General features: G+C 67.0%; 104 protein-coding genes and 1 riboswitch (1 of these 105 only partly in view). Of the genes, 55 read left to right on the plus strand and 49 right to left on the minus strand.

Features of this window, described 5'->3' with window-relative positions; genetic code table 11:
- Both HCH03_RS08245 and HCH03_RS08250 read left to right on the plus strand, forming a co-directional pair.
- The coding region (locus HCH03_RS08245) for a hypothetical protein (RefSeq protein WP_221689112.1) at nucleotides 1-219 on the plus strand (219 nt) is incomplete at its 5' end.
- Between the two features lie 121 nt (nucleotides 220-340).
- Nucleotides 341-679: a hypothetical protein gene (locus HCH03_RS08250; RefSeq protein WP_221689113.1), complete on the plus strand. Its 339-nt coding sequence runs from the start codon at nucleotides 341-343 to the stop codon at nucleotides 677-679.
- A gap of 114 nt (nucleotides 680-793) precedes the next feature.
- Here HCH03_RS08250 and HCH03_RS08255 read toward each other — a convergent pair whose 3' ends face one another.
- Nucleotides 794-2461 carry a PucR family transcriptional regulator gene (locus HCH03_RS08255; protein ID WP_221689114.1) on the minus strand — a complete coding sequence of 556 codons (1668 nt, stop codon included), beginning with the start codon at nucleotides 2459-2461 and terminating at the stop codon, nucleotides 794-796.
- Nucleotides 2462-2591: 130 nt separating this feature from the next.
- On the opposite strand from HCH03_RS08255, the gene HCH03_RS08260 reads away from it, so the two are divergent.
- From HCH03_RS08260 to HCH03_RS08335, 16 genes are all read left to right on the plus strand, one after another.
- Complete coding sequence (locus HCH03_RS08260; RefSeq protein ID WP_221689115.1) at nucleotides 2592-4127, plus strand: hypothetical protein; 1536 nt, start codon at nucleotides 2592-2594, stop codon at nucleotides 4125-4127.
- Between the two features lie 118 nt (nucleotides 4128-4245).
- Nucleotides 4246-4683 carry a hypothetical protein gene (locus HCH03_RS08265; RefSeq protein WP_221689116.1) on the plus strand — a complete coding sequence of 146 codons (438 nt, stop codon included), beginning with the start codon at nucleotides 4246-4248 and terminating at the stop codon, nucleotides 4681-4683.
- Entirely contained in the window at nucleotides 4680-5951 is a 1272-nt protein-coding gene (locus tag HCH03_RS08270; protein WP_221689117.1) for an aminotransferase class V-fold PLP-dependent enzyme, read from the plus strand. The genes HCH03_RS08265 and HCH03_RS08270 overlap by 4 nt, the downstream gene beginning before the upstream one ends.
- Nucleotides 5905-6300 carry a SufE family protein gene (locus tag HCH03_RS08275; protein ID WP_221689118.1) on the plus strand — a complete coding sequence of 132 codons (396 nt, stop codon included), beginning with the start codon at nucleotides 5905-5907 and terminating at the stop codon, nucleotides 6298-6300. Before HCH03_RS08270 ends, HCH03_RS08275 begins: the two co-directional genes overlap by 47 nt.
- A gap of 115 nt (nucleotides 6301-6415) precedes the next feature.
- Nucleotides 6416-7942 (plus strand): hypothetical protein, encoded by a 1527-nt coding sequence (locus HCH03_RS08280; RefSeq protein ID WP_221689119.1) that lies wholly within the window; start codon nucleotides 6416-6418, stop codon nucleotides 7940-7942.
- 233 nt (nucleotides 7943-8175) lie between these two features.
- Nucleotides 8176-9636: a helix-turn-helix transcriptional regulator gene (locus tag HCH03_RS08285; RefSeq protein ID WP_221689120.1), complete on the plus strand. Its 1461-nt coding sequence runs from the start codon at nucleotides 8176-8178 to the stop codon at nucleotides 9634-9636.
- Nucleotides 9637-10233: 597 nt separating this feature from the next.
- Nucleotides 10234-12612, plus strand: a complete 2379-nt coding sequence (locus HCH03_RS08290) for a molybdopterin-dependent oxidoreductase (protein ID WP_080142792.1) — start codon at nucleotides 10234-10236, stop codon at nucleotides 12610-12612.
- Nucleotides 12612-12971 carry a 4Fe-4S dicluster domain-containing protein gene (locus HCH03_RS08295; protein WP_080142791.1) on the plus strand — a complete coding sequence of 120 codons (360 nt, stop codon included), beginning with the start codon at nucleotides 12612-12614 and terminating at the stop codon, nucleotides 12969-12971. The genes HCH03_RS08290 and HCH03_RS08295 overlap by 1 nt, the downstream gene beginning before the upstream one ends.
- Before the next feature lie 225 nt (nucleotides 12972-13196).
- Nucleotides 13197-14492: an MFS transporter gene (locus HCH03_RS08300; RefSeq protein WP_221689121.1), complete on the plus strand. Its 1296-nt coding sequence runs from the start codon at nucleotides 13197-13199 to the stop codon at nucleotides 14490-14492.
- Between the two features lie 87 nt (nucleotides 14493-14579).
- Entirely contained in the window at nucleotides 14580-15122 is a 543-nt protein-coding gene (locus HCH03_RS08305) for a hypothetical protein (RefSeq protein ID WP_221689122.1), read from the plus strand.
- 205 nt (nucleotides 15123-15327) lie between these two features.
- On the plus strand, nucleotides 15328-15543 hold the full coding sequence (locus HCH03_RS08310) for a hypothetical protein (protein ID WP_221689123.1): 216 nt from the start codon (nucleotides 15328-15330) through the stop codon (nucleotides 15541-15543).
- A gap of 411 nt (nucleotides 15544-15954) precedes the next feature.
- The gene (locus tag HCH03_RS08315; protein ID WP_221689124.1) at nucleotides 15955-17379 is read left to right on the plus strand and encodes an aryl-sulfate sulfotransferase; all 1425 of its coding nucleotides are present in this window, start codon (nucleotides 15955-15957) and stop codon (nucleotides 17377-17379) included.
- A gap of 102 nt (nucleotides 17380-17481) precedes the next feature.
- Complete coding sequence (locus HCH03_RS08320; protein WP_221689125.1) at nucleotides 17482-18765, plus strand: MFS transporter; 1284 nt, start codon at nucleotides 17482-17484, stop codon at nucleotides 18763-18765.
- Nucleotides 18762-19079 carry a thioredoxin family protein gene (locus tag HCH03_RS08325; protein WP_185905931.1) on the plus strand — a complete coding sequence of 106 codons (318 nt, stop codon included), beginning with the start codon at nucleotides 18762-18764 and terminating at the stop codon, nucleotides 19077-19079. Before HCH03_RS08320 ends, HCH03_RS08325 begins: the two co-directional genes overlap by 4 nt.
- Nucleotides 19080-19175: 96 nt before the next feature.
- Nucleotides 19176-20342: an NAD(P)/FAD-dependent oxidoreductase gene (locus HCH03_RS08330; RefSeq protein ID WP_221689126.1), complete on the plus strand. Its 1167-nt coding sequence runs from the start codon at nucleotides 19176-19178 to the stop codon at nucleotides 20340-20342.
- A 181-nt stretch (nucleotides 20343-20523) separates the two neighbouring features.
- Nucleotides 20524-21243: a Crp/Fnr family transcriptional regulator gene (locus HCH03_RS08335; protein ID WP_246599888.1), complete on the plus strand. Its 720-nt coding sequence runs from the start codon at nucleotides 20524-20526 to the stop codon at nucleotides 21241-21243.
- 4 nt (nucleotides 21244-21247) lie between these two features.
- Here the strand turns inward: HCH03_RS08335 and HCH03_RS16800 are convergent, their stop codons facing one another.
- The 8 genes from HCH03_RS16800 to HCH03_RS08375 all read right to left on the minus strand — a co-directional run bounded on the left by HCH03_RS16800 (nucleotide 21248) and on the right by HCH03_RS08375 (nucleotide 36523).
- Entirely contained in the window at nucleotides 21248-22795 is a 1548-nt protein-coding gene (locus HCH03_RS16800) for a helix-turn-helix transcriptional regulator (RefSeq protein WP_221689128.1), read from the minus strand.
- Between the two features lie 358 nt (nucleotides 22796-23153).
- Nucleotides 23154-23495: an oxidoreductase gene (locus tag HCH03_RS08345; RefSeq protein ID WP_221689129.1), complete on the minus strand. Its 342-nt coding sequence runs from the start codon at nucleotides 23493-23495 to the stop codon at nucleotides 23154-23156.
- Nucleotide 23496: 1 nt separating this feature from the next.
- Nucleotides 23497-25734, minus strand: a complete 2238-nt coding sequence (locus HCH03_RS08350; protein ID WP_221689130.1) for a molybdopterin-dependent oxidoreductase — start codon at nucleotides 25732-25734, stop codon at nucleotides 23497-23499.
- A gap of 99 nt (nucleotides 25735-25833) precedes the next feature.
- Nucleotides 25834-27087, minus strand: coding sequence for an MFS transporter (locus tag HCH03_RS08355; RefSeq protein ID WP_221689131.1), 1254 nt, complete (start codon nucleotides 27085-27087; stop codon nucleotides 25834-25836).
- Nucleotides 27088-27351: 264 nt separating this feature from the next.
- The gene (gene rlmKL, locus HCH03_RS08360; protein WP_368042434.1) at nucleotides 27352-29649 is read right to left on the minus strand and encodes a bifunctional 23S rRNA (guanine(2069)-N(7))-methyltransferase RlmK/23S rRNA (guanine(2445)-N(2))-methyltransferase RlmL; all 2298 of its coding nucleotides are present in this window, start codon (nucleotides 29647-29649) and stop codon (nucleotides 27352-27354) included.
- A gap of 250 nt (nucleotides 29650-29899) precedes the next feature.
- Nucleotides 29900-31126, minus strand: coding sequence for an RNA polymerase sigma factor RpoD (gene rpoD / locus HCH03_RS08365; RefSeq protein ID WP_080142777.1), 1227 nt, complete (start codon nucleotides 31124-31126; stop codon nucleotides 29900-29902).
- A 100-nt stretch (nucleotides 31127-31226) separates the two neighbouring features.
- Nucleotides 31227-33482, minus strand: coding sequence for a bifunctional diguanylate cyclase/phosphodiesterase (locus HCH03_RS08370; protein ID WP_221689133.1), 2256 nt, complete (start codon nucleotides 33480-33482; stop codon nucleotides 31227-31229).
- A 194-nt stretch (nucleotides 33483-33676) separates the two neighbouring features.
- Nucleotides 33677-36523 (minus strand): ATP-binding protein, encoded by a 2847-nt coding sequence (locus tag HCH03_RS08375; RefSeq protein ID WP_368042435.1) that lies wholly within the window; start codon nucleotides 36521-36523, stop codon nucleotides 33677-33679.
- Nucleotides 36524-36670: 147 nt separating this feature from the next.
- On the opposite strand from HCH03_RS08375, the gene HCH03_RS08380 reads away from it, so the two are divergent.
- Entirely contained in the window at nucleotides 36671-38107 is a 1437-nt protein-coding gene (locus HCH03_RS08380) for a D-alanyl-D-alanine carboxypeptidase family protein (protein ID WP_221689134.1), read from the plus strand.
- A gap of 22 nt (nucleotides 38108-38129) precedes the next feature.
- Here the strand turns inward: HCH03_RS08380 and priA are convergent, their stop codons facing one another.
- From priA to metK, 5 genes are all read right to left on the minus strand, one after another.
- Complete coding sequence (gene priA / locus HCH03_RS08385; protein ID WP_221689135.1) at nucleotides 38130-40760, minus strand: replication restart helicase PriA; 2631 nt, start codon at nucleotides 40758-40760, stop codon at nucleotides 38130-38132.
- Between the two features lie 105 nt (nucleotides 40761-40865).
- Nucleotides 40866-41195 carry a type II toxin-antitoxin system HicB family antitoxin gene (locus HCH03_RS08390; RefSeq protein WP_221689136.1) on the minus strand — a complete coding sequence of 110 codons (330 nt, stop codon included), beginning with the start codon at nucleotides 41193-41195 and terminating at the stop codon, nucleotides 40866-40868.
- A 2-nt stretch (nucleotides 41196-41197) separates the two neighbouring features.
- Complete coding sequence (locus tag HCH03_RS16805) at nucleotides 41198-41455, minus strand: type II toxin-antitoxin system HicA family toxin (RefSeq protein ID WP_221689137.1); 258 nt, start codon at nucleotides 41453-41455, stop codon at nucleotides 41198-41200.
- Between the two features lie 48 nt (nucleotides 41456-41503).
- On the minus strand, nucleotides 41504-42400 hold the full coding sequence (dinD, locus tag HCH03_RS08400; RefSeq protein WP_221689138.1) for a DNA damage-inducible protein D: 897 nt from the start codon (nucleotides 42398-42400) through the stop codon (nucleotides 41504-41506).
- A 577-nt stretch (nucleotides 42401-42977) separates the two neighbouring features.
- Nucleotides 42978-44243, minus strand: a complete 1266-nt coding sequence (gene metK / locus HCH03_RS08405) for a methionine adenosyltransferase (protein WP_221689139.1) — start codon at nucleotides 44241-44243, stop codon at nucleotides 42978-42980.
- A gap of 8 nt (nucleotides 44244-44251) precedes the next feature.
- Nucleotides 44252-44344: riboswitch (SAM riboswitch) on the minus strand.
- Between the two features lie 400 nt (nucleotides 44345-44744).
- Here metK and HCH03_RS08410 point away from each other — a divergent pair.
- The 6 genes from HCH03_RS08410 to HCH03_RS08435 all read left to right on the plus strand — a co-directional run bounded on the left by HCH03_RS08410 (nucleotide 44745) and on the right by HCH03_RS08435 (nucleotide 51800).
- Complete coding sequence (locus HCH03_RS08410) at nucleotides 44745-46115, plus strand: carboxylate--amine ligase (RefSeq protein WP_221689140.1); 1371 nt, start codon at nucleotides 44745-44747, stop codon at nucleotides 46113-46115.
- Between the two features lie 86 nt (nucleotides 46116-46201).
- Nucleotides 46202-46957 carry a lipoprotein intramolecular transacylase Lit gene (locus HCH03_RS08415; protein ID WP_221689141.1) on the plus strand — a complete coding sequence of 252 codons (756 nt, stop codon included), beginning with the start codon at nucleotides 46202-46204 and terminating at the stop codon, nucleotides 46955-46957.
- A gap of 121 nt (nucleotides 46958-47078) precedes the next feature.
- Nucleotides 47079-48662: a glutamate--tRNA ligase gene (gene gltX, locus HCH03_RS08420; RefSeq protein WP_221689142.1), complete on the plus strand. Its 1584-nt coding sequence runs from the start codon at nucleotides 47079-47081 to the stop codon at nucleotides 48660-48662.
- The gene (locus tag HCH03_RS08425; protein WP_368042436.1) at nucleotides 48655-49950 is read left to right on the plus strand and encodes a 4Fe-4S dicluster domain-containing protein; all 1296 of its coding nucleotides are present in this window, start codon (nucleotides 48655-48657) and stop codon (nucleotides 49948-49950) included. The genes gltX and HCH03_RS08425 overlap by 8 nt, the downstream gene beginning before the upstream one ends.
- Nucleotides 49951-50111: 161 nt before the next feature.
- Nucleotides 50112-51287 (plus strand): hypothetical protein, encoded by a 1176-nt coding sequence (locus HCH03_RS08430; protein ID WP_221689143.1) that lies wholly within the window; start codon nucleotides 50112-50114, stop codon nucleotides 51285-51287.
- Nucleotides 51288-51398: 111 nt separating this feature from the next.
- On the plus strand, nucleotides 51399-51800 hold the full coding sequence (locus HCH03_RS08435; protein ID WP_221689144.1) for a PaaI family thioesterase: 402 nt from the start codon (nucleotides 51399-51401) through the stop codon (nucleotides 51798-51800).
- A gap of 20 nt (nucleotides 51801-51820) precedes the next feature.
- Here the strand turns inward: HCH03_RS08435 and HCH03_RS08440 are convergent, their stop codons facing one another.
- The 4 genes from HCH03_RS08440 to HCH03_RS08455 all read right to left on the minus strand — a co-directional run bounded on the left by HCH03_RS08440 (nucleotide 51821) and on the right by HCH03_RS08455 (nucleotide 56966).
- Complete coding sequence (locus tag HCH03_RS08440; RefSeq protein ID WP_221689145.1) at nucleotides 51821-53323, minus strand: helix-turn-helix domain-containing protein; 1503 nt, start codon at nucleotides 53321-53323, stop codon at nucleotides 51821-51823.
- Between the two features lie 139 nt (nucleotides 53324-53462).
- Entirely contained in the window at nucleotides 53463-54794 is a 1332-nt protein-coding gene (locus HCH03_RS08445; protein WP_368042437.1) for an MATE family efflux transporter, read from the minus strand.
- A 5-nt stretch (nucleotides 54795-54799) separates the two neighbouring features.
- Nucleotides 54800-55255, minus strand: a complete 456-nt coding sequence (locus HCH03_RS08450; RefSeq protein WP_221689147.1) for a MarR family winged helix-turn-helix transcriptional regulator — start codon at nucleotides 55253-55255, stop codon at nucleotides 54800-54802.
- 592 nt (nucleotides 55256-55847) lie between these two features.
- Nucleotides 55848-56966, minus strand: coding sequence for a dipeptidase (locus HCH03_RS08455; RefSeq protein ID WP_221689148.1), 1119 nt, complete (start codon nucleotides 56964-56966; stop codon nucleotides 55848-55850).
- Between the two features lie 140 nt (nucleotides 56967-57106).
- On the opposite strand from HCH03_RS08455, the gene HCH03_RS08460 reads away from it, so the two are divergent.
- Entirely contained in the window at nucleotides 57107-57637 is a 531-nt protein-coding gene (locus HCH03_RS08460) for an NUDIX hydrolase (protein WP_221689149.1), read from the plus strand.
- Nucleotides 57638-57678: 41 nt separating this feature from the next.
- On the opposite strand, the gene HCH03_RS08465 is transcribed toward HCH03_RS08460, so the two are convergent.
- From HCH03_RS08465 to mfd, 5 genes are all read right to left on the minus strand, one after another.
- Nucleotides 57679-58230: a cysteine hydrolase family protein gene (locus tag HCH03_RS08465; protein WP_221689150.1), complete on the minus strand. Its 552-nt coding sequence runs from the start codon at nucleotides 58228-58230 to the stop codon at nucleotides 57679-57681.
- Between the two features lie 334 nt (nucleotides 58231-58564).
- Nucleotides 58565-59041 (minus strand): GNAT family N-acetyltransferase, encoded by a 477-nt coding sequence (locus HCH03_RS08470; RefSeq protein ID WP_221689151.1) that lies wholly within the window; start codon nucleotides 59039-59041, stop codon nucleotides 58565-58567.
- 48 nt (nucleotides 59042-59089) lie between these two features.
- Complete coding sequence (locus tag HCH03_RS08475) at nucleotides 59090-59536, minus strand: VOC family protein (protein ID WP_221689152.1); 447 nt, start codon at nucleotides 59534-59536, stop codon at nucleotides 59090-59092.
- Complete coding sequence (locus HCH03_RS08480; protein ID WP_221689153.1) at nucleotides 59533-60591, minus strand: DMT family transporter; 1059 nt, start codon at nucleotides 60589-60591, stop codon at nucleotides 59533-59535. The genes HCH03_RS08475 and HCH03_RS08480 overlap by 4 nt, the downstream gene beginning before the upstream one ends.
- Nucleotides 60588-64265 (minus strand): transcription-repair coupling factor, encoded by a 3678-nt coding sequence (mfd, locus tag HCH03_RS08485; RefSeq protein WP_221689154.1) that lies wholly within the window; start codon nucleotides 64263-64265, stop codon nucleotides 60588-60590. The genes HCH03_RS08480 and mfd overlap by 4 nt, the downstream gene beginning before the upstream one ends.
- A 1049-nt stretch (nucleotides 64266-65314) precedes the next feature.
- Here mfd and HCH03_RS08490 point away from each other — a divergent pair.
- The 9 genes from HCH03_RS08490 to HCH03_RS08530 all read left to right on the plus strand — a co-directional run bounded on the left by HCH03_RS08490 (nucleotide 65315) and on the right by HCH03_RS08530 (nucleotide 74433).
- The gene (locus HCH03_RS08490) at nucleotides 65315-66094 is read left to right on the plus strand and encodes an ABC transporter ATP-binding protein (RefSeq protein ID WP_368042438.1); all 780 of its coding nucleotides are present in this window, start codon (nucleotides 65315-65317) and stop codon (nucleotides 66092-66094) included.
- Complete coding sequence (locus HCH03_RS08495; RefSeq protein ID WP_221689155.1) at nucleotides 66087-67361, plus strand: ABC transporter permease; 1275 nt, start codon at nucleotides 66087-66089, stop codon at nucleotides 67359-67361. The genes HCH03_RS08490 and HCH03_RS08495 overlap by 8 nt, the downstream gene beginning before the upstream one ends.
- A gap of 179 nt (nucleotides 67362-67540) precedes the next feature.
- Entirely contained in the window at nucleotides 67541-68203 is a 663-nt protein-coding gene (gene nth / locus HCH03_RS08500; RefSeq protein WP_221689156.1) for an endonuclease III, read from the plus strand.
- A gap of 70 nt (nucleotides 68204-68273) precedes the next feature.
- The gene (locus HCH03_RS08505) at nucleotides 68274-68609 is read left to right on the plus strand and encodes a hypothetical protein (protein ID WP_221689157.1); all 336 of its coding nucleotides are present in this window, start codon (nucleotides 68274-68276) and stop codon (nucleotides 68607-68609) included.
- A gap of 86 nt (nucleotides 68610-68695) precedes the next feature.
- Entirely contained in the window at nucleotides 68696-69295 is a 600-nt protein-coding gene (locus HCH03_RS08510; protein ID WP_221689158.1) for a hypothetical protein, read from the plus strand.
- Nucleotides 69285-69623: a hypothetical protein gene (locus HCH03_RS08515; RefSeq protein WP_221689159.1), complete on the plus strand. Its 339-nt coding sequence runs from the start codon at nucleotides 69285-69287 to the stop codon at nucleotides 69621-69623. The genes HCH03_RS08510 and HCH03_RS08515 overlap by 11 nt, the downstream gene beginning before the upstream one ends.
- Before the next feature lie 38 nt (nucleotides 69624-69661).
- The gene (locus HCH03_RS08520) at nucleotides 69662-71674 is read left to right on the plus strand and encodes a hypothetical protein (RefSeq protein ID WP_221689160.1); all 2013 of its coding nucleotides are present in this window, start codon (nucleotides 69662-69664) and stop codon (nucleotides 71672-71674) included.
- A 594-nt stretch (nucleotides 71675-72268) separates the two neighbouring features.
- On the plus strand, nucleotides 72269-72673 hold the full coding sequence (locus tag HCH03_RS08525; RefSeq protein WP_221689161.1) for a cupin domain-containing protein: 405 nt from the start codon (nucleotides 72269-72271) through the stop codon (nucleotides 72671-72673).
- Nucleotides 72674-73290: 617 nt separating this feature from the next.
- Nucleotides 73291-74433, plus strand: coding sequence for an aldo/keto reductase (locus HCH03_RS08530; RefSeq protein ID WP_221689162.1), 1143 nt, complete (start codon nucleotides 73291-73293; stop codon nucleotides 74431-74433).
- A 303-nt stretch (nucleotides 74434-74736) separates the two neighbouring features.
- On the opposite strand, the gene HCH03_RS08535 is transcribed toward HCH03_RS08530, so the two are convergent.
- From HCH03_RS08535 to HCH03_RS08545, 3 genes are read right to left on the minus strand one after another with little or no spacing between them, the layout of a single operon-like run.
- Nucleotides 74737-75444, minus strand: coding sequence for a hypothetical protein (locus HCH03_RS08535; RefSeq protein WP_221689163.1), 708 nt, complete (start codon nucleotides 75442-75444; stop codon nucleotides 74737-74739).
- Nucleotides 75445-75465: 21 nt separating this feature from the next.
- Nucleotides 75466-76476, minus strand: a complete 1011-nt coding sequence (locus HCH03_RS08540; protein ID WP_221689164.1) for a zinc-dependent alcohol dehydrogenase — start codon at nucleotides 76474-76476, stop codon at nucleotides 75466-75468.
- Nucleotides 76477-76485: 9 nt separating this feature from the next.
- Nucleotides 76486-76815 carry a hypothetical protein gene (locus HCH03_RS08545; protein ID WP_221689165.1) on the minus strand — a complete coding sequence of 110 codons (330 nt, stop codon included), beginning with the start codon at nucleotides 76813-76815 and terminating at the stop codon, nucleotides 76486-76488.
- 278 nt (nucleotides 76816-77093) lie between these two features.
- On the opposite strand from HCH03_RS08545, the gene HCH03_RS08550 reads away from it, so the two are divergent.
- The 4 genes from HCH03_RS08550 to HCH03_RS08565 are packed head-to-tail and all read left to right on the plus strand — an operon-like array spanning nucleotide 77094 to nucleotide 79561.
- Nucleotides 77094-77519: a hypothetical protein gene (locus HCH03_RS08550; protein WP_221689166.1), complete on the plus strand. Its 426-nt coding sequence runs from the start codon at nucleotides 77094-77096 to the stop codon at nucleotides 77517-77519.
- A gap of 56 nt (nucleotides 77520-77575) precedes the next feature.
- On the plus strand, nucleotides 77576-77782 hold the full coding sequence (locus tag HCH03_RS08555; RefSeq protein ID WP_185905900.1) for a hypothetical protein: 207 nt from the start codon (nucleotides 77576-77578) through the stop codon (nucleotides 77780-77782).
- Nucleotides 77783-77808: 26 nt separating this feature from the next.
- Nucleotides 77809-78492 carry a response regulator transcription factor gene (locus HCH03_RS08560; protein ID WP_221689167.1) on the plus strand — a complete coding sequence of 228 codons (684 nt, stop codon included), beginning with the start codon at nucleotides 77809-77811 and terminating at the stop codon, nucleotides 78490-78492.
- On the plus strand, nucleotides 78479-79561 hold the full coding sequence (locus tag HCH03_RS08565; RefSeq protein ID WP_221689168.1) for a HAMP domain-containing sensor histidine kinase: 1083 nt from the start codon (nucleotides 78479-78481) through the stop codon (nucleotides 79559-79561). Before HCH03_RS08560 ends, HCH03_RS08565 begins: the two co-directional genes overlap by 14 nt.
- A 57-nt stretch (nucleotides 79562-79618) precedes the next feature.
- Here the strand turns inward: HCH03_RS08565 and HCH03_RS08570 are convergent, their stop codons facing one another.
- The 5 genes from HCH03_RS08570 to HCH03_RS08590 all read right to left on the minus strand — a co-directional run bounded on the left by HCH03_RS08570 (nucleotide 79619) and on the right by HCH03_RS08590 (nucleotide 83468).
- A complete protein-coding gene (locus HCH03_RS08570; RefSeq protein WP_221689169.1) occupies nucleotides 79619-80143 on the minus strand; it encodes a flavodoxin in 525 nt (174 codons plus the stop codon).
- A gap of 63 nt (nucleotides 80144-80206) precedes the next feature.
- Entirely contained in the window at nucleotides 80207-80785 is a 579-nt protein-coding gene (locus tag HCH03_RS08575; protein ID WP_221689170.1) for a cyclophilin-like fold protein, read from the minus strand.
- Nucleotides 80786-81021: 236 nt separating this feature from the next.
- A complete protein-coding gene (locus HCH03_RS08580; RefSeq protein WP_221689171.1) occupies nucleotides 81022-81846 on the minus strand; it encodes an SDR family oxidoreductase in 825 nt (274 codons plus the stop codon).
- A gap of 55 nt (nucleotides 81847-81901) precedes the next feature.
- On the minus strand, nucleotides 81902-82630 hold the full coding sequence (locus HCH03_RS08585) for a flavodoxin (protein WP_221689172.1): 729 nt from the start codon (nucleotides 82628-82630) through the stop codon (nucleotides 81902-81904).
- A 52-nt stretch (nucleotides 82631-82682) separates the two neighbouring features.
- On the minus strand, nucleotides 82683-83468 hold the full coding sequence (locus tag HCH03_RS08590; protein ID WP_221689173.1) for a carboxymuconolactone decarboxylase family protein: 786 nt from the start codon (nucleotides 83466-83468) through the stop codon (nucleotides 82683-82685).
- Nucleotides 83469-83602: 134 nt separating this feature from the next.
- Here HCH03_RS08590 and HCH03_RS08595 point away from each other — a divergent pair, with 134 nt between their 5' ends.
- A complete protein-coding gene (locus HCH03_RS08595) occupies nucleotides 83603-84487 on the plus strand; it encodes a LysR family transcriptional regulator (RefSeq protein ID WP_221689174.1) in 885 nt (294 codons plus the stop codon).
- Nucleotides 84488-84507: 20 nt separating this feature from the next.
- On the opposite strand, the gene HCH03_RS08600 is transcribed toward HCH03_RS08595, so the two are convergent.
- Nucleotides 84508-85560, minus strand: a complete 1053-nt coding sequence (locus HCH03_RS08600) for a DUF362 domain-containing protein (RefSeq protein WP_246599891.1) — start codon at nucleotides 85558-85560, stop codon at nucleotides 84508-84510.
- Nucleotides 85561-85926: 366 nt separating this feature from the next.
- Between HCH03_RS08600 and HCH03_RS08605 the strand changes: the two genes are divergently transcribed.
- Entirely contained in the window at nucleotides 85927-86823 is an 897-nt protein-coding gene (locus HCH03_RS08605; RefSeq protein WP_221689175.1) for a LysR family transcriptional regulator, read from the plus strand.
- Nucleotides 86824-86843: 20 nt separating this feature from the next.
- On the opposite strand, the gene HCH03_RS08610 is transcribed toward HCH03_RS08605, so the two are convergent.
- From HCH03_RS08610 to HCH03_RS08630, 5 genes are read right to left on the minus strand one after another with little or no spacing between them, the layout of a single operon-like run.
- On the minus strand, nucleotides 86844-87650 hold the full coding sequence (locus HCH03_RS08610; RefSeq protein ID WP_221689176.1) for a hypothetical protein: 807 nt from the start codon (nucleotides 87648-87650) through the stop codon (nucleotides 86844-86846).
- Nucleotides 87647-89146, minus strand: coding sequence for a flavodoxin (locus tag HCH03_RS08615; RefSeq protein ID WP_221689177.1), 1500 nt, complete (start codon nucleotides 89144-89146; stop codon nucleotides 87647-87649). Before HCH03_RS08615 ends, HCH03_RS08610 begins: the two co-directional genes overlap by 4 nt.
- An 11-nt stretch (nucleotides 89147-89157) precedes the next feature.
- Complete coding sequence (locus tag HCH03_RS08620; protein ID WP_221689178.1) at nucleotides 89158-89856, minus strand: flavodoxin; 699 nt, start codon at nucleotides 89854-89856, stop codon at nucleotides 89158-89160.
- 57 nt (nucleotides 89857-89913) lie between these two features.
- Nucleotides 89914-90399 carry a flavodoxin gene (locus HCH03_RS08625; RefSeq protein WP_221689179.1) on the minus strand — a complete coding sequence of 162 codons (486 nt, stop codon included), beginning with the start codon at nucleotides 90397-90399 and terminating at the stop codon, nucleotides 89914-89916.
- Nucleotides 90396-90773, minus strand: coding sequence for a MerR family transcriptional regulator (locus HCH03_RS08630; protein ID WP_221689180.1), 378 nt, complete (start codon nucleotides 90771-90773; stop codon nucleotides 90396-90398). The genes HCH03_RS08625 and HCH03_RS08630 overlap by 4 nt, the downstream gene beginning before the upstream one ends.
- A 433-nt stretch (nucleotides 90774-91206) precedes the next feature.
- On the opposite strand from HCH03_RS08630, the gene HCH03_RS08635 reads away from it, so the two are divergent.
- The gene (locus HCH03_RS08635; RefSeq protein WP_221689181.1) at nucleotides 91207-91986 is read left to right on the plus strand and encodes a carboxymuconolactone decarboxylase family protein; all 780 of its coding nucleotides are present in this window, start codon (nucleotides 91207-91209) and stop codon (nucleotides 91984-91986) included.
- A gap of 211 nt (nucleotides 91987-92197) precedes the next feature.
- Here HCH03_RS08635 and HCH03_RS08640 read toward each other — a convergent pair whose 3' ends face one another.
- Nucleotides 92198-92752, minus strand: coding sequence for a flavodoxin family protein (locus tag HCH03_RS08640; RefSeq protein WP_221689182.1), 555 nt, complete (start codon nucleotides 92750-92752; stop codon nucleotides 92198-92200).
- A 163-nt stretch (nucleotides 92753-92915) separates the two neighbouring features.
- Between HCH03_RS08640 and HCH03_RS08645 the strand changes: the two genes are divergently transcribed.
- The 10 genes from HCH03_RS08645 to HCH03_RS08690 all read left to right on the plus strand — a co-directional run bounded on the left by HCH03_RS08645 (nucleotide 92916) and on the right by HCH03_RS08690 (nucleotide 101083).
- Nucleotides 92916-93281: a winged helix-turn-helix transcriptional regulator gene (locus HCH03_RS08645; RefSeq protein WP_221689183.1), complete on the plus strand. Its 366-nt coding sequence runs from the start codon at nucleotides 92916-92918 to the stop codon at nucleotides 93279-93281.
- A gap of 192 nt (nucleotides 93282-93473) precedes the next feature.
- A complete protein-coding gene (locus HCH03_RS08650) occupies nucleotides 93474-93917 on the plus strand; it encodes a MarR family winged helix-turn-helix transcriptional regulator (protein WP_221689184.1) in 444 nt (147 codons plus the stop codon).
- A complete protein-coding gene (locus HCH03_RS08655) occupies nucleotides 93914-94783 on the plus strand; it encodes a transporter substrate-binding domain-containing protein (protein ID WP_221689185.1) in 870 nt (289 codons plus the stop codon). Before HCH03_RS08650 ends, HCH03_RS08655 begins: the two co-directional genes overlap by 4 nt.
- A 208-nt stretch (nucleotides 94784-94991) precedes the next feature.
- Nucleotides 94992-95789 (plus strand): amino acid ABC transporter permease, encoded by a 798-nt coding sequence (locus HCH03_RS08660; RefSeq protein WP_221689186.1) that lies wholly within the window; start codon nucleotides 94992-94994, stop codon nucleotides 95787-95789.
- Nucleotides 95779-96513: an amino acid ABC transporter ATP-binding protein gene (locus HCH03_RS08665; RefSeq protein WP_221689187.1), complete on the plus strand. Its 735-nt coding sequence runs from the start codon at nucleotides 95779-95781 to the stop codon at nucleotides 96511-96513. The genes HCH03_RS08660 and HCH03_RS08665 overlap by 11 nt, the downstream gene beginning before the upstream one ends.
- An 83-nt stretch (nucleotides 96514-96596) precedes the next feature.
- On the plus strand, nucleotides 96597-97457 hold the full coding sequence (locus tag HCH03_RS08670; protein ID WP_221689188.1) for an ATP-grasp domain-containing protein: 861 nt from the start codon (nucleotides 96597-96599) through the stop codon (nucleotides 97455-97457).
- A 272-nt stretch (nucleotides 97458-97729) separates the two neighbouring features.
- Nucleotides 97730-98413 carry a 4Fe-4S dicluster domain-containing protein gene (locus tag HCH03_RS08675; RefSeq protein ID WP_221689189.1) on the plus strand — a complete coding sequence of 228 codons (684 nt, stop codon included), beginning with the start codon at nucleotides 97730-97732 and terminating at the stop codon, nucleotides 98411-98413.
- Nucleotides 98414-98744: 331 nt separating this feature from the next.
- Nucleotides 98745-99284 (plus strand): CarD family transcriptional regulator, encoded by a 540-nt coding sequence (locus tag HCH03_RS08680; protein ID WP_185905880.1) that lies wholly within the window; start codon nucleotides 98745-98747, stop codon nucleotides 99282-99284.
- Nucleotides 99285-99561: 277 nt separating this feature from the next.
- Nucleotides 99562-100392, plus strand: a complete 831-nt coding sequence (locus HCH03_RS08685) for a DNA-formamidopyrimidine glycosylase family protein (protein WP_221689190.1) — start codon at nucleotides 99562-99564, stop codon at nucleotides 100390-100392.
- A 97-nt stretch (nucleotides 100393-100489) separates the two neighbouring features.
- Nucleotides 100490-101083, plus strand: coding sequence for a helix-turn-helix domain-containing protein (locus HCH03_RS08690; RefSeq protein ID WP_221689191.1), 594 nt, complete (start codon nucleotides 100490-100492; stop codon nucleotides 101081-101083).
- Here the strand turns inward: HCH03_RS08690 and HCH03_RS08695 are convergent.
- The 4 genes from HCH03_RS08695 to HCH03_RS08710 form a co-directional block, all read right to left on the minus strand.
- A complete protein-coding gene (locus tag HCH03_RS08695) occupies nucleotides 101055-101507 on the minus strand; it encodes a hypothetical protein (protein WP_185905878.1) in 453 nt (150 codons plus the stop codon). The genes HCH03_RS08690 and HCH03_RS08695 overlap by 29 nt on opposite strands.
- Nucleotides 101504-102055, minus strand: coding sequence for a flavodoxin domain-containing protein (locus tag HCH03_RS08700; protein ID WP_221689192.1), 552 nt, complete (start codon nucleotides 102053-102055; stop codon nucleotides 101504-101506). The genes HCH03_RS08695 and HCH03_RS08700 overlap by 4 nt, the downstream gene beginning before the upstream one ends.
- Nucleotides 102052-102723 (minus strand): TetR/AcrR family transcriptional regulator, encoded by a 672-nt coding sequence (locus HCH03_RS08705; protein WP_221689193.1) that lies wholly within the window; start codon nucleotides 102721-102723, stop codon nucleotides 102052-102054. The genes HCH03_RS08700 and HCH03_RS08705 overlap by 4 nt, the downstream gene beginning before the upstream one ends.
- 148 nt (nucleotides 102724-102871) lie before the next feature.
- Nucleotides 102872-103294: a DUF488 domain-containing protein gene (locus HCH03_RS08710; RefSeq protein WP_185905875.1), complete on the minus strand. Its 423-nt coding sequence runs from the start codon at nucleotides 103292-103294 to the stop codon at nucleotides 102872-102874.
- Nucleotides 103295-103577: 283 nt separating this feature from the next.
- Here HCH03_RS08710 and HCH03_RS08715 point away from each other — a divergent pair, with 283 nt between their 5' ends.
- A complete protein-coding gene (locus HCH03_RS08715) occupies nucleotides 103578-105263 on the plus strand; it encodes a putative bifunctional diguanylate cyclase/phosphodiesterase (RefSeq protein WP_221689194.1) in 1686 nt (561 codons plus the stop codon).
- A 40-nt stretch (nucleotides 105264-105303) separates the two neighbouring features.
- Here HCH03_RS08715 and HCH03_RS08720 read toward each other — a convergent pair whose 3' ends face one another.
- Nucleotides 105304-105963, minus strand: coding sequence for a hydrogenase maturation protease (locus tag HCH03_RS08720; protein WP_221689195.1), 660 nt, complete (start codon nucleotides 105961-105963; stop codon nucleotides 105304-105306).
- Between the two features lie 5 nt (nucleotides 105964-105968).
- Nucleotides 105969-106397: a viscotoxin-A3 gene (locus tag HCH03_RS08725; protein ID WP_080142712.1), complete on the minus strand. Its 429-nt coding sequence runs from the start codon at nucleotides 106395-106397 to the stop codon at nucleotides 105969-105971.
- A gap of 176 nt (nucleotides 106398-106573) precedes the next feature.
- On the opposite strand from HCH03_RS08725, the gene HCH03_RS08730 reads away from it, so the two are divergent.
- The gene (locus tag HCH03_RS08730) at nucleotides 106574-107131 is read left to right on the plus strand and encodes an NADPH-dependent FMN reductase (protein ID WP_221689196.1); all 558 of its coding nucleotides are present in this window, start codon (nucleotides 106574-106576) and stop codon (nucleotides 107129-107131) included.
- Here the strand turns inward: HCH03_RS08730 and HCH03_RS08735 are convergent.
- From HCH03_RS08735 to HCH03_RS08755, 5 genes are all read right to left on the minus strand, one after another.
- On the minus strand, nucleotides 107112-108077 hold the full coding sequence (locus HCH03_RS08735; RefSeq protein ID WP_221689197.1) for a DMT family transporter: 966 nt from the start codon (nucleotides 108075-108077) through the stop codon (nucleotides 107112-107114). The two genes, HCH03_RS08730 and HCH03_RS08735, sit on opposite strands and share 20 nt — an antisense overlap.
- Nucleotides 108074-108901, minus strand: coding sequence for an AraC family transcriptional regulator (locus HCH03_RS08740; RefSeq protein ID WP_221689198.1), 828 nt, complete (start codon nucleotides 108899-108901; stop codon nucleotides 108074-108076). The genes HCH03_RS08735 and HCH03_RS08740 overlap by 4 nt, the downstream gene beginning before the upstream one ends.
- A 401-nt stretch (nucleotides 108902-109302) precedes the next feature.
- Complete coding sequence (locus tag HCH03_RS08745) at nucleotides 109303-109998, minus strand: cytochrome b/b6 domain-containing protein (protein WP_080142708.1); 696 nt, start codon at nucleotides 109996-109998, stop codon at nucleotides 109303-109305.
- 1 nt (nucleotide 109999) lies between these two features.
- Nucleotides 110000-111646 carry a nickel-dependent hydrogenase large subunit gene (locus tag HCH03_RS08750; RefSeq protein WP_221689199.1) on the minus strand — a complete coding sequence of 549 codons (1647 nt, stop codon included), beginning with the start codon at nucleotides 111644-111646 and terminating at the stop codon, nucleotides 110000-110002.
- 6 nt (nucleotides 111647-111652) lie between these two features.
- On the minus strand, nucleotides 111653-112936 hold the full coding sequence (locus HCH03_RS08755; protein ID WP_080142706.1) for a hydrogenase small subunit: 1284 nt from the start codon (nucleotides 112934-112936) through the stop codon (nucleotides 111653-111655).
- Between the two features lie 426 nt (nucleotides 112937-113362).
- Here HCH03_RS08755 and pheA point away from each other — a divergent pair, with 426 nt between their 5' ends.
- A protein-coding gene (pheA, locus tag HCH03_RS08760; protein ID WP_185905869.1) for a prephenate dehydratase crosses the window boundary here: on the plus strand, nucleotides 113363-113985 show its 5' portion. 229 nt of this gene lie beyond the right edge of the window; the window shows 623 of its 852 coding nt (coding positions 1-623); the start codon lies at nucleotides 113363-113365; the stop codon falls past the right edge of the window.

Raw genomic sequence — 113985 nt, forward strand, 5'->3', positions numbered from 1 at the left:
TCGAACCTGCTGTGCACGCCGGTCGTGGGCTACGTCATCGGCGAGGCCCAGGTGTGGACGAACGTGGCGCCGCTGTGCGCGGTCACGGCAGCCGTCGGAACCGTCCTGTGGATCGTCTACGTGGCGATGAAGCCGCCGGTGTTCGAGGAAGACGAGAGCGAAGGCGGCCAGGCGGACGAGATCGCCGCAGCCGTGGAAGACCGGCTTCCCGCCGCATAGGCAAAAACGCGCCGCAAAGCCCTGCGCTGCGGCGCGCAACCCGCCGGACGCCGAACGCGGGGCACGAGGCGAAAGCCTACCCGCGCATACGATTGCACGAATCTAAACGGAGCGAAAAAACATGCGAGAACGGCAAACGAACGAACATCCGACCGACGAGCGCTTCGACGCCGTCACCGGGGCAACCTGCCCGGTCGAGGGCATCGCCGACGGCGGCGAAACAGACGCCGTCACCTCCGCGACGAGCTTGGCCGACGCGGCGGCGGCGCTCGATCCCGCCGGGGAAAAGGCGCCCCTGCCCGCATGCGCTCCTCCGGGCGTGAGCGCGGCGTCCGCCGAGGACGTGGACGCCGCGACGGGTGCGACGCCGGGCGTGGCGAGCGCCTGCCGCGAGCTGGGCATGGCGTCGGTCGACGACGTCGTGCGCGAGCGCGGCATCAAACCGCCCGGCGTGGCGTGAGCCCGGCCGCAAGAAGCCGTTGTCGAACATTCGCGGAATCGCGCGCTTCAGGCGATGGCGCAGGTAGCAAGGATCCTGAAGGAAGTACCGGATCATGCGGTTCGGCGGCTTCGATCACCCGCCGAACCGCATGATCTGGTACTCGGCGAGCAGGCGTTCGCGTGTGCGCCAATCGTCGAGGTCGATGCCGTATTCCTGCTCTATGCGGCGCACGCGGTACAACAACGTGTTGCGATGCAGGTGCAGCCGTTGCGCGACGGTTGAAGGGCGCCGCTCGAGCGCCAAGTACGAAAGCAGCAACGCGCAGTCCTGCGTGCCCGCCGCGCGGTCGGCCTCGCGCAGGCGCGCGGGCACGCTGTGCGACACGGTGAACGACACGAGCTCGTCGTCTTGGTGCTCGCTCGTCAGCAGATAGGCCACGAAGTAGTCGCGGAAACGGCAGGCGCCGCCGTCCCGAGCGCCGTCGTCCGACCCCCCGCCGTCGCCGAAGGCGACGCCTCCCTCGGCGCCGTGCTCCTCGGCCGCCGCCATCTGCAGCGCGATGTCCGCTTGACGGTACGCGTAGCGCAGGTCTTCAACGCGGTCGAGCAGGTCGGACAGCCCGGCCCTGCCGCCGAACTCCAGCGCGTGGCGTCCGATCGCCGCACGGAAAGAGTCATCGCAGTCCGCGAGCGAGCGCAGCACGAGCGCACGGTTGTCCTGCAGTCCGACCACCGCATCGGGGAAGAGGTCGAGCAAGCGCAGGCATGCGTTCACCGCCAACTGCCGTTCGTCGTCACGGTACCCGTAATCCACCACCGCCAGCTCGAACCGTCCGTCGCGCGATAGGCCCGTCGCACGGAACCACGCCTCCAAGTTGCGGCGCGAAACGGGCATGCCGGCCGCCAGGTCGGCGAGCACGCGAGCGGGGCCTTGATCGAACAGCCTGCTGGCCGGCAGCTCCTTCTTCAAGTTCAGCTCGATGCACGTGCAAAGCAAGGCCAGCTTGTCCAGCAAGCCCTCGGTGAGGGGCCGACGGTCGCAGTGCATGACGAGATGGGCGGCGTAGACGCCCTCCACGCGAAAGATGCACTCCACGATGGGGCAGCCCCCATAGCCCTCTAGCACGTGCACGCCCGTTTGCGTGCTCCATCGCTGCGGGCGGCCGTGCCGTCTGAACGAGTCGAGCGCCTCCCTGCTGAGCCTGCCCTGCTCGATAGAATCGCGCATCAGAGGATCGGGCGGAAGAAGCCGGCGCGTGTGCGCGATGATGCGGAACCCCGCGTCCGACAGCGCAAGGGAGTTGCCGAGCGCTGGTTCGGCGGCGTCTGCAAGCTCCTGGTAGCCCCCGCCCGCGAGCAACGCCTCCTGCATGCGGGCAATCCACGCCTGCGTGTCGGCGAGCTCGGCCGCCGCGCAGGCGGCTGCATGCGCGGGCGTGCAGGAAGCGCGCAGGACGAACAGGCGCTCCGCCACGGCGTCTGCCACGGATGCGGCCGCGGCGTCGACCGGCTTCGTGGCGACCGCATCCCCAGCATCCGCCGTCGACGCCGAAGGCTCCACGGCCGATCCGCCCGCACTCAGCGCCCAGCCACCCGGGTGGCGGGTCAGGTACGCGAGGCACGAGGCCTCGTCGCCCACGAACAGCGTCGAGCCCACCGTGGCGCGCAACGCGCCGAGCGCGCAAAGCTCCCCTTCCCCGTCCGCTATGACGTGGGAGAATCGCGGAGACGCGCCTTCGGGGGCGACGAGCACGGCACCGCTGCCCACCCTATCCGCCACCATGTTGCACGTAATTGTCATAATGCTGCATTATAGCGTATATTCATGTGCATTTTGACATATCTTTGGGTGGATGCGCATTCTAAGATAATGCCAGGTTTCCAAGGCCCTTCACGATTCCGGGCCTACGCGCATCGAAAGGGGTACGTCCATGAAGCGAAGCGTCACCGACATCAAGCTCACCGTGAAGCCCGTGTTCATCGGCTTCGAGCACCAGTACTACTACGAGGGGCCCTGCCGCATGGCGGGCGGGGACGCCATCAAGCCCGGGTTCGACGCCGTCGTTCAGGGCAAGATGCTCAAGGGCTTTTTGGCCAACGTAAACAAGTACGTGGCGTCGACGGGCGCGAACGTGCTCGAGCCCGCCATCGTGCGCGGCACCGACGACTGGGACATCAAGGACTCCTACTTCGAGGAGATGCTGGCCGACGACCAGAAAACCGACCTCTACGTGGTCATGTCGAACTTCGGCGCGAACCAGATCCTCGTGGAGTTCTGCTGCCGCACGAGCAAGCCCGTGGTCATGAACCCCACGAAGTCGTTCGGCGCCATGTCCACCGCGCCGGCCCAACGGCGCGGCGCCGACGTCCTCCCGGCCTTCGACTGGCCGGAGGTTTCGCGCTACTGCTCCATCCTGCGCGCCGAGAAGGCCGTGCGCACGGCCAACATCCTGCTCGCGCCCCGCTTCGACTCCACCACGCCCAAGGCGGGCGGCAACGACTCGTTCACCTGCCTGTCGGATGTCACGCGGCAGCTGGGATGCCATTTCCGCCACGTGAACGTGCACGAGCTCATGGACATGATGAACCCGCTGCCCGAGGAGGGCAACGCCACCACGCCCGGACGCGCCACGCCCAACATCACGCCCGAGGAGGTGGCGCGCTGCGAGGAGATGGCCGACGAGATGATGGCCTCCGCCGACCCCTGCATCGTCGACAAGGGGTTCTTGGTCAAATCGCTCGTCGCTTGGACCGTCGTGCAAAAGCTCATGGACCTCTACGATTGCTCCGGGTTCACCGCGCCGTGCCCGGACGCGTGCTCGACGCGCCGCCTGAACGAGCAGCAGTTCACGTTCTGCCTGGCGCACTCGCTCAACCTTGAGCAGGGCTTCGGAAGCGCCTGCGAGTACGACATCACGTCCGTCGTGTGCATGATCGCCGAGATGGCGCTCTCGAACAGCGCCGCCTACATGGGCAACACGCTGCCCGTCGTGGTGACGGAGGGCCGCATCGAATGGCCGGTGAACGTGCACGAGGAGGACGTGGCCGGCATCTCGCTCGAGGACGCGGCGAACATGTACTCGGTCATCCACTCCACGCCCTGCCGGAAGCTCCACGGCCTCGAGGCGGCTGCCGACGCGTACGCACTGCGGCACTTCGCCTACGACCAGGGCTTCGGCGCCATCCAACGCCACGACTTCACCGCCGATGCCGGGCAGAAGATCACGCTTTGCCGCATCTCCCCCAACCTCGACGAGATGCTCATCGTGTCGGGGGAGATCGTGACCGGCACCGGCTTCGACACCGACAACTGCAACGGCGGCTTCGTGTTCAAGGTTGCCGACACGCGCGATCTGTTCAAGAAGCAGATGCGCTTCGGCCTGCACCTGCCGCTCGTGTACGGCGACATCGCCGACGACTTGGAGGAGCTGGCGAAGCGCCTGGGCATGGAACCCGTGCGCGCGTAGCACGCCCCGCGAGGCCGCACCAAACGTGCCCTCTGCGGCGGCGTATCGGGCGCCGCAGAGGGCACGCGTTGCGGCGGCTTTCAGTGCGGTCGCAAAGCGCCGAAGAAGAGGAGATGCGATGCGTCGCGACATCAAAGAGAGGCTGCTGGCGGACAAGCGCGCGGCGGCGGACCAGGTCGACGCCGTCCGCGAGAAGCGCGCCGAGGGGACGTTGACCGCCGAGCTTTTGCGCGAGCACCTGTTTCGGTACGTGCTGGCGAAATTCGGCCTCGAAGCCGCCGAGGCGCCGAGCCGCTCGCTGGAGGACCTGGCGGAGGAGAGCCTCGCGAAAGCGCTCAGAACCGATCCCGACCAGGTGGTCGAAGCCGAGCGCCCGGCAACCTGCGACGGCGCGCGGTCGGTCGACATGAAGCAGGCGCTGCTGATCATGGCGCTGCAGCGCGAGTTCGGCGTGGCGCTCGACGGCCTGCGCGCCGGGCTCGCCGACACGACCGACGAGCTGGCGGATCTGATGTTCGCGGCTTTCCCGGCTTCGGGCGACGGAGCCGGGAAATGAGCCGCGACGCGTTCGCGCGCGGCGACTTCCCCCTTCTCGCCCGCACGGTGAACGGCCGGCCGCTCGTCTACCTGGACAACGCGGCCACCCTGCCCATGCCCCGGCTCGTGCTCGACGAGCTGTGCGCCTTCCGCTCGAACAGCTACGCGAACATCCATCGCGGCGTGCACACGCTGTCCGAGGAGTCGTCGCAGCGCTACGACGAAGCGCGCCGCATCGCCGCGGAGTTCATCGGCGGAAGCGAACCGGAGCTCGTGTTCACCTCCGGCACCACCGATTCCCTCAACAAGGCGGCCGCCATGCTGGCCCCGCGGCTCGACGAGCGGTCGAACGTCGTCATCACCGCGATGGAGCACCACTCCAACATCCTCGTCTGGCGAAGCCTGGCGCGCAGGACGGGCTGCGATCTGCGCGTCGCGCCCGTGGACGGCGCGGGCGCGCTCGACACGGGCGCCTTCCGCGCGATCGTAAACGAGGACACGAAGATCGTCGCGTTCACGCAGCTCTCGAACGTCACCGGCATCGCCAACGATTGCGCGCTCCTCAGCGGCATCGCGCACGAACGCAGCGACGCCGTGGTGGTCGTGGACGGGGCGCAAGGGGTCGTCCACCTTCCCACCGACGTTTCCACCCTCGGTTGCGACATGTACGCCTTCTCCGGCCACAAGCTGGGCGCGCCCACCGGCATCGGCGGCCTCTGGGTGCGCGGGCCGCTGTTGGAGACGCTCGAGCCCGCCTCGTTCGGAGGCGGCACGGTATGGGAGGTCACGAGCGACCGCGCCGTCCTCTCCGACGGCGTCGAGCGGTTCGAGGCGGGAACCCCGCCTATCGACGGGGCCGTCGGGCTGGCGAGCGCCATGCGCTACTGGCGCGCGCACGACCTGGACGCCTGCCGGTTGCACGAGCGGCGGCTGATCGACCGGCTCGAAGCGGGGCTCGCGAACATCGAGGGCGCGCAGGTGCTGGGGCGAGCGACCGAGAGGACCGGATGCCTCTCCTTCTCCGTCGACGTCGCCTCCCCCTTCGACTGGGCGAAGCTGCTCGACGGCCTCGGCGTCGCCGTGCGCTCGGGGCACCACTGCGCCCAGCCCTACCTCGAAGCGCTCGGATGCGCCGGAGCCGTGCGCGCGTCGGTCGCCCCCTTCACTTCAAAGGACGATATAGACCGCCTGCTCGAAGCGCTCGCGAAGGCCTCGCTCGTACTGAAAGGAGGCGGCGTCCGTGGACGTGCGCGAAACCGAAGAGGACATCCTGGCCGACCTGCATGAGCTGGACGACCCCGTTCTGCAGTACGCCTACCTCGTCGCCTGCGCCGGCGATGCCGAGCCCTATCCCGACAGCTTGCGCGACGACGAGCACCTCGTCAGGGAATGCCAGGTCAAAACCTGGATCGACGCACGACGCCATGCCGACGGCACCGTGCGCCTCGTCGGCGACTCGGAGTCCATCGCCATCCGCGGGGCCCTCGCCCTTTTGGAGGAGCTGTTCGACGGCAGGCGCTCCGAAGAGCTCGCAGGCTACCCGTGCGGCCTGCTGGACGACGAGGCGTTCGCACGCCATTTCACGAAAACCCAGCTGCGCGGATTGGAGGCGATCGTCAGGAAGATCATCGACTAGGCAAGCCGCAACCTAGAGAGGGGCCCGCCAGCGCGCTCAAGCGCTTCGGCGGCCGACGGGATGCGCTACGAGCAACTACCAAAAAGCCGTTCGAACGGCAAAATGAGGAGGAACCATGTCCAAATCGTGTCTCGATGTGAAATTGAACGTGAAACCGGTGTTCTGCCTGTTCTCGCATAAGTACTATTACGAAGGCCCTTGCCGAATGACCGGAGGGGACGCGCTCCAACCGGGATTCGACGACGTGCTGAACGCGAAGATCGTCAAAGGCGTCATGGCGGGCCTGCGCGCCAGCTGCCCCGACGATGCCTGCACGCTGCTCGAACCCGCCGCAGTCACCGCGACCGACGATTGGGACATCGACGACGGCTTCCTCGAGAAGCTCATGGAGGATGACGCGACGGCGGATGCGTACTTCGTTCTCACGCTGTTCGGCGCCGACCGCGTCTGGCGCGAGTTCGGACGCAAGTGCAAGAAACCCCTCGTCATATGCCCGAACCAGTGGAACCCTATGAAATCGGCCTATCTGTTCAACATCGGGGCCGAGGTCTACGTGCCCTACGATTGGCCCGAGGTGTCCGATTACCTGAAAGCGCTCAGGGCTCGCAAGGCGCTTGCGGAGGCGAACGTGCTGCTGGTCACCCGATTCGGCGACACCATGGCGCTCGCCGGAGCGGACGACTCGTTCATCTCGCTCGAACAGGCGTCGGCCACGTTCGGCACGAGCTTCAGGCCCGTCAACTTTCACGAGCTCGTCGAGCAGATGAAGCCGTTGACCGCCGAGGGCAACACGACCACTCCCGGACGCGCCACGCCCAACCTAACCGACGACGACCTGGCCGAGCTGGATGCCTACGCCGACGAGCTGATAAGCGGCGCCGAAGAATGCGACATCTCGAAGGAGTACCTGCTCAACTCGTTGAAAGCATGGAAGGTCGTCAACAAGCACCTCGATGCGCACGACTGCAGCGGCTGCGCCATCCCCTGCCCTGACCTCTGCTCCACGCGGCGGCTCAACGACGAGAAGTTCACCTTCTGCCTGAACCACCAGCTGAACAACGAACGCGGCATCGCCTCCGCCTGCAAGTACGACATCGCCGCCACGTTGACCATGATGGCCGAGCTGTGCCTTTCCGGGCAGGTGCCCTACATGGCCAACACCCTGCCCCTCGTAGAATCGCAAGGCAGCGTTCAATGGATCGACCAGATCCCCGAGCAAGACCGCTCCGCCATCGAGGACACCTCGAACCTGTACTGCGTGAACATGTCGCCCATGATGCGCAAGGTCGAGGGCGTCGAGGGACCGGTCGGCCCCTACGCGATCCGCCACTTCGCCTACGACCAGCAATTCGGCGCCGTATTCCACCGGGATTTCAACGCCGACATCGGAAAAACCGTGACGCTCGCGCGCTTCTCGGGTGATTGCAGGAAGCTGCTCGTGGTCAAGGGCGAAATCGTCAAAGGATACGGCTACGACCTGCACAACTGCAACGGCGGTTTCGTATTCCGCGTGAGCGACGGGTACCGCTTGTACAAGGAGCAGGCGAAGGTCGGCCTCATGCTTCCGCTCGTGTTCGGCGACATCACGCGCGAACTGACGCTTCTCGCCGAAACGCTGAAATTGGAAGTCGTCTCCGTGTAGAACGGGCCTCGTCGCGCCAAGCGCATCGGCACGACGCCCCTTCGATCCCGTTTGCGTCCGTCCCACCCCCGAAGGTCGAACCGGGGCGGACGCAAACATGAACAGCTGATTTTGCGGTATACTGGGTTTTCGGAGATGTTGGGGTCGCGTCCTGCGGAGGTGCTTGGCCAGGGCGCAGCGATCGTGTTCAGTTTCTCCTATGATGTTATGGCCGGGCACCGCAGGGGGGTTCGATGGACGAGGGTAAGGCTTCTTCGAAGCGCCGCATCGGCGCCATGGAACTGTTGGGGATAGGCGGATTCGCCTGCTTCTTCGGATGGATGCTCGTCTCGTACTATTGGCTGTTCGCGGAGTTCATCCAGGACACTCCCGTGGCCGAGCGCGACGGCATCCAGCTGTTCGTGTTCGCCGGCATGGCCCTGGGCTACCTGGCGCTGCACCTGGCCAGCAAGAGCAAGAAGTTCAACCCCTTCAAGCTTCCCGCGCTCGTGACCGACGCCGTGCTGGCGCTTTTGCTGCCCCTTGCGGCCCTGCTGCTGAGCTTCGACGTGCCCATTCCCTCCCCCGTGCTGTGCGTCGTCAACCTGTGCGCCGGCTTCGGCGGGGCCTCGCTCACGGTGAGCTGGCTCGATGTGGGAAGCCGCATCAGGGTGCAGAGCTACGCGCGCTTCACGAGCCTGTCGCTGGTGGGCGGCGGGATCCTCTTCGTCCTCGCGGCGCTCGTCCCCCAGGCCGTGCAGCCCGTGTTCTGCGTCGTCTACGCACTGTTGAGCGTGGGGCTGCTCCGGTTCGCCGGAGAGCGCGGAGAGGGCAACCTCGACGCCCCTCCCGTCGGCTCCTGCAAAGACACCTGGAAATTCGCCTGGGAGATCGAGCCGTCGCTCGTGGCGTTCGGCATCGTGTTCGGCCTCACGTTCGTGTACCTGTTCAACTCCGGATCGCAGAACGTGCTCGTGGGCCTGCTGTTCGTGATCGTCGGCGCGGGCGTGATCGCGGCGCTGGCGCTTGCGGGCAAAACCGTCGGCATCACCGTCATCCAACGCGTGCTGCTGTGCATCACCGTGCTGGCGTGCCTGGCCATGCCCTTCGCCACCGAGGTGTTCCAGCTGGCGTGCTCGTGCTTGGTCGTGGCCTCGTGGGCCGCGTTCGTGTCCGTGAACTACGCCTTCATCGTGAAGAAGAGCGTGGAGCGCTGGGACACGCCGGTGTTCCGCCAGGCGCCGATGCGCCTCGCGTTCAGCGCGCTGGGCTTCCTCGTCGGCTGGGGCGTGGCCACGGCCATGACCTTCGTCTACGGAGCCCATTCCGACGCCTTCATGATCGTGCGCCTGTGCATGGCGTTCGTGCTCGTGGTGGTGGTCATGCTGTTCTTCCCCTCGGCCGAGCACCACGCGCCCGACGGCGGCGTTCCCGAAGACCGCGGCGCCCAGCCCGTCGTGCCCTCGAACCTGAGCGAGAAGGAGCTTTTCGAGCGCCGCTGCGCCGCCGTGGCCGAGCTCTACCAGCTCTCGCCCCGCGAGACCGACATCCTCAAGTTCCTGGCGAAGGGCCGCAACGCCGCCTACATCCAGAACAAGCTCACCATCTCGCCCCACACGGTGAAGAGCCACATCTACAGCATCTACCGCAAACTCGACATCCACTCCCAGCAAAAGCTCATGGACTTCATCGAGGAGTACCCGGTGGAGCAATAAGATACTTTTCCAGTAGTGTTTCCAAAACAGAACGTTTTCGGGCGAAAATGTTTCTCAATCAGAAAGCGGTTGACGATAGGCAGCTAAGCGCGATCCCGTGAGGCGCCTCTTCGCCCCGGCATTCTCCCTTGTTGTTTTCCGGCTTCGCCGGAACGGGCGATCTGGAGATCGCCCCTACGGGGAGCTCCCTCAACCTGCAAACCCCCGCAGGTTGAAACCCCCTCACCCCCACGGACCCTTTGCTCGGCCTACGAGGAATCGGAGGGGCTGCGCGGGCCCGCTGTAGATTCCCCCTTCGGGGACTTGCCTCGCTTCGCTCGGCGGCGCCGCACCCCGTGAGCCGAACAGCCCTGCGGGCTGTTCGCGCGAGCCAGGACTGACCGAGCGGCGAGCCCATGCCGCCCGCCGATGCGCCCAGGTCGACCCAGCCGAGCAAAGCCCCAGATCACCACCTCATACCAATGTACTGATTCGCAATCTGCATACTCATTACGCGATACGCTCATACCGTGCGCATGCTTTACTCGCACCAACCCTAGAGGGGGCGGACCGATTGGGGCGGACACCCGACAGGACCGCGAATCGAGAGGAGTTGCGATGGTTGAAAACGCAGTCGCGGAGAAGGACCGCGACGAGATCGGCACATCCAAAGAGGAGAACCAGTTCAACTTTGGCGCCGGCAAGAAGCAAGAGGTCGACCCGCGCTGGAAGCATCCGGGCGAATGGCAGTACGAGGAAGACGGCATGATCGTCACCCGCACCTCGGTGTGGTCCGCTCCGGGCTGCCACGAGGGCTGCGGCGTGCTGGTGTACTCCGACAAGGAGACCGGCAAGTTCATCAAGTGCGAGGGCGACCCGGACGACCCGTACAACCGCGGCGCGCTGTGCCCGCGCTGCTTGGCCTTCAAGCAGGTCGAGTTCCACCCCGACCGCATCCTGTACCCCATGAAGCGCGCCGGCGAGCGCGGCGAGGGCAAGTGGGAGCGCATCACGTGGGACGAGGCCCTCGAAACGTGCTACAAGGAATTCCGCCGCATCGCCATGACGTACGGCGGCGACTCCATCCACGCCCTGCGCGGCACCGCCCGCGACAACCAGTGGCAGGTCGGCCGCATGGTCAACACGTTCGGCAGCCCGAACGAGTACGGCTTCCTGTCCGGCACCGCCTGCTACCTGCCCCGCCTTTCGCTCATGATCATGACGTACGGCGGCATGCTCATCGCCGACTTCTCGCAGTTCTCGGCGCTGCGCTACGACGATCCCGAGTGGGTCTGCCCCGAGTGCACCATCGTGTGGGGCTGCAACCCCACCATCTCCAACCCCGACTTCTTCATGGGCCACTGGGTCACCGACGCCATGAAGCTGGGTTGCAAGCTCATCTCCGTCGAGCCGCGCGTCACGTGGCTGGCCGCGCACGCCGACATCCACCTGCAGCTGCGCCCCGGCACCGACACGGGCCTGGCGCTCGGCATGATCAAGGTCATCATCGACGAGGACCTATACGACCACGACTTCGTCGACCGCTGGACTTACGGCTTCGACCAGCTGGCCGAGCGCGCCCGCGAGCTGTCGCTTGACCAGGTGGAGGAAATGACCTGGGTGCCGAAGGAGAAGATCGTCGCCGCCGCGCGCCTGTTCGCCACCTCCAAGCCGGCGAACGTCGTGTGGGGCCTCGCCGTCGACATGCAGAGCCAGGGCACGCCCTGCGCCGCCGCCATCGCGGCGCTGTGGACCATCACCGGCAACCTCGACGTGCCGGGCGGCATGTGCTACACCGCCTCCCCCATGGGCGTCGACCAGCCTTCCGCCGGCGCGTGGGGCATCTACGACCTCATCAACGAGGAGATGCAGAAGAAGCGCGTGGGCTGGAAAGAGTTCCCCATGTACCGCTACGGCCTCACCCAGGCCATGCCCGACATGTGCCTCGAGTACATGGAGGCCGACAAGGTCAAGGGCGTGTGGATCCAAACGTCCAACGGCATCGCCTGCATGAGCTGCGAGGTCGACCGCTGGTACAAGGCCATGAAGAAGCCCGAGTTCATCGCCGCCGTCGACATCTTCATGACGCCGACCATCCAGTCGTGCGCCGACATCGTCATGCCGGTGCAGACCTGGGCCGAGAAGCACTCCGTGCGCGCCCACTACTACTTCCTGTCGGCCATCACCGGCGGCTGCGCCGCCGAGGGCGAGGCGAAGTCCGACTGCGAGATCAACCGCGAGCTCGCCCAGTACTTCGACAACGACGACGAGTTCAACCAGGCCATCGGCCGCCCCGAAGGCAAGCAGCACACGTGGCCGTGGGCTACCGAGGACGAGGTGTACGACGAGATCGTGAAGCCCTCCGGGTTCACCTTCCACGAGCTCATGGAGCACGGCCCGGTCTACCAGAAGTACGTGTACAAGAAGTACGAGAAGGGCCTCATGCGCCCCGACGGCCAGCCCGGCTTCAACACCCCCACCGGCCGCATCGAGTTCTACTCCACGCTGTTCGAGAAGTTCGGCTACGATCCGTTGCCCTACATCGAGGAGCCCGGCATCGGCCCGGTGACCACGCCGGATCTGTACGAGGAGTACCCGCTCATCATGATCACGGGCGCCCGCACCACCTCGTTCTTCCACTCCGAGCACCGTCAGATCCCCTACCTGCGCCAGCTCACGCCCGATCCGTGGGTGCAGATCCACCCGCGCACGGCCAAGGACCTCAACATCTCCGAGGGCGACTGGGTGTGGATCGAGAACCACCGCGGCCGCTGCCGCCAGCGTGCCCGCCTCACGTTCGAGGTGCACGAGAAGGAAATCGCCGCCCAGCACGGCTGGTGGTTCCCCGAGCAGGACGGCGCCGAGCCGAACCTGTACGGCTTCCGCCAGTCCAACATCAACCAGCTGCTGGCCAACAAGCCCGGCACGACCGGCTTCGGTGCCGACCTTAAGTGCACGCTGTGCAAGGTCTATCGCTGCAAGGAGGAGGAACTGTAATGGCCCGCAACGGAATTCTCGTCGATTACCAGTACTGCACGGGATGCTACTCGTGCGAGGTGGCCTGCCAGGCCGAGCACGAGCTGCCGCTCGAGCAATGGGGCGTGCGCGTCATGCAGAACGGCCCCTGGCCCGTCAAGGACGCGGAAGGCAACGAGACGGACAACTACGTCTACGACTTCATCCCGTCGTTCACGAAGATCTGCGACCTGTGCGCCGACCGCCAGGAGAAGGGCAAGCTTCCTTCCTGCGTGTTCCACTGCCAGGCGAAGTGCATGGAGTTCGGCCCGGTGGACGAGCTCGTGAAGAGCCTGGACGCCAAGCCGCAGCAGTACCTCTGGGTGCCGCCCTGCGCGTAAGGTAAACTATTGACGGATGGGACGGTTCGCCGTCCCATCCCTGCTTCGTTCCACGAACGCAGGTGGAACCGTAGGGGCGATCTCCCGATCGCCCGCTCGCGCGCAGCGCGAGAACGCTGCCCTCGGTTGCTTTTCCGGCTTCGCCGGAACGGGCGATCAGGGGATCGCCCCTACGAGTCATCCTGCGGGTACTTTAAGGGGAAAACATACCAAGGGGGCATTATCATGGCTGAATTGACTGCGGATCAAATAGCCAAGCAAGACAAGGTTTCCGGAAAGGCATGGGGCATCCTCGCCGTCACGTACCTCGCGAGCTTCTGCGCGCCGCTGTGCCAGTTCAAGATCCCGCCGCTGGCGTCGTGGCTGTTCCCGGCGTTCCACGGCGCGCTCGACTCCGTCACGTTCGGAACGCTCATGAGCGCCATCGCCATCATCGGCGTGGTGCTGGCCTTCCCCGCCGCGTTCATCGCGCGGCGCATGGGACTGAAGAACGTCATCCTGCTGTCGGTGGCGTGCCTGGGCGTGGGCTCGGCATTGGGCGGGCTGACGAACGACCTCGCCGTGCTCATGGGAAGCCGCCTTCTGGAGGGCGTGGGCATCGGCCTCATCGGCGTGGCCGCTCCGTCGTGCGTGACCATCTGGTTCCCGGAGCGCAAGCGCGGGCTCGCGCTGGGCATATGGGCCACCTGGGTGCCCGTCGGCTCGGTCGTGGCGTTCAACACCGCGCCCGCCATCGCCGGCGCGTTCGGCTACCAGGCGGTGTTCTTCGCCATCGCGGCCGTGTGCGCCGTGGCGTTCGTGCTGTTCGCCCTCGTGTACAAGATGCCTCCGGGCGCCACGGGCGACATGGGCGTGGAGGGCACGTTCAAAGAGTCGCTCAAGTACTGCAAGAACCGCCGCATCTGGATCCTGGGCGCCGTGTTCTTCCTGTTCGCCTTCACCACCATCGGCATCATGAACACCTACTACAACACGTTTCTGGAGACGCAGCTGGGCTTCGACGCGCAAACCGCCTCGACGCTCTCGTCCGTCATCATGTTCCTGTCGCTCATCGTGGCGCCGCTCACGGGCTTCGTGTCCGACCGGCTGCCGCTCGGCCGCAAGTACATCGTGGGCCTGGTGATGATGCTGCTGCTCATACCCACCGGCTTCTTCATGTTCTACGTGGGCAACGGAGCCATCGCCGTCATGTGGGTCACCATCGTGCTGCAGGGCGTGGGCGGCGGCATGTGCGGAGGCAGCCTGCGCCCCATGGCCCCCATGCTCATGCGCAACACCGCCATGGGCGCCACCATGGCCATGGCCATCATGCAGCTCTGCCAAAACCTCGGGTCGGCCGTGGGATCGCCGCTGTTCGGCGCCGTTATGTCGCAGACCGGCTGGCAGACCGCGAGCCTGGTTCTGCAGCTTCCCGCCTACGTGCTGGCCTTCATCCTGTGCTTCTTCATCCTGCCGCGCGGCAAGAACGTGAAGAAGCTCGACGACGTGCCGGCCGAGGAGGCGTGGCCGAGCGGGTTCTAGCCGCAACGAGCGGGACGGCGTGCGAGCGCTGCGCCGCCCCGCTCGCACCACCCTTGTCACAGCGCCGTCGAGTTCGAAGGAGCCACCATGGACTATCAAGGACTGAAGGAAAGCATCGACCAGGCGCCGCTGGCGTCGCGCGCGGCGCTCGAGCGTCTGCTGCTGTACGTGTCGACAGGCCCGAACGTCTCCCCCGACTACCAGCCGTACCTGGAAGGCACCTCGTCCTACCAGGACTTCTTCAACGCGATCTACGCCGACGACGGCAAGAAGAGCACCTCGGTGTGGGCCGAATGGGCGTCCCTCAAGCGCAAGAGCTGGCTGAACCGCTTCGAGCCCGACATCCTGCTGGAGAACCTGCGCCTGAAAAGCGACGGCCTGCCGGTGCAGTTCGGCACGGGCCTGTTCTTGGCCCCCACGGGCAGCCGCGACAACATCGCGAACTTCTACGTGTTCAAGCAGGGCGCGTTCAACGCGGAGGCCGCCGAGTTCGTCACGTCCATCGGCGGCACGTTCGTCTGCGCCGGCTACGAGTTCGCCGGCATCTACGGCGTGTACAAGTACCGCGGCAGCGTGATATTCGAAGAATGGGAGGCCGACCGCGAGCCGGTGCCCGTCGAGAAGGACTAGCCGCAAGAAGCATGCCGGTTCTCCCGTAGGGGCGCTCTCCAGAGCGCCCTCTCGCGCGCCGCGCGAGAGGCGGCCCTCGGTTGCTTTTCCGGCTTCGCCGGAACGGGCGCTCTGGAGAGCGCCCCTACGAAACCAAATGCGTGGAAAAGGAGGCCCGCCATGGGCCGCAAGAGGAACCGTCCTCGAAAAAAGAAGGAGGCCCGCCATGAGCCGTAAGAAGAAGATGACGCCCGCGCAGAAGGCGGCGGCACGCTGGGACGAGGTGGACGCGGTCGCGCCGGAAGATGCGGCCGAGACCGCCGTCCGGAAACCCGACCAAGCCCCTCCCTCCTTCTCGGCGAAGAACGTGCTCGTGGCGGCAGCCGGCATAGTCCTCGTGGCCGTGGCGGGCTATTTCTCCATGGGCGGCATGGCGGGCTAGCCGCAACCGAACAGCACCCCCCTCCTCCCAGAAGGGCCGGCTCCGGATCGTCTCCGGAGCCGGCCCTTCTTGTTTTTCCCACCCCTTCTCGTTCCCGCCCTCTTCTCTGTGGCATTAGAAATTGAAATACCCAATTGCAAAAGTGTCGGACTGCCGACAGGCCTCCGTCCATGCGGCGTGGCTTAATACAGGTAGCGAAAAACAGGTTCCCCCAAGACAAAACCGAAGAGCGCAGGGCGGCTCGCTTTTACAAGCGAGCAGGTCAAACGCTGGAAAAACCACACCGAGCATCGGTTCGGCACGGAAGGCCGCCGTGGCGCCTCCCCTGGCGAACGTCGCCCGGACGAAGCATCTCAGCAACGTGCTGTGTGCGATAGAAAGCAGAAGCGTCAGCGGAGGAAAGAGGGTACCATGGGCAGGCCAACAGTGTTTCCAACCGGAACGACCATCTACGATCCCGAGAAGTGCCAGAGCGGCTACACCTTGTTCACCGGGCCGAACAAAGGCGTTCTCCTCATCAACATGAACGGCAAGGCCGTTCGCTACTGGAAGGACTTCCAAGGGTTCCCCTGCAAGATGATTCCCGGCGGCCACCTGTTCGGGCACCTGGGCGAGCGCGATCCCGAAGCCGCGTACCAGGACCAGACGGATCTGACCGAGGTCGATTGGGACGGCAACGTCGAGTGGACGTTCAACCGCAACCAGGAAGTTGACGACGGCGACGGCGGCAAGCAATGGGTCGCCCGCACGCACCACGACTACCAGATCGAAGGCAACCCGGTGGGCTATCACGTCCCCGGGCAGGAATCGACCAACGATTTCAACAAGGTGCTCCTCCTCACGCACAACGACGTGCGCAAACCCAAGATCTCGCCGCAGCTTCTGCTGGACGACCGCCTGATCGAGATCGACCGCGAGGGCAACATCCAGTGGGAGTGGAGCACGCTCGACCACCTCAACGACTTCAACTTCACCGAGGCCCAGAAAAACGTCATCTACCGCGACCCCAACACCCAGGACGCGGGCGCGGAGGGCGAAGGCGACCTCTTCCACGTGAACTGCGCCAGCTACCTGGGCCCGAACCACTGGTACGACGAAGGCGACGAGCGCTTCAACCCCAACAACATCATCATGGACTCCCGCGAGGCGAACATGCTGTGGATCCTCGACCATGAAACCGGCGACATCGTGTGGAAGATCGGGCCGGACTACACGGCAAGCCGCGAGCTGCGCATCCTCGGCGCCATCATCGGCCCCCACCACACCCACATGATCCCCCGAGGGTTGCCGGGCGAGGGCAACATCCTGGTCTACGACAACGGAGGCTGGGCGGGCTACGACCAGCCCTCCCAGGTGTCGAAGACGGGCCTGAAAACCCAGCGCCGCGACGGCTCGCGCGTGATCGAGCTCGATCCGGTGACGCTGAAGGTGGTGTGGGAGTGCCGCGACACCAACGAGACCGTGGGCTTCCCGTTCAGCGCCCACAACTTCTACTCGCCGCTCACGAGCGACGCGCAGCGCCTGGAGAACGGCAACACGCTCATCTGCGAGGGCACCACGGGCAGGATCATGGAAATGACTCCCGAGAAGGAGCTGGTGTGGGAATACGTCTATCCCGACGTGGGCCCGGCCCTGCTCTACCGCGCGTACCGCATTCCCTACGAGTGGATCCCCCAGCTCGACGCGCCCGAGGAAGTCGCCATCCCCCGCTGCGACAACGCGCAGTTCCGCTTGCCCGGCGCCGAGGCCACCGGCTACGACGAGGCGGAGGTCTCGGTCGAAGGGACCACGGGCTTCCACGCCAACTCGGCCCATTGCGTGGACAAGCTCAACTAGGGCGATTCGGTCGCCGACCGGCGGCCGAGCGAGGCGGCGAACCTGGGGCGGCAGCGCCCGTCGCCCCAGGTTCGCCGCATGCCGAAGGGAAAGAAGGGGAACATGCAAGAAACAAGGTCAAGCCTGCCGAACCGATGGCTCGTGTTCGTCGTCGCGGTGATCGGCTCCATCTGCGTCGCCGTCTCATGGTTCAAAATCACCGGCACGATGGTGTTCATCAAAGGCGAGTACGGCATCGACATCACCACGGCAGGATCGCTCATGAGCATCACCGCCCTGGCCAACCTTCTCATCGCCCTGCCGGGCGGCTCCATCGTCAGCAAGTTCGGCGTGCGCAAGGTGTGGTTGTTCGGCATCGCCTGGTGCCTCGCGTTCAACGTCCTGGGCTACTTCGCCCCGGACTTCACGACGCTGGCGATCACGAGGTTCTGCGAGGGCATCAGCGTCGGATTCGTGTTCATCATAGCCCCGGTGATCATCACCGAGGCGTTCCCGGCCGAGAAGCGCGGCCTGCCCATGACGCTCTGGTCCATCTGGTCCACGGTGGGCACGCTGATCATCCTCAACCTGTGCAACGTGTTCACGCCGCTGTTCGGCTGGCGCTCCAACTGGCTGGTTGCCGCAGCGTTTCTGGCTGTGGCCCTCGTCCTGAACTTCCTGTTCTGCAAGGTTCAGTCCGACATGGACAAATCCGTCAAAAACGCCGAGGCGAAGCAGAACGGAGCGCCCAAGAAGAAGGGCGCCTGGGGCGCGTGCTTGAGAAACCCCGCTTGCGTCTGCATCTGCATCGTGTTCTTCGCGGCCATCTTCGCGTTCAACGTCTACACGTCCTATTACCCCACGTTCCTGCAAAGCACGCTCGGCATCCCCTCCGCCGACGCGAACTCGATCTCGACCGTGCACACCTACTGGATGATCTTCCTCTGCCTGACGTTCGGCTTCGCGCTGAACAAGATCGCGAACAAGCACCATCCCAAGATATTCCTCACCCTCACCTTCTTCGTCGTGGCGGGCGGCACGCTCATGTGGAACATGCCCTCGATCCCCTTGGACATCGTCGCCATCCTGCTGTGCGGCACCGGCATGCAGCTTATCGGACCCATGGCCCACAACCTCGTGCCCGACACCGTGGCGCCCCATGCCGTGCCCATCGGCATGGGCATGCTCTCCTTCGCCTCGGGGCTCGGCTCGATGCTGGGCCCGGTCATATGCGGGCAGGTCGTCGACGCGACGGGCAGCTGGGGCCTCATGGCCGTGCCCGTGGGCATCGTGGCGCTTACGGGGATCGCCGCGGCGATCGTCGTGCTCAGGAAAATGTACAAGGGCGGCACCGCGCAGCTTGCCGAGGGCGCGGCGGCCGTCAAGGAAGGAGGAGTGGCGGCATGAGCAAGTTCGAATCGCTCAACACGGCGGCTTTCGAGGAGATCGTGGAGAACGACGGGGAGAAGTGCCTGGTGATGTTCTCCCGCAAGTCCTGCACCGTCTGCCAAAGCGTGCACGCCAAGCTCGAGGCGCTCAAAGACGACTACCCTTCCGTCCCCTTTTACGAAGTGGACGTGGAAGAGCAGCCGAGGCTGATGGCGAAGCAGCATCTGAAGGGCGTGCCGCAGACCCTTTTTTTCGCCGACGGCGAGGCGCGAAGCCGCATAACCGGGGACGCGAGCGAGGACGACTTCGCCGATCGGATCGAAGAGCTGTAACACGTTGATGCCGGCCCGCCCTTCCGTTCGCCAGGAGCGCCATCAGCCATCGCGGGCGAAAGGGACCGGCATCCTGTTGTCGAGGAGAAATCTCATATGGACGAATACTACGACCTGATCGTCATAGGGGGCGGCCCGGCCGGCCTGGCGGCGGGCATCTACGGGGGCCGGGCGCGCCTGAAAACGCTCGTGCTGGAGAAGGGCAACGTGGGAGGGCGCGTGTACGACACGCGCGAGATCGTGAACTACCCTTCCGTCGAGCACAGCTCGGGCCCCGACCTCATGGCGAAGATGGCCGAGCATGCCCGCGCGTTCGGTGCGGACATCCGCCAGCAAACGGTTCGCAGCGTGGACTTCTCGAGCGACGACAAGATCGTGAACGTTCGGAAGGCGGCCTACCACGCCAAGGCCGTCGTCCTTGCGACGGGCACGAGCCCGCGCGTGCTGGGCATCCCCGGCGAGAAGGAGTTCGCCGGCCGCGGCGTGAGCTACTGCGCCACCTGCGATGCCGAGTTCTACCAGGACGAGGACGTGGTCGTGCTGGGCAGCGGGGATCAAGCCATCGAGGAAAGCGAGTTCATCGCGAAGTTCGCCCGCAGCGTCACGATCGTCGTCGTGCACGACGAGGGCGTCCTCGACTGCAACAAGCTGGCGGCGGAGCATGCCTTGAAGAACCCGAAGCTGCGCTTCCTTTTCAACAGCACGATCGCCGAGGTGTACGGACGCGACGAAGTCGAGGGCGTGAAGGTCAAGGACGTGCGCACCGACGAGGCGCGCGACCTTCCCTGCCAAGGCGTGTTCTTCTTCTGCGGCATGGTTCCCGCGACCGATTTCCTGGGAGACCAGGTGCCGCGCGACCCCCGCGGCTGGCTGCGCACCGGCGACGACATGGACCTCGGCGTAGGCGGCGTGTTCGCGGCCGGCGACGTGCGCCAGAAGTACCTGCGCCAGGTGGCGACGGCCGTGGGCGACGGGGCGGCGGCGGCCACGGCCGCGGAGCGCTACATCGCCGAGATGGAGCAGTTCCGCGCCGACGTCCTCGAAAGCGACGAGTCCGTGCTCTTGGGATTCTGGGATCCGGGCCTTCCCGGCAGCATGGAAGCCCTCGGGGAGCTGCGCGCGCGGAACAGGAGGCTCGAAAAGCCGCTCCGCTTCCTCGAGTTCGACGTCAACCTCAAGCGGGGCATCGCCTCGAAGTACGGCATAGCCCTCAACGAGCAGAACAAGGCCCAGGTCGTGCGCGAAAACGGAAGGCAAGGCTAACCCGGGCGCAACGCCCCGTCCGCCCGATGCCGGCAGGTTCCGGGCCCGATGGAACGGACGGGTGCGGCGCGGCGTTGCGCATCGCCGGAGAAAGGCGCTATGATGGGCGGAGGAGGCCCCGCCCCGCCCGCTCTCGGACAAGGACCGCCCGAACGGCGCCCCTGATGGGAAGGTGATCGTTTTGAACCAGACGGATCCCGAAGTCGGACTGCGGTTCGGGCCCCCCGTGCGACGCTGGAACCTGTCCGACTGCGACATCCTGGCGGAGCCCTCCTTCGCCAGCTCCTGCTTGCGCCATCCCGTGTTCGGCGAGCTCTTCCGCCGCAAAACCTACAAGCTGGGCGAGACGATACGCACCATCGGCACCCCCATCAAGGAGTTCGGCATCGTGGTGGACGGATGCCTCAAGTCGTGCCGCAGCACGGTCGACGGCGACGAACTGTGCAGCGCGTACTTCGAGAAGGACGACGTGTTCCCCGAGCTCCTCTACTTCACCGGCACGAAGGAGTACACCTACAACCTGTCGGCCGCGAAGCGGACCACGGTCATGTGGCTCGGCGCGCCGTACTTCGAGCTGATGCTCAGGACCGACGACCAGCTGCTGTACCGTTTCATGCTCTACCTGTCGAAACGGGGGCTGAAAAACCAGATGCTGCTCGCCTGCCTGCGCTATCGCACGATACGGGAGCGCGTGGCGTTCTGGCTGCTCGAAATGGACGGCATCGCGCAGGGCGACCGTGTGCAGCTGCCCGCCTCGCAGACGATCTGGGCGAACGAGCTGCGGGTGTCCCGCGCCTCCCTGAACCAGGAAATCAAGCGCATGGAGAGGCTGGGCTATTTCCGCATCAAGGGCCACCAGCTGGAACTGCTCGACCGGGAGGGCCTCGGCAACCTTCTGTGAGGCATCACCGCATGAGGCGCAGGCGCTCCTCCACCAGGTCGATAAGCTCCTGCTGGGCGTGCACGCCCACTTTCTGGTAGATGTGGTAGACATGCGTCTTGACCGTGTGGTACGAGATGTGCAGGTCCTTTCCTATGCGTTCCGTGCTGTAGCCGCGCACGAGCAGCTCCATGACCTCGCGCTCGCGCGGCGACAGGCGGTAGCGCAGCGTTATGGCGTCGTGCACGCTCTCGACCGCCTCCTCCGACACATGGGCGGTGCCGCCGGCGTCGCTGAACTTCCACACGTAGCGCGTGAGCATGGCGACGATGGCCACGACCAGCCCAACGCACACCACGGGCAGCAGCGCCTTGAGGGCGTCGTCCGTCAGCAGCATGCCGTAGCCGACCGCCCATCCCAGCACGAGCCCCGCGAGCTGCGGATAGCGCCCCGTCGCCCACGACTTCGCCTGCGGGAGCCGGTTCGCGGCGATGATGCTCCGCAGCCGTACGACGTTGAGCACGTCGTACGTGGTGAAGCACATGACCAGCAGGCTGCAGCACAGCACGAGCCCGAACGGGTTGCTGAACGGCAGCAGGAGCAGCAGGAACGCGGCGATGGGAAACAGGAACGTGAGCAGCACGCGCACGGACACGCGGTTCTTCAAAAACACGCTGTACAACATGAGGAAGATGCCGGGCACGCACAACGACAGCCAGATGAACTCCAGGCTGCCCGACATGATGCTGAGCGAGATGCCCAGGCAGTACGCGAGGCCGAACACGACGCTCAGCAAGAACAGCTCGCCGCGGAAGCTCAGCAGCGCCTTCACCGCCGCGTTGCCGGCCGTTTGGGAAGGCGCGCCCTCGCCCGTGGCGGACGCCCCGTGCGCGGATTTGCCGCCGACCTTGCGCGCCGATGCGGCTGCGCCGGCTTCGTCGCCGGCGGATGCGGAAGATGCGGGCGTGTTCAGCGGCACGAAAGCCGTGAAGCACACGACGAACACCGTGAGGACGAGCCGCACGTTGTCCTGCAGGCCGAGCAGCAGCAGGTAGAAGAAGCCGGACAGGAAGAGCGCCAGCGAGTTGATGGCGCAGAACCGCCCCTGCCCCGCATCCTGCAAGCCGCTGAACAGGCGCAAAAACGCCGCTGCGGTGCCCGCGCCCATGAGCAGCCAGGCCGCGAAGACCACGGGCGGCACCAAGGGAACCCCCGCCCGAGCGAGCGCGGACACGACGACGATCGACAAGCCGGCCCCAACCGAGAACAGCGCGAGGAACGGCGTGCGCTCGAAGAACGTCGCCGTGCGCAGCCGCGAGACGACGATCATGAACAACGCCGCACCCAGAAACCCGAACCCCTTCTGCAGGATGTCGAAGCGCACGAAGGCGTCCGAGGAAACGACGAACACGTCGAGCGAGTAAGCGATATACAGCCAGATCCAATAGCACGAAACCGCGACGGTCGGCAGAACGGACCATTCGTGCACGAGCGAGTCGGGAGACGGCCCCCGTCCGCCCGCCAGCCGACGCAGTACCCTTGATGCGCGACCTTTTTCCGTTTGCTCCTTCACCCCGCACCCCCTCCTGCAAGGCCGCCGCGCCGCATGCCGTCGAAACGGCGGTGCCCGACGCGGCGACGTCGGGCGAACCTGAGTCTCTACATCATCGTTTTACCTGATCACACCCACATTCTAACATTTCATCGCGCGTGACTCCCGGTGGCGGAACGCATACCCCGGCACCCTCGTCGAGCACGCGGCGCCCCGCCTCCTGCAACTGCGCGCACACGGTTGCCCCCGTCGTGCCGTCGACGTCGAAGACGTCGCCGCTCGATCGCTCCTCCCTCAACGCGCGCCTCCCTTCCTTCATCGGCGGCCGCCCTCCTCGCGCTTCCCGCACGCGTCGGGCGGCGGCCGCCTGCCTTCGCGCCTAGGCGAGCGCCACGAGCGCCTGCTTCGGCTTGGAACCGATCCGACCTGCCAAATCAGACAGCTTCCCGTACTCCAGGCACTTGGCCTGGCAGTGCTTCACGCAGGTGGGAACACCGCCCGCCTGCGTGCGCGCCGCGCACAGGTCGCACTGGTCCGTGAACGCCGGCTGGTATCCCACCTGCCAGCGCTCGCCGTCCTCTCCGTAGCTCCACGGACCCGCCTCGCACACCACCACGCCGCATTGCCCCACGGGGAAGCCGTGCTCCACCGCGCACGCCATCTCGCACGAATGGCAACCCGTGCACCACTCGTAGTCAACCAGCAGCCCGTACTCCGCCATGTCACTCGCCCTCCTTCACCTTGTACACCTTGCATAGGTTCGTCTTGTAGTTTCCGCCGAAGCCGCTCTTGCCGTTGCCCCAGGGTATGAGGTTGTTGATGCACAGCTCGCCGATGTCGTACAGGTTCTCCGGATCGCCTTCGGGGTTCCACCAGCCGTGGTCGGCCGCCACGATGCGCGGGTCGAAGATGGGCGTCTCCTTCACGCGGCGCTTCGCGCGCCCGAGCATGTTCTCCACCCACACCCAGTCGCCATCCGCCACGCCCAGCCGGACGCACGTCTCGGGATGCACCTCGATCCACGGGTCGGGGTGCATGGCCAGAAGCCGCTTCGCCTGGCGGTGCTCCGAGTGGAAGAAGGGCCAGCGACGCGCACCCGTGCACAGCACGAGCGGGTACTCGTCCAAAAGCTCGGGCGTCGCGATGGGACCGGGAGAGGGCTCGTCGAACACGGGCAGCGGGTCGAGCCCGGCGTTCTTGTAGTAGGTCGACCAGAGCTCGATGCGGCCCGTGGCCGTGTAGAAACCGGGGCTGCCGTCGGGGCGCAGCAGGCCTTTCTCGTGCTTCTTGTACTCGAACGGAAGGTACACGGGCGCGACCTCGCGCAGCTCGGGAAACGTGATGCCCGACGTGGCGATCATCTCGGTGAACATGTCCTCCACGTTCTCCCACGGCCACGCCTCGGGCGCGAGCCGTTTGCCCAACGCCAGGTTGATCTCCATGTCCGACTTGCATTCGCCGATCTGGCACACCTTGTTGATGGCCTCGGCGCGCTGCGCTCCGTCGCCCAGGCGCACGCCGTCGCGCTCGGGGAACATCGCAGCCGGCAGCACCATGTCGTAGAACGCCATGATCGTGGGGGTCATGAACAGATCCGCGCCCGCCACGAAGTCGAGTTCGCGGAAGCATGCGGCCACTTCGGTGGAGTTGGCCGACATGCAGGCCAAAAAGTTCGACGTTTGCACCCAGGCGGCCTTGATGGGGTACGGGTCGCCGGTCTTCATGGCCTCGATAGTGGTGTTGGGGTGCGCGGCCTGGAAGCCCAGGCGGAACAGCGAGTACTTGTCCAGACCGAGGCGCTTCTCGTTCTGCTCGTCGCCCAGGAGCTCGAAGCCCCAGCCGCCGCCGTAGTTCAGTATCTCGGGCGGCACGATGATGCCGCCGGGCACCTCGACGTTGCCCGTCACCTGGAACAGCGCCATGATGGCCTGGCCGGCCGGCAGCGCCTCCTTCGTCATGTCCACGGCCACGCCCCACTGCAGCGTCGCCGGCTTGGATGCGGCCAGGATGCGCGCCGCTTTGCGTATGCGCTCGGCCGGCACCCACGTCGTCGTCTCGGCGTACTCGGGCGTGAAGGGCTGCACGTGCTCGCGCAGCTCCTCGAAGCCGTAGCACCAGCGGTCGACGAAGTCGTGGTCGTACAGGTCCTCGTTCACGATCACGTTCATCATCGCCAGCGCGAGCGCGGCGTCGGTGCCCGGACGCACCGGCAGGTGCACCTCGGCCTTCGCGGAGAGCCAGGTGACCTTGGGGTCGATCATGACGATCTTCATCCCGCGCTTCATGAGATCGACCACCCAATGGCCGAAGAACCCGTCCGAGTTGGCGATAAGCGGGTAGTTTCCCCAGATGAACATCGTTTCGGGCAGCTGCCACGCCGGGTTGTCGTAGCGGTCGGGGAACTGCTGGGCGCAGTCGGCGACCCAGAACGCGCCCGTCGTGGCGATGCAGCCGGCCACGCGCGGCAGGTAGCAGGCGTTGCCGGAGAAGATGTTCACGAAGTTCGGCGAGCCGAACGACCAACACAGCCGCGTGATGTACGGCGCGATGTCGCGCCCGGTGCCGCACGAGAAGATGACGGACTCGGGGCCGTACTCGTCCTTGACCTTTGAGAGCTCGGCGGCGACCAGGTCGAGCGCCTCGTCCCAGCCGATGCGCTCCCACCGATCCTTGCCGCGATCCTCCTTGGCACGGCGCAGGGGGTGGGTGAGGCGCTTCGGATTGTGCACCATCTCGGGCAGGTCCAGGCAGCGCACGCACAGCCTTCCCTCGTTGAACGGGTTCTCCGGGTCGCCCTCCACCTTCACGAGGTCGCCCTCGTCGTTCGTGTACAGCAGCACGCCGCAACCCAGATGGCAGCCCGGCCCCGACCACGCGCTGCCCCGCGTGACCGTCAAATCGCCGTCCCGATACGTGTAGGGCCTCTCGTGCTCGATGAACTTGTAGTCTCGCTCTTCCATGTGGAACTCCTCTCTCGTCTCCCTTGCCTTAACCGTTGTTCGCCGCCGCCGACGCGCGTCGAGGGTCCCCTTGCGCTCGGCGACCGGCTTCGTTCCGGCCTACCGGCCGGCGGCTTCCTCCTCGCCCGCAGAAGCGTCGGCGGGCACCGCCGCATCAGCCGGGTCTTTCAGGAACTTGAGCAGCGCCAAGCAGGCCGCGACGCCCACGACGCCTATGCCGACGAGCAGCACGATGGCCGCGCCCCAGCCCGACGTCTCGATGAGCGTGCCGATGGAGGCGTTGCCGAACCCGCCGATGGAACGCCCGAGCGCGATGACGCCGAACGTCGTGCCGATGTAGATGGGCGCCACGGCGGCCGACGGCGCGATGGGCCAGATGACGGCCGGCACGAGCTGCAGCACGATGCCAGTGACCACCATGACGGCCACGGTTGCCGACGGCGGCACGTTGAACGCGAGGACGGCGATGAGCGCCGTGAGCACCATGCTGGCCACGAGCAGCCAGATACGGCTCTTCAGCTTGACCACCTTGTTGAGCACGGGGGTCATGAGCACCACGCCCACGATCATGCCCACCGTGATGAGGCTCGAGTACAGGTTGGAGTCCTCGATGCTGTAGCCGAGCTCCTGCATGCAGTACGTGGGCGCGAACGTGGACACGGCGTACATGATGAACGCGAACATGGCGAAGATGAGCGCGAGCAGCCACGTCGAGGGCGATTTCATGCCCGCGACGAGCGATATCTTCGGAGCCTTCTCGGCCGCGTAGCCCGCAGGCGCCTTGACGAAGATCAGGTACAGCACGGCCGCGACCGCGAGCAGCGCGGTGGACACCCACCACACGTTCGTCCACGTGCCCGGATCGTCTGCCGAGATGAACAGGTTCGCCCCCGTGAAGATGGCGAGCATGCCGATGGGCACCCACCCGGACCAGATGGCCATGGGAGCGCCGCTCTTCTCAGGCGAGAACCACATGGAGATGAGCGCCGGCACGGCCACGCCGATGAGCGCGAAGCTCAGGCCCTCGACGAAGCGGCTCACCAGCAGAAGCTCGATGGTCGGCGAGAACGTGCCCAGCAGGCTTCCCACCGCCGCCGACAAGATGGCGAACAGGCCCACCTTCTTCGGGCCGAACTTGTCGGTCAAACCGCCCGAAGGCAACGCCAAAATCAATCCCGTGATCGTGGGCACCGTCATGAGCCAGCCGCCGAGCGCCGGGCCGATGCCCAGGTCGGCCATGAGCAGTCCCATGGTGGGCGGCACCTTGAACATGTTGATGGCGATGGCCACCGCAGCCAGAATGCCGACGAGCGTGACGACCCAGCCCGTCCCCGATGATTTCCTTGCATCCATAAGCCCCTCCTTCTCGTGTTCCCTGCGAAATCGCCCGGCGCCTCCGGAAGCGCGCGGTACGGGAAGGACTCTAGGAGCCCTGTCGGAAGGTGTAATCGGGAAAAAGCGCGTATTGAAGGCGCGCGAGCATCGGAAAAAACGTAGTAAGAGCCTGCCATCAGGGGAAAGGCAGCCTATTGGCACAAGGAGGAAGCGATGCGGGAGCCGTTCCTAGGACGCGAGCGAAACCAAACGGGCATCGTCCGCGTCCTGGGAACGAGGGAGCTAGGCGCGCTTAACCAGGAAGCACTGGTGGATCTTGGGGTTGCGCTCGAAGTCGTGGGGGATCGTGGACGCCGTGATGTCCTCGACGGCCACGCCGTACTTCGCCAGCGCCTCCACGTCGGGCTTGAACGTGCGCAGGTTGCACGAGAACACGGCCTCGCCGCCTTCCGTGAGCAGGCGCGTGACGCCGATGAGCAGCTCCACGTGGTCGCGCTGCACGTCCCAGGTGCGGCTGCCCATGGCCTTCGAGTTCGAGAACGTGGGCGGATCCACGAAGATCAGGTCGTAGCGCAGGGGCTTGCGGCGCGTTTCCGTGATCCACGTCATGACGTCGGCACGCTCGAAGACGTGCTCGGGGCCCGCGAAGCCGTTGTCGGCCATGTTCCGGCGCGCCCAATCGAGATAGGTCTGCGAGAGGTCCACCGTCGTGGTCTCCACCGCTCCCCCGCCGGCGGCGTGCACGGTGGCGGTGCCCGTGTAGGCGAACAGGTTGAGGAAGCGCTTGCCGGCGGCCTTCGCGCCCACGAGCTCGCGCGTGGTGCGGTGGTCCAGGAAGATGCCGGTGTCCAGGTAGCCCGACAGGTCCACTTCCAGAAGGTAGCCGTCCTCCAGCACCTGCGTCACGTAGCTGCGCCGCCCGGCGTCGCGGTACTGCGCGCCGCCCTTGTCGCGGCGGCGCGTCTTGGCGAACACGTGGTCGGGGCGCACGCCCAGCGCCACGGGGGCGAGCGCCAGCACGTCGTCGAAGCGGCGGCGGGCCTTCGCGGCATCCACCGACGAGGGCGGCGCGTACTCGGCGATGTGCAGGTACGTGTTGCCCTCGGCGTCGCCCGCGCCCGCGTACACGTCGATGGCCACGGCGTAGTCGGGCAGATCGGCGTCGTACACGCGGTAGCACGTGACGCCCTCGCGGCGCGCCCACTTGCGGCGCTCCTTGGCCACCTTGAACAGGCGGGACGAGAACTGCTCGGAGGCCGGCTCCAGCACCTCCACGCGATGCTCCGCGCCGCCGGAGGGGTCGGGCACCATGACCACGGCGGAGGCGGCGGGCGGCGCGTCGAACACGAGGGCCTCCACGGCCACGCGGTCGCGCCCGAGCTCCGTGCGCACGGCGGGCTCCGTGCCGAAGCGGTCCTCCACAGCCTCGCTGCCCGCCACGGCGAACGCGGAGCCTGCCGGAGCCGCCGTGGCGGCCGCCACGAACGAGGCGGCGTCGGCCTGCGCGCTCGCCTCCGAGGAGCGCTCGCGGGCCCCCAGTACGCTTGCCACGAGGCAGGAAGCGGCTTCGGCCCCGGCCCCTTGAGCCGTCGCGGCCGCGCTCACGCGCTCCACCAGAGCGGGAGCCTCCACGGCGCCGCCCGCCTCGATGCTCACGGCTTGGCGCAACCCCGCGCGCTTGGCGCGCCCGCGCGCCCGCGATATGGCCGGCGAGGAAGCCGATAGGCCGGCGAAGCGCACGACGTCGAGGTCGGGGCGCGCCGAAGCCGGGCCGTCCACGGCCCCCTGGGCCGCCACGGCGGCCAAACCGCGCTCGAAGCGCTCGTCCGCGTCGTCCAGCAGGTCGGCCCACGCGTCCTCGTCGAAGCCGGCCCAGCCGTGGAAGCCCCAGCAATCGCGCGCCAAGCCCGGGGCCAAGTCGCACGCAACCGCGGCCGCCTCCACCACCGCGGCCCCGTCGCCGCAGGCCGGGTCGACGAAAGCGGCCCCGTCCCGCGCCCGCGCACGCCAGTTCGCCAGCGCCAGCAGGCCGGCGGCGAGCGCGCACTCGAGCGGCGCCTCGGCGCCGTCGTCGGGGGCCAGGTAGGTGCGGTGGTACAGCGACGCGCCCGACAGGTCGAGCGACACGGTGGCGCGCTTCTCGCGCACGCGCACGTCGATGACGGCGTCGGGATCCTTCGCGTCCACGTCGGGGCGCGCGCCGCGTTTGTCGCGCAGGCGGTCGCACACCGCGTCCTTCACCTTGAGCGCGGTGAAGCGGGTGTTGCGCAGCTCCTCGTTCATGCCGTGGGCCGACACCGCGATGCTCGCGCCGGGCGCCACGACGTCCTCCCAAGGGAGGTCGAGCACGTCGTCGTAGAGCAGGTCGGCCAAGCGCGCGTCCGCGCGTCCCACCACCAGCATGATGCGCGAGGCCAGCCGCGACCACAGGCTCGCCTTGAGCGCGCCGCGCGCACCGCAGAAAAAGGCGACGCCCCCGCCAAGGGGGCGCACGCGCTTGATTCCCATCTGCTTCAGCTCGTCGGCCAACGGCCGCTCAAGCCCCGCCAAACAGCTGGCGAACAGTTCGAGGTTTTCCACTTCACATTCCTTCGTCCAACCGAACCGCACCCTCTGTTCCGTTTGATGACAAACGTAGGGGCTGGAGCGGCGAGGCTTCGAGGCGAGTTCCGCATGGTTGACAGTCCAGTGGACTGTCAACACACTTTCTTTTGCGCCCGAGCGGGCGCGCCTGAGAGCGGCTTCGCCGATCCCAGGCTGCGGGGCCTCCGTGCGAGCCCAGGACTGCCCGAGCAGCGAAGCCTCGCCGCCCCAGCCCCGGACAACGTGTTTAGTCTTCCAAATAATCTTTGAGCTTGCTGGAGCGGCTCGGGTGGCGCAGCTTCGCCAGCGTCTTGCTCTCGATCTGGCGGATGCGCTCGCGCGTGACGCCGAACTCGCGTCCGACCTCCTCGAGCGTGCGCGGGTGGCCGTCCTCCAAGCCGAAGCGCAGGCTGATGACCTTGCGCTCGCGCTCGGCCAGGCCGTCGAGCACCTTCGACAGCTGCTCCTGCAGCATGCTGAACGAGGCGGCGTCGGGCGGCACCACGGCGGCGTCGTCCTCGATGAAGTCTCCCAGCTGGGAGTCCTCCTCCTCGCCGATGGGCGTTTCCAGGCTCACGGGCTCCTGCGATATCTTCTGGATCTCGCGGACGCGCTCGGCGGGCAGGCCCATCTCCTTGCCGATCTCCTCGGGCGTGGGCTCGCGGCCGAGCTCCTGCAGAAGCTGGCGCTGGATGCGCACGAGCTTGTTGATGGTCTCCACCATGTGCACGGGAATACGGATGGTGCGGGCCTGGTCGGCGATGGCGCGCGTGATGGCCTGGCGGATCCACCACGTGGCGTACGTGGAGAACTTGAAGCCCTTCGTGTAGTCGAACTTCTCCACCGCGCGGATGAGGCCCAGGTTGCCTTCTTGGATAAGGTCGAGGAACAGCATGCCGCGGCCCACGTAGCGCTTGGCGATGGACACGACGAGGCGCAGGTTCGCCTCGATGAGCTGCTGCTTGGCGTCCAGGCCCACCTGCTCGATGCGGCCGAGGCGGCGCTTCTCGCGGCGGTCGAGCTCGACGCCCTCGTCCTCCGCGCGGTCCAGCTCCTCCATGGCGGCCATGCCGGCCTCTATCTTCATGGCCAGGTCGATCTCCTCCGCCGCGGTGAGCAGCGGGACCTTGCCGATCTCCTTCAGGTACATGCGCACGGGGTCGCCCGTGAGCATGGTCACGCCAGCGTCGGCGTTGCGCTTGCGCGTCGTGCGGGCCTTGCTCTTGGTCACCCTCGGCAGCTGCACGTCGACGGTCGCTTTCAGCTCCTCTTCGGGAATGCCCTCGAGCAGATCGGCGTCTTCGTCGACCAGGCCGGGATCCAGCTTGTCGTCATCGAGCGTATCGGCGGCGCCGACGTCGGGTTCGACGTCCAACGCGTCATCGTCATCCAGTATCTCTTCGGTATCGATCGGGGCTTTCGCAGCTTGCTCGGTATCAAGTTCCACAGCTTGGTTCTTAGAGGCTTGGGCCACGTGATCTTCCTTTCAAACAAGATGCGCTCGGGCGTGCGGAAGCATGCGCGCCGGGCGCAAAGATACAGCAGAGCACTATACCACAGAATCAAGCCCTTTGTCACGGGTGGATTTCTCCGCCGTCCCCGCCGAACACCATCTTCTCGAACGCGTCGATGGGAACCGGCGCGGAGAACACGTAGCCCTGCACCGCGTCGCAGTGTATCGAGCGCAGGATGTCGACCTGCGGGATGGTCTCGACGCCCTCGGCCACCGTGCCCATGTCGAGCTTTTTGGCCAGCTCCACCACCGACGACACCACGCTGCGGGCGCGCTCGTCGTCGCTGCTGAAGAACATGCGGTCGATCTTCAGGATGTCGACCGGGATGTCCTTGAGCACGTTGAGCGACGAGTATCCGCTGCCGAAGTCGTCCATGGAGCAGAGGAAGCCGCGCGCGTGGATGTCGTCGACCACGCGGCGCAGAAGCTCCAGGTTCTCGAACGCCACGCGCTCGGTCAGCTCCAGCTCCAACAGCCGGGGCGGGACGGCGTAGCGCTCGCGCACCTCTTCGAACGCGTCCAGGAAATCGGGTATCTGCAGGTGCAGCGGCGAAAGGTTCACCGACACCGGCAACGGCTCGAGACCCGCGTCCATCCATGCGCGCATGAGTCGGCACACCTGCTCGAACACGTTCAGATCCAGCTTGATCACGAAGCCGTTGCGCTCGAAGAACGGTATGAACTCGTCGGGCGGGATGAGGCCGCGATCCTCGCTGTCCCAACGCACGAGCGCCTCGGCGCCCACGGTCTCGCCCGTCTCGAGGCTCACCTTCGGCTGCAGGTACACCACGAACTCGCCGCTCTCGAGGGCGCCCTCCATGGCGTTTTCCATCTCCTTCTCGCGCAAAAGCCGCTCGTGCTCCGGATCGCTGTAGAACGTGCAGCGGAACAGCCGCCCGGACACGTCGCCGGCCCCCTTGCGCGCCGTGTTGGCGCGGTCGCGCACGGTGACGACGTCCTCGACCTCCTTCACCGCGTACGAGCCGCAGTTGAGCATGAGCAGGTAGGCCGACTTGCCCTCGCGATTGAACCCGTTCGCCTTGTCGGCAAGGCGCTCGAGCCATGCGGCCACGCGGTCGGGGTCCGTCTCGTCGAGCGCGATGTCGAACACGTCGGAGGAGATGCGCGCCACGCACTCGCCGTCCGCGAGCAGCGACGAGATGGCGTCGTGGATGTGCCTGAGTATGCGGTCGCCCTGCTCCTTGCCGAAGAAGTCGTTGATGAGCTTGAAGTTCCTCACGTCCACGGAAACGAACGAGAACGGCCTGCCCTTGGCGATCTTGGCCGTAACCTCCCGGTCGAAGCGGGCGGCCGTGTAGCCGCCGGTCACCGGATCCTCGTAGGCTATTCGCAGAATCTCGCGGTTCTTTTTGCCCGTCACCCACAAAAGCACGCCCCCGAACGCGGCGAACGCGAGCAGGGCGATCGCCGCCGTGGTGGCGGCCGAGAACGCGGTGTAGTCCGCCAAGGAGCTGGTGTACGCGTGGGGAGGAACGATGGACAGCAGGTACCAGCCGCCCTCCGCAAGCGGCGTGTAGTTCATCTCGCGCGCCTCGCCGTTCACGACGAAGCGCACGTGCCCGCTCTCGCCGGCGGCCATGCCCTGCTGGAAGTTCGCTAGGTCGCCTTCCTCGAACCGCCCTTGCGCGGCCAGGCTCTGAATCACGTTGTCGCCCTTCAAGAAAGCGTTCTCGTTGGAGGCATGCAGGATGAAGTCGCCGCCCGAGGAGACCACGTGCGAGAAACCGAGGCCGCCGGACGTGTCGGTGTTCAGCAGCATCCGCATCCGGTCGGGCGGCACCCATCCCACGACCGCCGCTGCCGCGGGGTCGCCGGAGGCGGCGGGCACCGCATAGAGCGCGCCTTTCTCGTCGTCGAACACGGGCACGAGCGTTTCGCTCACGCCCTTCTCGCCGGCCAGCGCATGGTCCACCACGGCAACGCCCGTCAGGCACCTGGGCTCGCGGCCCTCCACCGTGAGCACGCCGGCCGCGTCGATCGTCCCGACCCACGCGAAGGGGCCGTTCTCCACGAACGGCGCGATGGTCGCCGCGCGGTCGCCGTCTCCCCCGTCGCCGACGACGGCCAGCTCGTCGCCCAACAGCTCCAGCAACTCCAAGTTGTACGATACGCGCTGGTTCACCTTGAGCGACGTTTGCAGCGTCAGCTCGGAGAGGTAGCGCTCGGTCTCGTCGTTCGAAACAGCCTCGCCGCGCTGCATCGTGACGGCGCAAACGATGCCGGTGACCAACGCCAAAAGAGCCAAGGCGACGCCGAACAGCGCCAGATGGCTGCGGTTTCGGACGGTGCGTTCCATGAAATTCCCCTTCGCATCGGACTTGCGGCCCCCGCGCCCGCAAGATAAACGAATTATTCATTATCCGGTAAAATCCCCTCCGCAGGGAAGAATTCGACTTTCAACCGGACGAGGGCCGCAACGGAGCGATCGCGCGCGCCGCGCCGGAACGACCAGCGGCGAGGCGTGCTCGACCGCTCGGAATCGAAGCGCCCCTACCCTTCGGGCGGCAGGAAGCCGCGCAGGACGTCGTAGAGCTGCCGGGCGTCGAAGGGCTTCGGGATGAAGCCGTCCATGCCGGCGGCGGCCGCATCGTCGCGGTCTTCCTGGAACGTGTTCGCCGTCAGCGCCACGATGGGCACCGTGCGCGCGTCCGCTCGCTCGAGGGAGCGGATCGCGACGGCGGCCTCCAAACCGTCGAGCACGGGCATCTTCACGTCCATGAGCACGAAGTCGTAGAAACCTGGCTCGGCGTCCGCGAACAAATCCACGGCCTCGCGGCCGTTCGCGGCGCGATCGACCGAAACCCCCTCCATCTCCAAAAGCGTCGCGGCGATCTCGGCGTTCAGGTCGTTGTCCTCGGCCAGAAGGGCGCGCGTCCCGGCAAGCGAGCGCGGCTCGGCGGCGCCCGACGGGAGCGGCGCGTCGACGTCGGACGCGTCGCCGAGGGGAAGGTCCAAGGTGAAGTGGAATTCGGAGCCCAGGCCCACCTGGCTGCTCACCCTCAGCTCGCCGCCCATGAGGCGCACGAGGTTGCTGCTGATGGCCAGGCCCAGACCCGTTCCCTGGGCGTTGCGGTGGTTCTCGGCGGCCTGCTCGAACGAGTCGAAGATGCGCTGGTAGTCCTCGGGCCGGATGCCGGCGCCGTCGTCGGCCACGCCGAAGCGCAGCAGCACGCGACCGTCGACGCGCGCCACCTCCTCGATGCGCAGGGCGACCGTGCCACCCGCATCGGTGAACTTGAAGGCGTTGGACAACAGGTTCGCGAGCACCTGCTGAAGGCGCACGTCGTCGCCCACCACCACGTCGTCGGTCGTGCATTCCACCTTGAACGAGATGCCCTTCTCCTGGGCCTGGATGCAGAACATGCTCTCGAGGCGCGAGGCGAGCGAGCCCAGCCGCAGGGGCGCCACCTCGATGCTCATCTTGTCGTTCTGTATCTTGGACATGTCGAGGATGTCGTTCACCAGCGACAGGAGGAACTGCGCGGAGGTGTTGATCTTCTCGAGGTTGGAGCGGATGGCGGGCGTCGCCTCGCCCGACAGCGACGCCACATTGGACAGCCCGATGATGGCGTTCATGGGCGTGCGGATCTCATGGGACATGCGCGAGAGGAAGTCGGCCTTGGCCCTTCCCGTCTCCTCGGCTTTCTCCAGTTTGAGCTCCATCATGCGATTGCGCACCTTGGAGCCCGCCACGATGACGGCGATAGCGCCGACCAGCAGGAAGAACACCAGCGACAGCGCCACCACGAGCAGCGGGTTCTCCGAAACGAACGATTCCACCGTCACGCCGCGCCCGCCCAAAGCGACGGCGTTGCGGGACACCATGGTGTCGAGCTCCTCCTCGGTCAGGCTGTTCACGGCTTTGCTCAGCACCGAGTACAGCGACGAGTCCACCGGAAGCGGGAGCGCCAGGGAAAGCGTGGTTTCGGCATGGTCGGACGTGGCCGGGGCCACGTTTCCGTAGGAATGCTCGGTGAACAGGCACTCGGCGTACGAGGCGGGCATGCTGGTGACGTCGGCGCGCCCGGAGTTCACCGCGGCGAGGCACTCGGCGTACGAGGGGTAGCGGACCACGGTCGCGTCCTCTTCGTCCTCGCTCGGCGCGCGGCCCTCCAACAGGGCGACCACCGGACCGTCGCCCGCCTGGATGGACAGCTTGTTGCGGAACACCACCTCGTCGAGGGTCGCGTAGCCCTTCGTCAAGGCGAAGCCCTGCGAGGACGCCGTGCGCTCGTCGTCCATGTAGCACCCGACGATGTCCGCCTCTCCCGAAGCCACGAGGTCGAGCGCGGCTTGGTAGCTGTCGGCGTGCACGAGCCGAAACGACAGCCCCGTGCGCTCCGCCAGGCGGTCGAGCAGGTCCTTCGTTATGCCCTGGTACGAACCCTCGCGTTCGTAGTACAGGGGGTACTGGCCGGCGACCACCGCGACCCGCACCTCGCCGGCCTGCTCGACGAAGGCGCGGTCGGCTTCCGAGAACTCGATAGGGCCGTCGTACCTGTCGGGAAAGTGCCGGCTGTAGAGCTCGCGGGCGAAGCCGGGATCGGCGGCGTATATCTGCTTCATGGCCTCGTCGAGTTCGGGAAGCAGGTCGCTCCCCGTCGACACGGCCATGTAGTGCGGCTCGCCGTCGAACTCCGCAACCACCTTGCACCCGTCCTGCATGTCCAGGTCGCTTCCGAGCATCAGATCGGCCGTGCCGTCCTCCAGGCAGGTCGCGTACGAGGAGGGGTCGAGGCGCAGCACGGTGCAATCCAGGTCGTTGAACGCGAGGAAGTTCTCCAGGCGGCGGATCTTCTCCGTGGCGTTGCCGTTCACCCCGATGGACTTCCCGTTCAAGGTGCGCAGGTCGAACGAGGACAGGGACTCGTCGTCCATCGGGCATACGAGGATCGACCGGTTCGAGCCCATGCTGAACGTGGAGTAGTCCAGCCGATCCTCGAGCTGCTCGCGGCGGAACATGCCGCCGGCGAGGTCGGCGTCGCCCGCCACCACCCACTCGACCACCGAGTCGACGTCGCCTTCCACGAACTCGTAGCGCCACCCCGTGTACTTGGCTATCTCCACGAGCCAGTCGTAGAACACGCCGCTGCGCACGCCCTTCTCGTCGACCGTGCTGAAACCCTCCGCCTGCGGAAAGGCGACGCGCACGAGGCGGCCGCCCTCGACATCGCCCGCCGCGGCGGCCGGACCGTCGCCTCCGTCCGAACTCGGCGCGGCGGCCGAGCCGTCGCCGGAATGCGGGGCCGCTTCTTCGAGGGCGAACGCGGCGGACACGGTGCAGACGGATAGCGCCACGGCGAGCGCGACGCATGCGAGACGAGCAAACCGCTTCACCTCGTACCCTCCCCTTTCGACCTTCCAACGTGCATCCAAGAAGCGTTCAGGATACCATGGGTTGACGCAACGGCCCCTGAGCCGATGGTATTATATAGCCGAACAATCGCCAGCGTCGCGTCTTCGGCGCCGGAGAGGAGCCCCGTCATGAGCGACCGCCGTTTCCGTTTCCCCCGCGCGCTCGCATGCGCCCTTTCGACCGCGCTCGCGATCTGCTGCCTTCCCGCCTCGGCGCTCGCGTGGACCGACGACGGCGACTCCGTGCTCGAGCGCGGCGCGGCCGAGCTGGGACTTCCCGACGATCTGCACCCGAGCATCGAGGCTTACCATGCGGCGCTCATGGACGAGGACGGAACCCTGTGGTTCGGGCGGGCGGCCGGCGAGCGCGCCCAGATAGCCTCGCTCACGAAGATCATGACGGCCATCGTGGCCTCCGAGCACCTGGACGCCGAGGCGCCCGTGACCGTCACGCCGGAGGCGGCGGGCGTGGGCGAGTCGAGCGCCGGGCTTCTGGCCGGCGACGAGATGACGTTCGACGACGCGCTCAAGGCCGTGCTCACCGCCTCCGGCAACGACGCCGCCAGCGCCGTCGCCCAGGCGGCGGGCGCCGTCATGCTGGGGCAGCAGGGGCGAGCCGGCGACGCCTACGCCTGCGAGGCGGCGTTCGTCGAGGCCATGAACGCCAAGGCCGCCGAGCTCGGCATGGCCGGCACGCATTTCGCGAACCCCCACGGCTTGGACTTCGACGCGTACGACCAAGGGCAGTACAGCTGCGCCCGAGACGTTGCCGTCATGCTGAGGCACGCCATGGGGATCGACCTCGTGCGCGCGAACATCGGGTACGAGCGCGTGGGCATCGCAGTCCTTCGGGGCGGCGCGCCCGTGACCGTTGAGCTGGCGAACACGGACACGATGATCGAGGGCTATGCCGGGACGTGCGCCGCCAAGACCGGCTACACGCTGGCCGCCGGGCCCTGCGTGGCCACGGCCGTGAACCGGGGCGACGGGCACGAGTACTACGCCGTCGTGCTGGCATCGTCGTCCAAGCCGCAGCGCTTCGCCGACTCCGAGGCGCTCTACGACTGGATCTACGCCTGCCGCGACGAGGTGCGGGCCGTCGCGAACCCCGAACCCGCAAGCCCGCCCGAGCCCGAGACCGCGACCTTCCAGCTGCTGAACGCCCCCCGCTCCGTGCGCGCGACGATAGGCGGCACGGAGGCGGCATGGCCCGTGGTGGCCGAGGTGGCGCACGCCGACTGGACGAACCGCACCGTGGCCGCAACGGTTGCGGGGCGCGAGCCGATGGTGACGCTGCCGAAGGAGGGCGGGCGCCTCGAGCAGGAGGCGTCGTTCCTCGACGTGACGGGCGACGTGGCGCCCGGGGACGTGGTGGGGCGCCTGGCGTTTCGCCGCGACGGAGCCGTCGTGTGGGAGGCCGATCTCGTGGCCGCCGAAAGCGTGCCGGCGCCGGCTTGGTGGGAGGCGCTCGGCATCGGCGCGCAGCGGTTCTTCGGCGGCCTGTTCGGCATGCCGGCCGCCGCCGAGAGCGAGCTTTCGAACCTCGGGGCCCGCGAGGTGTCCTAGCGCGGCGCCCGATCCCGACCGGTCACAGCAGGTCGTCCGGATCCACGTCTACGGCGACGTTGACGTCGCGCTCCGGCTTGCGGGCGCGGAAGAAGGGCAGCAGCACGCCCGACAGGTCGCCCTCGAGCGGGCACTTCACCACCAGGTGCCAGCGGTACGTGCCGCGCAGCTTCGCCAGCACGCACGGCGTGGCCGGCAGCACGTCCCACCCCTCGCCCGCAAAGTCGCGAACATGGGCCGCCACGCCCTCGTAGAGCGCCGCCGCCGAGCGGCGCACCGCCTCTTCCTCTTTGCCCCACACCAGCACGTTGGCCATGCGCACGTAGGGCGGGTACCGCAGCATCTTGCGCTTGGGCAGCTCGTCGCGCAGGAAGAGCGCGCGGTCGTAGGCGGCCGCGGCGCGGATGGGGGCGGCGTCGGCCTCGTAGGTCTGCACGAGCACGCGCCCGGGCAGCGCGGCCCGCCCCGCGCGGCCGGCCACCTGCTCCACGAGCGCGAACGTGCGCTCGGAGGCACGGTAGTCGGGCAGCCGCAGCATGGTGTCGGCGTTGATGACGCCCACGAGGGTCACGTCCTCGAAGTCCAGCCCCTTGGCGATCATTTGCGTGCCCAACAGCACGGCGGCGTCGGCGGCGGCGAACTCCTCCAGCAGGCGCTGGTGGGCGCCCTTGCCGCTCGTGGTGTCCGCGTCCATGCGCACGATGGGGACCTCCGGCCCCACGCCCGGCGTCGCGTCCAGCAGCACGCGCAGGTCGGCCTCCACGCGCTGCGTGCCGGCGCCGAACTTCTTCAAGTAGGGGCTGCCGCATTCGGGGCACACGGGCGGAGCCGCGATGCGGTGGCCGCAATGGTGGCAGACGAGGAAGTTCCCCCGCTCGTGGAACGTGAGCGACGTGGAGCACGACGGGCATTCCGGCACGAACCCGCACTCGCGGCACAGCAGGAACTTCGCGAACCCGCGCTGGTTCAGCAACAGCACCGCCTTGCGCCCGGCCGAGAGCTCCTCGGCGAGCGCGCGGGAGAGCGCGCCCGAGAACATGGAGCGCGATCCGCCGCCGAACTCCACGGCCATGTCCACCACCTGCACGGCGGGCAGCGGGCGGCCGTTGGCGCGCTCGGGAAGCTCCACATGGTGCCAGAGCGGGTCTTTCGCGCAGGCGTACAGCGCCTCGATCGAAGGCGTGGCCGAGCCCAGCACCACGGCGGCGCCGGCGCGGCGCGCCATCCACACGGCCACGTCGCGCGCATGGTAGCGCGGCGCGCTGTCCTGCTTGTAGGAACCCTCGTGCTCCTCGTCGATGACGATGAGGCCCACGTTCGCCAGCGGCGTGAACAGCGCGCTGCGGGCCCCCACCACCACGCGCGCGGTGCCCGAGCGGATGAAGTCCCACTGGTCGTAGCGCTCGCCCGCGCTCATGCGCGAGTGCATGACGGCCACCGTGTCGCCGAAGCGCCCGCGGAAGCGCCCCACCGTCTGCGGCGTGAGCGATATCTCGGGCACGAGCACGCACGCCGTGCGCCCTGCGGCGAGCGCGGCCTCAATGGCCTGCAGGTACACCTCGGTCTTGCCCGACCCGGTGACGCCGTCCACGAGCACCACCTCGCCTACCCCGCGCTCCCGCGCCGCGTCGATGGCCGCGAGCGCCGAGGCCTGCCCTTGCGTGAGCGGCGGCTTCGGCGAGGGGGTGAAGCCGCCCGCAGGCTGGTCGCCCACAGGTTGATCACCCGCAGGTTGAACGGACACCGCAGGTTCGCCCAGTGAGTCAGCGAGGGTTTCCCCGGCGCCCGATATCGTGGGGATGGCGGGGGCGAAGCGTACTTCGGTACGCAAGTCCCCGGCATCGCCGCAAGATCGGGCGCCGGGGGAAGCCGCAGCGTCGGCCGATCCGCCGCTCAGCAGAACGGCGGAACCACAGGCGAAGCGTACCTCGGTACGCGAGCCTCCGGCATCGCCGCGAGATCGGGTGCCACAGACGGCCGCAGCGTCGGCCGGTTCCGGCGGCCTGCAGGCCGCCGGAACCTGAAAGCCCCGCATGCGGCGACGATGCTCGGTGCGCACGACCCCCTGCTTCTCGAGCGTCTTGAGCGGAGACGACACCGCGCCGAACTCGGCCGTCAGCTCGGCGACGCGTAGCTCACCGCCGCGCAAGGCCTCCACGATGGAAGCTTGTTTGACGGCGTTCTTGCGCGGCTCGAAGCCGGCGAACGCGGGGCCGGGCAGCACCCAGCGATCATCCACCTCGCCCACCGTCGGCTCCTCCAAGCGCCAATAGCCCTCGCGCGCGCGCACCATGCGCGGCACGCCGCCGGGCGGCGTGAACAGCCGCACGCATGACGAGAGCGGCGCCAGGTAGCGTTCGGAGAGCCACTGCGCGCAGGCCGCTCCCTCCTCGTCGAAGTAGGCGTGGCTCACGGCGCGCACGATCGGCTTGACCTTGGAGGGGTCGAGCCCGGCGGGGGCCGAGCCCTCGTCGCAGTCCTCTACGGCCACGACGAAACCCACGGCCTGCCGATGCCCGAACGGCACGAGCACGGCGCAACCCACCTCCACGTCGAAGCCCTCCGCTTCGACGGGCGCGTCTGGCACGGCATAGGTGTAGGGCGCGTCGAGCGCCTGCGTCGGTATGTCCAGAATGACGGATGCGAATTTCATAAAGAACAGTATACGTGTTTCATCTTGATCGCCACCAGCTTCCAACCGCGAATACGGAATCGCCGAACCCAAACCGAACAACAACGCCCCAAAAGAAGGACGACGCTACACTGCCGCCGCTATCGCTTCCGCCACGAATCGGTTGAGGGACTCGTCTTTCTCCGCTGCTTTAAGGGCGGCGCGTTCGTGCAGGTTCGCACCGATACGAACATTGAACGTACCCTTAAACGGCTTTTCCGGATCCTTTCCCTTCTCGACACAAAAAGCGATATAGTCGTCGACCGCCTCGTGAAACGAAGACACGATCTCTTGAGCGTTTTCGCCTTCGAAGTAAATTTTGTCGCGAATGCCCAAAACCGTTCCGTACAGATAACCGCCCTCAGCCTCGAAGGATACTGGTGCGGTATAGCCTTTGTACGTCAGAGCGCGTCCCACGTTCATCCCCTTCCTGCTTCTCTGAGAAACGATGTCAATTCCCGCACGACTGCCGCTCGCAATTCGTCTCCTGGATGGGGTATATGCATTAACATCATGCGGCCATCGTCCTCCCGGTAAAATCGCACGCGAGAACCCGATGTTTTGCCTTTTTCGTCAAGGTCAAACCCGTACCACGCCATAACACGCACGGCATCATCGAACCGAAACGTTCGAGGACAGGCCATCAATTGGCGAGCAAGCTTTTCAACCCTCGTCATGATGGTCCTCGCTTTGCAACTGTATTATAGTTGCAATATGAGCGCTCATCAAGCCCTCGGCCCATCAACATTAGCCGAAGACGCCCTCCGATCTTCCGATGCGGTAAAGCCTTTCGCGCCGCGCTCGAGCTCGCGCGTATCGCCCACCACGCGGCGCTCGAGTTTCTTCACATCCTCTTCGGGCGGCAGCTCCTCCGGCTTGATGCCGCGCTGGCCGAGGATGCTCCTCACGCCGAGGTTGTTCTGCACGTGCTCGTCGGCGATGGGCGGCTCGCCCTGCAGGTCCTTCCTCACCACGTTGTGGCTCGTTATCTCGGTGGCAAGCTTCTTGGCCGCAAGGGTGACGGACGGCAAGTGGTCGGCCAGCGGCTTCGACTTCCTCACCCCCAATCGTTTCTTCATGTCGGCTGTCGAATGACCGCCGAACAGCGCAGCGTCTCCTTTGGAACGGATGCGGGCAAACCCTGCGCCGTCCACGCCGCGCTCGTAGGCAATACGCGAGAATTCCTTTTCGGTCTCGCTCAGACGATCCCGAAGCGCGAGGCGGTTCAGTTCCGCCATGCGCTCTTCGATAAGCTCTTGCTTGCGCGTCTGCAAGGCGAAGTAGCTTTGGGCGAAGGCGATCTCCTCCTTCCGTGGATCGCCGTTCTGCGCGATGAGGTAGCAGGCGTAGCGCGTGAGCTGGTAATCCCTGACTTCGCGCTTGGCCCCTTTGCCTGCGTCGATCATTTTGCTGACGCTAGCAAAATGATGTTCACCTGCAGTTTTGCTGCTTTCTGCCGATATCATCGCCTTTTTCACCGCGGCCTCGAAGTTGCGCCATTGCGCATACCCCAGAAACCCCATGATATCGCGCGCGTACCAATACTCCACGCCGCTCCCCTCGTCGACGTGGGCCAGATCGTCCAGCGTCATCTTGCGCTCCTCGATGTCGAACCGCTCCATGCGAGTCCTCCCATCCGCCCCTTGCGCGCACGCGACCACGGTCGCGCGATCGCGACGTGCGGGGCATGCTCCGTTTTCTCAGAGGATCTTGCGGACATGGTATGGGCAACGCGGAGACCGCCGCCATCTATGGGCATCCCGAGACGCCGCCTAGCGGGCGGCAGACGGAACGCATCCGCACTGGCTCTTTTCGTTAGAACTCACTATACCATAAAACGAACGTATGTTCCATATATAATAGAAAATATTCGAATCGATACGCTGCATTGCCATCCTGCGGGCGAAGGCCGCAGGCCGTCCCCTGTCATCCCGAGCGGAGACCGCGAGGCCGGAGTCGAAGGATCTTCGGCGGTAGGAGGCTTGCCGTTGCCGAAGATCCTTCGACTCCGCACCTCCAGCGCTCCGCTCAGAACGACAACAGAAAACGCCTTGCTACTCTGGCTAAGATGACAATAGGGGCGCTTCGGCGCTCTACCCACGACGAGCAGAGCGAACCTCCCCCAGCCGGAAGGACGACAAAAAAACCGCCCGCTGCATGATCGCAGCGGGCGGCTCGGTTCGTTCCTCTTCTATTCCCCTACGCCAGCCCGCACGCGCGGCGCAGCTCGTCGGCCTTGTCGGTGCGCTCCCAGGTGAACTCGGGCAGCTCGCGGCCGAAGTGGCCGTAGGCGGCCGTCTTGCGGTAGATGGGGCGGCGCAGGTCGAGCTGGTCGATGATGGCGCCGGGGCGCAGGTCGAACACCTCGCCCACCGCGCGCTCGATGACGGCCTCGTCGACCTTGGCCGTGCCGAACGTGTCGATCATCACCGACACGGGGCGCGCCATGCCGATGGCGTAGGCCAGCTGGATCTCGCAGCGCTCGGCCAGGCCGGCGGCCACCACGTTCTTCGCCACCCAGCGCGCGGCGTAGGCGCCCGAGCGGTCCACCTTCGTGCAGTCCTTGCCGGAGAACGCGCCGCCGCCGTGGCGGCCCATGCCGCCGTAGGAGTCCACGATGATCTTGCGACCGGTGAGGCCCGCGTCGCCCATGGGCCCGCCGATGACGAAGCGCCCGGTGGGGTTCACGTGGATCTCGGCGTCGTCGGATAGCGCCACGCCCTCGGCCTCCAGCACGGGCTTCACCACCTGCTCCACGATGTCGGCGTGCAGCTCGTCGTGCCCCGCGCTCTCGGCGTGCTGCGTGGACACGACCACCTTCTCCACGCAAGTCGGGCGGCCGTCCACGTAGCGCACGGACACCTGCGTCTTGCCGTCGGGGCGCAAATACGGCAGCGTGCCGTCCTTGCGCACGGCGGCCAGGCGCTCGGCCATGCGGTGCGCCAGGTAGATGGGCAGGGGCATGAGCGTGGGCGTCTCGTCGCAGGCGTAGCCGAACATCATGCCCTGGTCGCCCGCGCCGATGCGCTCGTAGGGGTCGTCGCCGGCCAGGCCGTGCTGGGCCTCCCAGCTCTCGTCGACGCCCTGCGCGATGTCCGGGCTCTGCTCGTGGATGGCGTTCAGCACGCCGCACGTGTCGCAGTCGAAGCCGAACTTGGCGCGGTTGTAGCCGATGTCCGCGAGCACCTCGCGCACGATGCCGGGCACGTCGACGTAGGCCTGCGTGCGTATCTCGCCCGTGACCATGACCATGCCCGTGGTGGCCACCGTCTCGCAGGCGCAGCGCACCTGGGCGGGATCGGCCGGGCAGCCGTTGGGCGCCACGTAGCCCGCCGCGGCGAGCTCGATCTCCTTGGCCAGGATGGCGTCGAGCACCGCGTCGGATATCTGGTCGCACACCTTGTCGGGGTGACCTTCGGTGACGGACTCGGATGTGAACAGGTAGGTAGAACGATCTTCGGCCATGAGCTCCTCCTTCATCGTTGTAGGCCGGACCACCTTGGCGTATCCGCCAGGTTGGTGTCGGGATCACAGAGCCAACTCTCTCCCCCGACTCTTGATAAAGCAGAGAACCGCGCAAACGTCCGGAATCCCCGCGTAACCTTGCCGATGGTACCTTGAAAGCACGGCGCGCGCAATAGGGAGATTGCCATGCGCGCGCAACCTACGGGAACGGCGCCGCGCGCACGCGGAAACGGCGACGGAGAGCCACGGCAGGGCCCCTCCCGATGAGGAGTGTCGCCCGAAAGCCGCGGTTTTCCGGGAAAAAACGCGGCTTTCGGGCGACACTCCTCCCGCTCGGCACCGCAGCGCGGGAGCAAGGTTGCCCGCCGTCGCCGTTCGTGTGGCGATACGGCAACCTCGACGGCGGGCGCGCGGCGGGCGTGGTACACTTTCTGGTCGAAAAGCATCCCCGCTTCGACCTGCGCAGAGCGCCGAAAAGCGGGGCGTCCCGAAAGGATCGCCATGCCAACCAACGCCGACTACACGCGCGAGTACTTCGACATCATGGAGTCCCTCGGAGGGGACGTCGAAGGCCGCCGCGCCGCCTACGACTACATGCAGGACTCCACCGCCATCGTGCATCACAAGGTGGTGGCCTGCTCGTTCGTCCCGCGCCTGTTCAACGCCGAAACCTACCGCACCATGAAGGAGACGGCCGAAACCGCGCACCGCATCCTCGTCAAGGTCATCGCGCGCTATCTGGAAGACCCCTCCTACCGCCGCGCGTTCGACTTCGACCCGCGCCTCGAGGAGCTCATCCTGCTGCCGCGCGGCTACGACTCGCTGCTGCCCTTCGCGCGCGTGGACACGTTCTTGGACGAGGACGACTACCGCATGAAGTTCTGCGAGTTCAACGGCGACGGGTCGTCGGGCATGAACGAGAACCGCGAGATCACCCACTCCATCGAGAACACGGCCACGTTCAAGGAGTTCGCAAGCCGCCACCGCGTGCAGGGCTGCGAGCTGTTCGAGTCGTGGGTGCGCACGTTCATGGACATCTACGCCACGTACGAGCGCCGGGTGGAGAACCCGCGCATCGCCATCTGCGACTACCTGGAAAACGGCGTGGTGGACGAGTTCCGCATCTACGCCGACCTGTTCAAGCGCGCCGGCGCCGACTGCGTCGTGGCCGACGTGCGCGACCTGCGCTTCGACGGCGAGGTCCTGCGCGACGCGGAGGGCGGCCGCGTCGACGCGATTTGGAGGCGCTGCGTGACCAACGACGTCATCGACCACTGGGACGAGTCCCAGCAGCTCATCGACGCCGTGCGCGCCGAGAAGGTGGCGCTCATCGGCAGCTTCGCCGGGCATATCGTGCACGACAAGCAGCTGTTCAACGTGCTGTTCGACGAGCGCACGACCGCGTTTTTGGATGCGGACGAGATATCGTTCATCGAAGAGACCGTGCCCCTAACCGCCTTCTTGGACGACGAGCACGTGAACCTGCCGCAGATCCGCGAGAACCGCTGCGAGTGGATCATCAAGCCCACCGACCACTACGGCGCCGACGAGGTGTACGCCGGCGAGGCGGTGACGCAGGAGGAATGGGAGCGCCTCATCGACCGCTTCGCGAACGGGCGCGCCGGCTACCCGTTCATCGTGCAGCGCTACATCCGCCCCTTCAAAACCGAGACGCTGCCGCCCGACGCGGGCATCGACCAGCTGCCGGACGGCGAGGTGCCGCGCGAGCCCAAGCTGTACAACAACCTGAACGGCCTTTACCTGTACGACGGCGAGATCATGGGCGTGTTCAGCCGCCTGGGGCCCTTGCCCACCATCTCCAAGGACATGCAGGGCATGACCGCCGCGACCATCTGGGTGGATAGGGACTGACGAACGCGTGACGCACGGCACGGCACGGGGCACGCGCCCGGAAGGCGACCGCATCGCCTTCCGGGACTTTCACGATGGGGGAACAGATGAAACTCATGGATCGCGTCGCGGCCGCAGTGGCTGCGGCCGCGCTGGCGGTGACGCTTGTGGCGGCGGGCCTGGCCGCGTGCTGCCTGCCGCAGACGACGCAGGTGCTGGCCGAGGCCTTCTCGGGCACCGAGGACACGGCCACGCCGTTCTCGCACGCGCAGCTCGTGCGCGCCGCCGTGGCCACGCGCGACTACACCGTGGGCTCGCACGACCGCGCGGCCGTCATGGACGTGGTGGCCGCCGTCAACCGCGACGCGGACACGGCTTTCGCGGACGCGGACGAGGCGGCGCTCGAGACGGCGCCCGACGTGTACACGCTCGACGCCGAGGCGCTCTCCCACTTGGACGACGTGTACGGCGTGGTGTCCACCTCGTTCGTCGCGCTGGGGGTCATCGCGCTTGTGGCGCTGGCGGGCTGCGTGTTCCTGGGCGCCCGTTGCGGGCGCCGTGCGCTGGGCGGGGTGCTCGCGCTGGCGGGAGCCGCGGTCATCGTCGTGTTCGCGCTGCTGGCCGCCTGGGTGGTCGTGGACTTCAACGGCTTCTTCGCCGCCTTCCACTCTTTGTTCTTCGCGGACGGCTCGTGGACGTTCTCGTACGACTCGCTGCTCATCACCATGTACCCGCCCGCATTTTGGATGGGAATGGGCGCCGTGTGGCTTGCGGTGACGGGCGTGTTGTCTATACTGGCATTCATTGTTGGCGGGTTTCTGAGGCGGTCTGGGCGGGAACATTCCGTGCCCAAACGGTCTTGAGCTCGCGCAAACAGCCCTCTGGGCTGTTTGGCTCGTGCGGAATCTGCGCGCGGAATGTTCCCGCCCAGACCGCTTGCGCGAACGTCGTTGTCGATATTCAACCTGGAGGATCATCGCAGCTATGACTGAAGAGAATGATGTGAAGAAGAAAGTACGCGTCCGCTTCGCCCCCTCGCCCACCGGGCGCCTGCATGTGGGCGGGGCCCGCACGGCCATCTACAACTGGGCGTTCGCCCGCGCGATGGGCGGCGACTTCATCCTGCGCATCGAGGACACCGACCCCGAGCGCTCCACCGAGGAGAACGTGGCTGTCATCCTCAACGCCATGAAGTGGCTGGGGCTGGACTGGGACGAGGGCCCCGAGGTGGGGGGAGCTGCCGGCCCCTACTTCCAGACGCAGCGCACGGACACCTACGCCCAGGCGCTCGAGCTCATGAAGGAGCGCGGCAGCGTGTACCCCTGCTTCTGCACGAAGGACGAGCTGGACGCCAAGCGCGCCAAGGCCGAGGCGGAAGAGGGCGGCTACGCGGGCTACGACCGCACGTGCCGCGACCTCGACCCGGCCGAGGCCGCCGCGCGCATCGAGGCCGGCGAGCCGCACGTGTGGCGCCTGCGCGTGCCCGAGAACCGCGGCGCCATCGAGTTCGACGACGCCGTGTACGGCCACGTGAGCTTCCCGGCCGAGGTGATGGACGACATGATCGTCGTGCGCACCGACGGATCGCCCACTTACAACTTCGCCGTGGTGTGCGACGACGCGAACATGGGCGTCACGCACGTCATCCGCGGCGACGACCACCTGTCCAACACGCCGCGCCAGATCCTCATCTACGAGGCGCTCGGCTTCGACGTGCCCACCTTCGCGCACCTGTCCATGATCCTGGGCCCGGACGGCAAGAAGCTGTCGAAACGCCACGGCGCAGCCTCGGTGGAGGAGTTCTGCGAGCGCGGCTACCTGCCCGACGCCATGGTGAACTTCCTGGCGCTTCTGGGCTGGTCGCTCGACGGCGAGACCACCATCATCGACCGCGAGACGCTGTGCGAGAACTTCAGCCTCGAGCGCGTGACGAAGAAGGACGCCGTGTTCGACGAGACGAAGCTCGACTGGATGAACGGGCAGTACATCAAGGACATGGGGCCGAACGCATGGGTTCGCTCGTCGCTTCTGTGGCTCGCGCAGGCGAACATCCTGGGCAGCGCCGTGGCCGCCGGCACGCCCATCGACCCCGAGGCGCGCGAGGCCGCTTTCGACGGCGCGGCCATCGAGTCCGCGTTGGCCGACGTGCAGGAGCGCGCGGTGTGGTACTGCGACCTGTACCCGCTCGTGTCCGAGCGCCTGACGCGCCTGGACGAGATCGCGGACAAGCTGGCCTTCATGTTCTGGGGCAAGAACGTGCAGCTGGACGAGAAGAGCGTGAACAAGGTGCTGAAGAAGGAGGGCGCGCGCGCCGACGAGGCGCTGGCCGCCTGCCGCGGCGTGTTGGCCGACGAGGGCGTGGCCTGGGAGGCGGAGGCTTTGCAGGAGGCGTGCCGCGCCGAGGGCGAGCGCCTGGAGATCAAGCCGAAGCTGCTGTTCCAGCCCTTGCGCGTGGCCGTGTGCGGCAACATGGTGTCGCCGCCGCTGTTCGAGAGCATCGAGCTGCTGCCCCGCGAGGACGTGCTCGCGCGCATCGACCAGGTGACGAGCGAGGTGTTCGGTGGCTGACAAGGCCGAAGACACCAGGGCTCCCGGCGACCCCGCAGGGGCGGGCTGCTGCTCGCCCGACGCCGCGCCGGCGGCGGCCGAAGATCCTTCGACTCCGCTTCGCTCCGCTCAGGATGACAACGAGGGCGCTTCGCCTTCCGACGCGGTGACCGCGGGCGCCGCCGCGATTGCCGCCGACGCGTCCGGGGCGCCCTCGTCCGCTGCCGCCGACGCGGCTGCGGACGCCCCGGAGCGCCCGCAGCGCATCGTGGTGCTGCGAGACTTCTGCATGCGCGCGCACGGCGCCGACTGCGAGCGGTGCGCGCTGGCCTGCCCCCATGGGGCCATCTCGTTCTCCGATGACGGCGTCCCGGTCATCGACCCCGACGCCTGCTCGCGCTGCGATATCTGCCTGGGCGTATGCGACGCGTTCTCGTCGACGCGCGTCACGATGGCCGACTTGCACGCCCGCATCCGCCGCATCGCCCTGCGCGGCGAGACCGTGGTGCTCACCTGCAAGGAGAACGTGTTCCCCGGCTTGGAGCCGGCGGCGAACGTCGTGGTGCTGCCGTGCCTGGCATGCCTGTCGCCCGAGTTCTGGACGCTCGTGCTGGCCGAGAACATCGACGTGGAGATCGCAGCCGACCTGACCTATTGCGCCGACTGCGAGCGCGCCGGCGACATGGGCGAGCTTCTGTACTCCCACGCCGTGGAGACCGCCGAGGCGTGGAGCGGGCGCCCCGTGGGCTTCACCGACGTCATTCCCGAGAAGGAGAACCTGGTCAAGGACTTGGCGAACCCGGTAGGCGTCGATCGGCGCAGCGCGTTCGCGAACCTGGTGGGCGACGTGGGCGACATCGCCTCCGGCAAGCGCCGCCTGCGCAACTCCGAGGTGCTGCAGGAGTTCTACGAGCGGCGCGAGCGCTCCCGGGCGCTGGCGCGCCTGAACCTGGGCAACGGCACCGAGTTCAACGACTTCGTGCCCGAGGGACGCACGAAGAAGACCATGTGGCCGAAGCGGCAGATGCTGCTGGAGGCGCTCGACCGCGATCCGGGCATCGCCGAGCGCGTGCCGCTCGTGGTGTCCGAAACCGACTGCGAACGCTGCACGAACGCGCTGGCCTGCGCTGCGGTCTGTCCCACGGGCGCGCGCCGCCCCGACCCGGCCGACGGGACGCTCGCCTACGACGCGCGCTACTGCATCGGCTGCGGCCTGTGCGCGAACGCGTGCCCGGAAGGTGCCGTCGACCTGGTGGAAGTCACGGCGGAAGCGCTGCTGGGAACAGGGGGCGGCGAAGCGGAGGCGTAGCGCGAGGCCGCCGCGCTACGAGCCGGCCAGCGCCGGCAAGTCGCGCTCTTCGGCGAAGAACGCCCGCCGCGCATGCGCGCCTGTAGTCTCTGTGCGGTCGAAAAGCGGCGGCGAGCGGCTGTGGTAAGATGGGGTCGACCGCTACAGGCAAGGAGCCTTCCATGACCGATTCCGAGCATCAGAACCCCGGCGACGCGCCCGCGCCCCAGCCCGACGGATCGTCCGAACCCGCCGTGCCGCCACCCCCGCCCTCCCCTTACGAGCAGCCTCCGCTGCCCGGCTCCGAGCCCCCTGCGCCCTACGGCGCGCCCTACCCGCCTCATCAGCCGCCCTACGGGCAAGCCTGTCCGCCCCAGCCCGCGCAGCCGCCCTACGGGCAGCCGGTCTACCCGGCCCAGCAGCCCCCGCAACCCTACCAGCAGCAAAACCCCTACGCGCAAACGGGCCAAGCCCCGACGGGCCAACAGCCGCCGTATCCGCCCTACGGCGCAGGACCGCAACCGCCCGTTCCGCCCTACCCGGCGCAGCCGTACCCCGCGACCCCCCAGCAACCGGAAAAGAAGAAGGCGTGGCCCTGGGTTCTTTCCGGATGCCTGCTCCTCATCCTTTTGCTGGGCATCGGCGGTTGCGTGAGCTGCACCGCCTGCACCGTCATATCCGACGTCGCGAACGACCGGTACGGATACGGCAACCGGTACGACTACCCGTACGGCTACGACTACGGCGATTCCTCCGACAGCGGAACGATCGGCCTGTTCACGCTCTCCGACATCGAGGAGGCGTTCGATGGCGACCCGGGCAAGGTCGAGGACGGACGCTGCACGCCGGGCGTGTTCGAAGTCGGCAAGGACATCGAACCGGGCCGCTATTACTTCGAAGGCAGCCAAGACCAGGAAGCGAACTTCTACGTGTTCGACGGCGAAGGCGACGGCTCGTACAGCCTCGGCGAGGCGGTCGTGTACTTCGGCAACTACTTCGCCGATTTGGAAGAAGGCGATGTCGTCGCGTTCGACGCAGCCGACGACCTGCGCTTCTACCCGCTGTCCCAAGCCGACTTCAAGCCGGCCGGCCCCCCGTACGCCAGCGGCTTGTACCGCGTGGGCACGGACATCCCCGCCGGCACGTACGCCGTGACGGTCAACGCCGCCGCAGCCGACGCAGCGGCGCAGGATTGCGCGGCATTCGTCATGAAGGACCTCGACTTCGACGACGACTCCATCACCGACACGAAGTACGTGGCGCACGGCGGATCGCAAACCGTCACGGTGAAGGACGGCGACTATCTGGAGCTGTACGGCACGACGGCCGCTCCCGCAGCGGAGGAGAGCGCCTCGTAGCGCGAGCCCAACCGACTCTCGAGCGCCGCCGTCCGTCGGGGGCGCTCGCCTCGTGAAACCACCTCGCGCCCGCGCCCGGCCGCAGGCGCCGCACTCCGGAAAGGAACGGACATGCTCCCCGACAACCCCACCCTCGAGCAGATCGAAGCCGTGTTCGCCAACGACCGGTTCGCCACCCAGGCGGCCGGCTGCCGCATCGTGTCGGGCGAGCGCGGGCGCGCCGTGTGCGAGATGGAGCTCGCCGACGTCCACCGCAACGCCATGGAGAACGTCATGGGCGGGGCCATCTTCACGCTGGCCGACTTCGCGCTGGCCATATGCTGCAACATCGGCGAGGAGCCCACGGTGTCGGTCGACTCGAACATCAGCTTCTTCCGCACCACGAAGGGCACGAAGCTCACCGCCACGGCCGTGTGCGACAAGCCGGGCCGCCATCTGGGTTTCTACACCGTCACCGTCGTGGACGACCTGGGCCGCGGCATCGCGAAGATGACGGCCACCTGCTACCGTTAGGCGCTCGGGGCGCTCGCGCCCTACTCGGCGGCGCGCCCCCCGTCCACCAGGTTGATGATCTCCTGTTGGGAATGCGCGTCCAACTTCGCGTAGATGTGCTTCACGTGCGTCTTCACCGTGTTCGGCGAGATGACGAGCTCCTGGGCTATGAAAGGCGCGCTGCGGCCGCGGGCGAGCATCTTCAGTATCTCGGTCTCGCGGCCGGTGAGCCCGCCCTTGCACGCCAGCGCGTCGCAGTTGCGCTCGATGGCCGCGGTCGGCCCCTCCCGGCCCTCCGGCGCCTCCGGCGCGGCCGCCGCCTCGATTGCGGCCGCCGCAGCCGTGGCCGGCACGTCGCCCGCACCGGCCACGGCGTCCTCGAAGCTGAAGCGCCGCAACCCCACGAGAGCGTAGGCCACGAGGGCGAACGCGAACCCCACGGCCACCACGTCGGGCACGAGTGGGTTCACCGCGGAAAGCGAGCTCGCGCACGCGCCCACCACCAGCCCGCCCAGCATGCCGCCCGCCACAGAGAGCCGTCCTCCCAGCAAAAGCGAGAGGGCCTGCGAAGGCCGTCGCGCGCCGCACGAGGCCAGCACGATCCACACCAGCATGGCGAAGCACTCCGAGCCCGCCGCCAGAAGCGTGTTCGACACGTGCACGAGGGCCACCCGCTCGCCGCTGGCCGTCTGGGCCACGAACGGCACCACCAGAAGGCCGGCCAGCACGAGCAGCAAGCCGAAGTGGAACACGACGTCCGTGCGGCTTTTCGCGAACCGCGACGCCGCGATCACGCCCAACATCGCGGCGGCCACCGCCACGTAGCTCACCCCGGCGCTCTCGCGCGAGCCGTACACGACGAAGGCGGTGTAGCCGCACACCAGCCCCATGGCGAACATGACCGCGATCAGCACCGAGGCGCGCGGCCGGGAAACGCGCGGGCGATCGTCGCCGCGCTCGTCATCGGCTGCGCGCTGCCGCGCGAAGAACGAGAACGCCGCGCGGCCGGGCTTCCATACGCACGCGAGCGCCACGAGGTACGCGACGACGTAGAGCGCGAGCAGCGCCAAGCGGGCCGGGCGGACGGATCCCAGCAACGGAACCAAGACGGAGGACGCGATGTAGACGGCGGCGAACGCCGCCAACACCGGCGTTAAGCCCTTGGAGGGCTCGAGGCGCGCGAGCGCCGAACCTGCGAGGACGACGGCCCACGCCGTGCCCAGCGACGCCAGCAGCCACCCCGCGAGCGAGGCCGGCGTCGACTCGGCCGCATACCCCAAGCCGACCAGGCAGGAGCCTGCGGCGAACGAGCCCAGGCCGATCCACGACGCCAAAGGGCGGTCCAAGACGGCGGGGCTCCTCCTCGCGAGCGCGAACAGGACGGCATACGCCGCCACGGCGGCCAGCGCGGCGGCGAAGCCCGCGTACGAGGGGTACGATCCCGTCGAGGGGACCACGAACAGGTTGAGCGCAAGCGCGCCCAGCACGAGCGCCGCCAACGCGATGCAACATCGCAGCGGAAACCCGCCGAACGCCCTCGCCATCGCGCCGCCCCTTTCGCTCCTTGCCGCCGCGTCCGCCGGGTGCCCCGGCAACGCACGACAGCCATTATAGGCAAAGCGAGCCCGCCGCAGCTGGCGCATCCGATAAGAACATCGCCTTTCCCGCGCGCAGGCCGCCCCCCTACGCGTAGCCGTACGGCTTCCGCAGGCCCACCAGGAAAGCCGTCGTCAGCGCGAGGGCGCAGACCTCCGCCACGATGATGGCGCTCCACACGCCGTCGATGCCCCAGGCCAAGGGCAGCAGCATGACGGTGGACGTCTCGAACACGAGCGTGCGCATGAACGAGATGAGCGCCGACACCTTGCCGTTGTTGAGCGCGGTGAAGAACGCCGAGCCGTAGATGTTGAACCCGCACACCAGAAACGACACCGCGTAGATGCGGAACCCGTGCAGCGTCATGGCGGCGAGCTCGGGGTCGTAGCCCACGAACACGCCCACGAGCGGCCCGGCAAGCAGCTGGGAGGCCGCGAGCATGGCCGCGCCCGTGCCGCCCACCAACAGCATGCTCTTCTTGAACAGGCCTTTGAGCTCGGGCTGGTTCTTCGCGCCGTAATGGAAGCTCACCACCGGCCCCGTTCCCATGGAGAAGCCGAAGAACACGGCCGTGAAGATGAAGTTCACGTACATGATCACGCCATACGCCGCCACGCCGTCCGCACCGGCCAGCATCATGAGCTGGTAGTTGTACAGCATGCTCACCACCGAAGCCGCCACCTCGGTCATGAGCTCGGAGGAGCCGTTCACGCAGGCGGCCCCCAGCGCGCGGAAGTCCGCGAGGGGGCGCGTGAAGCGCAGGCGGCTCGTCTTGCTGCGCGCGAAGAACGCGGCGGCCGCCACGGCCGCGAGCGCCTGACCCGCCGCGGTGGCCACTGCGGCACCGGCGATGCCCCAGCCCATCACCGCGATGAACAGGTAGTCCAGCACGATGTTCGTCACGCCCGCCGCCACCGTCACCACGAGGCCCATCTGCGGCTTCTCGGCCGCGATGAAGAAGCTCAGGAACACGTTCTGCACGATGAACAGCGGCAGGGCCACCACGAGGATGCGCCCGTACAGAAGGCCCTGATCCATGAGCGAGCCCTGCGCGCCCAGCACGGCGAGCAGCGGCTCCAGCACGGCCACGCCCACCACGGCCAGAAGCACGCCCGCCGCCACGGCCGCGAGCGAGATGAAGCTGAACAGGCGGTTCGCCCGCACGGCGTCGCCCTCGCCCATCGTCTTGGCCACGAGGGCCGCGCCGCCCGTGCCCAGCATGAAGCCCACCGAGCCCAGGCCCATGGCCAGCGGGAACACCAGGTTCACGGCCGCGAGCGCCTCCTTGCCCGCGAAGTTCGACACGAACAGGCCGTCCACCACGCTGTAGATGGACGTGAATATCATCATGGCGATGGAGGGCAGCGCGAAGCGCACGAGCCTTCCGTAGGAGAAGTGGTCCGAAAGCTTGATGGCCACGTCGATCACCACCCTTCCGGATACGGAAGCGCTTCCGCCTTCGCGCGCAGGTGCTCCAGATAGGCGCGGGTGAGCCGCAAGAGCTCCTCGCATTCCTCGGGCGACAGCGCGGCGAACGCGGCCTCCTCGGCATCCACCACCGGGCGGATGCACGCCTCCACCAGCTTGCGACCCGTTTCGGTGAGGTGGAGGTGAGTGCCGCGCCCGCGCTCGACGCGCAGTTCCACGGCACCCACGCGCTCCAGCTTGTGCACCGACGTGTTCACCGTCTGCTTCGTCATGCCCGAGGCCGCGCACACGTCTTTCTGCAGGCAGCCGTCGCCCAAGCCGTCCAAGGCGTACAGGATGTCGAAGGCGCTGTCGGACAGGCCCATCTTCATGGCGATATGGTGGTACAGCTCGTTGCTGCTCCTATACAGGCTGCCGTACTCGCGGTTGGCGCGAACGATACGTGCGTCCATGGCGGCGCGTCCTCCGTTGCTCGATTCTTAAGTCCGATTTCGTACCTGTGGTATTTAAGTCCGAAACCGGACACACGTCAAGCGCGTCCATGAAGCATCCACGAACGCATTTGCATTGCTGCGGATACGTCCATGGCGGTGACCGCCCCTTCCGAGGCGCGCGACCCGCGGCAAGCGCTTTCGATGCGCCACGCAGCCGGCGAAAAGCACGGAAATCACCGGTGTGAAGCGTTATCCGGTTCCCAAGATCGCAATCCGCACGTCGAAATCGGCCTGTCTCTTCGAAGGACTTTCACGACCTGGGATTATGCGATCGGCAAATCAGCCTGCTTTACCGAATCGGCGCGCGCAAGCTTCACAGCGGTGAATTTCGTGACTTCAAGCCTTCTCTCGCTGCATGAAGGAGCACGCGGGGCCATCCGCCTGCATCGAACACCAAATCGAAGCCGTGAGAGGCGGCATGTGAACGCCATCATATCGAGCCGAGACCGACCGACCAGCACGCACACGTCTTCCGCTCGGCGCGAAACGGCGTGTTCGGCGCGCGGCGGAACCGAGTCGGCGAAGACGAGCTCGGGGCCGTCGCAATGCCTTATGCCTGACGGGCCTCCGCGCGGGCGAAGAACGCGGCCGCGTTGTCGAAGAACGCCTTGTCGGCGACCGTGCGCCCGAACTGGCGCGCGAGCAGCGCGTGCAGGCCTCCCACCTGGTCGCAGGGATCGAGCCAGCTGGGCACATCGCAGCCGTCGTAGTCGCTGCCGAGCGCGAGCACGTCCTCGTCCGCCGTCTCCAGCACGTGGTCCACGTGCCGCAGCACGTCGTCGGGCGTGGGATCGGCGTGCGCGTCGCTCAAGAAGTCCCGGCAGAAGTTCAGGCCGACGATGCCGCCCCGATCGGCCAGCTCGCGCAGCTGCCAGTCGGCCAAATTGCGCGGGTGCTCGCACACGGCGCGCGCGTTGGAGTGGGAGGCTGCGAACGGCCGCGCGGCGGCGTCGCACGCGTCCTTGAAACCCGCGACGTTGAGATGCGACACGTCCACCACGATGCCGCGGCGCTCCAGCTCGCGCACGCAAGCGCGGCCGAACGCCGTCAGGCCCTCCTCCGTGTCGTTGCCGCTGCCGAGCGCGTTCGGGCCGTTCCACGTGAGCGTGACCATGCGCACGCCCGCCTCGGCGAGCGCGTCGAGGCGGGCTTCGGCCGCACCGTCGTCTTCGAGGAACGACGCGCCCTCCACCGTGAGCAGCCCCGACGTCCTGCCCGCGGCATGAGCCGCATCGACGTCGGCCATGCGCCGCACCGACGCGAGGCGGTCGACACACTGCTCGAGCTCGCGCTCCCATACCGCGCGCACGCGCTCGAACAGCCCCCAAGCCGCATCGCCGCGCACTTCGTCGGGAACGAACGCCGCGAAGCACTGGCACCAATCGTACGCCGCCGTGCGCGCGAGCGAGATATGCGCGTCGTTGTCCGCAAGCGTGTCCAAGCGGCCGGCCGGCGGGTTCGCGTCGTGCTCCGCGAACCCGCCGGGCACCGACGCGTCCCCGTGGAACGCCAGCCGGTCGAGCGTGTCGCAGTGCAGGTCGAACACCCGCAAGCGCGTAGGCGACCCGCCGCTCGCCGCAACGCCCGTATCCTGCGCGAGCGCGCCCGCGTCCCGTAGGCGGGCCGTCTCCTCGGCAGCCGCGTCCTCCAACGTCACGAACAGCCCCATGGCAGCGTCCTTTCTCGAATCCGGCATTCCCCAGTATATCCAAACGCTCGGCCTCGGCAGGCGCGCGTGGTAAACTCGTATCTTCGAAGCGGCAAAGAGGACGCACCGGAAAGCTAGGATAGGAGAAGGCTTTGACCCGCATGCCCGTACCGGACATCGTCATCGGCGCGGCGGACCAGGGGTTCGCCGACCGCTACCAAGACGCGTCGCGCGCCGTGATCGTCAACGCCGACGGAACGCTCACGATGATCACCACGCCCCAGTACGGCGAGTTCGGCTTTCCCGGCGGGCGCAAGAACCCCGGCGAAAGCGACGTCGAGACGCTCGTGCGCGAGGTTCTGGAGGAAACCGGCTTCCTCATAGCCGAGGAATCGATCGAAAGGCTGTGCACAGTCGAGGTCGTGCGGCAGCACGAGAGGTTCGGAGCGGTCAACCTGCACCAGATGAACAGCTTCTTCGTGTGCGAGGCCCGCAAGGCGGCAGGCCAGCACCTGGACGCTCGCGAGGCGGCTCACGGGATCGATGTGGCGACCGTGTCCATCGACCAGGCGGTACGCCGCAACGAGCGCGTGCTCGAAAGCGGGTACCGCTTCTGGGTCGACCGCGACCTGCACGTTCTGCGCGCGCTGCAAGGGCTTCGACCCGACGAGCTGTTTCCCGCGCGGACGTGAAGAGGCCGGCGCCGAACGCGCGCCCCGCCTTTGAGCCCGCCCTAGCCGTCCGCGCGCGGCCCGCGCTCCAATTCCGCCAGCACCTCGTCGAGGAGAAGCACCCGCGCGTAACGGCCGTTCCAGATGCGGTCCTCGAAGTAGGCCGTCAGCGCGCCGCCTTCGGCGAAGTCGGAGTCGAACGTCGTCACGGATCCCTTCGGCACCGTAACCTCGTAGCCTAGCTCGAAGGCCACCTTCACCGACACGTCGAAGCAGAACTCCGTCTGCATGCCGCACATGACGAGGGAACGCGCCCCGATGCGCTGCAGGTAGTCGTGCAGCTGCGTTTGGCGAAACGCGCTGTTGAAGCGCTTTTCGAACACGCGCTCGCCCTCGAGGGGAGCCAGTTCGGCGCAGATCTCCCAACCGGGCGTTCCCGCCTCCAGCTCGTCGCCGGCCCCGCCGTCGTGGCGCACGTACAGCACGGGCACGCCGGCCGCCCGGCAGGCGTGGACAAGCTTGCCGATGGAGTCGACCACTTCCCCCTCGTTGCAGGGATGACGACCGACCAGCGCGGTCTGCATGTCGATGACGATCAGCGCGTCGAAACCCATGTTCGCACCTTCCTCTTACGATCGGGTGGCAACCGGCGCCGACGCAGGCGTCGAACCCGGCGGCCGCGAGCTTTCGCGACAGCTCAGTATACCCGCAAGTCCCCTCCGTCAGCGCGCGGACGGCCGCGGGCAAAAAGCTGCGTCGCAGAACCGGCGCGAACGTGGCGACGTTTTCCGCCCGCAAGCCAGGCTCCTTAAGATGCCGCGATCACCGAAAACGCCGGAGGAAACCGAAAGCTGCGACCGAGATCGCGCAGAAGCCCCTCCGCGCGTAAGGAAGCAGGCGCGACAGCCAGGAGTCCACCTTGGGCCGAAGCGTCGCGCGCGGATCCCTCTACCGCTGGGACAGCTGGCGCAGACCCTCGCCGGCCACGCGGTACACGGTCCAGCCGTCCATGGGCTCGGCGCCCATGGCCAGGTAGAAGTCGATGCTCGGCTGGTTCCAATCGAGGCACGACCACTCCAACCTGCCGCAACCGCGCTCGTTCGCAATGCGGGCCAGTTCCTTCAGCAGCGCCTTGCCCAAGCCGCGGCTGCGGAACTCCGGCTTCACGAACAGGTCCTCCAAGTAGATGCCCGCCTTGCCCAAAAACGTCGAGAAGTTGTGGAAGAACAGGGCGAACCCCGCCGCGACCCCATCGGCCAGGACGAACAGCACCTCCGCCTTGCCCTTGTCGAAGATCCACTCTTCCAACAGCTCCTCGGTCGCCGTGACCTCGTCGGACAGGTGCTCGTACTCCGCGAGCCCCTTGATGAACCCCAAGATGAGCGCTTCGTCGCCGCGCTCCGCGTACCTGAACGTCGTTTCCATATCCAAACCGCCTTCCCTCGAACGTCCCTCGTCGCCGCCGTCGCGCCCCTACTGCCAGCTCTGCAGCTCGACGACGTTGCCTTCGCAGTCGGTCGCGTACACGAACACGGCGCGCCGGCCGTCCTCGTACTCCGCACGCACGACCTCTCCCAGCTGCCCGCCGCCCTCGCTCTTCATGAGCGCGAGCGTCTGCTCCACATCGTCCACTTCGAACGCCAGGTGTCCGAAGCCGCAGCGGTTCGCCCGCGGGTCGCCGGCCGCCTCCATCTCGTCGTAAGAGAAAACCTCGAACGTGGGATGGTCGGCGCCGTAACCGGGGAGCAGCAGGTGCTCGCCCACGAGATGCGCTCCGGGAATGCCCGTCATGTGGTCGAGCCACTCTCCGCGCAGGTCGCGCTCCTCCCCGATGCTCTTGCAGCCGAGCGCCTTCTTGTAAAAGGCGACCAGCCGCTGCGGGTCGCGTGCGATGACGTTCGTGTGCACGTACTTGATCATGCCGCCCCTCCTCGTCCGTCTTGTATCTTCGTCGAAGCCGCAGCGCCGTCCACCGCGGCGGCACCGCTCTCCTCCTTGGGCGGCTTCTCGCCGGTGACCAGGAATATCATGGCTATCATGAGCACGAAGCCCGCCCAGTCGGCGCCCGAGAACGCCGTGCCCAGCCACAGCGCGGAGAACAGCGTGGCGCTCACCGGCTCGATGGCTCCCAAGAGGCTCCCCTTCACCGAGCCCACGATGGACACGCCGTGCAGGTACAGCGCGAACGCCGCGAACGTGCCCACGACGATGATGAGGCCGAACACGAGGAACCCCGCCGCGTCGAGCGTCGGCAGCGCGAGCGACTGGCCGCCCACGAGCCCGCCCGCCAGCCACACTAGCGCGGCCGCCACGCCGCCCACGAACATGCCGACGCCCGTGACCGCGAAGCTGCCCCACTCGGCGAAGAGCCTCTTGGGGTACATGATGTAAAACGCCACCGACAGCCCGTTCGCAATGCCCCACACCAGCCCCGGCAGCGGCAACGACAGCGCCGACGGGTCGCCCTGCGTGGCGATGAGCCACGTGGCGAACATGGCCGCCACCAGTCCGACGAACTCCTTCGCCCGCGGCAGCGTGCGCCCGATGACGCAGGTGAACAGCATGACGAACGCGATGCCCGTGCATTGCAGCACCGTGGCCGTGCCCGCGTTCGTGTAGTCGATGACGATGGCGTAGGTGATCTGGCACAGGTACAGGCCCACCGCGCCGAACACCGCGAGCCGCCCCGCCGTGCGCCTATCGCGCAGCATGGCGGCGAGCCGCTCGCGCTGCCGCACCGCGAGCACGACGAGGAACAGCAGGCCCGCGCCCAGCATGCGCACGGCCGTGACGAACGGCGGCGTGATGTCGTAATTCGACAGTAGGAACTGCGCGCACGCCCCCGAGAACCCCCACAGCCCCGCGCCCACGAGCGCGCACACGATCCCCCGCCAGAACCGCTGCTTGAAGAAGCGCGCGCCGGCGCGCACGCCCGCGCCGGGCGACCCGTCGCCTTGAACCGAACGCACGCTCATGCCAGCTCCTTCAGGAACGCGAACACGGGCGCGAGCAGGTTGTCGCCCTCGTCCAGCTTGAAGTGGCGCAGCGGCAGCTGCAGCTTGCGCTTGTCGGCCAGGTAGCGGCCGCCCGAGCGGCGCAGGCCCGTCATCTTGTCACGCGGCACGTCGATGGGCTCCACCACCAAACGCCCGCCCGTCACCGACACCGTCTTGATGTGGTGCTCGTTCGCGAACGCCTTGATACGCGCCCGCTCCAGCAGGTTCTTCGCGGCCTGCGGCATGTCGGGGCGCTTGCCCGCCAGATCGGCCGCCACGTCCTCCACAGCCTGTTCCGTCGCGGCCGACGCGATCTTGCGGTACCACAGCACGCGCTCGTCGGCGTCGGGCACGTAATCCTCGGGCAGGTAGGTGTGGCCCGGCACGTTCACCGTGATGTCCGAGAGCGCGGGAGGCAGCTGGTCCATGGCCTTGAGGTCGCCCTCGCGCGTGGCGCTGACCGCCTGGGAGAGCATCTGCGCGAACAGGTCGAAACCCACGGCCGACATGTTGCCCGACTGCTCGGCGCCCATGAGGCTGCCCGCGCCGCGAATCTCCAGGTCGCGCATGGCGATGCGCATGCCGCTGCCCAGATCGGTGTGCTCGTCGAGCGCGGTGAGGCGCGCCTGCGCCTCCTCGGTCAGGCTCACGTGTTCGGGGAACATGAAGTAGGCGTAGGCCTGCGTGGACGAGCGGCCCACGCGGCCCTTCAGCTGGTACATCTGCGCCAGGCCGTAGCGCTGGGAGTCCTCGATGATGAGCGTGTTCGTGTGCGGGTTGTCGATGCCGCTCTCGATGATGGTGGTTGCCACCAGCACGTCCAGCTCGCCGGCGGAGAAGTCCTCCATCACGCGCTCGAGCTCCTCCTTCGACATCTGGCCGTGCGCCACGCCCACGCGCGCCTCGCCGGCGGCCGCCGCCACGCGGCCCACGGCCTCCTCCATGGTGCGCACGCGGTTGGACACGTAGTACACCTGCCCGCCGCGCGCGAGCTCGCGCCGGATGGCGGCGCTCACCAGGTCGGGGTCCCACTCGCCCACGTGCACCTCCACGGGGCGGCGCTCGTCGGGCGGCGTGAGGATGAGGCTCATGTCGCGCACGCCCGACAGCGACATCTGCATGGTGCGCGGGATGGGCGTGGCCGACAGCGTGAGCACGTCAATGGACTCGCGCAGGTTCTTCAGCTGCTCCTTGTGGCCCACGCCGAAACGCTGCTCCTCGTCGATGATGACGAGCCCCAGATCGTGCGGGTTCACGTCGCGCGACAGCAGCCGGTGCGTGCCCACGAGGATGTCCACGTCGCCTTCTTGGAAGCCTTTGAGCGCCTCGGCCTGCTGCGCGGGCGTGCGGAAACGCGAGAGCACCTCCACGCGCACGCCGAAGGGCTCGCAGCGCTCCTTGAAGTTGGTGTAGTGCTGCTGCGCGAGGATGGTGGTGGGGCACAGCACCATGACCTGCTTGGAGTCCTGCGTGGCCTTGAACGCGGCGCGGATGGCCACCTCGGTCTTGCCGAAGCCCACGTCGCCGCACACGAGCCGGTCCATGGGCTTGGCGGACTGCATGTCGGCCTTCACGTCGGCGATGGCGGAGAGCTGGTCGGGCGTCTCCTGGTAGGGGAACGCCTCCTCCATCTCGCGCTGGGCCGCCGTGTCGGGCCCGAAGCGGTAGCCCTGCACCGTGGCGCGGCGCGTGTACACGTCCACGAGGTCGAACGCGAGCTTCTTCGTGGCCGCACGTGCCTTCTTCATGGCGCGCGACCAGTCGGCCGTGTTCAGGCGCGTGAGGCGCGGGGAAGCGCCCTCCGGCCCCACGTAGCGCGTCACGCGGTCGAGCTGCTCCACCGGCACGTACAGCTTGTCGCCCTCAGCGTACTCCAGCAGCAGGTAGTCGCGCGCCGTGCCGTCCACGTCGCGTCGCACGAGCTCCTTGAAGTGCGCCACGCCGTGGGCCGCGTGCACCACGTAGTCGCCCGGCTTGTAGGGGAACGTGATCTCGGTGATGTCGATGTGGCGGCTCGGACGAGCCGTGGAGGCGCCCTGCGTGTCCGACACGCTCACCAGCGCCAGCTTCGCCTTCGGGATGATCATGCCGAGCGGGATGTCCACGTCCACCACGTTCACCACGCCGCGGCGCAGGCGGCGCTTGGCGAAGGGCTTGTCATCCTGAGTGCCACACCCTCTGTCATCCTGAGCGGAGGCGGCTAAGCCGCCGGAGTCGAAGGATCCCGCGCGGGCCGCAAGGCCAGAGGCGTCGCCGACAGGGACGCCGTCAGTTGACGCCGCACGGGATCCTTCGACTCCGGCCTGCGGCCTCCGCTCAGGATGACAAGGGGAGGCGGCCTTCGAGCTCCACTCAGGATGACATTCCTCCCCCACATCCAAAGATTCTTGGATCGGCAGCCCCTGGTCCACGAACGCCAGCTTCATGTCCTGGCGGGCGCGGAAGTTCGGCACGCTGAACACCACCGTGTAGTCGCCGTCCACGAGCGAGCGCAAGCGTCCGTACAGCTTGTCGGGGTGCCCCGCCACCTCCACGCGCTTCACGGGCAGCTCGTCGTCGATGTGCCCGCCCACGCGCATGATGGACACGTAGGTGGCGCGCTGGCCGTCGCCGAAGCTCACGTCGCCGGGCTCGGCGTACAAGCCTTGCAGCGCGAGGCCCGTTCCCTTCGCCCGCCCCGCGATGTCGTCGTGGGCGTGCGCCATGTCGTCGAACAGCGAGCGCGGCTCCACGAGCGCGGTGAGCGCGCCGGGGCGCACGTAGTCGCCGAGCGTCGACGTGGTGTTGTACAGGTAGGGCAAGAGCACGTCCGCGCCGTCGAAGCGCAGGCCGCCGTCCAGCTTCTCCAGCACGTCGCGCAGGGCGGCGTTCGTGGCGGCGGGACGCTCGAGCTTCTGGCGCGCGCGGGCGAGGGCGCTCTTCGTGGCCGCGAACTCCACGACGGGGTACACGTCGGCGCTGGGCAGCGCGGCGATGGTCTGCCCCGTGGTGGGCACGATGCGGCGGATCTCGTCCAGCTCGTCTCCGAAAAAGTCCAGGCGCACGGGATACACCAGGTTGCCGGGGAACACGTCGATGGTGCCGCCGCGCACGGCGAACGTGCCGGGGCCGTCCAGCTCGCCGGTGTTGAGGTAGCCTCGCTCCTCGAGGGCGCGCGCCACGTCGCCGAACTCGGCCACGCCCGCCGCCTTGGCCCCCTCCATGTCGGCGAGCTCGCGGCCGGCCTCGAACGTGAGCGGCAGGTGCACGTTCGACCCCGCTGGCGGCAGCATGCGCACGAGCGCCCGTGCGCTGGCCACCACCACGCATTCGCGCCCCGACGCCAGCGCGTGCACGGCCTCCATGCGGCGCGCCACCTGCGCCGGGTCGCTCGGCTTGGGGGCGAAGGGGTAGTCGGTGCGCTCGGGGAAGCGCATGACGCGCTCGTCGCCCAGATACGCCGCCACCTGCCGCGCGAACGCCACGGCCGCGTCCTCGCCCGCCACCACCGCAAGCGTCGTCTGCGGCTTGCGCGCGAACCGCGCCGCCACCAGGAAGGGCCGCGCCGAGGACGCCACGCCCAGCGTGCCGTCCTCGCCCGCGTCCAGCTTGCCCCAGAATGCGTCGAGGCAGCCCGATTTCTCCAGCGTGAAGGTGAGCGAGTCTATGAGCATGGCGGTGTCCTCTTCCGTACGCGAACAGCACGAAAAGCCGCGAAATGCGGCTTCATGCAGGGTTTCTGCTCCCCGTTCGCGCACGGACGCGAACGGCGCCGTCGATTCTACCACCCGAGCGCGCCTCGCACGACATGCGATGACGCCCCGTGGAGGAGAAACCACAGGCGCGCCGGCGGGATGCGGCCGCGGTCGCATCCCGCCGGCGGGTTTCAGGAGCCGATGATCATCTCACCAAGGAGTTCTGCACGAAAATCACCGATGTCCCCCTTCGAGACCGCCCCATCCCTCCGACTTGAATGGCACACCTCCTCGTCAGCTGGGAAAACGCACGTGCTTGAATGCAGAAACAGCATCGCGAAGCGCGCGTACTTGAATGCAGAAGCAGCACCGCGAAGCGCGCGTACGAGTTTTCAGAGGGGGGCATTGGTGATTTTCGTGCAATCCGGTCCCGATCCGCTGTTAAACCGCCGTTGGCATTACGCAAGCCAGCGCGTTGTCATCCTGAGCACGCAAAACGGGCGCAGGGAGGCCTCGCGAAACGGGGACGAAGTATCCCGCGCGGGCCGCAAGGCCAGAGGCGTCGCCGACAGGGACGCCATCAGCTGCCGCCGCGCGGGATCCTTCGGCTCCGGCGGCTCGCGCCGCTCATCGCTTCGCGATGCCTCCCTGCACCCGCTCCGCGTGCTCGGGAGTGCAACAGTCCACTGGACTGTTGCATGCTCAGGATGGCAACCTGGCCTGGTGCATGTCGATGCTGGTTTAACGGCGGAGGGCGCTGCCAGGCTGCGCCCCGAGCGTCGGGCGCGCCTTCCCGTTGATTGCGCACCCGGGCTGCGCTTGATGGCCGCAGCGCCAGATGCCGGAACGCGCGCTCGATACGCATCGCCTCAGGCACCGTGCCAAGCTCGCCGGCGGCAAACCTCCTCCTATAACAAACCTCCTCCGGCAAGAAACTATACATCTTTGGCATATCCGTCTATTTCTTCCGACACGCTGTTTGGTTTATGCTCGCCCTGCAAGCGCACCCGCGAACAAGGAGGCCCGCCGTGGACGCACCAGCCGCGCCGATGATCGAATTCAAGGACGTTGTGCAGAGCTTCGGCCGCAAGACGCCCCTCGCCGACGAGCGGCGCGTCGTGCTCGACCACGTGGACCTCGCGGTGCCGCGCGGGAGCATCCTGTGCCTTCTGGGGCCGTCGGGCTGCGGCAAGACCACCATGGTGAACCTGGTCATGGGCGTGACCGTGCCCGTGTCCGGCGAGGTGCGCGTCATGGGCGAGCTCGCGCCCTACCCTGCGGCGCGCCCGCGCATCGGCTTCATGCCGCAGGACGAGGCGCTCTACGACGACGTCACCGCCGAGGAGAACCTGCGCTTCTTCGGCACCATGAACGGCCTGGCGGGCGGCGCGCTCAAGCGGCGCATCGACGAGATGCTCGTCTTCTCGCGCTTGGAGCAGGACCGCCGCAAGCTGGTGGGCGCGTTCTCCGGCGGCATGAAGCGGCGTCTGTCGCTGGCCGTGGCCATGCTGCACGAGCCCGACCTGCTGGTGCTGGACGAGCCCACCGTGGGCCTGGACCCCGACCACCGCCGCCGCATCTGGGAGAGGTTCGACCAGCTGGCCGCAGGCGGCGCCACCCTGCTCGTCACCACGCACGTCATGGACGAGGCCGCCCGCTGCGACTCCATCGCCATGCTGCACGGCGGCCGCGTCATCGCCACCGGCTCCCCCGCCGCCATCATGGAGCGCACGAAAACGGACAACCTCGAGGACGCCTTCCTCGCCCTGGAGGACGACGCGGAGGGAAAGGAGGCGCGCCATGCGTAGGACGCTCGCGGTATCGAGGCGCATCCTGTCCCAGTTCGCGCACGACAAGCGCACGCTGGCGCTTCTGTTCGTGGCGCCCATCGTGGTGCTGTGGCTGCTCTCCGTGCTGCTGGGCGCCGACGCCTACGGGCCGCGCCTGGCCACGGTGAACCTGCCGGCCGACTTCCAAATCGCCCTCGAGCAGCAGGACGCGCGCGTGAGCGACGTGTCCGAGCAGGAGGCGGAGGATCTGCTGCGCAACAACGAGGTGGCCGCCGTGCTGCGCATGGCCGACGATTCCACGCTGGAGGTATGGGCCGAGGGCAGCGACTCCACCAAGACGCAGGCGGCCGTGGCCGTGGTGTCCGCCGCGCTGAACGACCTGCAAAAGGACGCCTCCGAGCGCATGGAGGCCGACATAGCCGACAAGAAGGCCGAGATCGAGCAGGCGCAAGAGGACGCGAAGGCCGCCCAGGAGGAGATGAAGGCGTCCATCGAGCAGATCATGCTCGCGCTGCCCGACGCTACGAAGGCGAGCCTCCCCTCGTCGCTGCAGGACGCCCTGGACGCCTCGTCCGACGGCGCCCTGTCCGTCGACGACCTCTCCATCGACCCGGCATCCTACCTGCCCGTGCAGGACGTGGAGGTGGAGTACCTCCACGGCAACGAGGACTGGAAGATGTTCGACTTCTACGGCCCGGTGTTCATCGCCATCTTCCTGTTCGCGTTCACGTTCATCACGAGCGGCATGTCGCTGGTGAACGAGCGCAGCGCCGGCACCATGACGCGTTTTTTGGCCACGCCCATCAAGCCGGCGGAGATACTGGGCGGCTACGCCATCGGCTTCGGCGCGCTCTCGCTCGTGCAGACGGCCGTCATCCTCGTGGTGGCGCTCGGATTCATCGGCTTTCCCAACGAGGGGAACCTGGCGCTCGTGGTGTTCGCCGCCGTGTCCATGGCCATCGCCTCGGTGACGCTGGGCCTGCTGGTGTCGGGTCTGGCCTCCACGGCGTTCCAGGTGATCCAGCTCATGCTGCTGTTCGTGGTGCCGCAGATCCTGCTCTCGGGCCTGTTCGACCTGTCGGGCGCCCCCGGCTGGCTGCAGGCGCTCGGCCAGTGCTTCCCCGTCACCTACGGCGTGGACGCCCTGCGCGCCGTCATGCTGCGCGGCGCGGGGCTGGCAGACGTGGGCTTCGACCTGGCCATGGTGTGGGGCTTCATCGTGCTGTTCTTCGTGCTGGCCGCCCTCGGCTTCCGCAAGAAGCACGCGAAGCCCATGCGGGGGTGAGGCGCGTTCTTTCCGTTTCGGCGAAAGAGGCCGCGGTTTGGATAAACCGCGGCCTCTCCTTTGCATGGGCTTTTGAACGAAGGGGACGTGCAGAAAACCGAGGATCACGCCGTGAATCCCGAGGGCGCATTGTCTATACTGAACGTGACGGAAAGCACACGCCTGACTAAGGAGGCCCCATGCCGCGAGAGACGATGAAGGCCAAGCGCGAGCGCGCGCTTGCGGTGGCCGAGCGCATGAACGAGCACTACCCTGCCGCCGAGTGCGCGCTGCACTATGGGGGTGACCCGTTCCGCCTGACCATCGCCGTGCTGCTTTCCGCGCAAACCACCGACAAGGGCGTGAACAAGGTGACGCCGGCCCTCTGGGAGCGCTACCCCACGCCGGCCGACCTCGCGGCCGCCGACGTGCGCGACGTGGAGGACATCATCCGCACCATCGGCTTCTACCACACGAAGGCCGCCAACATCATCAAATGCGCCCGCATCGTGGTGAGCGAGTACGGCGGCGAGATCCCGCGGGACATGGACGAGCTGCAGAAGCTGCCCGGCGTGGGCCGCAAGACGGCGAACGTCGTGCTGAACGAGGCGTTCGGCATCGTGGAGGGAATCGCCGTGGACACGCACGTGTTCCGCATCGCGCATCGGCTGAAGTTCGCGGGCCCCTCCGCCGACACGCCGGCCAAGACCGAGGACGCGCTGCTCAAGCTGTACCCGCGCGCGTATTGGGGACCCATCAACCACCAATGGGTGCTGTTCGGCCGCGAAACGTGCATCGCCCGCAAGCCGAAGTGCGCCGAGTGCTTCATCTGCGACCTCTGCCCCAGCTGCGGGAAGGCGTAAGTGTCGACCAGAAATCGCTTTTGGTAAAACCAGCCGTTTTCAAGATTGAACGATAGAGAAGAGGATCAGCGTGCCAAACGAAACGTCCAAGCTCGTACAACACACTGCTTCGTCGAAGCAAAGCTTAAAAGCTTCAAATGAACGTTTCGCCATAGAAACATTCATGAAAACGTTGAAGAAAAAACAACAGAATGCCGGAATGATCGTTTCGAAAATAGCCACAACGGTATTGGCCTCTCAATCTGCCAAAGACTTCTTAAATGACTCTGCTACCTTCATTGTTGATATGAGTCCGGAAATTCATAAGGGGTTAAAAGACGGCGTAATTAAGCTAGTCGAGGAAAACGGAAATCTCTATGCACAGCTAAAAGACAGCAACAATCATTACTCGAAAAACTCCCTATAAAAGAAGACCTTACCAAACAGGGTATCGAACCTCTTGACGCGATGAACGCTCTTCAGCTTCAAGCCATCCAAAAGGGCCTAGAAGAAATGTCTCAAACACTGGCGATGATCGGCGAGGACGTTTCAGAGATCGCAAAAGGTCAACAAAATGATCGCATTGGACTCTACCATGCTGGCTTGGATCTGTATCTGGAATCAAAAGTAATAGGTGATAGCAACTTCCGTAAGTTGATTGCCGCCCAAGCCCTGAAATCCCTCAGTGACGCCAATGCCCAGATGGTGGAAGAGATAGAAAGCCATATTCGCTATTTGTTGGAAGGAAAATACAACAAGAAAGGCAACAGGACAAAAGCAATACGGGAACGTTTGGGGAACATCAACAAATGCTTCGAAGTTATTCATCATTCAACGGTTCTCAAAGCAGCAGTGTATTTCGAGGAAAACGAAGTTCCGGCAATGCTTGCAACTATAGATAAGTATGGAAACTTCCTCGAGAGCACGATTGTTCCCAATGTCACAACGCTAGCTGAGCATGATGCCTCTGACACCCTCCTGACAAATGGATTTTGGGAAAACCGAGCGAAATCGCTTCTTGTAGTCGAGGATATTAGAAATCAGCTTACTGGAACGAACTGTTTTTTCTTGGAAGCAGAAAGCGAAACGGAAAGCGGTAATAATGAAAGATAAGCGATCAAAAGGTTGCCCCAATTTTAACTGCAAAAAGAACATGACGAAGTTCAAGTATTGCGCAGATGACAAATACTGCTCTACTTGCGGCGCAGAATTAGTATTCGTCTGCAAGAAATGCTTTGGAGTGATCGGCGACACCGCTCCCGAACACAGGATCTGCGCTGCGTGTCAAGCAAAGACCGATGATCAAAGAGACAGGGTCAAGGATGACGCTGGCAAAGCCCTAGCAGGCATAGGAACAGTTGCCGGACTTGCTATCGCCGCTTTTAAAAGCGAAAAAGCCACTAAAGCAGTTAAAACAGTCGTCGAAATTCTGAAAAAATAACCGAACAAGTTAGGCCTTCTTCGGTGAGAGGACTGCCCATGGAAACCCTTTCCATCATCGGCGCGCGCGAGGGGAACCTGCGCGACGTGACGCTGCGCATCCCCAAGAACCGGCTGGTCGTGTTCACGGGAGTTTCGGGGTCGGGCAAGTCCACCCTGCTCGTGGACGTGCTGTTCAACGAATGCCAGCGGCTCTACCTGGAGGCCCTGTCGCTGCAGGGCATCCGCAAGCCCGCCGTCGAGCGCGTGGAGGGGGCCTCCCCCGCCATCGCCATCCTGCAAAACGACGCGAACAAGAACCCGCGCTCCACCGTGGGCACGCTCACCGACGTGTACACCGCCCTGCGCATGGTCTACGAGAAGCTGGGCGAATACCCCTGCCCGTGCTGCGGCGAGACCATCTGCGCGGCCGACTGCCTCGAGGAGACCGAGCGCGTGGGCGACGACTTCCACGTGTACCTGTACTGCAGCGCGTGCGGGGAGCGCATTGACAAGATCACGCGCACGGATTTCTCGTTCAACACGCGCGAGGGTGCCTGCCCCGCTTGCGAGGGCCTCGGACGCGTGCTCGCGGTGGACCGCGCCACCGCCGTGGACGAGGGCAAATCGCTCGAGGACGGCGCCGTGGCCTTCTGGGCGGCGAAGTACCAAGACTACCAGATAGGGGTGTTCCGCGCGGCGTGCCGGCACTTCGGCCTGCCCGACCCCGCGAACGTGCCCGTGGCCGCGTTCGGCAAGTTGCAGAAGGCCCTGCTCTACGAAGGGGCGGAAGCCGACGCCCTCGCACGGGCGCTACCGCACGCAGAGCCTCCGAAGAAGGTGGCCGACGGGCGCTTCGAGGGCGTGGTCCCGCAGCTCATGAGACGGGCAGCCGAGCACGGCGCGGACGCGAGGAACGTGCGCCCCTACCTCGTCCAGGCCCCCTGCCCCGAGTGCGGCGGCGAGCGCCTGTGCGCGCGAAGCCGCGCCGTCACGGTGGCGGGCACACGGCTGCCGGAGCTGTCCGGCGCCACGCTGCGCGGGCTCTCGACCTGGGTGAGCAACCTCGACGCCCAGCTGGACGGCACGCGGCGGACGCTCGTGGAGGACTACCTGCTGGACCTGTCCACGAAGCTCGCGCGCATCGCCGCCGTGGGGCTGGACTACCTGACGCTCGACCGCGCCACGGTCACGCTCTCGGGCGGCGAGCTGCAGCGGCTGCGCCTCTCGGCCATCCTGGATTCGGAGCTCTCCGGCGTCGTCTACATCCTGGACGAGCCCACGGCGGGCCTGCACCCGCGGGACACGGCGGGGCTCGTGGACATCCTGCGCCGCCTGCGCGACCTGGGCAACAGCGTGCTCGTCATCGAGCACGACCCCGACGTCATGCGCGCCGCCGACCATCTGGTGGACCTGGGCCCCGGCGCGGGCGCTCACGGAGGATGCGTGGTGGCCGAAGGGTCGCTGACCGATCTTGCCGCCGCGCCCAACTCGGCCACGGGACGCTTCCTCGCGCGGAAGCCCGCCTTGAAGCGGGAGGTCCGCACGCCGGACGACCCGCCCATCCGCATCCGCAACGCCACGCGGTTCAATCTGCGCCACCTCGACGTGGACATCCCCGCCGGGCGTCTCGTCACGGTGACGGGGCCGTCGGGCTCGGGCAAGTCCACCCTCGTGTTCGAAGTGCTGGCCCACAGCAACGCCGCAGGGCCCGAGAACGCCGTGGCCGGCTGCGAGCGGTTCGACCGCATCGCGGCCGTGGGGCAATCGCCCCTTGCGCGCATGAAGCGCTCGAACGTGGCCACGTACATCGACGCGTACGGCCCCATCAGAAGCGCGTTCGCCGGCACGGACGCGGCGCGCGCGGCCTCGCGGCCAAGGCGTTCTCGTTCAACACGCCGGGCGGGCGCTGCGAGACCTGCGAGGGCATGGGCACCGTCGCGAACAACCTGCTGTTCTTCCTGGACACCGAGGTTCCCTGCCCCGCCTGCCACGGGCAGCGGTTCCACGACGACGTGCTGTCGGTGCGGCTGGACGGCCGCTCCATCGTGGACGTGCTGGAGCTCTCGGTGAGCGAGGCGGCGGCCGCGTTCGCCGACCGTCCGAAGATCGCCCGCCCGCTGCGCCTCTTGCAGGACGTGGGGCTGGGCTACCTGCAGCTGGGGCAGGCGCTCACCACGCTCTCGGGCGGCGAGGCACAGCGCCTCAAGCTGGCGAAGGAGCTGCTGACCGCAGGGCGCACGCGCACGTTGTACCTGCTGGACGAGCCCACGAGCGGCCTGCACCCGCAGGACGTGGAGCACTTCCTCGCGCTGCTGGACCGCTTGGTGGACGGCGGCAGCACCGTCGTGGTGGTGGAACACAACCAGCAGGTGGTGTGCGCGAGCGACTGGGTCGTCGACCTCGGCCCCGAAGGCGGCGAGGCGGGCGGGCGCGTGATGTTCGCGGGCACGCCGGCCGACCTCGCGGCGCACGGCGAGGGCGCCACGGCCGACTGCTTGCGCAAGGCGCTCGACGGCCAGGAGCGGGTGAATCCTGCGCGAATTCGCCCTTGACTTGGAGTGCGCTCCAAGCGATATGGTGGATGCGCAAAACGGACAGCGGGCACCCGCAAGCCGATACGATGCCCGATCAAGCCGCAAAACGAAAACCCAAGGAGGCTCCACCATGGACAACGAGTTGAACGACGTCTTCCCGCGCGGCGGGAAGAACCCCTACAGCCAGTACTTCGTCGGCCAGAGCTACCTGAACATGCTCTCCACCGAGCAGGTGGGCGTGGGCAACGTCACGTTCGAGCCGGGATGCCGCAACAACTGGCACATCCACCACGCCGATGAGGGCGGCGGCCAGATCCTGCTGGTCACGGGCGGGCGCGGCTGGTACCAGGAGTGGGGGAAGCCCGCCCGCGCGCTCGAGCAGGGCGACGTGGTGAACATCCCCGCCAACGTGAAGCACTGGCACGGCGCGGGCGCCGACAGCTGGTTCTGCCACCTGGTCGTGGAGGTGCCCGCCGTGAACGGCTCGAACGAATGGTGCGAGCCCGTGAGCGACGAGGAGTACGCCGCGCTGTAGCGCTCCTGCCGAGAGGCCGCCAGAGCGCATGGCGCGCCTTGCGTTTTCGGGCGAAACCCGAGAAATGCAAGGCATGCTCGATTTCCCGAACCATCGTCTGCGGCCTCAAAGGCACGAAAATGCGAGCAATGTTGCGTTTGGGGCCCACGAAGCCGCTTGCGAACCGCCCCAAGACGAGCCGCCCAATAAGCCGTAAGGCAGAACGAAACTCTGATCAGGAGTTTTGCAATAGGGTTGATTTTCACGAAGGTGAGCGAGGTGGCCGAGACGCAACATTGCTCGCATTTTCGTGACATTCGCCGGCCGCGTCCCGCAGAAAAGGCACGCGGCCACCACGATTCCGAGGAACCGGGCGGAAACGAGGCGGCAAACCCATCCCTCCGTCTCCGGCTCGCGGCCGGAAAGCAGAAAGCAGCTCCCCCGCCGCCTACGTCAGCAGAGCCACGAGCCGGCGAACGGGCCTCGCCAACACGATTCTCGGCAGGAGGGCCGAGCAGCGCCCTTGGTTCTTGACTTGGAGCACGCTCCATGGTGTTTAATGGGCATACAACGAATCTAACCGCGAACCCGGCCCAATGGACACGTCAAAGGCCGCCACCAAGATAGGAGAACACGCCATGCAGTACCGCATGCTGGGCAAAACCGGCCTGGAAGTGAGCGAGATCGGCTTCGGGGCCGAGTGGATGGAGAAGAAGTCGGTCGCCGAGGTGAAGGCCGTCACGGACGCCTGCGCCGAGGCGGGCATCAACATCCTCGATTGCTGGATGGCAGGGCCGGAGGTGCGCAGCAACCTCGGCGCGGCCATCGAAGGCGCACGCGACCGCTGGATCATCCAGGGCCATATCGGCTCCACCTGGCAGGACGGCCAGTACGTGCGCACGCGCGACATGGACAAGGTGCGCCCCGCGTTCGAGGACCTGCTCGAGCGCCTGGGCACCGACCACGTGGAGCTGGGCATGATCCATTACGTGGACGACGTGGAGGAGTACGAGAGCATCATGGCCGGCGACTTCATCGCCTACGTGCGCGATCTCAAGGCGGCGGGCACCGTGCGCCACATCGGGCTTTCCACGCACAGCCCCCAGGTGGCGAAGCTGGCGGCGCTCTCCGGCGAGATCGAGGCCGTCATGTTCAGCGCGAATCCCGCCTTCGACCTGCTGCCCGCCACGGCCAGCCTGGACGAGGCGTTCGCGTTCGCCTACGACGACGCGCTCAAGGGCATGGACCCCGCCCGCGCCGAGCTCTACGCGCTCTGCGAGCGCGAGGGCGTGGGCCTCACGGTGATGAAGGGCTACGCGGGCGGGCGCCTGTTCAGCGCCGAGGCGTCGCCGTTCGGCGTGGCGCTCACGCCTGCGCAGTGCATCCACTACGCGCTCACCCGCCCCGCCGTGGCCAGCATCATGGCCGGCTTCGACACTGTCGAGCACGTGGCCGACGCCTGCGCCTACGAGACCGCCACCGACGAGGAGCGCGACTATGCGAGCGCGCTCGCCGGCGCGCCGCGGCACGCCTACTTCGGCCAATGCACGTACTGTGGCCACTGCGCGCCCTGCCCCTGTGGCATCGACATCGCCACGGTGAACAAGTTCCTGGACCTGGCGCTCATGCAGGACGAGGTGCCCGCGTCCGTGCGCGCCCACTACGAGGCCCTCGACGCGAACGCCGCCGACTGCACCGGCTGCCGATCGTGCGAGCCGCGCTGCCCCTTCGGCGTGCCGGTGGCCGAGCACATGGAGCAGGCGGAGAAGCTGTTCGCGTAGTTCCAAAACGAAACCGTGGAGCGACGACCGAGCTTATCGGCGCCTTCCGCAACATAAGATCGTGAGAAATCGGAACGCCGCACGATCTAACGAAAGCCTCGAGCAAGCGTGCGCGCATCTCGCCCATCGCGCGTCACGCGCGCACGCCGATCTCCGCCAAACCATAGCTCTATGTGAAACCAGCATTGACGTGCGCCCGGCCAGGTTGTCATCCTGAGCGGAGGCGGCGCGAGCCGCCGGAGTCGAAGGATCCCGCGCAGCGACAGCCGAAGCGCCTCCGGTTTTCACGTAGAGAACCATAGCCTACCGGCTTGCGGGGCGGCTCTCGGCCTCGGCATCGTTTCGCTTCGCCCCCGTCGGCGCGGTCGCGCTTGCGCTGCGCCTCCTGGCCGCATGCGCGAGCTGCCAGATGCCCAGCGCGGCGATGACGATACCGACGGCAATGCCGAGGGCGGCGTCCCACACGTCGCCTCCTTCGCCCTCGATCCCCCGCAGGGCCGTCTGAGTGAGCGCGATGGATGCAAGCCCGTCGGCGAAGTTCGCGAGCTTGCACGAGAACACGATGCCGTCCTTGTTCCCCCACTCCCGCACCAAACCGTAGACGCTCACGCCGATCTTCGCGAACGCGCAGGTGGCGAACGATATGGCGGGTATCTTGTCCATGTGCAGCGTCTCGCCGTTCACCAGGGCGTGGTTGCTGAACGCCAGAAACACCGCGCCCAGCGCCACGAGCGACGCCGCCGCGAATAGCTGGATGCCCGTTTCGGAACCCGGACGATGCGGCCGCGCGCATGCCCGGCCGCATCGCCGCCGCGCGCCCGGCAGGCGGCCCGAGGCCAGCGCGAGCGCCTTCGGCACGCAGAGCACCGCGTTGTAGACGGCGTTCATCAGCACGAGCGGCGAGCGCGTCACCGCGCCCACGGCCAGCTTGACCGCCCCGGAGAGCAGCGACGTGGCGAACGAGAGCCCCACGAAGTGGGACTCCTCGACCGACATCTTTCCTATGCGCATGCCGCGACTCCTTCTGCCCGCTCAGTACCGGACGACCACGTTCAGGGCCTCGTCCACGTTCCCCGCACACTCGATGGCGCGCGGAAGCTCCTCCCAGGGGAACTCGTGCGTGATGATGGAGCCGGCGTCCCAGCGGCCGCTCTCCATGAACCGCATCACGTCGAGCACGTCTTCGGGGAAGTAGCCGCCCGACCCGATGAGCGCGTGCTGGGCGTACGTCATGGACAGCACGTCCACGGGCCGCATGCCGGCGAGCACGGCCACCACCACCATGCGGCAGCCGATCTTGCCCATCGCCTGCCAGTCGTCGAGTATGGAGGGGGCTCCGGCGGCGTCGACGAACACGTCGACATTCGCCGTGGGGCCCGAGAGGGAGGGCGCTTCGCCGAACGTGAGCATCGCCCGCGTCCTCAAGTCCTCGGCGGCGCTGTTGCACGTCTCGAAGCCGAGCGCCGCGGCCTTCTCCAGCCGGAAGTCGGAGCGGCCGCACACCATCACCTTCGCGCAGCCGAACTCGGCGAGCGCGATGGCCGCCGCGATGCCGATGGTTCCCGCGCCGAAGACGACGGCCGTCTCGCCTTGCTGCGGCAGGGCGCGCCGTGCCGCGCGGCATCCCACCGTGAACGGCTCGATGAGGGCCGCCGTGCGCAGCGGTATCTTCTCGCTCACGCGGTACACCTCGCGCCCCAGCTGCGCATGGGGGATCTCCACGTATTCGGAGAAGCCTCCCACCGTGCCCGCGCGGGCCGGGTCGCCCTTCGCCAGCAGCGGATAGGGGTACACGATGTCGCCAACGGCGATGCCCTCGACGCGCGGGCCCACCTCCACCACCTCGGACACCATCTCGTGCCCGAACTCGCCGCCCACCTGCACGCGATGCCCCGTCTCGGGCCCGTGCCGGTACACCGCGACGTCGGTGCCGCAGATGCTCGCGTAGCGGTTCCGCACCACGATGCCGCCCTCGCGCGCATGCGGGGTCTCCCGTTCGGCGAGCAGGATGTTGCCGCGTCCGTTGTAGATGGCAGCCCTCATAACCGCACCCTACGCGAAGACGAGGTTGAGCGGGGGAAACCCGCCGCAGGCGAGGTAGACGATCCCCATGACGGCGCAGGCGACGAGAAGGACGATTCCCCCGATGGCGAAGCGACTGCCCCCTTCGAGGCCGCCGGCCGCCAGCTTTTTGGGAAGGAGCAGCAGAACCACGGCGCACGCCAAGAGGAACAGGGCGACGCAGGCTGCGGCCGACCCGATGCCCAAAGGCACGTTCGCCACCAGCAGCACCAGCGAGGCGAGCGTGCCGACGACGGCGATACCCCAGGTGAGGTAGCGGGTTCCTATCAGCAATCCATCGATGGTATCGAACAATTTCATGGCAGTTTCCTTTCACGAGCGGCTTATCTTTCGTCCCGCGATCCGGCTGTTCGCCCGATCGCTTTCATCGCCCAGTCTGCGCCGCTTAGGTAAACGCAACCTAAACGCGCAGGGGCCTGCGCCCGGCACCGACCTCCTGCGCCGGACAGTACTCCGCGCCTTTCGACCCTGCGCTCTCGACGCGGTTTAGGTTGCGTTTAGGTTGGAGGCGCAGACTGGTCGTCACCGAAGGGATACAGGAATCCGAAACGAAGCGAACCGCAGTCGAAAGGATCACCATGGACAACGAAGAAACCGCTGTGACGCGGCAGGTTCATCGAACGAATAGGGATGACGGGGCGACGGGCGATAACGGGGAGACGCCAAGTTCCAACGCTGCTCAGACTATCGTGATCAACCTGCCGAGGGGGCTCGGACCGATCTTCGGGCTGGGGTCGGTGATTTCGGCGCTGTTGCTGTTCGCAGCGTGGATGATCGTCGGCATCGGCTATCTCTACGTGCCGGGATGCGCAGCCGGCACCGTTCTGGGTATCGCGCTCGGCTTCATGAACCTGACCAACGGCCTCGCATCGGCAGCCCTTTGCGGAGGCTGCGGCATCGCCTGCCTGGGCATGCTCTTCCCCGTCATGCAAGGCGCGCAGGCCGCACGGCGCACGCTCGCGAAGAAAACGCGCGCGATGCTCGCCGGCGCGAGCGCCGATTGACGGCGAGCCGGATACGAGTCCGAACAAGAACCCGAACCGACGGAAAAGGAGAACCCGTGGAACGACCGACCTATCGCCCCTTGAAGAAGACCCTGATCGCCGTCTCGCTTGTCATTGCTCTGGCAGGTGCCGCCGTCGCGGGAGCGGGCGTGCTCGCAGGAGGCGCCGAGAACCTCTACCTGCCCGACTTTCTGCACGCGGCCCTATCCGACGGAGATCCCGACGACGCGCAGCCCGGCACTGCCCGCGAGCCCGCGCTATAATGTCTCGACGGTTCGGAGGAGGCGACGTGGCAAGAATCCTAGTGGCGGAGGACGACGGCAGCACCCGCAAGCTCATGTGCGCGGTGCTGCATCGTGCCGGCTTCGACCTCCTCGCGGCGTCCGACGGCGCGGAGGCGCTCGACGCGATCGACCGCGAGCGCGTCGATTTGCTCATCACCGACGTGATGATGCCCGGAACGGATGGCTTCGAGCTCACCCGGCAGCTGCGCGAGGCACGCTACGAGCTGCCCATCCTCATGGTGACGGCCAAGAACCTGCCCGAAGACCGCCGCGAGGGGTTCATCGTGGGCACCGACGACTATCTGGCGAAGCCCGTGGACGCGCAGGAGATGGTGCTGCGCGTGCGCGCCCTGCTGCGACGCGCGCGCATCGTGGCCGACAGCCGCATCGAAGTGGGCGACGCGGTGCTCGATTACGACGCGCTGTCGGTGTCCAGGCCGGGGCAGACGGTCGCGCTGCCGCCCAAGGAGTTTTACCTGCTGTACAAGCTGCTGGCCTACCCGAACCACGTGTTCACGCGCCTGCAGCTGCTCGAAGACGTGTGGGGCGAGGATGCCGACATCGACTCCGCCAGCATGAACGTGCACGTCAACCGTCTGCGCACCCGCTTCAGGGACTGGCCCGAATTCGAGATCGTCACCGTGCGGGGCGTGGGGTACAAGGCGGTGGTGGGCGATGGCCGGGCGTAGAAGGTGGCTTTCCGCCCGCTCGCTCAACATGGCGTTCCTGTTCGCCGCGAACCTGTTTCTGATCGTGGTGGTCGTGCTGTTCGTCGTGACGGCTGTGGCATGGATGTCGGTGCGGGCCGGCCTGCTCAAGTCCGATTTCTGGACGAATCCGCTGCTGCTCACCGTGCTTGCCTTCGTCGTGAGTGCAATAATCGCTGCTATCGTGCTGGTCATGGCAAACAACGTGGTGCTGCGCCCGCTGCGATCCATGGTGGACGCCCTCAAGGAACTGGCAAGCGGCAACTTCGACGTGGCCATGGAGCGGAAGGGCGGCGTCTCGGTCGACGAGGTGGACGACTTCGTGGACGCCTTCAACGCCACCGCCCGCGAGCTGAAAAGCGTCGAGGTGCTGCGTCACGATTTCGTGGACGACTTCTCCCACGAGTTCAAAACGCCCATCAGCTCCATCAACGGCTTCGCGAACCTGCTTTTGGAGGACGACGCCACCGACGACGAGCGGCGCGAGTACGCCGGCATCATCGCCTCCGAGTCGAAGCGGCTGGCCTCCATGGCCGGCGACGTGCTCGCGCTGCGTCAGGCCGAGTCGCTCGAGCGGCTGCCCGACGAGCGGCAGGTGGACGCAGGCGAGCAGGTGCGCCGCGCCGTGGTGCTCGTGGGCGAGAAGTGGGCCGACAAGCAGCTCGACCTCGCATGCGAGATAGAGGACGCCTGTTGCACCGGCAGCCCCGCCCTGCTCGAGCGCGTATGGGCGAACCTGCTGGACAACGCCTGCAAGTTCTCACCTGCGGGCGGGCGCGTTTGGGTTACGCTGCGCAAGAGCGAAGTGCGCCGTATCGAGTTTCGCGTGGAGAACGGCGGCCCCGCCATCGGACCGGCCGCGCTCGACCGCGTCTTCGAGCGCTTCTACCAAGACGATCCCTCACACGCCGTCCAAGGCTGCGGCTTGGGCCTTCCGCTGGTCAAGCGCGTCGTGGAGCTGCACGGCGGCACCGTGTTCGCCACCAGCACCCCGCAGGGGCGCACTGCGTTCGTCGTTATGCTGCCGGATCGCACCGACAAGCCGGCGTAGGAGGATCACGGTACGCAAGGATACGGCAGGTCCGCGCCCCTCCCCCGATCGACACCCCTACTCCAACGCCTCCTTCAGCCAGGCGCGCACGTCGCCCTCCGAGCGCGCGGCACACGATCCCGTGACGGCCAAGCCGCGTCCGACGGTCGCGCCCGGGCAGGCCCGCGCGATGTCGCGCTCGGTGCCCGACAGGCCGCTGCCCTCGTGCGTGCACAACGGCAGGATGGCCTTGCCGGCGAAGTCGTGCTCTTCCAGGAACGTGTACACCGGCATGGGCATGGTGCCCCACCAGTTGGGGTAGATGAGCACCACCGTATCGTAGGCGTCCATGCCCTCCACGTGCGCGGACAGCTCGAGGCGCGCGTTCGCCCGCTTCTCGGCCTGCGCCTCGTCGGTGCAGGCGTAGTAGTCCGCCGGATACCGCTTCACGGTCTCGATCTCGAACAGGTCGCCGCCCGTGGCGGCGGCCGCGAACCCGGCCAGCACCGACGCGTTGCCCTGCGGCAGGTCCTCGATGGCTCCAGACACGTAGTTCTGCCCGGCGCGCGAATAGTATGCGACGAGCGTCTTGGTCTTAGGCATGATAGCCCCTTTCGTTCTCTTTCCGCATGTCGAACTCGGCTTCCAATGCAATGCCGGAACGCCTTACGCGGGGTCCTCGGACACGGAGAGCTCCACGACGTCCGGCGCCGAGCTCAACAGGTAGTCGTTCAACCCTTCGTCGAACGTGCCCACCTGCACCACCCCGTAAGGGGCGATGTCGGAGTCGATGTAGTTGAACACGAACGCGTTCCATCCCTCCCAGTAGTAGATGCCGCCGGCCTCGATGCGCGACGTGGCAGGCACGCCTTCGATGGAGGGGCGGGCGGGAAGCTCCGCGTAGTACTCGTGCTCGGCGAAGCGCTGCATTGAAAGCGCGAGCGGCATCATGCCGAGGATGTCCTCGGCCGTGCGCGTGCCGTTCAAACGGGCGGCGTATTCCACGCCTTCGACGGTCACGACCACGGCGGTCTCCTCCTCTCCTTCGGGAACCGGGTTCGAGCTCGGCGGGGAAACGGGCTCCGCCGGCTCGGCGACGGGCGCGTTCTCGCCCTCGGACGCTTCGGGCGCGGCTTCCGCCGCCTTGTCTTGGAGTTGGGAGCACCCTGTCGAGGGGAGCAGCGCGCAGCCCAGGAGGAGCCCCGTCGCGGCGGCGCGAGCCGCCTGGTTGAACAGCCTCGTCATCGTTCGATCCTCCTTGCATTCGAATCGTCAGCTTTCCCTTTGTCATCCCGCACATCCTGTCATCCTGAGCGAGCGAAGCATTCGACAGTCCGGTGGACTGTCGAACTCCCGAGCACGCGAAGCGAGCGCAGGGAGGCCCCGCGAAGCGGGGACGAAGGATCTTCAACGCAGGGAATCGCCCTCGATCGAAGATCCTTCGACTCCGGCCTACGGCCTCCGCTCAGGATGACATCAGGCTACTCCCCCTCCGGGAAGTCGGCGGAGGCGGCCAGCTCCTCCATGCCCTCGAAGGCGGCCAGGCGCTCGCGCGTCACGCGCAGCGTCTCGGAGAGCGCGCGGCTGCCCAGCACCATGCGCAAGGGCGCCGGCTCCTGCCCCACGCTCTCGATGATGCGCTCGCACATGCGCACCGGATCGCCCGGTGCCAGGCCGAGCATGTTCAGGAAGCCGTGGCAGCTCTCGTACTCGGGCATGAGGTCGGCCACCCGCGCGCTGCCGTAGCGGAACTCCGTGCGCGCGCCGCCCGGCTCCACGATGGTCATGCCGATGTTGAACTGGGCCACCTCCTGCGCCACGGCCTCGCAGAAGCCCTCGATGCCGAACTTCGTGGCGTGGTACATGCTGTTGGCCGCGTAGGCCACCTGCCCGCCGTAGGTGGACATCTGGACGATGCGCCCGCCGCCCTGCGCCCGCAGATGCGGCAGCGCCGACTTGATCAGCTGGATGGACCCGGTGAGGTTCGTGGCGATGATGCGGTCGATCTCCTCGTCGGAGAGCTCTTCCGCGCAGCCGAACAGGCCGTAGCCCGCGTTGCTCACCACCACATCGATGCGTCCGTGGCGCGCCCACGCGTCGTCCACCGCAGCCTGCACGGCCGGCACGTCCGTGACGTCCAGCAGGCGGCAGTCGAAAGTGTCGGGGTGGGCAGTGATCAGGTCGGCCGCCTTGTCCTTCGTGCGCACGGTGCCGATCACCGTCTTGCCCGCTTCCAGCAGCTGCTTGGCCATCTCGTGCCCGAATCCGCTCGAGACGCCCGTGATCAGATAGGTGTTCGCTTCCATGTTGTTCTCTCCTTCTCGTTCCGTGTCGTTTGCGCCCGTCATCCGCACCGATCGCTTACGCCAGTCCCAGCTCGGAGACCCACGCCTCCACCTCGGCGCGGGCGCTCTGCACGTCCTCGCCCCTCACCGCCAGGCCGTTCGGCTCCACGGCGGCCTCGGGGCACAGCTCGCGGTACGTCTGCACCGCCGAGCCCAGCCCGCTGCCCGCGTGGGTGGTGAACGGGACGATGGTCTTGCCCGCGGCGTCCACCGCCTCGAAGAACGTGCGCATGATCATGGGCGGATCGCCCCACCACACGCCGCTTCCCACCAAAAGGGTGTCGTAGCCGGAGAGGTCCGGCAGCTCGCCCGCGATGGCGGGGCGGGCGTTCGCGTTCTTCTCGCGCTGCGCCTGATCGGTGGCGGCCTCGTACTCGTAGGGGTAGGGCTCGGCCGCCTCGATCTCGTACACGTCGCAGTCCACGAGGTCTTGGATGTACCCGGCCACCACCGCCGTGTTGCCCACGTCGGTGTGCACGGGACCCGAGGCCGCGTAGTTCATGCCCGCGCGCGAGAAGTACATGAGCAGGGTGCCGCCCGCGGCGGTCGAAGGCGGCTCTTGCTCAAGGTCCGGGCTCGACGCGATCGCATCTTGGATAGGCGCCTCGGACTCGGGGGCCGTCAGGAACGCAGGCTCTTCGGATGGAGCTCCGGAGCATCCCGCAAGCAGGGCACTGCCGAGCACGGCCGCGCTCCCTGCGATGAACGTGCGTCGGTCGATGGGGGTGCGCTTTCTCGTTTCCATGGGAAGCCTTTCTCTCGATCGGTCGTCGATGCCTTCGCGCAGCACGCCGAGCCTACTCGCCGCGGGCGGCCGCGGCCTCGTCCACGCAGCGCAGGGCGTTCAGGCAGCGCGGGTAGCCCAGGTAGGGCACCAGCTGCGACACCACCTTCACCAAGAACGCGCGGTCGTTGCCCAGGCGCATGTTCGCGGCGGCGTGCGACGCGAGCTGCGGCTCGCAGCCGCCCTGCGCCGCCAGGAGGCAGAACGCGACCATCTCGCGCTCGGGCAGCGCAAGGCCGCCGCGCGTGCACCAGTCGCCGAAGCAGTTGTCGGTGAGCCACACGTTGATGTGCGCCGCATCGCCCTCGCCCGCCTTCCAGAAGTCGCGCATGCCCTCGCCCATCACGGCCACCTGCGCCTCTATGCCGCCGGCAAGGCGCGTGTCCATGGTGGTGGTGGCCTGCCCTTCCAGCGGCAGCTCCACGCCCCGAGCCTCCAGCACCTCGTTCGCGGCTTTCAGGAACGGGAACGAGCGCCCGATGCCCAGGTACGCCACCGCCTGGTACACGATCTCCTTCGCCTCCACGGGCGTCACGCCGAAGTTCAGCGCGGCAGGCAGCAGGGCGCGGAACTCGTCGACGCCTTGGCAGCCTGCGAGGGCCGCGAGGATGGCCAGGAAACGCGTGCGGCCGTCCAAATCGCCGCCCGCGCCCTCGGTGTTCACCACCTCGTCGAAGGCGAAGTTGTCGAAGCGCTCGATGAACTCCGGGTCGGTGCGTAGGAAGTCGCTCACGTAGCCGGGGAACATCTTCTCGTGGTAGGCCTTCGCGGCCTCGCTGATAGCCGGGTTGTGCGCCATGCCGCCCGCTCCTCCTTCGCTCGATTTCTTGACGACTCGTATGCTAGAATCTCTACCGCTAATGAACAATTCCGATTACTCATAGCTATAATCAGTTTTGCTTATGATTTGCAGAGAGCAGGAAGGAGCTTCCCATGCTGTTCAAGCAGCTGCAGTACTTCTGCGCCGTGGCGCGCCTGCACAGCTTCACCAAGGCGGCCGAGGAGTGCTTCATCTCGCAGTCGGCCATATCGCAGCAGGTCAAAGCCCTTGAAGCCGACCTCGAGGTGCAGCTGGTCGAGCGCGAGGGGCGCAGCTTCCGCCTCACGCCCGCCGGCGAGCACCTGGCCGAGCGCGGCCGCGAGATACTGGGAGAGGTGGCGCAGCTGCGCTTCGAGCTGGCCGGCTTCGGCGACGACCCCGCCCGGCTGCGCGTGGGCTACCTGAACCGCTACGAGGGCTGGGAGGTGCAGGGCGCGGTGGCGGCGTTCGCGCTGCGCCACCCCCACGTCACGATCACGACCGACGCCCGCAGCCACGACGGGCTCTACGACGGCATCCGCAACGGGGAGTTCGACGTCCTCGTGAGCGACCGGCGCCGCGAGCTGTCGGACGCCTTCGTGAACCGCCTGCTGTTCACGGCCTACAGCTACGTGGAGGTGTCGGAGGGCAGCAAGCTGGCCTGGCGCGACGGCGTGACCGTGGAGCAGCTGCGCGACGCGGCGTGCATCCTGGTGGCCGCGCCCGACCAGCGCGACGTCGAGCGCGACTACCACCGCGACGTGCTGAACTACGCGTGCGACTTCCTGTTCGCCGACACCGTGGAGCAGGCCCACATGATGGTGGCGGGCAACCGCGGCTTCCTGCCGTTGGAAAGCCGCGCTGACGAGGGCCGCTCGGGTACGGTGCTGCGTCGCATACCGCTGCTGGACGCCGCAGGCAACCACCAGCGCCGCGAGTACTACGCCTTCTGGCCGAAGGCGCGCACGACCCCGCTCATAGAAGAGTTCGCGGACGTGCTTCAGGGGCTGTTCGGATAAAGGCAGCGGTGAGACGACTCTCACGCGTCCAAGTCCACCAGCTCGTAGCTCTGGCTGCCCAGCCCGATGGCCTCGGCGTGCTCCAGGATGTGCGGGCCGTTGAGGGATTCCATGCGCCGCACGAGGGAGGCGCCGTCAGGTGCGGCGTACACAAGGTCGACGCAGGCGCGGTCGAGCGCCACGGGGTCCGTCGAGGCCAGGATGCCGATATCGGCCATGTCCGGCTCGGCCGGGTGCGCGTCGCAGTCGCAGTCCACCGACAGGCGGTTCATCACGTTCACGTAGCACATCGCGCCGCCCATACGGTCGGCCACCGCCTTGGCGGCCTCGGCCATGGACTCCAGGAAGTCGTCCTGCGCGGGGCTCCCCCAGCTGGTGGTGGACGCGCCCGCGCTGTGGATGAGCATCTTGCCCTCGCGCGAGGCGATGCCGATGGAGCAGTTCTTGAGCGCGCCGCCGAAGCCGCCCATGGCATGTCCTTTGAAGTGAGCGAGCGACACCACGTAGTCGTAGTCCGCCAGATGCGCGCCCACGAGGTCCTCGGAGAGGTGCGCGCCGCCCGAGACCGGCAGGCTCAGGGAGCCGTCGGCGTCCATGATGTCCACGTCGGCGACGGCCGTGAAGCCGTGGTCGGCGGCGGCTTGCAGATGGCTTTCGGTGGTGGAGCGTGCGCCGCCGTAGGCCGTGTTGCACTCCACGATGGTGCCGTTCACGTCGTGCACGAGGTCGGCTATCAGGTCGGGCTGCAGGAAGTTGCGCCCGCCCGGCTCGCCGGTGGAGAGCTTCACCGCCACGTTGCCCTCGGGCCGCACGCCCAACGCCTCGAAGGCGCGCACGAGGCCGGCGGCGCTGATCTCGCGCGTGAAGAACACCTGCGGCGATCCCGCGGAGGGGACCGCGGGCTGCGGCGCTTCCGGCACCGGCTCGGGGCCGGCCGCCTGCGGGACGCCCTCATCGGGAACCTCCGCCGGCTGCTCCTCGGCAGCACATCCCGCAAGCGAGCCTCCCGCCAGCACGGCCATGCCTAAGCCGGCCGACCCCATCAGGAACGTGCGCCTGTCCAGCTTGTCCATATCGTTTCTCCTTTCGCCTCCCGCGTTAATCCGCAATCGCAACCGCAAAGCCCCCTGGAAGAGCTGATCGCCCGTTGACCATGCGTGTTCCTCTCGCGCCGCGTCCGGCATGTTACGCGTCGCCATGCAAGGCGAAAACGCTCCTGTTCGATGATCGCACTTGGAGCTTGCTTCAAGTCAAATGGAGATCGCGTGAACCGATGTCCCGCGGCTCCAGCCCGCCTTCGATTCCAGAAGCGTCCTCAAACGATATACAATCCCTATTTCACATCGCTTATAATGCTTGAAAGGCATTTGTAGCGAATGATGCACCCTCCCCCCCCCCTAACCGCGGTGGAGAGAGCCCCTCTCCGAAAGAAGGCGCCCATGGAGCTTCGCGTCCTGCAGTACTTCCTCATGGTGGCCCGCGAGGAGAACATCACGCGGGCGGCCCAACAGCTGCACATCACCCAGCCCACGCTCTCGCGGCAGCTTGCCCAGCTCGAACGCGAGCTGGGGGCGAAGCTGTTCACGCGCAGCAGCCACAACATCGTGCTCACCAGCGAGGGCGTGCTGCTCAAGCGCCGTGCCCAGGAGCTTTTGGCCCTGGCCGACAAAACCATGAAGGAGGTGGCCCACGAGGAGGACTCGCTCGCCGGCGAGGTGGCCGTCGGCTGCGGCGAGTTCTTGAGCGTGGGCGAGCTGGCCGAGATCATGACGGACTTCCGGCGAAAGTACCCGCTGGTGTCCTTCGACGTGCACAGCGGCAACGTAGTGGGCATCAAGCGCCGCATCGAGGCCGGCGAGCTCGACGTCGGCTTGGTGGGCGAGCCGGTGGACGTGCGCACCTACGAGTTCGTGCGCATGGCGCGCAAGGAGGAATGGGGCGTGCTCGTGCGCGAGGACTCGCCGCTCGCGGACAACGCCGCCGTCACCCCCGACGACCTCGCAGGAATCCCCCTCATCGTGTCGAAGAGCGAGGCGGCGCGCAACGCCCTTGCCGGCTGGTTCGGGCACCGCGCGCCCGACATGGAGGTGGCCTGCACGTACAACCTCCTGTACAACGGCGCCATCCTGGTGCGCGCGGGCATGGGCGTGGCCGTGGGCCTGCGGCTGGACGGGCGCTACGACGGACTGCGCTTCGTGCCGCTCGCGCAGAGCTTCGACATGGGAACCATGCTCATCTGGAAGGAGCACCAGGCGTTCTCGCCGGTGACGGCCGCGTTCATCCAGTTCGTCAAGAAACGCACGTCCAGCAGGCAGGACGCCCCCGGCGAGGCGTAGGCACGACCCCGCCAAGCGCATCACTCGAGCTCGCCGCGCAAGCTGCCACGACTCCGGCTCCGGCCCCCACGCGCGGCAGCGCGGCGACGCGATGCTTGCAACGGCACCGTGACGCCATGCGCCATCACCGCAATCAGGACGCCTGCTGAGGCGTATTCCGTCGCCGTCAGCGCAAGGGGCACCGTGGGGTCCACGAAGACGAACTGGGAGGCCAGGGCCAGATACGCGCCAAAGTCCAGTTGCACGAACGACCACGCGCCGAAGCACGCGGCGGCAACCGCGGCTGCCCGCGCGATCCAGAGCAACGCTCCTCCGCGCCGCGCGAGGGCGCGCGCCGGACCGGCCAGATGCAGCCCCGCGTGCACCGAGGCCAGAACGAACCCCCAGTACGAGCCCAGCAGATGTGCCACGCGCGCCCACCATGCCCCGTCGAAGGCAGGGAGCCACCCCAGCGCGTACTTGGACAGGACCAGGCACGACGCCATCTGCGCCAGCATGCACAGCGCGAGGCCCAGGTTCGCCGCCGTTCCCAGCGCGCGCAGAACAGTGTAGCGGCCCTTGAGCAACCTCGCCCACCAGCGCCGATTGAGCACTTGATGCGCCACGAACAGCGCGAAGGCGGCCATGCCCAGCCACTCGTGGGCGAACTCCTCCACCGTGGCCGTGGCCATGAGCGCCACGAACACGGCGGCCAAGCCCGCGTCCACCGCGCAGCGCAGCCCCGCGCGCAGGCCGCGCCGACCTGCGCGCTCCTGCGGCATGGCAAAGCGCTTCGTCGGGGAGGCCCGGCGCGCGCTCGTCGCCAGCCGCGCGGACGGGCCGTTCATCGTCCCACCCCGTTGCGCTCGAGCCAGGCCGCGACGTCGTCGGCAAGGTTCGGGCCTCCCGAGTAGTGCACCGACAGCCCTTCGCCTATCGCGGCATTCTGCGCCAGCTTCGAGATAGCCGACACGCTCTGCCCGAACCCGCCGCCGCCGTGGCTGCAGAACGGCACGATGGTCTTGCCCGAGAAGTCGTAGCCTTCCAGAAACGACGCGACGGGCATGGGGATGGACGCCCACCAGTTGGGATAGCCCAGAAGGACGGTGCCGTAGCGCCCCATGTCGTCCACCCGCGTCGCCAGCTCGGGGCGCGCCTGCGCGTTCTGGTCGCGCTGCGCCTCCTCCAGCACCGTGTTGTAGTCGGACGAGTACGGCTGCTCGCATTCCAACTCCACGACATCGAACCCGGTCTGGCGCGCGATCTCCTGCGCGATGCCCCGCGTGTTGCCGCCCCAGGAGAAGAAGGCCACCAGCACCTCGCCACCGGCCGCCTGCGTCTGCGCCGCCTGCGCGCCCACCGTTCCCGTGCGCGGCTGCGCGCTGCGGGCCACGCGGAAGCCCACGCTGGGGCTCGAACCGTCGGCGGGCAGGGCCGCGCGATACGCGCTGCGTAGGCTCTTGGCGAAGTCGTTCCATCCGCCGCCGCGGTTCACGCGCAAAGTCCCCGTCGGCGCGCCGGTGGGGTCGACGCGGACCTCTTCGTCGTAGGGCCCGTAGTAGTCCCACACCCATTCGGCCACGTTGCCGTGCATGTCGTAGAGCCCCCAGGCGTTCGGCACGAAGCCGCCCGGCTCGATGGGCGCCTGGCGGTACACGCCGGGGCGCGTCTCCAAGCTGCCCTGCGAGAAGTAGTTCTCCTCGATGCCGTAAGGGTAGGTGCCGTAGTAGTTCGCCTCGTCATCGGCGCTGATGGAGGTTTGCGTGTTGAAGGGCGTCGTCGTGCCGGCGCGGCACGCGCACTCCCATTCGGCCTCCGTGGGCAGCCGGTAGCCGTCGGCGGAGAGGTCCCAGGTCACGGAGTCGCCGTCAACGAGGTAGGCGGGGGCAAGGCCCGCCTCGGCGGACAGCGCGTTGCAGTAGGCCACAGCGTCGTACCAGGTCACGCTCTCAACCGGCAGGTTCGCGCCGACGCTGGCGCTGGGGTTCGACCCCATGAGCCGCTCGTAGTCGGCCTGCGTCGTCTCGAAGGGGGCGAGGAAGAAGCCCGACACCTCCACCTCGTGGAGCGCCTCGTCTTGCCCGCGCCAACCCTCGTCCTCGGGGCTCCCCATCAGAAACGCGCCGCCGGGGATGGCCACCAGATCGTCCCGCACGTCTGCGAACGGAGCCGCTGTCGTTGTCGCGTTCATCGCGTTCTCCTCCCTTCCGGTATCGAAGCTCGCATCCTCGTCCGTCGCCGCCGACCGGGGCGTCCATCCCGAACAGCCCGCCAGCCCCAGGCAGCCCAGCAAAGCCGAGCCGCCCAGCACGGCCCCGGCCTTCAAGAACGACCGCCGGGGCATGGGCGTGCCGCTCATCGCAGCCCCAAATCGCCCAGCCACGCGTCCACGCGGTCGAGCTGCGAGGCTGCCGCGTCGCCGTCCAACGTGAGGTTGCCGGAGAAGCTCACGCCGGGGCACAGCGCCTCGATGTCGGGAAGCGTGCTGGCCACGCTGCTGCCGCCGCTGGTGCTGAACACCGCCACCGTCTTGCCCGTGAGGTCGTGCTCGGTCACGAACGTCTTGATGATCTGGGGCACGTGGTACCACCACACGGGGAATCCCAGGTAGATGGTGTCGCACTCGTCCCAGTTGTCCACGGCGGACGCCAGCGCCGGGCGGTAGTCCTCGTCCTGCTGCCGCTGGGCCACGTCGAGCACCTCGTTGTAGTCGGTCGTGTACGGCTCGGCCGGCTCGATGCGGAAGTAGTCGGCGCCCGTCAGCTCGCGGACGTGGTCCGCCACCTGCTCGGTGTGGCCGGACCACGAGAACACGGCCACGAGCGCCTTGGCGGGAGCGGAGGGCGTTTCCGGGGACGCTTCCTGCGCGGCGGGCTCCGGCGGCTCGGGCGCAGCTTCGGGCTGGTCGGGGGCGTCCTGCGCGACGCGCGGCTCGACCGGCTCCTCCGAGGAGCAACCGGCGAGCGCGCCTCCGAGGAGCGCCGTCGCGCCAGCCGTGGCCGCCAAGCCGAGGAAGCGGCGGCGATCGAGGGTGATGGTCGGTTCATGTGCCATGAGGGGTGTCCTTCCTATCGTTAACGGGGGTCGCAGCGGGATGCGGGAGACGGTGGTCTACAGGCCGAGCCCGTCTAACCACGCGCGCAGGGCCTTGTCGGACTGCCGACCGTTCAGCATCTTGCCCGGTCGCCAATCGGTTCGCGCGGAGCAGCGCTTCTTCAGAACGGCCTCCGTACCGCCCATGCCGCTGCCGCCCGACGTGGCGAACGGCACCACGGTCTTGCCCGAGAAGTCGTAGCTCTCCAAGAACGTCTCGATGATGCGCGGGGCCACGTACCACCAGATGGGGAAGCCCACGAACACCACGTCGTAGCCGCCCATGCCGCGCACCGTGCCGGCTATCGCGGGGCGGGCCTGCGGGTCGTCCATCTCGCGCGAGCTGCGGCTTCCCCGGTCGTTCCAGTCCAGGTCGGCCGCCGAATAGGGTTGCGCGGGAACGATCTCGTGCACGTCCGCGCCTACTGCCGCGGCAAGCGCCTTCGCCGCCCGTCGCGTGGTTCCGCTGGCTGAAAAGTACGCCACCAATGCCTTCTTCTTCATGCGATCCTTCCTTTCCTCGTCGCGTCGCCGTCTTCGCGGCGCGTCCCGTACCTCAGGTGGTCGATCTTCTGCAGGCGCTCCTCAAGCTCGTGCATCGCAGCCAAAGTTGCTGCGCGGCGCCCGTCGAGCATGCGCAGGCGTTTCGCGCGGGTGGCGGGGCCTTCCAAGGCGAGGCGCAGGTACGTCTCCACGTCGTCCGGCTCGAAACCGGCGTCGTGCAGCGTCAGCACCATGCCCAGCACCTCCAGGTCGTGGCCGTCGTAGCGCCAGCCCTCCATCACCGCCTTCGCCGCGTCGCACAGGCCCCAGCGCTCGCATTCGTCCAACACTTCGGGTGGAATCCCGTAGCGTGCGCACACCTCTTCCTTCGTCATTCCTCTTCCTTCCGATCGGTGCTTCAATCCACCGTGGCTTTGCGGGCGCGCTTTCTTACCGCTGCGCTTCCTTACTCGAGCTCGAGCGGCCCCCTCATCGAGAGGCCGCCCTCGATTTGCGGCATCTCAGTTATAAAACGCTCGATCAGGTATGTCTAATACTTAATAATCATCTCTAGAAATGCCTAGTTTGCATTTCTAGAGGAACCGGAGAGAAAGGTGGTCGTCACGTTCGCAGCATCGAGAACGGTAGCCTTGAAGCCGAGTCGACGTCGAAGAAGCGCCGCCACGCTCACTCCGACATGCCGAGCCACCCCGTTCAGACGCGGCTTCGACCGGATCTTGAGGAGATTCCAAGCAGTCCCTTGACTTGGAGTAGGCTCCAAGGTGTTAACTGTAACCATAACATTTACGCGAAAGATTGGAGCACATCATGCAACCAGCCATCACCGATGCCGCCCGCGCCTGCCGCGAGAGGATGTCGCCCGGTTACGCCACGTCGTCGTTTCTCGAGACCGACCCCGAATTCGTTGAGCGCTTCGACAACTTCGCCTTCGACGAGGTGCTGAACGCCGAAGGCGCGGGCGGCGACCTCGACGACCGCACGCGCTTCATGGCCATCCTCGCCACGCTGTTGGGCTGCCAGGGAATCGACGCGTACCGCGGCTTCCTGCACGCGGCGCTCGAGATGGGCGTGACGCCCGTCGAGGCGAAGGAGATCGTGTACCAGGCCACGGCCTACTTGGGAATCGGGCGCGTCCTGCCGTTTCTGCAGGCGACCAACGAGGTGCTCGCCGATCGCGGCGTGGCGCTGCCGCTCGAGCCCCAGGCGCGCACCACGCCGGAAACTCGCCTCGAAGCGGGCATCCAGGCCCAGGTGGACATCTTCGGCGAGGATATGCGCGACTTCTGGCAGAGCGGGCCAGAGGATCGGCGCCACATCAACCGCTGGCTCGCCGGCAACTGCTTCGGCGACTGGTACACCCGGGGCGGCCTCGACCTGGCCGAGCGCGAGATGGTCACGTTCTGCTTCCTGGCCGCGCAGGGCGGATGCGAGTCGCAGCTGACCAGCCACGCCGCCGCCAACATGCGGCTGGGCAACGACCAGGCCTTCCTCGTGAAGGTGGTGTCGCAGTGCGTGCCCTACCTCGGCTACCCGCGCAGCCTGAACGCCCTGTGCTGCGTGGACGAGGCCGCTCAGCAGGCGGAATAACCGCGGGAGAAGGAGAGAGGGACATCGACACCCCTCTCTCCTTCAATTCGAGAGAGCTCTGCCGCCGCCAACAGCTCGCGAAACGCACCCTGTTGAGCACAAAGACGGGTCTTGGGCCAACGAGCCAGTACAAAACGGTGCTGCGCCCCGAACCATCACGTAAAAGCCGAGGCGGTCCGCCTTCTATCCCAAGGCATGGCCCCGCTCTGCTCTATCCCCGAGCCACGGCGCGGCCGAGCGCCTCCGCTTCCGCCAGCTCGGCATGGCCCGCGATGTCGCCGACGTCCATAACCCCGCCGGCGAGCACCTTGCCGCGATCCGTCCATCCAAGATGGCCCATGAGGCGGTCGTACCAATGCTCGCTCTCTTCGAAGCCGTCGCCCTCGGCCGCCATGAACAGCACGGCCTCCTTCACGGGGTTGGCGTAGTCCTCGTTGCACTCCGCCACGGCGAACAGACGGTCGAACGCGCATTTGAGCTGGCCGGATATCGACCAATAGTACAAGGGCGAGGCCAGCGCCACCACGTCGGCCTCGCGGTACGCGGGGTAGATATCGCCCATGCCGTCCTTCTGCACGCAGGGGCTCTCCTCGTCCTTGCCGCCGCCGAAGCAACCCAGGCACGGATGGATGTCCAGCTTCTGCAGGTCGAAGCGCGCCACCTCGGCGCCCGCCGCCCGAGCGCCCTGCGCAAACGCCTCGACTAGCCCCGCCGTGTTGCCCTTCGCCCGCGGGCTGCCGTTCAATACCACGATCTTCCTTGCCATCGCCTTCCCTTTCTCGTCCGAGCAACGCGGAGCGGGTTCCCCGCCCCGCGTTGCTCCGCCGCTTCGGCGGCGCGCTTGCTTGACACTTCTCATTTTCGCTATAGTGGAAGCAAGTACAAGTACGCACATCGAAGTGCAATACTAACCAAAAGGAGAGCGTTGCATGGGCTGCTTCCAAAGCATCGAAGACGCGAAGTTCGCGGAGACGGGGTTCAGCTACACCCTCTCCCTCATCAACGGCAAGTACAAGATGACCATCCTCTATTGCCTTTTCGAATTCGAGGTCGTGCGCTTCAACGAGTTGAAGCGCTACATTTCCACCATCTCGTACAAAACGCTCAGCTCCTCCCTCAAGGAGCTCGAAGCCGACGGCTTGGTCGTGCGCACCGAATACCCGCAGATACCGCCGAAGGTGGAGTACCGCCTGTCCGAGCGCGGAACCTCGCTCATCCCCATCCTCGACGCGCTGTGCGAGTGGGGCGACCGTCACCGCGACGACGGACCAACCTGCGAGGCTTCCAACAAGTAGTGTCGCTTGAAAGCCGCGGTTTTGCGCCCGAAACCGCGTGTTTCAAGCGACGATGCACTCGTTCGACCTCGCGCGAGGCGACTGCGAAGGCCGGTCGGCCGCGCGCCATACTCCCCCTGCGTCGCAGCCTTGACAATACTTTGATGTCAAAGTATGATGCCTGAGCATCCGACGCATCGAAAGGAGGCCGCCTTGCGCGGCACCGTCAACCAACTGGCACGCACCCTCGCCCTGGCGAACCGCTATCTGGTCGAGCAGCTCGAACAACAGGGGCTGCACGGCATCGCGCCGTCGCACGGCGACATCTTCGTGCAGCTCTTCGCGCACGGCGAGCTGCCCATGAGCGAGCTGGCGCAGCGCATCGGCCGGGACCCGTCCACCGTCACCGCGCTGGTGAAGAAGCTCGCGACCGGCGGCTACGTGACCACCGCGAAGCAGGCCGAGGACAAGCGCGTGGTGCTCGTGAAGCTCACCGATCGGGGCCGCCGGCTCCAGCCCGTTTTCGACTCCATCTCGAACGCGCTGACGACCGTGCAATGCCAAGGGCTCGATGCCGAAGATCTGGAAGCTTTCGACCGCACGCTTCGCACGATGCAGGAAAACTTCGAAACCGCTCTGAAGGGAGAACCCGCATGAACACCCCATCCGCCCGTCCCCGCCGCCTGGCGGCGACCCTCGCCGCGTTTGCGCTCGCAACGGTCGCACTCCTCGCGCTTGCCGCTTGCTCGTCGCCAAGCGAAGGCTCCGACAACCCCACGAACAGCGGCAACGGCAAGGACAAAACCCTCACCGTGGCCATGGAGCTTGCCTATCCCCCGTTCGAGACGAAGGACGACGCCGGCGAGCCGAGCGGCGTGTCCGTCGACTTCATGAGGGACTTCGGCGACGCCTACGGCTACGACGTGGTCATCGAGAACACCGCCTTCGACGGCCTTATCCCCATGGTGCAAACCGGCAAGGCCGACTGCCTCATGTCGTCCATCACCATCACGGATGCGCGCAAGGAGTCGGTGGACTTCTCCGACCCCTACGCGAGTGCCCAGCTGGCTATTCTGGCGAACGCCCAATCCGGCATCGGCAGCATCGACGACTTGAACCAGCCCGGCAAGAAGGTCGCCGTCAAAACCGGCTCCACCGGCGACGTGTACGCCACGAAGAACCTGGGAGAAGCCGAGATCGTGCGCCTGGCCGACGAGAGCGCCTGCGTGACGGAAGTGGTGCAGGGCAAGGCCGACGGCTTCCTGTACGACCAGCTCACCATCTACCGCAACAACCAGAAGAACCCGGACACCACCAAGGCCGTGTTCATCCCGTTCCAGGACCCCGAGTCGTGGGGCATCGCCGTGGCCAAAGGCAACGACGAGCTGCTGGGCCAGCTCAACGAGTTCATCGCCAAGAGCAAGGCCGACGGCGAGTTCGACCGTCTGACCGAGAAGCACCTCTCCTCCGAGAAGGCCGCCTTCGACGAACTGGGCTTCAAGTGGTTCTTCGACTTCGAGTAGTAGGCGCCGCCGCGCTTTGATTCGGGTTTGCAAGGGCTGCATCAAAAGCATCGTTTCGTTGGTTTTGTAGGGCAAGGGCTCTGCCCTTGTCGCTCAACAAGGTGCGTTTTCGCAGGTAGACGGCAAAGGGCAGAGCCCTTGCCCTACGATGCAGCCCAGACGACCATGCAGCACAAACATGTTCGAACCGTTTGACGAAAGGTCCGCCGTGCACGTTCTCTCTCTGTTGTCCCGCCCGTTCACGGCGGCGCCGAAGCAAGCGGCGCCGCCGGTCAAAGCCTTCGCGAACTACCTTTTGGTCTGCGTTGTCGTGATCGCGGTGTTCTGGCTGTCGCTCGGCATGGCCGGCATCGCCCTCAACTTCGACTTCGTGGAGCAGTACCGCACGCGCATCGCGGACGGATTTCTACTCACGGTGGAGCTGTCGGCGGCGAGCCTCGTTATCAGCATGCTCGTCGGCGTGCCCGTGGCCGTGGGGCAGGGCTCGCGCGTGCTGCCGGTGCGCTACCTGTGCGATCTGTACGTGAAGCTCGTGCGCGGCACGCCCCTGCTCGTGCAGATCTACCTGTTCTACTACATCATCGGCACGGCTTGGGGCATCGACAACAAGGTGGTGGCCGGCATCGTCATCCTGTCCGTGTTCGCCGGCGCCTACATAGCCGAGATCGTGCGCGGCAGCCTGCTCTCCATCGACGAGGGCCAGATGGAAGCCGCCCGCGCCGTGGGCTTCACGCGCGCGCAAACCGTGCGCCACGTGGTGCTGCCGCAGCTGGTGGCGCGCACGCTGCCGGCGCTCACAGGCCAGTTCGCCACCATCGTGAAGGACTCGTCGCTCTTGTCCGTCATCGCGGTCATCGAGCTCACGCAGACCGTCCGCGAGATCACGGCCACGAACTACAACTTCTTCGGCGGCTTTCTGCTGCTGGGCGGGCTGTACCTATGCCTCACGCTGCCCATCATGTTCGTGAGCAAGCGCTTCGAGAAGAGGTTCGGCTATGCGCATTAGGATAGAGGGCCTGACCAAGGAGTTCGACGGCGCGCCCGTGCTGCGCGGCATCGACTTCGACGACGACGTCACCACGCTCGCCGTCATCGGCCCGTCGGGGGGCGGGAAGTCCACGCTGCTGCGCATCGTCGGCGGTCTCATCGCACCCACGGGCGGCACGGTGGAGGTGGACGGCGAGGCGGTGGCCTACGATGAGCGCACGCTGCCGGCTTACCGCGCGCAGCTGGGCTTCGTGTTCCAGTCGAGCGGCCTGTTCCACCATCTGAGCGCGCTGGAGAACGTGGCCCTGCCCCTGCGCGTCGTGCACGGCGTGCCCGAAGACGAGGCGCGCGAGCGCGCCGCCGACCTGCTTTCGCGCTTCGGGCTAGCCGCCGAGGAAGACAAGCGGCCCGTGCAGCTCTCGGGCGGCCAGCAGCAGCGCGTGGCCATCGCGCGCGCCGTGGCCGCGCGGCCCAAGATGCTGCTGCTCGACGAGCCCACGAGCGCGCTCGACCCCGAGTACACCAACGACGTGCTCGACCTCATCCGCGACCTCAAGGATTCCGGAACGCGCTTCATCGTGGTCACGCACGAGATGGGCTTCGCGCGGCACGCCTGCGACAAGGCGGCGTTCCTGCACGACGGCACGCTGCTGGAATACGGCGCGAGCGCCCGTCTGTTCGACCGTCCGGCCACGCCGGAGCTGCAGCGCTTCCTGAGCAAGCTTCTGGAATGGAGCATCTGATGGACGCGCACGGGCGCGACGACCTCGGCGAGCGGAGCGAGCGGGATCGGTCGAGTGCGCGAACGCGAGACGGAGGAGACCCCATGATAGGCGTGCTGTACGAGTCCGACGAGTGGTCCGACCGCAAGCTGGCGGCCGAGATCGAGGCGTGCGGCGCGCCCGTTCGCTTGGTGAACATGAAAGGCGAAGCCGCCGAGGAGGAGGCGCTTGCCTGCGAGATGCTGGTCAGCCGCGTGTTCGCCAGCGCCCAGTTCCGCGGGCACGAGGCGTCGCTCGAGCGCATGCCCCGCGTGATCCGCGCGGCCGAGGAGCGCGGCATCCCGCTCGTGAACCCCGGGCGGGCCCACTTCTTCGAAGTGGACAAGCGCCTGGCGACCGAGACGCTGGCCGCCGCGGGCCTCGTCACGCCCGCCGTATATGCTTGCGGCACGCCGGCCGAACTCGACCCGGAGGCCCTCTCCTACCCTTGCGTCGTCAAGCCGAACTGCGGCGGCCGCACCACCTGCACCGCCATCGTCCGCAGCGCCGCGGAAGCCCGGGCGTTCCTGGCCGAGGCGCCCGCCATCGCGTTCATCGCGGAGGAGTACGTGGAACCCGCGCGCGGCTTCCTCACGCGCGTCGAGGTGGTGGACGGCGCCTGCGCGCTCGTCGTCAAGCGCTCCGTCGCGGACAACGGCCTGTCGGCCTACCGCTTCGGCTCCACCTACGCCGCCTACCCCGACGTCCCGCGCGCGGTCACGGATGCCGCGGAGCGCGCCTCGGCCGCGCTCTCCATCGAACTCGGCAGCTTCGACGTCATCGAGAGCGACCGCGGCCCGTGCATCATCGACGCGAACTCCGTGTCGAACGTCTCGGAGGACTGCACCGAGCTGCTGGGGATGGACCTCATGCGCGCCCACGCCGAAGCCGTCGCCCGCCGCTGGCACCGCCTTCATCCCGCATAGCCGCCCCCGCCTGACCGCCGACAGCAACGCCCCGGCCATCGCCCCCTTTGTCATCCTGAGCGAGCGAAGCGAGTCGAAGGATCCCGTGCGGTGCCAACGGTAAGATTTTCAGCTGGCGCCGCACGGGATCCTTCGACTCCGCGCTAACGCGTCGCCGCTTCGCGGCGCCTCCCTGCGCCCGCTCCGCGTGCTCGGGAGTTCGACAGTCCACTGGACTGTCGAATGCTCAGGATGACAGTCACCGCCCGTCATCGCAAGAAAGGACCACCCTCATGCTCACCATCAAAGACGTCTTCGACCGGTTCGACGAGATCGGCTGCTGCAGCTTCGCCACCCCCGACGGCCGCGGCGGCGTCGAGTCGCGCATCGCCCACTTCTTCGCCTACGACGACGAGGGGCTCTACCTGCGCACCATGGACGTGAAGCCGTTCTACCGCCAGCTCAAGGAGGGCGGCCGCTTGGCCGTGTCGGGCGAGCGCACCGAGGCCAAGGTGGTGTTCGACGAGAACAACCTGCCCCTGTTCAAGCCCGGCTACCAGATGCGCGTCTCCGGCGAGGTGCGCGAGCTCTCGATGGCCGAGGTGGAGGCCAAGGCCCCGCACGACCGCAACTTCAACGTGGCCGTGTACGACATCGCGAAGTACCCTGAGACGCGCGTGTTCGTGCTGCACCGCTTCCACGGCGAGCTGTACGACTACGACTACGCCATGGTGAACCGCGACCACAAGCTTTACCGCGAGCGCTTCGCCTTCGGCGGCGATTCCTACGAGGAGCCCGGCCTCTCCATCACGGACGCCTGCATCGGGTGCGGCTCGTGTTTGGAAACCTGCTCGTTCAAGGCCATCGCACCCGGCGAGCCCTACGCCATCCTCGGCGAGCGCTGCGACGAGTGCGGCAACTGCCACCACGTCTGCCCCGCGCACGCCGTGGCGGGCAAGGGCCTCCCGCGCCGCTAAGCGCCCCCGGCCAGCCCGGCCCCATCGGCCCCGGCCCCTCGCCATCCGCTGAACGCGAGCTGCGACAACGCGCTGGCGGCCCGGGAAACGCACCCGGTCGGCTCGAAGGCGCGACGCTCGCGGCAAGACCGCGCCTCGAGCCGACCGGGTGCCGCGCTGGCGGCGAACGGCGCGACGGTACGGCCGGCCTCACGCTGACGCGCCGTTCGCCGAACCGACTTGCGCGGCGCGGCCGCTCCGGGTGGTACAATCGAGGTGCCGATCTGCGCCGCACTTCCGACGCGATGGAATCGCACAACCGTTTCCCCACCTGAGCGCATCGGAGGTCGCCATGGTTTCACCTGGAGATATCGTCGTCTACCGCCATCACGTCTGCGAGGTCGCCGCCGTCCGCGAGGCGTACTTCGAAGGCAAGGACTACTTCGAGCTGCACGCGCTGTTCGAGAACTCCCTCAAGCTGTTCGTAGCCGCAGACGAGGCCGAACCGCCCACGCTGCGCCCCGCTATGTCGCGCAAGGAAGCGCTCGCGCTCATCGACTCCATCGCCGACGCCGAGCCCATCGACGAGGAAGCGCTCAAACCAGGCGCGAACACGCCCACGCTGCTCGAACGCCGCATCAAAGAGGAGTACGACAAATGCCTCAAGACGTTCGCGCCCCAGGACCTCGTCCCCATCATGAAGTCCGTCCACGAGCGCACCGCGCGCCGCACCGGCGCGGGGCGCCAGATCACCGCCACGGACAAGAAGTACTTCGACCTGGCCGAGAACCTGCTGTGCGACGAGCTTTCCGTGTCACTCGACATCGACCGCGACAACGTGCGCGACTTCCTCGTGGAACGCGTGAAGAAGGCAGAGGCGCGCCGCCGCTGAGAAAAACCCGCCGCAACGGGCCGTTTCGCTTCAAAAGGGCGTTTGTGAATGATTCTTCTTGAGAATAATTCTGAATGCGAACTTCTCATCTGGTCTTATATTTAATTATCTTATCACATATATATAAAAAGCCTCGAAAATTCGTTCACAAACGCCCTTTTGAAGCACCTATGGCAAGCGACGAGCCACTTCACAGGACGATGGAAACCCGTCCCCTTTGCTATACTTGCGGCAGCGCGGCCGCGAGCGCCGCGGCATCCGAGCGAAGGAGCGTCCCATGATCGAGCTGCCCGAAGCCCTGACCCTTGCCCGCCAGATATCGGACGTCCTGGTCGGCCGCATCGTCGTGGACGCCGTGGCGAACGCCTCCCCGCACAAGTTCGCGTTCTTCACGGGCGACCCCGCCACTTACGGCGCACGCTTGGACGGCCGGCGCATCGAGGCCGCCAAGGCGACCGGCCCCTACGTGGAGCTTCCCCTGAACGACGGCATGACGCTGCTTCTGCGCGAAGGCGTGAGGGCGCGCTACCTCGCGCCGGGCGAGGCCGTCCCCGCCAAGCACCAGCTGCTGCTCGCGTTCGACGACGGATCGCACCTGGCGTGCACGGCCTCCATGTACGGCCTGTTCCTCATAGCCGACACGGGCGCCGACGACGACGAGTACTACGTGGCCGCCCGCGATGCCACGCCCGTGCTCTCGGACGCCTACGACGAGGCGGCGTTCCGCGCCCTCGCCGCGTCCGTGCCGCCGAGCGCGAGCGTGAAGGCGCTGCTCGCCACCGAGCAGCGCATCCCGGGCATCGGCAACGGCGTGCTGCAAGACATCCTGTTCAACGCGCGCCTGAACCCCAAAACCAAGGTGAACGCGCTTTCCGACGCCGACCTCGCGCGCCTGTTCCGCGCCATGAAGAACACGCTGGCCGCCATGGCGGAGCAAGGCGGGCGCGACCTGGAGCGCGACCTGTACGGCCAGCCGGGCGGCTACCGCTGCATCCTGTCGGCGCAAACCTGGAGGAACGGCTGCCCCGTCTGCCACGGCGAGATCGAGAAGAAGCCCTACCTGGGCGGCAGCGTGTACTACTGCCCCGCCTGCCAGCCGCTCTCTTAGGGAACCCGCCCCCCCCCGACTCTACGGAGCGTTCATTGCACGCGGCGTTCGGTTGGCGTATCGTGGACGGCACGCCAACCGAACGAGAGGAAGACCGATGGACACCAAGCGCACCGGAGCGCTCATCCGATCCTTGCGCGAAGAGCGCGGGCTCACGCAGCTCCAGCTGGCCGCGCGCGTGGGCGTGAGCGACAAGGCGGTTTCGAAGTGGGAGCGGGGCGGCGGATGCCCCGACGTGTCGCTTCTGCCCGCGCTCGCCGACGAGCTGGGCACCACGGTCGAAACGCTGCTCGCCGGTGCCCTCGCTCCCGACGAACGCCAAGGAGGCACCATGAAACGCACGGCCTTCCGCGTATGCCCCGCCTGCGGAAACGTTATCACCACCACGGGCGACGCCGAGGTGTCCTGCTGCGGCAGGAAGCTCGAACCCCTTGAGGCGCGCCCCGCCGACGAGGCGCATGCCCTGCGCGTGGAAAGCGTGGAGGGCGACTGGTACGTCACGTTCGACCACCCCATGGAGAAGGGCCACCACCTGGGCTTCGTCGCCGTCGTCGGCTACGACCGCCTGGCCGTCGAGAAGCTCTACCCCGAGCAGGGCGGCGAGGCGCGCCTCCCGCGCCTCGCCGGCGGCGCGCTGTACGCCTACTGCACCGAGCACGGCCTCACGAAGCACCCGGTTCCAGGTCGCTAGCGCGCGGGCGCATCGCCGCGGAGCAAGCGGTTTGCACGACCCCCATCGCAAAGTACGCCGCCGACACCGCGTTCGGCAGGTAAGCCAGCTCGAGCGCGCACCAGCACACGAGCAGCACGCCGGCTGCGAGCGCCCATGCGCGCGCTCGCCGGTCGTGTCGCGCGAACAGCGCGGTGGCCACCAGGTTCGCCACCCCGTTCACCAGCAGAAGCGCCAGTCCCGGCCAGAACAGATCCTGCGTCATGAAAGCGGGCAAGGGCAGGGCCTGGATAGCCGGCACCATAGCGTTGAAGAAGGAGAAAGCTCCCTCGAACAACGCCGGCAACGCGCCTGCGGCCCCGGCCATCATGAAGCCGCCGCACGCTACGGCGCACACGCCGTTGAACGCGCAGATAACCCGCACCACGCGGCGGGCCGCGTTCATACCCGCGTCCCCTCGCCGCCCGCGAGCTCGCGCGCGCAGGCCACCACCGGCGCGACGGCCGCGCGGTCGGTGGCGTCGAAACCGCCGCGCATGCCCTCGAGCATCTCGGCGGCGCGCGGGTCGGTGGCGGCCTGCTTCTCCTGCATCTTGAAGAACAGCTTCATGGCCAGCTTGTTCGGCATGCTCAGACGCTCGTAGGCGAACCCGCCGCGCAGGTAGAACCGCGGCATCCCGTCGAACTCCGGCGAGGGGAACTCCCGCCCCATCGCCTCGTCCACCATGTCGGCCCACTCCGCCGGCGTCGCGCCCACGGCGAACGCGACGAACTTCGCGTGCGGATGCTCCTCGCGGGCGCGCCTGAGCCATTTCCCGCCCACCAGCGAGGCCGCATGGAACCACCCGCCGAACACCACCACGTCGAAGGCGCCCGCGTCGAAGCGCTTCTCGTCGTCGATCGACACCGCCTCGCATCCTAGGTCCTCCGCGATCCATTCCGCGTAGCGCTTCGTGAATCCCGTCTGCGACGAGTACGCGACCACCGCGTTCATGCCCGCTCCCCCTTTCGGATGCCGCGCCCCGCCACCGTGTGCGCGCGGGCGAACCGCTCCAGGTGGGCGGAGAGCCGCGGCTCGGCCTGCTCCCATGAGAGCCCGGCGTGCATGAGCAGAAACGGAACGCCCTGGAACTCCACCGCCATCTGCACCGCGTCGTCGGCGGCGAACTCGCCGGTGACCATGAGATGCTCGAAGATGGTGCGCTGCAGCGCCATCGGCTGCTCGACGAAGACGAGCCGGTAGACGCGTCCCGCCTCCTCGCTCTCGAACTGGCTGACCACCAGCAAACGACGCAGGCGCACCAGGTACGGGTCCTCGAAGAAATAGCGGAACGACGGCAGCACCATCGCGCGCAGCCCCTCTGCGCCCAAGTCCTCGTAGGGGCCCGCGTCGTCGCCCACGTCGAACATGATGCGGCGCTCGCCGAAGAATCGGCGCATCCGATCCAACGCCCCGCTCACGATGGCGTCGAAGATGGCCTGCTTGCTGGGGAAGTGGTTGTAGAGCGACGCGTCCTTGATGCCGACCGCCGCCGCGATGTCGCGCACCGACACCGCATGGCACCCCCGCTCCGCGAACAGCGCGAACGCCGCCTCCACGATACGCTCGCGCGTCGAGGCGCCCTGCGCGTTCGCGCGTGCGCCCTTCTCTTTCTGCTCCATGCCCGTTCCTCTCTAAACTAGCGATTGCTAGTATAATAACTAGCAATCGCTAGTTATGCAAGGGAAAAGGTTGTTGGAAAAGTTGTGCCGCAAACAGATTCGACGCGTCTCTCTACGTTAAACCACCATCGACACGCGGGCCGGGTTGTCATTCCGCGTGCGCGGCTTCGAGCATCTCCTTCAGCACCTCCACGTGGCTGCGGCGCTTGCGGGTGGCGGTGCCCAGCAAGCAGACGCTCTGGTACGCGCCGTAGCGGTCGTAGAACTGCGGCACGGCCTCGCGCTCGCGCATATCCTCGCGGTAGGCGTCGGCGTAGGCGTCCCAGGCTATGTTGCCGTGCAGGTAGCGCTCGAGCATGGTGGGCGCCGGAGCGAACAGCTTGTCGTGCGCGTAGTCGGCATGCAGCAGCTTCGGCACGAAGTACGCCAGGTCGTTCTTCTTCGTGAAGCCGGCCAGCTGGTTCGTGTTCTTCAGGCGGGTGTCCAGCAGAAGGTCGACGTCCCAAGACGCCAAAGCGTCGAAGAACTGCTCGGCGGACGTCTCGTAAGCACTGATCGTGTTAATCCTCATGATGGGAAGCTCCTTTTCGACAGCCTTGCGGCCGCTGCTTTTTACCCAAAGCTTACCCGCAGGCTCCCCGCTGCGAATGCCGCACGGCCCCCTTGTGAGAAAACCGCTGGCGTTTCGTCATGCAATCACCACGGCCGCCCACCGCTTCGGGGCGACGCTCGCCGCCGCGAGAAGCGCCCGGTATCGCCGGCTTCTGTTTTTCGCCCACTTCAAGGCGTGTTTCCATTACAATACTCAACGGTAATTTGAAACGCTCGATACACAAGACTCGAGGTATGGCCGTATGGACACGCAAGAAGCGCTGAGCTCGTTCGATCTCGATCCGCGCTTGTTCTACGACGCCGTCGCCTACAGCACCGACGACTACCTGTACATCATCGACATGAGAACCGACATGGCGCTCGTGTCCGAGAACATGCTGCGCGACTTCGATTTGCCCGACCGCCTGTTCGAGGGGCTCATCCCCCGCTGGCGCGACCTCGTGCTGGAGCGCGACCGTCCGAGCTTCGACGAGTCCATCGACGATCTGCTGTCCGGCAAGACCGACGAGCACGACCTCGAGTACCAGGTGGTCAACCGCAAGGGCGAGCACGTCTGGATCGTGTGCCGCGGCTTGCTGATGCGCGACGACCAGGGCGAGCCCGTGCTGTTCTCCGGGGCCATCACGAACCTGGAGCGCAAAGGCAAGGTCGACGCCATCACCGGCCTGTTCATGCACGAGAAATGCCTGCAGGTGCTCGACCGCCTGCTCGCGCGCAACCGCATGGAGGGCGGCATCCTGCTGCTGGGCCTCGACGACTTCTCGCGCATCAACTCCCTCAACGACCATGCGTTCGGAAACGGCGTGCTGCGCCAGTTCGCGCAGTCCACGCTGCGCCTGCTGCCCGACAACGCCACCGCCTTCCGCTTCGACGGCGACGAGTTCGCCATCGTGCTCGACGACGGCGACCGCAACGCGATGGAAGACCTGTACCGCACCGTGCACGCCTTCGCCAACCGCCAGCAGGACATCGACGGCGTGCCGTACTTCTGCACGGTGTCCGGCGGCATAGCCATGATCGGCGAGGACGGCGCCACGGGGCTCGACTTGGTCAAGCACGCCGAAAGCGCCCTGGAGGAAAGCAAGCACCACGGCAAGAACACGGTGTCGTTCTTCTCGCCCGCCATGTCGAAGGAGAAGCTGCGGCGCTTGGAGCTCAGCGATCGCCTGCAGGCGTCCGTCATGGACGGCATGAAGGGCTTCTCCGTGCACTACCAGCCCCTCGTCGAAGCCGACACGCTGCGCATAGCAGGGGCCGAGGCGCTTTTGCGCTGGAGCACGGAGGAGTTCGGCAGCGTGAGCCCCGTGGAGTTCATCCCGGTTTTGGAATCCTACGGGCTCATCGGAGCCGTGGGGCGCTGGGTGTTCGAGCAGGCCGTCAGGCAGTGCGCGGCGTGGAACCGCGTGCGACCCGACTTCATCATGAACGTGAACATCTCGTATCTGCAGATGCTCGAAGCCGACTTCGTCCCCTTCGTCGAGCGCACGTTGGCCGAAGCGGACGTCGACGCGCAGCGCATCGTGCTGGAGATGACCGAAAGCTACTTCGTGACGGACCTCGACGCCCTGCGCACGACGTTCGACCGGCTGCGCGCCCTGGGCATCCGCCTGGCCATGGACGATTTCGGCACGGGGTACTCCTCGCTCGGCCTGCTGTCGCAATCGCCCGCCGACATCGTGAAGATCGACCGGCTGTTCATCAAGAACATCCATGCCGAGTCGTTCAACCGCGCGTTCATCGACGCCGTCATCGACCTGTGCCACAGCGTGGACATCGAGGTGACCGTGGAGGGCGTGGAGGAGAGCACGGAGCTCGACGCGGTGCGCGCCATCGGCGCCGACAACGTCCAGGGCTTCCTCGTGTCGCGCCCGCTTTCGGCCGATGCGTTCGAAGAGCGCTTCCTGGGCCCGGACGGCTCGCAGTCCTAGCCGGCGCTTGGTGCCGAATAAGGCTGCCGGTGCTGCGCGCCTAGGCGCCCGCGCCCGCGCGCGGAACGAGCGGCGATCCCAGGCGGGCGAGCTCGCCCGCCACCGTCTCCACCAAAAGCGGCAGTGCGGCGGCCACCTTCGGCGTGAGGCCCACCGTGACCACGGCCGGCGAGGGGTTCCCCACCTGCATGCCCAGGCACAGCCCCTCCGCCTCGTAGCCCAAAAGCAGGGCCGCGTCGAACAAATCCACGAGCTTCAGGTCGTGCAGCGAGGCCGTGGCCCCCGAATGGCGCGCCATGGCGTCGGGCTCGAAACGGAACACGGTTCCCGGCTCGGCGTCCGTGCCGTCCACGGCGTCCACCGTGACGAGCACGTCGAAGTCGCGCACGTAGGGCAGCATGTCCATGCTCAAGCACCCCACGTCGAACAGCTCCACGTTGTCGGGCGCCTCGTAGCGCTCCGTCAGCTCCTCGTACACGGCGGTGCCCAGCCCGTCGTCGAGCATGAGCTTGTTGCCCACGCAGAACACCCCGATGCGGCGCGGCGCGGCCGGCACGCGTGCGGCGTCGGCCGCTCCGGCCCGCTCGTCGGCTTCGACCCGGCCGGCGCCTGCGGCGCTTCCGGTGGCTTCGGCCCGATCGGCGCCTGCGGCGCTTCCGGCAACCCCGGTTCCGGGGTTCGCGACGCTCGTCTGCTCCATGCCGCTCACTCCCCCAGCGTGGGACGAATGACCAGGTTGTAGTACGTGGCCGCCGCGATCATGGCGCACCCTGCCACGATGCTCACGACGGCCCAGACGCGCTGCCTGCGCAGATAGACGTCCTTGTCCGCACCGCGTTGCGCGGCGCGGTGCGCGGCGATGGGCTGCCCGATGAGGGAGAAGGCCACCGTGCCCGCCGTGAGCGTGACGAACACGACGGCCGCGACGATAAGCGCGAGCGGGGTGCGCTCGGTCCACGCCGCGTAGAACGTGTTGTCCGCGAACAGCCATATAGGGTAGAACAGGATGGCCGCCCACATGCCGTGGGCCGGCCCCCAGATGGGCGGCAGGAACAGCGCGCCCAGGTTCACGCGGGGCACGCCTTCGAGGAACTTCTCTTCTTGCGCGATCTGCTCGTCCGTCAACTCCGCCAACGCAGTCTCCTTCGCTCTCGTGATCGTCGCCTATTATAGCGAAGCCGGCATCGACCGTGCCGGCGCAGGGCCGAGCGGTTTTCTGTGACGGTTCAGCGCCAAACCGTCCGCCCACGTGACGAACGTGCTATCATATGGCACCAACAAGATAACATTAGCGAATCGAGGAACCCCTCATGAACATTCTCGCCATCGCCGGATCGCTCCGTGCGGCAAGCTACAACCGCCAGCTCGCCGAGGCGGCGGGAGCGGTGCTCGCCAAGCTGCACCCCGAGATCGACTACCGCATCCTCGCCTGGGACGACGTCCCCTTCATGAACCAAGACGCCGAGCATCCCGCCCCTGCCGCCGTGACCCGCGTGCGCGGCGAGGTCAAGCGGGCCGACGGCCTGTGGCTGTTCAGCCCCGAGTACAACCACGCCATCCCCGGCCCCTTGAAGAACCTCCTCGACTGGCTCTCGCGCCCGGTGAGCGACACCGAGGGCCAGGTGCTGGCCGGCAAGCCCGTGGCTCTGGCGGGCGCGAGCATCGGCATGAGCGGCGCGGCGCATGCGCAGGACCAGCTCGTGGGCGTGCTCAGCTTCCTGGACGCGCGCATCATGAACCAGCCGCGCCTGGCCATTCCCCACATCGCCACGCAGGCCGAAGACGGCGTGCTCAAGCTGGACGCCTCGGCTCCCTACCTGGAGAAGCAGGCCGAAGCCTTCGTGCGCTTCATTGATCGGCAGAGCTAGGCGGGGCTTCGTCCGACCCGGCGGGCGGCGCCCCCTTGCCGCGCTCCGACAGCACCAGCCCGGCGCAGGTCAGCACCACGCCGATGCAGATCTGCGGCGTGAGGGGCTCGCCCAGCACCACCACCGACGCCGCCACCGTGATGACGGGCACGAGGTAGATGTAGGCGCTCGTCTTCACGGCGCCCAGAAGCTTCACGGCGATGCCCCACGTGGCGAAGCACGCCGCCGACGCGCCCACGCCCAGAAACAGCATGTTCGCCGTCATGACCGGATCGACGAACCGCTCGACCCCGAAGTGGAAGTCCAGCAGGAACAGCGCGGGCACCATGAGCACGAGGCCCCAGGCGAACGTGCGCTTCGTCATTTGGATGGTGTCGTCGCACAGCGCCGCCAGCTTGCGCGTGAGCACGGCGTAGAAGGCCCACACGGCCGCGGCCGCCACGGCCAGCGCGTCTCCCACGACGCCGCCCGTGCCCAACCCGTCCCAGCTGATGAGCACGATGCCCGCCATGGCCAGCGCGAAGCCGGCGAAGAACACGGGGTGCAGCTTCTCGTCGCGCAGCAGGATCGACGACAGCAGCGCCGTAAAGAACGGGTTCACCGCCACGATCACGCCCACGTTGCTGGCCGTGGTGTAGGTGAGCGCGATGTTCTCGAACAGGAAGTACAGCACCACGCCCGTGAGGCCCGCCGCCGCCACGAGCGCCTCCTCGCGCCAGCCGCCCAGCTTCACGTGCCGCGGACGACACGCCCACAGCACCAAGAACCCTATGAGGAAACGGTAGAACAGTATCTCGATGGGCGCGAAGTCCACGAGCAGCACCTTCGTGGCCACGAACGTCGTGCCCCACACCGCCACGGTGAACAGCGCGAACAGGTGCCCGCGCGCCGCCGAGCCGCCGCCTTTGGCCGCGCGCGCGGCCGCAACCGCCTCGCGGGCGCTCACGAGGCGCTCCTTCCGCACGCGGCGCGGTAGCGCGCCGGTGTGAGCCCCGTGACGTTGCGGAACACGCGTCCCAGGTGCGCCTGGTCGGCGAAGCCCGCGAGGCCGGCCGCCTCCACGGGCGAGCGCCCCTGCTCCAACAGGCTCTTCGCGTGCATGACGCGCACGGCCGCGAGGTAGCGGCCCGGCGTGATGCCGAGCTCCCTTTTGAAGGCGCGCACGAGCGCGTAGCGGCTCGCTCCCGTCACGGCGGCCACGTCCTCGAGCGCGATGCGCTCGGCGTAGCGCTCGTCGATGAAGGCCCGCGCCGAGGCCACGAGCGCGCCGGGAGCCGGCGGCCCGCCCGACCCGTCGGCCGCCGCGGCGACCGCGGCTTCGAGCAAGTCCGCCACGAGCGCGTCGAGCGCGTCGAGGACGGCGGCTCCCTCGTCCGACGCGGCCCGCGCGAACAGGGCGTCCGCCCGGTCGAACAGCGCGGCGTCGCGCAGCACGGGCACGGCGAACCGCGGCGCCTCGGCCTCCGGCACGCCGGCCAGCGCGGCGACCGCGCTCACGGGCACGTTCGCGCAGCGGTACGCGAACGGCTCGTCGTCGAGCGGATCGCACGCGTGGGACTCGCCGGGGTTCACCAAGAACACGTCGCCCGGCTCCAGCACGTGCAGCTCCCGCCCGCCCATGGTGAGGGCGCGACGGCTCGCTTTCAAGGCGCCCACCACGTAATGATCGTGCAGATGGTTGGGGAACGCCCGGATGTTCCCGGCGAGCGAGCACACCTCCACCAGGGAACCGTCCGGGCGCGCGAACGCCCGCACCTCCCGCGCGTCCATGCCCCTCGGCTCCTCCTCCGCCCGCGGACGCTCGGTCCGCCCGCCTTCGCCTCGCATATGCTCCCTCTCTTTTCGCATCGGCCAAGTATAGTCGATGCGCTCGCCCCCGCGCTTGTACGATATTGCGCATCGGCGGGCGGAAGGGCGCGGGACGCCCGTCCCGTGGTGCAAGGGCCCTACCCCTGCCTTCGACCTACGGAAACGTTGCTGATTGAGCGGCAAGGGCAGAGCCCTTGCCCTACGGGAGCGTCGAAACGCGACTTTTGATGCACCCCCTCCACAGAACCGACGAACCGGGCCTTCTCGACGCGACCCTAGGCACGCATAAAAAGAAGGGGGCCCGGTTTCCCGGGCCCCCTTCGAAGCTTCGAAAGCTGCAAACCGTGCGACGGTCGCGCGCCTTAAGCCTTCTTGTGGTGCAGGTCGTCCTCGCCCACGATCACATGGTTCTCGGGATCGTAAACCAGTCCGCCGTGCTCTTTCCAGAAGAACATGAGCAGCGTCGGGGAGATGCCCTCGATGTTCGCCAGGTAGATGTGGATGAACATGAAGCAGATGAAGACGTACATCATGAAGTAGTGGATGATGCGCATCGACATGAGACCGCCCACCAGATCGGTACCGGCAGCCATGAAGCCCCAGTTCATCGTGGGAGCCCACAGGCACAGGCCCGTGTAGAACATCACGATGATGAGGATGGGGATGGCCAGGTAGCTGATCTTCTGCGGAACGCCCAGCTTGGCGCCCAGCGGATGGTCCTTCTTCAGGAACAGGTAGTACTTGATCCACGCGCCCAGCTGGTGGCGGTTGTCAGCCTGCGGCAGCCACGTCTTGTAGTCCGTGACCTGGTAGCGCGTGCCGCCGTCCGGCGAGGACTTCACGAAGAAGGCCATGATGAGACGGACGATGCAGTTCAGGAAGATAATGAAGCCGCAGAACACGTGCACGCCGCGGGCGATGCCCATGAACCCGCCCCAGAACGGGAAGTGGATGCTGAAACCCGTGACGATCAACAGGATCATGCAAACCAGGTTGATCCAGTGCGTGATGACGAAGGGCATCGGATGCGCTTCGCGATAGTGTGCCAAGTGCGCCATGTTACTTCACCCCCCAAGGACTCGTGACGGTCTCGAAGCTCTTGCCCGTCGCCGGCTCGGTGATGTGGACCGCGCAAGCCGTGCAGGGGTCGAAGCTGTGCACGGTGCGCAGGGCGTTGATGGGCTTCTCGATGTCGCCCACCGGGTTGCCGATGAGCGCCTGCTCCATCGGGCCGCTCTCGCCGTTGGCGTTCTTCGGCGCGAGGTTCCACGTGGTCGGGATGATGATCTGGTAGCCCGTGATCTTGCCGTCCTTGACCTCTTCCGAGTGGTACAGGGCGCCGCGGGGGGCCTCCCAGAAGCCCGTGCCGGAACCGGTGATGGTGGCAGGCTCGCGGAAGTAGTCGCTGTCGCCGCTCTTCACGGCCTCGCGCAGCTCCGCGACCCAGTCCTTCATGAGGCCGGCGATGTAGAGCGTCTCGATCTGGCGGACGGCGGTGCGGCCGAGCGTGGACTGCGCCACGCCGATCTGGCCGGGGGCGCCCAGGGCCTCGAGCAGGCCGTCGACCTGCTCCACGATGAACGGCACGTTGCGCTTGTACGCCGCGAGGATACGGGACAGGCCGCCGGCCTCGTAGGGCTTGCCGTCGTAGGCGGGGCACTTGACCCACGTGTAGCGGTCGTTCACGTCGTACTCGGTGTACTCGGGCTCCGTGACGAAGTACGGGGAGGTGTAGGTCTCCTCGCCCTTGTACCAGGAGTGGCCCATGTACTCGGTGATGAGCTCTTCCTTGACGTCCGAGAGGTTGAGCTTGTCGTCGATGACGCCCATGGGCAGGTAACGGTCGGCCAGCTCCATGCTCTCGTTCTCGAACACGCCCCAGGCCACGTAGCGGCCGCAGCCCTTGCCCCAGTTGAGCGCGTCGATGTAGTACGGCGCGATGGCCAGGGTGTCGGGGATCATCGTGGCCTCGACCCAGTTGTACACCTCGTCGACGAGGTACTTGAGGTCGTCGAGCTTCTGGTCGGTGGGCACGAACGCCGTGCCGCCCGGGATGAGCGTCATGACGTGCGGCATCTTGCCGCCGATGATGGCCGAGATCTGGGAGGCCTTGGCCTGCATCTGCAGCGCCTCCAGGTAGTGGGCCGTGCAAATGAGGTCGAGCTCGGGCGGGAGCTTGTAGCCCGTGCCGTCCTCCGCGTCGAACCAGTTGCCCGAGAAGATGGACAGCTGGCCGTTGTCGGCGAAGTTCGACAGGCGCTCCTGCAGGGCCACGAAGTCGCTGTTCATAGAGGTGCCGGCAGCCTGGGCCAGGTCGTAGGCGTCCGCCGCGTTGGCCTTGAGGGCGTTGAGCGGGTTCACGTAGTCCAGGGCCGCCAGGTTGTAGAACCACAGGATATGGCTGTGGAGGAACTGGGCGCCTTCCAAGATGTTGCGGATGATGCGCGCGTTGTTCGAGATCTTGATGCCGTAGGCATGCTCGGCCGCGATGGTGGACGAGTGCGCGTGGGACACCGGGCACACGCCGCAGATGCGCTGCACGATCTGCGCCGCATCTTCGGGCGTGCGGTTCTCCACGACCATCTCCATGCCGCGGAAGCAGCCGCCCGACACCCAGGCGTCGGACACCTTGCCGTTGGTCACTTCCATCTCGACGCGGAGGTGGCCCTCGATACGGGTGATCGGGTCGATAACTGAACGGGTCATGTAGGCTTACCTCCCTTCTTCTTCATCGGTTTCGACAGGCTTTGCCTGGCTGTTCTTGCTGCTCTTCTCGCACGCGGCCTTGGCCTCGTCGCGCGAGAGGTTGTACTTGCCGATGGACTTGTCGGGATGGTTCTTGTCCCAGGCGCGGACTTTCTCGAAGTCGGCGCCGCCGTCCATGCGGCCGGACACCTTCATGCCGAAGCCGTGCACGACGAGCGCGGCGGCCAGGATGCCGGTGATGCCGAGGGCGATCGTGCCGGGCTGGACCATCCAGTCGCCGATGCGCAGGTCGCGATGGCGCTTGTAGAACGGGGTGTTGACCTCGACCCAGTTGTGGCCGGGATCGTTCGGGTTGGCCTCGCAGCAGCCGATGCAGGGGGAACCCGCCTGCACGCACCAGCTGCGACGGTCGTTCCACAGCGTCACGCCGCAGTTGGACTTCGTCTGCGGTCCGCGGCAGCCCATGGGATACAGGCAGTAGCCCTTGGCCTCTTCCTCGGAACCGAACTGGTAGACGAACTCGCCGTTCTCGAAGTGGCCGCGACGCTCGCAGTTGTCGTGGATCGTCTGGTCGAAGATGCCGGAGGGCTTGTTCTCGCTGTTGAGCGCCGGCAGCTTCTCGAGCAGCACGACGTCGACGAGCACGGACACGAGCCACTCGGGGTTCGCGGGGCAGCCCGGGATGTTGATGACCGGCGTGTCGATGCCGGCCTTCTTCAGGAACGCCTGAACGCCCAGGGCGTCCGAAGAGTTCGGATGGGCGCCCATCCAGCCGCCGTTGACGGCGCAAGAGCCCAGCGCGACGACCGCGTTGGCCTTCTCGGCAGCCTCGATCAGATGCTCCGTGCCGGGCTTGTCGGCCACGCGCAGCGCTTGGCCGCCCCAGCCTTCCAGCACGGCGCCTTCGTACACCAGGATGTAGTTCCCGGCCTCGATGGTCTGCTCCTTGGCTTCCTCCATCGACCAACCGGCGGCTGCGGACAGCGTCTCGGAATAGTTGAGCGAGATAAGCTCGAGCACGACGCTCGCGGGATCCGGCGTCTCAACCTGGGCGAACGACTCGGTACAACCCGTGCACGACGCGCCTTCGATCCAGATTACCGGGTACAGCTTCCCCTTCGTAGCGCCGATCACGGATTTCTCGAGGGCCTGCGCTATCTGCGGCGCGGCGAGCTGGGACAGCCCGGCAGCCGCGGCAACGGCGCCGCAAAGTTTCATGAAGCTGCGCCGCGTCACACCGCGGGCGGAAAGCATGTTCTGAAACTCTGAAACCGTGGCCTCTGTTTCCATGTGCACACCTCCTCAGGTGCTCTCGTCTGACATTGCACTATTTAGTATTCTCCCCGAGAAATGTTTCAAATTACGCAACGACGGCGCGAGCGCAACGATTGGCCCGCAAATGGTTCAAAAATGTTACGGAAGCCATTTGTCGTAACATAATTTATGCAGGTTAATCATGCTTTTATGCAAAATCGCGCATATTGGAGCACACCCCCTCGAATCATGCGCGATACAAGGCCGCTCATCGAAAAACAGGAGAATTGTAGGATTCCTGCATAAGAAGCGGCCCACCCCTCGGGCGACACCGCACGGAAGGATATCATAAGACGACGCTCGACGCGACCCGGATTCCTCGGCCGCGTCGACCGCGGAGCACCGCGCGCCGCCGTGCGCGGCGCCGCCAGCCACTGAACATCGCGACCGAAGGACGCCTCCATGCACGCCACCGAACCCGTATTCGCCTACCTCGGCCCCGCCGGCACCTACACCGACGAAGCCGCGCGCGCTTTCGCCGCCCGGCTCGGCATCGACGAGCCCGCGCTTCTGGAATGCGCGTCGTTCGACGAGGTGTTCGACGCCGTAGACCGCGGCAAGTGCGAGTTCGGCGTCGTGGCCAAGGAGAACTCGCTCGAAGGGTCGGTCACGGCCACGCTCGACAACTTCGCGTTCAAGAGCACGGCCACCATTTTGGGCGAGGAGGTCATCGACATCCACCACTGCCTGGTCATGCACCCCGACGCCAAGCTGGAGGACGTGACCACCGTGGCCTCGCACGCCCAGGGCCTCGCGCAGTGCCGCCGCTTTCTGGCCGAGCGCCTGCCGGGGCGCGCGTCCGTCACCACGTCCTCCACGGCGGAGAGCGCGCGTCTGGCGCTGGAGAACCCGCACGTGGCGGGCATCGCGAACGCGTTCGCCGCCGAGCTGTACGGCGCGCGGGTCGTCGAGCGCGACATCGAGGACCACTTCGGCAACCAGACGTCGTTCGCCCTCATCGGCCGCCAGGGGCACCCGCCCGTGTTCCGCGGTGAGCGCTACAAGACGTCGCTCGCGCTGTTCTT

The sequence above is a fragment of the Gordonibacter massiliensis (ex Traore et al. 2017) genome (genome assembly GCF_019731765.1).
GTDB lineage: Bacteria > Actinomycetota > Coriobacteriia > Coriobacteriales > Eggerthellaceae > Gordonibacter > Gordonibacter massiliensis.

Excerpts from the sequence above, each read along its gene's own strand:
- HCH03_RS08250 (WP_221689113.1), top strand. The coding sequence starts at position 341 with ATGCGAGAACGGCAAACGAACGAACATCCGACCGACGAGCGCTTCGAC.
- HCH03_RS08255 (WP_221689114.1), bottom strand. The coding sequence starts at position 2,461 with ATGACAATTACGTGCAACATGGTGGCGGATAGGGTGGGCAGCGGTGCC.
- HCH03_RS08260 (WP_221689115.1), top strand. The coding sequence starts at position 2,592 with ATGAAGCGAAGCGTCACCGACATCAAGCTCACCGTGAAGCCCGTGTTC.
- HCH03_RS08265 (WP_221689116.1), top strand. The coding sequence starts at position 4,246 with ATGCGTCGCGACATCAAAGAGAGGCTGCTGGCGGACAAGCGCGCGGCG.
- HCH03_RS08270 (WP_221689117.1), top strand. The coding sequence starts at position 4,680 with ATGAGCCGCGACGCGTTCGCGCGCGGCGACTTCCCCCTTCTCGCCCGC.
- HCH03_RS08280 (WP_221689119.1), top strand. The coding sequence starts at position 6,416 with ATGTCCAAATCGTGTCTCGATGTGAAATTGAACGTGAAACCGGTGTTC.
- HCH03_RS08285 (WP_221689120.1), top strand. The coding sequence starts at position 8,176 with ATGGACGAGGGTAAGGCTTCTTCGAAGCGCCGCATCGGCGCCATGGAA.
- HCH03_RS08290 (WP_080142792.1), top strand. The coding sequence starts at position 10,234 with ATGGTTGAAAACGCAGTCGCGGAGAAGGACCGCGACGAGATCGGCACA.
- HCH03_RS08295 (WP_080142791.1), top strand. The coding sequence starts at position 12,612 with ATGGCCCGCAACGGAATTCTCGTCGATTACCAGTACTGCACGGGATGC.
- HCH03_RS08300 (WP_221689121.1), top strand. The coding sequence starts at position 13,197 with ATGGCTGAATTGACTGCGGATCAAATAGCCAAGCAAGACAAGGTTTCC.
- HCH03_RS08305 (WP_221689122.1), top strand. The coding sequence starts at position 14,580 with ATGGACTATCAAGGACTGAAGGAAAGCATCGACCAGGCGCCGCTGGCG.
- HCH03_RS08310 (WP_221689123.1), top strand. The coding sequence starts at position 15,328 with ATGAGCCGTAAGAAGAAGATGACGCCCGCGCAGAAGGCGGCGGCACGC.
- HCH03_RS08315 (WP_221689124.1), top strand. The coding sequence starts at position 15,955 with ATGGGCAGGCCAACAGTGTTTCCAACCGGAACGACCATCTACGATCCC.
- HCH03_RS08320 (WP_221689125.1), top strand. The coding sequence starts at position 17,482 with ATGCAAGAAACAAGGTCAAGCCTGCCGAACCGATGGCTCGTGTTCGTC.
- HCH03_RS08325 (WP_185905931.1), top strand. The coding sequence starts at position 18,762 with ATGAGCAAGTTCGAATCGCTCAACACGGCGGCTTTCGAGGAGATCGTG.
- HCH03_RS08330 (WP_221689126.1), top strand. The coding sequence starts at position 19,176 with ATGGACGAATACTACGACCTGATCGTCATAGGGGGCGGCCCGGCCGGC.
- HCH03_RS08345 (WP_221689129.1), bottom strand. The coding sequence starts at position 23,495 with ATGGCGGAGTACGGGCTGCTGGTTGACTACGAGTGGTGCACGGGTTGC.
- HCH03_RS08350 (WP_221689130.1), bottom strand. The coding sequence starts at position 25,734 with ATGGAAGAGCGAGACTACAAGTTCATCGAGCACGAGAGGCCCTACACG.
- HCH03_RS08355 (WP_221689131.1), bottom strand. The coding sequence starts at position 27,087 with ATGGATGCAAGGAAATCATCGGGGACGGGCTGGGTCGTCACGCTCGTC.
- HCH03_RS08370 (WP_221689133.1), bottom strand. The coding sequence starts at position 33,482 with ATGGAACGCACCGTCCGAAACCGCAGCCATCTGGCGCTGTTCGGCGTC.
- HCH03_RS08380 (WP_221689134.1), top strand. The coding sequence starts at position 36,671 with ATGAGCGACCGCCGTTTCCGTTTCCCCCGCGCGCTCGCATGCGCCCTT.
- priA (WP_221689135.1), bottom strand. The coding sequence starts at position 40,760 with ATGAAATTCGCATCCGTCATTCTGGACATACCGACGCAGGCGCTCGAC.
- HCH03_RS16805 (WP_221689137.1), bottom strand. The coding sequence starts at position 41,455 with ATGACGAGGGTTGAAAAGCTTGCTCGCCAATTGATGGCCTGTCCTCGA.
- dinD (WP_221689138.1), bottom strand. The coding sequence starts at position 42,400 with ATGGAGCGGTTCGACATCGAGGAGCGCAAGATGACGCTGGACGATCTG.
- metK (WP_221689139.1), bottom strand. The coding sequence starts at position 44,243 with ATGGCCGAAGATCGTTCTACCTACCTGTTCACATCCGAGTCCGTCACC.
- HCH03_RS08410 (WP_221689140.1), top strand. The coding sequence starts at position 44,745 with ATGCCAACCAACGCCGACTACACGCGCGAGTACTTCGACATCATGGAG.
- HCH03_RS08415 (WP_221689141.1), top strand. The coding sequence starts at position 46,202 with ATGAAACTCATGGATCGCGTCGCGGCCGCAGTGGCTGCGGCCGCGCTG.
- gltX (WP_221689142.1), top strand. The coding sequence starts at position 47,079 with ATGACTGAAGAGAATGATGTGAAGAAGAAAGTACGCGTCCGCTTCGCC.
- HCH03_RS08430 (WP_221689143.1), top strand. The coding sequence starts at position 50,112 with ATGACCGATTCCGAGCATCAGAACCCCGGCGACGCGCCCGCGCCCCAG.
- HCH03_RS08435 (WP_221689144.1), top strand. The coding sequence starts at position 51,399 with ATGCTCCCCGACAACCCCACCCTCGAGCAGATCGAAGCCGTGTTCGCC.
- HCH03_RS08440 (WP_221689145.1), bottom strand. The coding sequence starts at position 53,323 with ATGGCGAGGGCGTTCGGCGGGTTTCCGCTGCGATGTTGCATCGCGTTG.
- HCH03_RS08450 (WP_221689147.1), bottom strand. The coding sequence starts at position 55,255 with ATGGACGCACGTATCGTTCGCGCCAACCGCGAGTACGGCAGCCTGTAT.
- HCH03_RS08455 (WP_221689148.1), bottom strand. The coding sequence starts at position 56,966 with ATGGGGCTGTTCGTGACGTTGGAGGACGCGGCTGCCGAGGAGACGGCC.
- HCH03_RS08460 (WP_221689149.1), top strand. The coding sequence starts at position 57,107 with ATGCCCGTACCGGACATCGTCATCGGCGCGGCGGACCAGGGGTTCGCC.
- HCH03_RS08465 (WP_221689150.1), bottom strand. The coding sequence starts at position 58,230 with ATGGGTTTCGACGCGCTGATCGTCATCGACATGCAGACCGCGCTGGTC.
- HCH03_RS08470 (WP_221689151.1), bottom strand. The coding sequence starts at position 59,041 with ATGGAAACGACGTTCAGGTACGCGGAGCGCGGCGACGAAGCGCTCATC.
- HCH03_RS08475 (WP_221689152.1), bottom strand. The coding sequence starts at position 59,536 with ATGATCAAGTACGTGCACACGAACGTCATCGCACGCGACCCGCAGCGG.
- HCH03_RS08480 (WP_221689153.1), bottom strand. The coding sequence starts at position 60,591 with ATGAGCGTGCGTTCGGTTCAAGGCGACGGGTCGCCCGGCGCGGGCGTG.
- mfd (WP_221689154.1), bottom strand. The coding sequence starts at position 64,265 with ATGCTCATAGACTCGCTCACCTTCACGCTGGAGAAATCGGGCTGCCTC.
- HCH03_RS08495 (WP_221689155.1), top strand. The coding sequence starts at position 66,087 with ATGCGTAGGACGCTCGCGGTATCGAGGCGCATCCTGTCCCAGTTCGCG.
- nth (WP_221689156.1), top strand. The coding sequence starts at position 67,541 with ATGCCGCGAGAGACGATGAAGGCCAAGCGCGAGCGCGCGCTTGCGGTG.
- HCH03_RS08510 (WP_221689158.1), top strand. The coding sequence starts at position 68,696 with ATGTCTCAAACACTGGCGATGATCGGCGAGGACGTTTCAGAGATCGCA.
- HCH03_RS08515 (WP_221689159.1), top strand. The coding sequence starts at position 69,285 with ATGAAAGATAAGCGATCAAAAGGTTGCCCCAATTTTAACTGCAAAAAG.
- HCH03_RS08520 (WP_221689160.1), top strand. The coding sequence starts at position 69,662 with ATGGAAACCCTTTCCATCATCGGCGCGCGCGAGGGGAACCTGCGCGAC.
- HCH03_RS08525 (WP_221689161.1), top strand. The coding sequence starts at position 72,269 with ATGGACAACGAGTTGAACGACGTCTTCCCGCGCGGCGGGAAGAACCCC.
- HCH03_RS08530 (WP_221689162.1), top strand. The coding sequence starts at position 73,291 with ATGCAGTACCGCATGCTGGGCAAAACCGGCCTGGAAGTGAGCGAGATC.
- HCH03_RS08535 (WP_221689163.1), bottom strand. The coding sequence starts at position 75,444 with ATGCGCATAGGAAAGATGTCGGTCGAGGAGTCCCACTTCGTGGGGCTC.
- HCH03_RS08540 (WP_221689164.1), bottom strand. The coding sequence starts at position 76,476 with ATGAGGGCTGCCATCTACAACGGACGCGGCAACATCCTGCTCGCCGAA.
- HCH03_RS08545 (WP_221689165.1), bottom strand. The coding sequence starts at position 76,815 with ATGAAATTGTTCGATACCATCGATGGATTGCTGATAGGAACCCGCTAC.
- HCH03_RS08550 (WP_221689166.1), top strand. The coding sequence starts at position 77,094 with ATGGACAACGAAGAAACCGCTGTGACGCGGCAGGTTCATCGAACGAAT.
- HCH03_RS08565 (WP_221689168.1), top strand. The coding sequence starts at position 78,479 with ATGGCCGGGCGTAGAAGGTGGCTTTCCGCCCGCTCGCTCAACATGGCG.
- HCH03_RS08570 (WP_221689169.1), bottom strand. The coding sequence starts at position 80,143 with ATGCCTAAGACCAAGACGCTCGTCGCATACTATTCGCGCGCCGGGCAG.
- HCH03_RS08575 (WP_221689170.1), bottom strand. The coding sequence starts at position 80,785 with ATGACGAGGCTGTTCAACCAGGCGGCTCGCGCCGCCGCGACGGGGCTC.
- HCH03_RS08580 (WP_221689171.1), bottom strand. The coding sequence starts at position 81,846 with ATGGAAGCGAACACCTATCTGATCACGGGCGTCTCGAGCGGATTCGGG.
- HCH03_RS08585 (WP_221689172.1), bottom strand. The coding sequence starts at position 82,630 with ATGGAAACGAGAAAGCGCACCCCCATCGACCGACGCACGTTCATCGCA.
- HCH03_RS08590 (WP_221689173.1), bottom strand. The coding sequence starts at position 83,468 with ATGGCGCACAACCCGGCTATCAGCGAGGCCGCGAAGGCCTACCACGAG.
- HCH03_RS08595 (WP_221689174.1), top strand. The coding sequence starts at position 83,603 with ATGCTGTTCAAGCAGCTGCAGTACTTCTGCGCCGTGGCGCGCCTGCAC.
- HCH03_RS08600 (WP_246599891.1), bottom strand. The coding sequence starts at position 85,560 with ATGGACAAGCTGGACAGGCGCACGTTCCTGATGGGGTCGGCCGGCTTA.
- HCH03_RS08605 (WP_221689175.1), top strand. The coding sequence starts at position 85,927 with ATGGAGCTTCGCGTCCTGCAGTACTTCCTCATGGTGGCCCGCGAGGAG.
- HCH03_RS08610 (WP_221689176.1), bottom strand. The coding sequence starts at position 87,650 with ATGAACGGCCCGTCCGCGCGGCTGGCGACGAGCGCGCGCCGGGCCTCC.
- HCH03_RS08615 (WP_221689177.1), bottom strand. The coding sequence starts at position 89,146 with ATGCCCCGGCGGTCGTTCTTGAAGGCCGGGGCCGTGCTGGGCGGCTCG.
- HCH03_RS08620 (WP_221689178.1), bottom strand. The coding sequence starts at position 89,856 with ATGGCACATGAACCGACCATCACCCTCGATCGCCGCCGCTTCCTCGGC.
- HCH03_RS08625 (WP_221689179.1), bottom strand. The coding sequence starts at position 90,399 with ATGAAGAAGAAGGCATTGGTGGCGTACTTTTCAGCCAGCGGAACCACG.
- HCH03_RS08630 (WP_221689180.1), bottom strand. The coding sequence starts at position 90,773 with ATGACGAAGGAAGAGGTGTGCGCACGCTACGGGATTCCACCCGAAGTG.
- HCH03_RS08635 (WP_221689181.1), top strand. The coding sequence starts at position 91,207 with ATGCAACCAGCCATCACCGATGCCGCCCGCGCCTGCCGCGAGAGGATG.
- HCH03_RS08640 (WP_221689182.1), bottom strand. The coding sequence starts at position 92,752 with ATGGCAAGGAAGATCGTGGTATTGAACGGCAGCCCGCGGGCGAAGGGC.
- HCH03_RS08645 (WP_221689183.1), top strand. The coding sequence starts at position 92,916 with ATGGGCTGCTTCCAAAGCATCGAAGACGCGAAGTTCGCGGAGACGGGG.
- HCH03_RS08655 (WP_221689185.1), top strand. The coding sequence starts at position 93,914 with ATGAACACCCCATCCGCCCGTCCCCGCCGCCTGGCGGCGACCCTCGCC.
- HCH03_RS08665 (WP_221689187.1), top strand. The coding sequence starts at position 95,779 with ATGCGCATTAGGATAGAGGGCCTGACCAAGGAGTTCGACGGCGCGCCC.
- HCH03_RS08670 (WP_221689188.1), top strand. The coding sequence starts at position 96,597 with ATGATAGGCGTGCTGTACGAGTCCGACGAGTGGTCCGACCGCAAGCTG.
- HCH03_RS08675 (WP_221689189.1), top strand. The coding sequence starts at position 97,730 with ATGCTCACCATCAAAGACGTCTTCGACCGGTTCGACGAGATCGGCTGC.
- HCH03_RS08680 (WP_185905880.1), top strand. The coding sequence starts at position 98,745 with ATGGTTTCACCTGGAGATATCGTCGTCTACCGCCATCACGTCTGCGAG.
- HCH03_RS08685 (WP_221689190.1), top strand. The coding sequence starts at position 99,562 with ATGATCGAGCTGCCCGAAGCCCTGACCCTTGCCCGCCAGATATCGGAC.
- HCH03_RS08690 (WP_221689191.1), top strand. The coding sequence starts at position 100,490 with ATGGACACCAAGCGCACCGGAGCGCTCATCCGATCCTTGCGCGAAGAG.
- HCH03_RS08695 (WP_185905878.1), bottom strand. The coding sequence starts at position 101,507 with ATGAACGCGGCCCGCCGCGTGGTGCGGGTTATCTGCGCGTTCAACGGC.
- HCH03_RS08700 (WP_221689192.1), bottom strand. The coding sequence starts at position 102,055 with ATGAACGCGGTGGTCGCGTACTCGTCGCAGACGGGATTCACGAAGCGC.
- HCH03_RS08705 (WP_221689193.1), bottom strand. The coding sequence starts at position 102,723 with ATGGAGCAGAAAGAGAAGGGCGCACGCGCGAACGCGCAGGGCGCCTCG.
- HCH03_RS08710 (WP_185905875.1), bottom strand. The coding sequence starts at position 103,294 with ATGAGGATTAACACGATCAGTGCTTACGAGACGTCCGCCGAGCAGTTC.
- HCH03_RS08715 (WP_221689194.1), top strand. The coding sequence starts at position 103,578 with ATGGACACGCAAGAAGCGCTGAGCTCGTTCGATCTCGATCCGCGCTTG.
- HCH03_RS08720 (WP_221689195.1), bottom strand. The coding sequence starts at position 105,963 with ATGGAGCAGACGAGCGTCGCGAACCCCGGAACCGGGGTTGCCGGAAGC.
- HCH03_RS08730 (WP_221689196.1), top strand. The coding sequence starts at position 106,574 with ATGAACATTCTCGCCATCGCCGGATCGCTCCGTGCGGCAAGCTACAAC.
- HCH03_RS08740 (WP_221689198.1), bottom strand. The coding sequence starts at position 108,901 with ATGGACGCGCGGGAGGTGCGGGCGTTCGCGCGCCCGGACGGTTCCCTG.
- HCH03_RS08745 (WP_080142708.1), bottom strand. The coding sequence starts at position 109,998 with ATGGCGCACTTGGCACACTATCGCGAAGCGCATCCGATGCCCTTCGTC.
- HCH03_RS08750 (WP_221689199.1), bottom strand. The coding sequence starts at position 111,646 with ATGACCCGTTCAGTTATCGACCCGATCACCCGTATCGAGGGCCACCTC.
- HCH03_RS08755 (WP_080142706.1), bottom strand. The coding sequence starts at position 112,936 with ATGGAAACAGAGGCCACGGTTTCAGAGTTTCAGAACATGCTTTCCGCC.